This is a genomic window from Streptococcus sp. SR4, assembly GCF_000517725.1.
Lineage (GTDB): Bacteria > Bacillota > Bacilli > Lactobacillales > Streptococcaceae > Streptococcus > Streptococcus salivarius_F.
On record NZ_AZYW01000047.1, the window covers coordinates 114,822 to 200,779 of the forward strand.

Here is an 85,958-nt window from a genome sequence, read left to right on the forward strand (position 1 = left end):
TTTTGTACTCTCAAGATTTAAGTAACTGTACAACATCTGAGAGGTATTTCTGATTGGTATGATCGTTTTTGTACTCTCAAGATTTAAGTAACTGTACAACTATTGACGGCTCCATCTGTTGTCCACGTCGGTTTTTGTACTCTCAAGATTTAAGTAACTGTACAACTTTTTTTATTCCTTCCCTCTTTTCCCCTCGTTTTTGTACTCTCAAGATTTAAGTAACTGTACAACTCTATAAATGGTTTGATGATGTAAAAAATGGTTTTTGTACTCTCAAGATTTAAGTAACTGTACAACCTGATGTCTTCCCTTCGTCTTGACTTGGCGGTTTTTGTACTCTCAAGATTTAAGTAACTGTACAACAAAAGCCCTTTGCATTGTTTCAATAACCTTGTTTTTGTACTCTCAAGATTTAAGTAACTGTACAACCATAGTAACGTCTTACTGGAGTGTCTGCGTGTTTTTGTACTCTCAAGATTTAAGTAACTGTACAACTACAATGGCATTCATCTCAGCATGCACCGCGTTTTTGTACTCTCAAGATTTAAGTAACTGTACAACAGACTAAGCGACTTGTCAAAGGTGCTAAATGTTTTTGTACTCTCAAGATTTAAGTAACTGTACAACTTTCTCTTTAGTACCGTCACCGTCGAAGTGTTTTTGTACTCTCAAGATTTAAGTAACTGTACAACAAGCTCATGCAGGGCATTGGCTCGGTGTTGTTTTTGTACTCTCAAGATTTAAGTAACTGTACAACCTCTAGGTTTGACAACAGAACAATTCTTGAGTTTTTGTACTCTCAAGATTTAAGTAACTGTACAACTTCATGGACAGCTACAAGGATGTCAATTTGTTTTTGTACTCTCAAGATTTAAGTAACTGTACAACCGGTTTTACAAGTAATCGTGCAAGGTATCCGTTTTTGTACTCTCAAGATTTAAGTAACTGTACAACACTGGTCTATTCGTTTTAAAAACCGTGCATGTTTTTGTACTCTCAAGATTTAAGTAACTGTACAACACAAGGGCAATCCTAAAGTCGAATGGATGAGTTTTTGTACTCTCAAGATTTAAGTAACTGTACAACGAGGTGATAATAATTGCCGATATTTAATTGTTTTTGTACTCTCAAGATTTAAGTAACTGTACAACCCACTAATGCGGACGGCAGAAAGAACGGTGGTTTTTGTACTCTCAAGATTTAAGTAACTGTACAACCTGAGTTGTTACCGATAGAACCGACGCCCTGTTTTTGTACTCTCAAGATTTAAGTAACTGTACAACCGCAGTTAGTTGAGAATGACACGACATTCCGTTTTTGTACTCTCAAGATTTAAGTAACTGTACAGTTTGATTCAACTTAAAAAGCCAGTTCAACTGAACTTGGCTTTTTAAAATACACGATATACATAAGGATTGTCAGGCTGTCCGACCTCTTTGACCTCAGTCAAATTAAGGATAGGCAGGCTCTGTTTGAGATTTTGATAATAATCCACAGTGATGGTACCAGTGACTTTCACCCAAGTATTGTCCTTGAAGGTTTGGTCACTTCCTGTCGTTGCCAGTCCGTAAACACCTGAATCGGCGATACAGTGGATAATTCCGAAACGGAAGATGAACTGATAACCCTTGGTTTGTGGGTCATTGTAGACAAAACCGGTATAGGTGACCTTCTTGCCCACAAAATCGTTAGGATAGAGGTAGATGAGCTCCATGACTTCCATGTAATTTTCCGTGGTAATCTGGATGGTCTCACGTCCCTTGTACTTGGCGAGCTCTCTGGTCATTTCCTTCTCATAAGCTGAGGAGGTGAAGTAGGAGCTGGTGTCTGGCTTCAAGTACTGAATAGTCGTTCCCTCTTGGTCGGCCTGATTAGGATCACTCCCTGCCGCCAGTGGAAAATGATAACCCTTAGCTGACACGGTATTGGCATCCAAGGTCACTGTTGGCACCAAGAGCCCCGTGAGGACTGGAAAGGCCAAGAGAACGATGCTGGCTACCTTGGCTACTCGACCTGACAGATGCGAGTGAACCTTCATCTGCTTCATCCAAACGATGAGTTGAACCACAGCAAGGATAAAGGAAAGCACCATGGAAATGTAGGCCAAGTAGGAGTAGTGGATGTTAATGTACTGGTTGAGCTTGCCAGAAACTTGCAAGTACATGACGAGCTCAAAATACCCAGATAAGATGAGAAAACGTAACATTAAATCACCCCCAATAACAGACAGTAAATGATTGTCACCAGACTTGCGGTTCCTACGAAGAGACCAACAAAGCGTGTTTTAAATTGGTGTTTCATCATAATCAAGTTCTTGATATCAACCATAGGACCAATGATGAGAAAGGCAACCGTTGGTGCCACTCCGAAACTAGAGAGCAGCGAAGCCCCGATAAAGGCATCGGCCTCTGAACAAAGGGAGAGGATGAAGGCCAGGAGCATCATGATCAGGATGGCTGTCACTGAATTATGACCGATGGTCGTGAGGATACGGGTCGGTAGGTAGGTCTGCATACTTGCGGCCACCAAGCTCCCGAAAATCAAGTAACGCCCAGTGTCAAAGAACTCGTCGACAGCATGAACCAGAGCTTGAAAGACTTTCTTACCAGCTGACAAACCACTATAGTCGTGCACATGACTAACCTTACGGTTGTCCTTGAGAATCTGGTCATCCACCACAAAGCCCAGCAAGATTCCCAAAATCATGGCAATCAAGAAAGCCCCGACGAAACGTAAAAGCACGTAGTACCAAGAGTTCCCAAAGGCCGTGTATGTCGCAAAGAGAACAACTGGATTAATGATAGGGGCAGTTGCCATGAAAGGAATAGCCGTGTAGCTAGGCACTTTTTTCTCTAAAAAGCGCGTGATAATAGGAACAATCCCACACTCACAAGAAGGGAAAATAAAACCAATCAGGGTTCCAAAGAGGATAGCCAGGACCTTGTTTTTAGGAAGGAAGTTTTGGACCTTTTCAGGAGTCACAAAGACCTCGATAAAGCCAGATAGGATACTTCCCAGTAAAACAAAGGGCAGGGCTTCGATAATAATCGATAGAAAAACTGCCAGAAGCTGCAAAACGCTATCTGGTAGTTGATGAAAAATAGCCATAAAAATTATTTCTTCTTATCTTCTTGAAGACGTTTGTCCTTCTTAGGATCAGTTCCCGCCTTTTCAAAATCAGGGATAGCCGCAAAAGATGCCATCATGCTTTCAAGTTCATTTGTTTTTTTCTGAATAACTGCCATAAAAAGCCTCCGAGTTAATTAAGATACTAAGGGCGTTATTTCTGACAGAAAATTAGGGCATCAGACGAAGAAGCTCTACTTCTAGGAAGATGCATCTATTTTCCGAAAGAAATAGCCCGAGTTCAGTTACAAAAGATACTAAGGGCGTTATTTCTGACAGAAAAGAGGGCATCAGACGAAGAAGCTCTGCTTCTAGGAGGATGCATCTATTTTCCGAAAGAAATAGCCCCTAACAATAGGTTTACTTTTCTATTATACTACCTCTTGCTTAAAAATTCTCGCTTCAGCTACAAGGTTTTCTACCCAAGCAAATCTCCTATCGTGGTATAATAGAATTTATGGAAAATCGTAATTTAGAGACATTGGCTCAGGAATTGGGCCTGAAAAAACAACAAGTTGAAACCGTTTTGGAATTGACTGCAGAAGGCAATACCATTCCCTTCATCGCCCGTTACCGTAAGGAAAAAACCGGAAATCTGGATGAAACGCAAATCAAGGCTATCATTGATATGGATAAGTCTTTGACAGCCCTCCAAGACCGTAAGGAAACGGTTTTGGCTAAGATTGAGGCTCAGGGCAAATTGACTGACCAACTCAAGGCAGCCATTGAAGCGGCTGAAAAGTTGGCAGATGTGGAAGAACTCTACCTTCCCTATAAGGAAAAACGCCGCACTAAAGCGACTATTGCCCGTGAAGCAGGTCTCTTTCCACTGGCTCGTCTTATTTTGCAAAATAGTTCAAATCTCAAAGATGAAGCTGAAAAGCTGACATCCGAAGCCTTTCCAACAGCTGACAAGGCACTTGCGGGTGCTGTGGATATTTTGGTTGAGGCTTTTTCTGAGGATAACAGTCTTCGTTCTTGGACCTACAACGAAATCTGGAATAACAGTGACATTACGTCGACCCTCAAGGATCAATCTCTGGATGAAAAAGAAACCTTCAAGATTTACTATGATTTTGCGGATAAGGTGTCTAAACTCCAAGGTTACCGTACTCTGGCCCTTAACCGTGGTGAGAAACTAGGCGTTATCAAGGTAAACTTTAAGCATAATATTGAGAAAATGCATCGTTTTTACAGTGCCCGTTTTAAGCAAAAAAATGATTATATCGAGGAAGTTATCAATCAATCTCTCAAGAAGAAAATCATCCCAGCTATGGAGCGTCGTATCCGTAGCGAGTTGACTGAAGCAGCAGAAGATGGAGCCATTAATCTTTTCTCTCAAAATCTTCGCAGCCTTCTCCTAGTATCACCACTTAAAGGTAAGATGGTACTCGGTTTTGACCCAGCCTTTCGTACAGGGGCTAAGTTGGCCGTGGTTGACCAAACTGGTAAGCTCATTACAACGCAAGTTATCTATCCAGTGGCTCCAGCCAGTCAGGCTAAGATTGCCCAAGCTAAGAAAGACTTGGCTGATCTCATTAAGAAGCATGCCATTGAGATTATCGCTATCGGTAATGGAACAGCCAGTCGTGAAAGTGAAGCTTTTGTGGCAGAAGTCCTCAAGTATTTTCCAGAGACTTCTTATGTCATTGTCAATGAAAGTGGTGCCTCTGTCTATTCTGCATCAGAGTTGGCCCGCCATGAGTTTCCAGACTTGACGGTCGAAAAACGCTCTGCCATTTCTATTGCCCGTCGTCTTCAAGATCCATTGGCTGAGTTGGTTAAGATTGACCCTAAATCAATCGGAGTAGGCCAATACCAGCATGATGTTAGTCAGAAGAAACTTTCTGAAAATCTTGATTTCGTCGTCGATACCGTGGTTAACCAGGTCGGTGTTAATGTCAATACGGCAAGTAGTACCCTCTTGTCACACGTGTCAGGACTCAACAAGACCATCTCTGAAAATATCGTCGCCTACCGTGAGGAGAATGGTGAGATTGCATCGCGTGCTGAAATCAAAAAGGTCCCACGTCTTGGTGCTAAGGCCTTCGAACAAGCTGCCGGTTTCCTTCGTATTCCAAATGCCAAGAATATCTTGGATAATACAGGGGTCCACCCAGAGTCTTACCCAGCGGTAAAAGCCCTCTTCAAGCAGTTAGCTATCACAGACTTGGACGATTCTGCCAAGGCAAAATTGCAGGCTCTTAATCTTAAAGAAACAGCGGAAGGATTGGGACTTGGACAGGAAACCCTCAAAGATATCATTGCTGACCTTTTGAAACCAGGCCGTGACCTCCGTGACGATTTTGAAGCACCAGTGCTTCGTCAAGATGTTCTTGAACTCAAAGACTTGTCAGTAGGACAAAAACTTGAAGGAACGGTCCGTAACGTTGTGGACTTTGGTGCCTTTGTGGATATCGGTGTCCACGAGGATGGACTTATCCACATCTCAGAGATGAGTAAGAGCTTCGTTAACCATCCAAGTCAGGTCGTTTCTGTTGGGGATTTGGTTACCGTATGGGTCTCAAAAGTTGACTTAGAGCATGAAAAACTCAATCTTTCTTTGGTGAATCCACGTGAATCTAACTGATTATGTTAAGACTGTTTCTATAGAGGATTTTGGCTGGGAATTTAAGCACCAAGCCTTGTGGAACAAGCGTCTCCGAACCACTGGAGGTCGGTTCTTTCCCAAGGATGGTCATTTAGATTTTAACCCAAAACTCTATGAGGAACATGGTCTTGAAACCTTTCGAAAAATCGTCCGCCATGAACTCTGTCATTATCACCTTTATTTTCAAGGGAAGGGCTACAAGCATGCGGATAGAGATTTTAAGGATTTACTAGCCAAGGTTGACGGCCTTAGATACGCTCCAAAGATGCAAGGGCAAGTGGAGAACTACTACCTCTATCAGTGCCAATCCTGTGGTCATACCTACCGTCGCAAACGCCGTGTCAATACACAGAAATTTGCCTGCGGTTTGTGTCGAGGCAAGCTCATTTTTCTAAATCAGTCCTAGGGCTGATTTTTTTGTTTTAAAAAAATCATATAATTAAATCAAAGAAATGATGGGAGAAGAAGACCATGTCAAATCGTTTTTATAAGACACGAAAAAATAGACTCGTCGCCGGTGTTGTTGCAGGTTTGGCAGATAAGTTTGGCTGGGATCTAGCTCTGGCTCGTATTTTGGCTATTATTCTCATGGTTTCAACGCAGTTTGGAATCTTCCTATACTTGGTTTTAGCCTTTCTCCTTCCTTACAAAGAAGATATTTATCCCGAAATCAAACTCAAGGATGGACGCAAACGTAAAAACGCTGAACCTGTTGAAGATGAGTGGAATTGGTAAGTAATTGTTAATAGACATTAACCTATGATTGGCCTTAGTGCTAGTCATAGGTCTTTTTTGCTTTGAGAGCCGCATTGAAAACCTTTTTATGATACAATGAAACTAGTAAATAATCGGAGGAAATAACATGACAGTAACCGTTAAAATGTTGGTTGACAGGCTTAAACTCAAGGTTGTCTATGGGAATAAGGAGCTTTTGGCAAAACCGATAACAACTGCTGATATCTCTCGTCCTGGTTTAGAAATGACAGGTTATTTTGACTATTATTCACCGGAGCGTATTCAATTGGTTGGGATGAAGGAGTGGTCTTACCTTAAAACCTTGACTGATCACAACCGTTACTCTGTTTTCAAAAACATGTTCAAAGAAGAAACCCCAGCTGTTATCGTAGCGCGTGGGCTTGATATCCCTGAGGAGCTGTATCGAGCAGCTAAAGAAAATGGCGTTGTGGTTCTTCAAGGCCGTAACGGCACATCATCTCTTTCAGGTGATATGTCTTGGTACCTCAATGCACAGTTGGCAGAACGTACCAGTGTTCATGGTGTTTTGGTTGATATCTACGGCATGGGTGTTCTCATTCAGGGCGATTCTGGTATCGGTAAGAGTGAAACAGGGCTTGAGTTGGTGAAACGTGGTCACCGCCTTGTCGCTGACGACCGTGTGGATGTCTATGCTAAGGATGAGGAAACTCTCTGGGGTGAGCCTGCAGAAATTCTTCGCCATCTTCTTGAAATTCGTGGGGTTGGTATCATTGATGTCATGAGTCTCTACGGAGCCAGTGCTGTCCGTAATTCATCCCAAGTTCAGTTGGCCATCTATCTTGAAAATTTTGAAGACGGTAAGGTCTTTGATCGTCTTGGAAATGGGAATGAAGAAATCGAATTGCAAGGCGTTAAGATTCCACGTGTCCGCATTCCTGTTAAGACAGGCCGTAACGTATCAGTCGTTATCGAAGCTGCAGCCATGAACTACCGTGCTAAGCAAATGGGATTTGATGCAACCAAAACCTTTGAAGAACGTTTGACCAACCTCATTAGTAAGAATGGTGAAGACTAATGTTTGCTACTATTGATCCTATTGCTCTAAGGCTTGGCCCCATTAGTATTCATTGGTATGCCATCTGTATCGTATCTGGTCTCTTACTTGCCGTTTATCTGGCTCAGCGTTGGGCTCCTGAAAAGGGAATTGACCCTGAAAACATCTTAGATTTTATTCTTCTTGCCTTTCCGATAGCCATTGTTGGTGCTAGGCTCTACTATGTGATCTTCCAGTGGTCCTACTACAGTCAAAATCCTTCTGAAATTTTTGCGATTTGGAATGGTGGGATTGCCATTTATGGTGGCTTGATTGCTGGAGCAGCTGTCCTCTATTGGTTTGCTAAACGTCATGCCATTGCTGTCTTAGATTTTCTAGATATCGCGGCACCTGGCGTTATGATTGCTCAGAGTATCGGTCGCTGGGGAAACTTTATTAACCAGGAGGCCTACGGAAAAGCAGTTAGTCATCTGAATTATGTCCCAGAATTTATTCGCCAGCAGATGTACATTGATGGTAGTTATCGTGTACCGACCTTTCTTTACGAAAGTCTCTGGAACCTATTCGGTTTTATCATCATTCTAGGACTAAGACGCTTTAATAAGAAACTGCGTCAAGGAGATGTGACCTCATTTTACCTTATCTGGTATGGTCTTGGACGTTTTGTCATTGAAGGCATGCGTACGGATAGCCTCATGTTTGCTGGCTTGCGTGTTTCTCAATGGGTCAGCATCGCCATTATCATCTTGGGTGCAACCTTGCTCTATTTGCGAAAGCAACGCCCAGAGGCAGATTATAAAATGAAAAACTAGTCATATAGCTCAGACTTTGTTATAATATAATGAAAATTATCATAACAAAGGTCACTGGAAACTGGAGGTTCTACTTCAGTTTTCTTGTAGCGACCTTTTAAAAAGGTCAAAGGAGTCCTAAACTATGGCAGAAATTGCATTTCTTATTATCGCAATCGCACTTGCTGCGTTTCTCGTTGCATTGATCCCTACCCTACTTCGTACCCGTCATGTGGTTAAAGAAGTTGAAGAAACAGTTGCTGTGCTTCGTACAGATATTAATGTAACCCTTCATCAAACAAATGAAATCTTGGCTAAGGCAAACGTCTTGGTTGAAGATGTTAATGAAAAAGTTCAAACAATCGATCCTCTCTTCGTAGCAGTAGCTGAGCTTTCAGAAAGTGTCTCTGACTTGAATACTGAAGCTCGTTACCTCGGTGCGAAAGCGAGTGCAGCAGGAGCAAGTGTCGGTAAAGCAGGTTCAGCCTTTGCTATCGGTAAGGTTGCTTCAAAACTATTTGGTAAAAAAGACAAGAAAAAATAAGGAGGTCTTTTCATGAGTAAATTTTTAAACACCCTAATCATTGGTGCAGCTTCTGGAGCTGCAGCAGCTTACTTCTTTACAACTGAAAAAGGTAAAGCCGTTAAAGCACGTATTGATGAAGAAATCGCTTCATTCAAAGAAGATCCTAAAGCTTATCAAAATCAAGTGGTGGAAAAAGCTAGCGACTACAAAGATTTGGCAGTCGATACTTTCCAAGACTATAAAACAAAATTTGAAAATGGCGACATCACTGCGGATGATTTGACAAAAGCTGTCCAAGAAAAAACAGCTCAAGTTGCTGACTTTGCAAAAGAGAGCTTTGAACTTATCAAAGAGAAAACTGCTCAAGTAACTCCTGAGCAAGCAGATGTTGAAGCAGAAACAAAAGCTATCGTTGATGATATCGTCATTGATATCAAAGATATCTCTGAAGAAGCAGCAGAAGCAAAATAAAAAAAGAAAGCCCATGAGGCTTTTTTTAGTACGCAAAAACGTTGACCAAATAGTCAACGTTTTTGTGCTTTATAATATTCGATTAGGACATAAATGCCAATCTGACCAATAACGCTAATGGTAATTGCCCAGAAGAAGGCCCAGAAGGTAGCCACCTGTGCTACCAAGAAAAGGAAGGCAACTAGGACTGTTGAAACACAGAAGCTTGAGATACGTCCAAAGAAAATCATATCTTGTAGCTTAATACTATTACTATTTAAACCCTGATAATCTTGATAATTCGTCGTTTGAGGACGCTCAGTCTCGAAATCTTCGATGTGATCAAATTGACGGTGTAAGTTGTCAGCCATGTCTGCCTCCTTTCTATATAAAATATCTAAATCACTTTTTCGTGTAGGTTAAAATACTTAGTCAGTATTTCACTATTTAGAATCTCATTAATAATACCATAAAAAATTTATATTGCAAAGTTTTTTTTGATTTTTGTGAAAATTGTAGTATTCGAAAACTAATTTAAAATATTTAGATACAGAGTATTGAGCCTAAAAATTCTAAAAAAATCAAATCATTTGTGCTATAATGTGAGTTATGGAAAAAATAGTGATTACAGCGACTGCTGAGAGCTACGAGCAGGCACGTGAGCTCCTAGAACTTGGCGTAGATCGTATTTATATCGGCGAAAAAGCCTTTGGCCTTCGTTTGCCTAAGCCTTTTTCATTCGCAGAAATGCGAAAGATTGCAGAGCTGGTACATGAGTCTGGCAAGGAATTGACTGTTGCCGTTAACGCCCTCATGCACCAAGGTATGATGGATGCTCTTCCAGACTATCTTGATTTTCTTGAAGAAATCAAGGCAGATTATATCACGGTTGGTGATGCAGGAGTTTTCTACATCTGTAACCGTGACAAACGTCCCTTCAAAATGATTTATGATGCTTCAACTATGGTAACCTCTAGCCGTCAGATTAATTTCTGGGGCAAACAGGCAGGAGCATCTGAAGCGGTTTTGGCTCGTGAGATTCCATCTGCGGAACTATTCATCATGGCTGAAAATCTTCAGATTCCAGCTGAGGTTTTGGTTTATGGTGCAAGTATCATTCACCACTCAAAACGTCCACTTCTTCAAAACTATTACAACTTTATCAAAACGGATGAAGCTGTTACCAAAGAACGTGACCTCTTCCTTTCTGAGCCAGGAGATCCAGATTCTCACTACTCAGTTTATGAAGATATGCACGGGACACATATCTTTGCCAACAATGACTTGGATATGATGACTAAACTTTCAGAACTCGTTGAACATGGTTTTGACCACTGGAAGTTGGACGGCGTTTATTGCCCAGGTGAAAACTTTGTAAAAATCACTGAGTATTTTGTGAAGGCTCGTGACCTCATCGAGGCTGGCGAATTTTCACAAGACCAAGCCTTCCTCTTTGATGAGGCTATTCATAAATTACACCCAGCCAACCGTGGTTTGGACACAGGTTTCTACGACTATGAACCTGACCGTGTAAAATAAAAATACTTCCTCCTTCGTTTGAGAGTTTTCCATTTTCAGGGAACGAAGGAGTTGTTCAAAACTTAAAATCGACAATCTTGCAAATTGGAGAAATTATGACTACAACTAAAAAACGCCCAGAGGTACTTGTACCTGCTGGAACTTTGGAAAAATTGAAAGTCGCTGTAAATTACGGCGCAGATGCTGTTTTCGTTGGTGGACAAGCCTATGGTTTGCGTAGCCGTGCCGGAAACTTTACCATGGATGAACTTCGTGAAGGTATCGAATACGCTCACGCACGTGGCGTTGATGTCCACGTTGCATCAAACATGGTTACCCATGAAGGAAATGAAAAGGGTGCTGGTGAATGGTTCCGTGAATTGCGTGATATGGGACTCGATGCCGTTATCGTATCTGACCCAGCCTTGATTGAAATCTGTTCAACCTACGCTCCAGGACTTAACATCCACTTGTCAACGCAAGCATCTGCGACAAACGTTGAAACCTTCCATTTTTGGAAAGAGTATGGTTTGACCCGTGTCGTTTTGGCACGTGAGGTTACCATGGAAGAGTTGGCTGAAATCCGTAAACGTACGGATCTTGAAATTGAGGCCTTTGTCCATGGTGCTATGTGTATCTCATACTCAGGTCGCTGTACCCTTTCTAACCACATGTCAGACCGCGATGCCAACCGTGGTGGTTGTTCACAGTCTTGTCGTTGGAAATATGACCTTTACGACATGCCATTCGGCCAAGAACGTAAGAGTATCAAAGGTGAAGTTCCTGAAGAATACTCAATGTCAGCCGTTGACATGTGTATGATTGAAAATATCCCTGACCTTATCGACAATGGCGTTGATAGCCTTAAAATCGAAGGTCGTATGAAATCTGTTCACTACGTATCAACAGTTGCCAACTGTTACAAGGCTGCTTGTGACGCTTACATGGAAAGTGCAGAAGCCTTTTATGCCATCAAAGACGATTTGATTAACGAACTCTGGAAAGTTGCCCAACGTGAATTGGCAACAGGTTTCTACTACAAGACACCAACAGAAAACGAACAACTCTTTGGTGCTCGTCGTAAGATTCCACAATACAAATTCGTTGGTGAAGTCGTAGACTTTGATCCAGCAACTATGACAGCTACAATCCGTCAACGTAACGTTATCCTCGAAGGTGACCACGTTGAATTCTACGGACCAGGCTTCCGTCATTTCGAGTGTGATATCAAAGACCTTCACGATGCCAATGGTAACAAGATTGACCGTGCACCAAACCCAATGGAACTTCTTACGATTACCGTGCCACAAGAAGTTAAACCTGGTGACATGATTCGTTCAACTAAAGAAGGTTTGATTAACCTCTACCAAAAAGACGGTTCAAGCAAAACTGTTCGTGCCTAATGACAAGTCAAATCAATGGGCTCCTGGTAGATGACCAAAGTAGATGTCAACACTACCATTCCCCACTAGATATAGTTGCCCTAAAATGCTTCGAGTGCCAGAAGTATTATGCCTGTTATCAGTGTCATGATCGCTTGGAGAAGCATAGCTTTCGAGCTTATCCTTGTCAATTGAAGCAGGACAAGGTCCTTATCTGTGGCGTTTGTAGGCATGAGATGACCATTGAGGAGTATCAAGATGTAGAAGCTTGTCCCAATTGTCACAGTGCCTTCAACCCAGCTTGTTCAAAGCACTATGATATTTATTTTGAAAAATAAAAAGATTGAAGATTCTGTTCACATGAACAAAGTCTTCAATCTTTTTTAGTTAAAGTAACTATGATTTTTAAGAGCTTTTAAGACTGGCTTAGTCACCAAAGCGACGATGAGACCTTTTAAGAGGTCAGGAATAATAAAGGGTGTCAAGCCAACAGCTACAGCTGCAGACCAGCCCATCTTTCCGAGAAAGTGCAGGCTGAGGATACCACCGACAAAAACAAGTGCATCACCCAAAACAAAAGCCACAAAGATTTTCCAAATAGGAGTCTCAGCATGCGTCAGTTTTGAAGTGACAAAGGCGAAAAATGGATAAGCCAACAAATAGCCAGCTGAAGGGCCAAAGAAGGCTTGGAGTCCACCGCCTCCACCTGCAAAAACTGGTAGACCAATAGCACCTATGATAAGATAAAGGGTAGCAGCAAGTGTCGCCTCTCTTGGTTTAAGAATGGCAGCAACAAGTCCAACAGCAAAAGTTTGCAGAGTAATGGGAACTGCACCGATAGGAATAACAATTTGAGCCAGTGCAGCAATGATGGCAGCGCCAAAAGCTGGAAGAATAAGCGACAATGTACGATTTTGTGTCATTTTTAGTTAATCTTTCTTAAATAAATAGTTAACTTATTATAGCAAGTGGTTTCAAAATAGTCAACCTAATAATAAAACGAGGTTAACTGATAAACTTAACCTCGTTGTGATATGATTTTTAGACGTTTGATTTCTTTAAGTTCAATCATGCTGATGATCTTATCTTGCTCGATAAAGATGGCTTGTCGCTCCCTGTCATAACGGTTGATGTAGCCCTTATAGGTCTTTTGATTGGATGTCAGCATGACCATTTGATTATGATCAATAGCATGATAGATATCGTTAATAAGTTGATTCTGCATTAGGTGGACAGGTTTGCTGTGACCTATTTCCACAAACTGATGAAGCTGATGCTTTACGGCTTCTAAAAAGTTTATCATGGTCATTTCCCTCGTTTCTTGATAAAATAATTATAGCATGAAAGGTGAATTTTTGTGGATAACTTCATTCTAAAACAGACAATTTTCACAGAAAAAAACGAATAAAGCTAGTGGAGGTAAGCAAATGGCAGAATTTTCATTTGAAATTGAAGAAAAACTCTTGGTTTTGTCTGAGAATGACAAGGGTTGGACTAAGGAACTCAATCGTGTGAGCTTTAATGGCGCACCGGCTAAATATGACATCCGTACATGGAGTCCAGACCATACCAAGATGGGCAAGGGGATTACCCTCAGCAACGAAGAATTCCAAGTTCTCGTTGACGCCTTCAAAAACTAAAACAAGGTCAGCATGGCGCTGGCCTTATTTTTTTGTTTAAAACGTATCAAAGATAAGTTTGAGATTGAGAATGGTTAGGACAATAGCGATGGCATAACCAAGGAAGGTATTCCACTTGGCATTGACGTGTTTTCCCATGAGTGATTTCTTAGAAGTGTAGTAAATCAAAGGGAAGATAGAGAATGGCAAGGCAATTGAGAGGAATACTTGTGAATAAACCAAGAGTTGATCCAGTATCTTTTCTTGATCGCCATAGAGAATGGCTACAATGATAACAGGTAGCAAGGCGAAGAGACGTGTGAACAAACGAATTACCCACTGTGGTAACCTCATGTGGAGGAAGCCTTCCATGACAATTTGACCAGTTAGGGTACCAGTAATGGTAGAGTTTTGACCACTAGCCAAGAGTGCCAAGGCAAAGAGAGTTGAAAGTGTTGAACTAGCAACCGCACCAGCAATCTTAGAGTCCTGAAGGGCATTGTACATTTGTGAGAAAGCTGAAATATCAGAAGCGTGGCCAAAGAAGAGAGCTGCACCCAAAATCAAGAGGAGGGAGTTAACCACAAAGGCCAAAGTCAACTGAATGTTGGAGTCCCAGGTCATGAAACGGACAGCCTTTGTCACATCTTTACCATCAGAATAGTCAACCTTACGAGTCTGTGACAAGGATGAGTGCAAGTAGAGGTTATGTGGCATAACGGTTGCACCCACAATCCCAAGTGCCAAAGTCAACTGGTTGGTGTGCCCAGCAGCATGTGGCTCAAAGAGCGCTGGCGTAGGGAGATAACCCTCGAGGATTCCCGTAATACTAGGCTCAGACAAGGCTACCAGGTAGACAAAGATAACCAAGATGGTCAAAATCAAGGTTGAAACAATAGCCTCGATTTTCTTGAATCCCAGTTTCATGATGAGTAGGAGTAGGAAGACATCTAGGACTGTCACCAGAATGGCAACCATAATTGGAATACCAAAGAGCAGGTTAAGTGCGATGGCAGAACCAAGCACCTCAGCCAAATCCGTCGCCATTAAGGCAAGCTCCAGAATCACCCAAAGCGTGTATCGCAACCATTTGGGCGAGTGGTAGGCAGTCGCTTGGGCCAGGTCCATTTGGGTCACAATCCCTAACTTTCCAGCCATTTGTTGCAACTGCATAGCGATTAAAGATGAAATTAAGATGACAAAAAGAAGACTGTACTTGTAGGTCGCCCCACCGACGACACTGGTAATCCAGTTCCCTGGATCCATGTAACCCACGGCCACAAGAGCCCCAGGTCCCAAGAAAGCCTTAAGATTTTGCCAAAAGCGATTATTATTTGGTGTATCTATGGATTGGTTTACCTCAGAAAGGGAAACCTTTTTTGAAGATGTCATAAACACCTCTTTCTAAGTCATTCTGCCTAAAAGTTGCATTATTTCTAGACAGACCGACAATTTTATTATAACACTATGAGGATGATGTGCAAGGTTTTGAAAGGTATTGACCTATCTTACATTGATGTCATAGACGACTTTTCAGAATTGACTTTTTATATTAAACTATTAGAGTAGATGATTTCATAGATGAGGGAGAAAAATAATTGAAAACATTTCAACTAACAGCTAAGAAAAAGATTACCCTGGCACTCCTAGTTATCATCGCAGTTGCTTTGGTTATCTTTATCATTAACGTACAGATGAATCAGCCAGATAACCTACCTGCCAACTACATGGAGCGCCTGAAAAATCCTGGAATGACGGGCGATTACATCGGCCTTTGGAAGTCTCGCTGGCATGAAGAAAACAAAGCCTGGCTTTATCCTGCGAAACAATACGCTATCTATGCAGTAGTAGCACTAGCTTGTCTATCAGCTTGGGTTGTTGCCTCAAAAGCAAAATTCTGGAAATAAGAAAATGCTTCTCTCGATTGAGGGAAGCGTTTTTTCATATTATCCGATGTGAGTCTTATATTGATTGAACATTTCGTCGATATCCTCTTCAACCAAGTGATAGATTTTCCAATCAAATTCAGTTCTAGCAACATCATCAACCAAGACTGTATAACAAAAATCCATATAATCTTCATAAAAATCAGAGATGAAGGGGAGGAGTGTGTCACTAATATCAGATGAATAAAGTTTTTCATCAAGATGTTTAAAGAGATAGTCTGTACCCGTAATCGTTTCACTCTTGAGTTTTTGTGCATCTTCAAGGTTAAATCCATCACTTTGGGGATTCAGAAAATCATGTTTTGCTAGCCAAGCTACGAAGACACTGAGATGAAAGGCAGCTCTTTTGCTAATCTCTAGCATATCTGATTTGCTTAGTTTTTCTGACGGTATATCATTTTCTTCACAATAAAATACAAGTGCATGATCGAAAAAATAATCTGCGCGGTCTATGGGAAAGTCTAATTGGCTTTCTTCTCTCTTTGTCTCAGGCTGTTCAATTACAGTTGATTTTTTCTTAAAAAGGGACTTCAATTTTTTAAACACGTTTATACCTCATATAAAAATATCCCATTATTCAAATAATGGGATATGATTATTATTTCATCGTTGGGAACAACAAGACATCACGGATGGTTGTTGTGTCAGTGAGAAGCATGCAGAGACGGTCGATACCGATTCCGAGTCCACCTGTTGGTGGCATACCGTATTCAAGGGCTTCAACGTAGTCGTAGTCGATGCCTGTTGCTTCGTCATCACCGAGTTCCTTAGCAGCAGCTTGTGCTTCGAAACGTGACAATTGATCGATTGGGTCGTTCAATTCGGTGAAGGCATTTCCGTACTCTTTAGTCATGATGAAGAGTTCGAAACGGTCAGTGAAGCGAGGGTCTTCTGGGTTTTTCTTAGCCAATGGAGACACAGCAACTGGGTGACCGTAAACGAATGTTGGTTGAATCAATGTTTCTTCAACGAATTCTTCGAAGAAGGCGTTGATGATGTGACCAACTTCAGTGTAGTGTTTTTCAACTGGAACATTCTTTTCTGCAGCAATAGCTTTGGCTTCATCCAAAGTCATGTCTTGCCAGAAGTCAACGCCAGTGATTTCCTTGATAGCGTCAACCATGTGGATGCGTTTGAATGGTTCGTTGATCTTGATTTCAGTTCCTTGGTAGTTGATAGGTCCGTCACCTTTAACAGCTTTAGCAGCGTGTTGGATGATACCTTCAGTCAAGTTCATGATATCGTGGAAGTCAGCGTAAGCTTGGTAAACTTCGATAGATGTGAACTCAGGGTTGTGAGTGGCATCCATACCTTCATTACGGAAGATACGTCCGATTTCGTAAACGCGTTCCATACCACCAACGATGAGACGTTTGAGGTGGAGCTCAGTCGCGATACGAAGCACCATGTCGATGTTTTGTGCATTGTGGTGAGTGATGAAAGGTTTAGCAGCAGCACCACCAGCTTCGTTGTGAAGTACAGGTGTTTCTACTTCAAGGAAACCTTGAGCATCGAGGTAGCGACGGATTTCAGAAATGATTTTTGAACGTGTGACAAAGCGGTCAAAGCTTTCACGGTTAGAAATCAAATCGAGGTAACGTTTACGGTAGATTGTTTCAACGTCTGAAAGTCCGTGGAATTTCTCAGGCAATGGACGAAGGGCTTTAGACAAGTGAGTGATATGAGTCGCCTTGATAGAAAGTTCTCCCATATCTGTACGCATAACTTCACCTTCGACACCGAGGAAGTCACCAAGGTCAGCTTTCTTGAAGATTTCGTAGTTTTCTTCACCGACAGCATCTTTACGCACGTAGATTTGGATTTGACCATCGCGGTCTTGGATGTGGGCGAAGCCAACTTTACCTTTACCACGTTTAGTCATCAAACGACCTGCGATAGTAGCAGTTTCGTTGATTTCGTGCAATTCTTCTTTTGTTTTGTCAGCGTATTTTTCTTTTAATTGACCAGATGTAGCTGTGCGTTCGAATCGCTTACCAAAAGGATCGATTCCTTGTTCAGCCAAAGCCGCCATTTTTTCACGACGGACAATCTGTTGATCGTTCAATTCTTCCATGTGTTGATTTGACATGTTAGTCCTCCATAAAATAGTCGTAATTATTGTATCATAAATCACCTTCTAAAGATAGGACAAATGATTAAATGTCAGATAAATAAAGCTAGGATTTGTCTATTTTTAGGACAAATCGTTAACTAGCATTAACCTTTGATTAGAAAGTTATAGAATTTATTGACAAATATAATAAAAAGGGTGTACAATAGCAAAGTAAGCTTCGTATGATATAAGGAGGAAATACGATGAAAAAGAAAAAATATGTTAGTAAAGCCGTGATGCTTGGCGCTTTACTAGCACCTATTGGGATGCCTACGGTATCTGTGTTAGCAGATAGCTTTTATCAAAATCAAACGAGTGCTCATGCTGCTGATATTACAAACTGGATTGCCAGCACACCTGAACAAATTACAAATAATTTGACAACTCAGAATATCAATCCACAGCAGTTAGATGGCCAACAGTACGTGATTCAATGGGGAGATACCTTGTGGGGAATCTCTCAAGCAACTGGAATTTCTATTGAAAAATTAGCCTACGATAACAATATTCAGAATATTGATCTTATCTTTGCAGGTGATGTCCTCATCTTGAAACGTGATGGTGATGTCCCAGCAGGTTACCACGTGACTGGTAATGGTTACCGTTGTGCACATTCTAAGATTGTTATCAACAACTACTATGGTGATAACAACCGAGTGATTATCAATAACAGCACTTTTGTCTCTGATGACCATTCTAAGAATACAGTGATTTACGCTCCAGATAATTCTGACAATAGCGTTTCATTCTCAAATAACACGACAAACAATAATAACGATAAAGACAAAGATACTAAAGATTCTAAAGATGGCAAGGACTCTTCTTCGTCATCATCTGAATCTAAAGATGCTTCATCAAGTTCAACAAGTGGATCATCATCTTCTGCATCAAGCTCAACAGCAAGCAGTAGTGAAAGCAAAGCAAGTACAGAAAGTTCTAAGGAAAAAGAATTGACTGATGATGCTTTCCAAGACAAGGTTCAAGAAGAATTCTCAAATATTTATCGACAAAATCGTTCAGGTAGTCCTGCATGGACTTTCTTCTTACATGCAGATGATAAGAATGGTAAAAATGTTGAATATAAGAAGGACACTGAAAGCAAAGCCCTTTACCTTCAAGGTGAAACGCCTAAGGCTCAAGATATTGTTGATGGACCTAAAGATGGTGCCAAAACTGAAGCTAATGCCAAGGCTCTTGCTCAAAAGATTTATGACGCTCTTGACAGGGATAGTAAGATGTCAGATCTTATCAAGTCAAAATATGCTCAAATTCAGGTAAGTTATAAGGGTGATAAGTGGGCTTTCAACGTTGATGTTTACAAGGAAAAAGAAAGCTCATCATCAAGCACTGAAAAATCATCAGAATCTAAGGCTTCATCAAGTGATGATTCTCAAACAGAAACACGCATGAGTTCAAGCTCATCAAGTGTTGAACGTTCATCATCAAGTTCTTCAAGCCACACTGAAACAGACTCAGAGGCAACTTTCTCTGATCTAACTGGTGATGAATAGAGAGGGGCAAGACATGTCAAAGAGAAATATCATTATTAGTGTCGTTCTTGCTTGTCTCTTGGTTACGGGAGCTGGATTTGGTGCTTTCTATTACTGGGGAACACACCATTTAGATAGTGTTGTACCTGGTAAGGTTTACCAATACTCAAGTTCTCTAAACGGTGAGGTCAATAATCGTGTCATGTATGTAGCCTTCCAAGAAGGTGGTAACAAGGCACTTGTGAGTCAAGATCGTACGACAGTGGTTAATGCTGCTAAGAGTCAGACTGATTTTGACAAGGCCTATAATGACCAAACAGCTAAGTGGGAATACAGTGTGACAAAAACAACATTGACTCTTGGTAAAAAAGAGGATGATCAATTGTCACAATGGCAGTACAACAAGGTCTTTGCTTATGGTGACCACTTCACATCAAAAGATTTCTATTACCAGATTGCCAAGGGTGGTCAGGGTGAAGTCAAACAAAAAATGACCTTCAAAGAAATTAAATAAGTGTCTGAATATGACAAGATGCATTAGGTTTGGGACAAAATGTTCCAAACCTTTTTCTATCTTCAAAACACGAATAATCTTTTCTTAAGTGGGGTCGAAAATTGAAATAAGAGGGTAAAAACGGTATAATAAGACTGTTTGGGCAATTGCATTCTGATAAAAAATAGACGAGTAAGATTGCCCCAAGACAGTTGACCTAAAGCTTACTTTTGCAAGACTGAAGATTAAATTAGGAGCTGACTGATATTGCAGTTTAGTTGTTAGATCTCTTAATTTACCTAAGCCTCTGACAAGAGAATGATATAAGAAAGAACGGACAGATGATTACCTCTATTGTTTTTGACGTTGACGATACTATTTACGACCAACAGGCACCTTATCGTATTGCCATGGAAAAATGTTTCCCTGACTTTGATATGAGTCACATGAATCAAGCCTACATTCGTTTCCGCCACTATTCTGATGTTGGTTTTCCACGTGTAATGGCAGGTGAGTGGACAACCGAGTATTTCCGTTTTTGGCGCTGTAAAGAGACCCTTTTGGAGTTTGGCTACCGTGAAATTGATGAAGAAACGGGCAACCATTTCCAAGAGGTTTACGAGCATGAGTTGGAAAACATCACCATGCTTGATGAAATGCGCATGACCCTTGATTTCCTCAAGGAAAAAAATGTGCCTATGGGGATTATTACCAATGGACCAACAGAGCACCAACTTAAAAAGGTTAAGAAGTTGGGACTTTATGATTACGTTGATCCTAAGCGTGTCATCGTCAGTCAGGCGACAGGTTTCCAAAAGCCTGAGAAGGAAATCTTCAACCTCGCAGCTGAGCAATTTGACATGAATCCATCGACGACGCTCTATGTTGGAGATTCTTATGACAATGATGTCATGGGGGCCTTCAATGGTGGTTGGCATTCTATGTGGTTTAACCACCGTGGACGTAGCCTTAAACCAGGTACTAAGCCAGTCTTTGACTTGGAAATTGATAGTTTTGAGCAACTCTTTGGAGCGGTGAAAGTCCTTTTCGACCTTCCAAATAACAAATATATCTTTGATATCAATGATAATGAAAATCCAGTACTTCAACTAGGTATCAATAATGGTCTTATGATGGCGGCTGAACGTCTTCTTGAGAGCAATATGAGTATTGATAAAGTGGTTATCCTTCTTCGTTTGAATGCGAACCAGGAAAAAATCCTTCGTATGAAATATGGAAGATAATAGAGCGGCCTCGTGTGGCCGTTTTATTGTCTAGAACGTGAGATAAGGAGTTTGAAAATGGTAGAAATCAACAACTTAAAACATGATATTGAAGCACTAAGTGCTGAACGTGAGGCTTTGAGAAAAGAGGTCGAATCACTCGAAGCCAAACGTGACGATCTCTTTGAAGGTGTTAGAGATGCAGAACAGATGAAGTGTCTTGCCTGGGATTCCTATAATGCATTATCAGACCACCTTAATACTGAAGAAAAGCAACGAGAGTTTGCTAACAACTATTGGGAACATGTTCATAGAACTGTCAAAATAGATATGGAATTTGTTTTGAGTCGTGGTCTTCGTTTTAAGCGTTTATTGTCTGAAGGACAGTATGATCTTGTCTTACAGGAACTAGACGTTTTCGAAAAGGGATTAGATGATTTGGCTCGAGGATTTGGTGTTGAATTAGACCGTTTGCCAGAGGAACCGAGTTGGAAATAATGGAAGTGAAGCTCTTGAAGTAGTAGGCTTTAAGGGCTTTTTGAGTGCAAAAAAGCGACCCTTGTTCAGGATCGCTTGTCTTATGAAGTCAGTCGATGATTTAGCTGATCTTGTTTTGTTCATCCATATAAGATGTATCATTCCAACATTTGAGAGTGAAGTGCTCGAAATCATTGGTTTCGAGAATAGTGACAGAAGCATTGTCAAGACCTCCTGCCTTACGAAGAAGACCCGGTTCAAAACCAAGGAGGGTACGGATAGAAGCTGTTAGGTTAGCTCCGTGACCAACAATGAGGACATTTTTAGCATCACTATCTTTAAGTGTTTTGACAAATTCGGCCACACGTTTGGTTGTCTGGTAAACAGATTCAGCTTGGAAGTCATTAGCACGGAAGTTGGCTAGGTTATGACGGAAGGCATCCATTTCTTTTGGATAGATGGCCTGAACGAGTGAAATTTTTTGTCCTTCCAGTTTGCCAAGCTGCCATTCACGCAAAGCTTTAGTGTAGGTAACTTTAGCTTTAGGTTTTTGAGACTCCATGATGAGCTCTGTAGTTTTTTTAGCACGTGGTAGGTCACTTGAGAAGACCAAGTCAAAATGAGTGTCACTAAGATAGTGACCTAGCTCACGTACTTGTTCAACAGATTCTTTAAGCAAAGGCGAGTCTCCCTTGGCGCCTTGAAGTCGGCCTTCCAAGTTCCACTCAGTTTTACCGTGACGTACAAAATACAGTTTCATGATTACTCCTTAATATCAGCAAATTCAGCATTAACAAAATCAGCAAGTTCTTGACTATTGATACGGATAGAGCGCCCAATTTCTCCCGCTGAGACAATAAGGAAACCAGCTTCTTGGGCAGACTGATCGATGTAAATAGGGAAATTGTGTTTTTGGCGAATTCCCACTGGGTTGTTGGCTCCGTGAACATAGCCAGTCGTTTTTTGGAGATCCTTTTGTGGAATCATTTGAACTTTCTTGTTCCCTGAAATTTTAGCTAATTTCTTTTCAGACAGGTGCTCGGTGATAGGGACGATGCCGATGACTGGTCCTGTCTTATCTCCCTTAAGGGCGAGGGTTTTATAAATGCTCTCACGTGCCACATCTTCTGGAAGCTCTCCTTCTAAACCATTGAAGGATAAGCTATCATGGTCAATTTTAGCTTTATCAAGAATTTGGTCAACCAAGGTTTTCTTGACTTTGCCTTTCTTAGCCATTGTCATATCTCCTTTTAAAGTTATACATTTCTACCATCCATTATAACACATTCGTCCGAACACGCCTAAACCAATTTGACAAGAAGAAAACCAGTGCCTTAGACACTGGTTTTTACTGACTACTAGATGAACTTGTCGAAGTAGTCTTCTTATTTTTAGTTGGTTTTTGCTTAATCTTACCAAAGAGTTTTTCAAAGGTTTTACGTTTGTTTTTCTCTGGATTGATTTGGTTAAGATCTAGGATGTTGTCGAAACCTGGAAGGCTTCCTTGAGACGTATACTGGTGAAGGTCATAGTCGATTTCAGTGTTTGGTAAAGCCTCGTAATAACCAGAATCGGTACCGTAGGCTGGAATCCAAACAGCGTCGAAGTTTTTAGTTGAAACTTCTTGCTCGAGCATGAAATAAGCACCAATATAGAGACCAACATTTTCAGCTCCAAGTCGTTTGAGCTCAGCGAGAAAGGCTTGGACACCTTGCTCCATGTTAGACATGGTTTCCTCTTCGACGTCAATCCAGTAATAAGTCGGTTTGTATGGAGAAGCATTTTTGTAGAAAATACGAGCTTCTTCCTTCATCTCCTTGACAGAAGTACCTTGAGCGTAGGAATAGACGGCAACTGGAACGTCACGTTTTTTGAGTTCTTTAATATGTGTTTTAAAAGATTTGTCGACCCCATTCGAACTAGCGGCATTGCTATCCTTACTAATCAGTGATCCACCGAAGACGCGGACGATAGCACCAGAAATATGATTTGACAAGACATCGTAATCGATATCCTGAGGTAGTTGCCACCCTGAAAGGTCGATAATGGGATTGAGTATCAGCTCCTCGTCGGAACTGCTAGATGTACTACTGGTTGTTGTTTTTGGTGTAGTAGCATAAGGAATAGCAGATTTCACGTTTTGAAGATGCGCCTGTTGTTTGGACGTATTGTGAATATTTGCAATAACTAATGCTAATCCTAAAAGAGCTAGAACCACGTAAACAACGATCGGTTTTATTCTTTTTCTCATTACTCCCATTCTACCTTAAATAGCGCAAAAATGCAAAATAGAATGTTTATAAATTCTGTGAGAGATATTAAAGTGACTGATTTCCAAAAAGCCTTTGTAGTGCTGACTTAGGCACATTTTATGAATAAAGGTGTTTTGAGCTATCCTTGAATTAAGTGAATTTTTCATTTATTAAAGCAAGAAATTTAGCTTAAAAGTCAGTTTCTTCCTTGAAACTAGCGCCACTAGTGGCATCAGACCAGGCGACAAGAGCTTGAGCAGAGTTATCCAGATAGGTCTTGAGAGGTTGCTTCAAATCATAAATAGTCTCCCAAAATCCTAGGACCTTTCCTTCGTTGTCGATAGCAGCTTGGTAGGTCTGGATGAGGACTTGATCAAAACTGTCTGTTGGAATCTGATAACTTCTTTCTTTGGTAGGAGATGCTAGAACTTCAGACATGATCCAATCGGGCAGATTTTCAGGCTCACGGGGGAAGAAACTACCGTCAGCGCCACCGTTGTCGTAGAGAAAGTTTCCTTGGGCATCATAGGCTGCTAATTTATAGGACAGGTGATTCAGTAGTGTTTTTAAATCATTCATATCTTCATCATAGCTTCTTTCAGGAGAAATGGCAATGCTTTGGATTGGAGACAATATTATCGTAGGATAGTATCAGTTTGTCTGAGGAAAGTATTATCTCTTGGAGCAGTATCAGGGTATAATAAAGTAAAAGAAGACTCGAGGTGAGAACATGTCAAAACTTATTTTTCTAGATGTTGATGGGACATTGGTGGATTATCATAACCGCATTCCAGAGTCAGCAGTAAAGGCAATTCGTCAGGCGCGTGAAAAGGGGCATCTGGTCTATGTTTGTACCGGACGTAGCAAGGCAGAAATGCAACCTGAATTATGGGAAATTGGCTTGGATGGGATGATTGGTGGCAATGGCTCTTATGTGGAGCATCATGGCCAAGTCCTCATGCATCAGCTGATTTCCAAGGAAGATGCAGCAAAGATTGTGGATTGGCTGACAGAACGCCATCTTGCCTTTTATCTGGAGAGCAATAATGGTCTCTTTGCTAGTCCTGATTTTCGGGAGCGGGCGCGTGAGACGCTAAAGACTTACGCTATTCAAAAGGGGCAGTCTGCAGAGTCTGTTGAGGGTAAGGAACCAGAAGATTTCATTCATGGCCTCAAGTATGGTGGGGAACTCTATCGTGACGACCTAAACAAGGTCAGTTTTGTTTTGGAGTCTTATCAGGATCACTTGGATTCCAAAGAAGCTTTTCCACAGCTTGAAGCCCATACTTGGGGAGGTCGAGGTGAAACAGCCTTGTTTGGTGATTTGGGTGTTAAGGATATTAACAAGGCCCATGCCATTGATGTTCTTTTGGAACATTTGGGGGCTAAGCGTTCGGATACCATTGCTTTCGGCGATGCCAAGATTGATATCCCTATGTTGGAATACTGTGAGGTTGGCGTTGCCATGGGAAATGGAGGCCCAGAAATCTTGGCTATGGCAGACCTAGTTACAGACGATGTTGAAGCCGATGGTTTGTACAAGGCATTTGATAAATTGGGTTTGTTGCAATAGAAAAAACTGAGTTCCTTTTTGGAGCTCAGTTTGTATTTTATGCTGGTTTACGACCGATAAATTTTTTCAAGAGATATAAGAGATAGCCAACAGCGATATACCCAGCACTGATGACCAGGACGTTTACCAAGACCTTGTTCCAACCAAATTTATTAACATTGATAAAGAAGTAGGCGAAGGGGCTATCTTTGGCACCTGGAATTGGGAGTTTTAGCACCAAGCCATTTAGAAGGGCAAAGGCAAAGTAAGACAGAGGGACCACGGACCAGTAAATTGGCTCACGTAGACGGTAGGCTTTCTTAGCATCGAAAATAAGGGTATCAAGCACCAACCCCCAAGGGACAATATAGTGGACCAAGAAGTTGCGGAGGGTCCAGAATTTCTCAGGTTCCGTAATAGGTGCCAAGAGGATATGATAGATGACTCCGGTGATGAGGATAGCCATGGTTACACCACCCTTGTAACGCAAGAGTTTGGTGTTGGTTGTCGCGTTCCCTTTTTTGAAGTCATAGATGATAAAGAAAATCAAACTAGAGAAGACAAGGATATTGGACAAAACAGTGTAATAGAGCAACATACCCCAACCATCGTCATGGATTTGGATAGAGACTCCTACCAAACCACAGAGAGCTAGTAAGATACGGTAAAATCGTGAAATAGTCATAAGCTTCCTTTTCCTAATAAATAATCTCTCTTATCATATCACATTTTTCACTAACAATTTATTGAAAATTCTAGTAAAATCAAGGTAAGAAAGACTTTAAGGAGTAATGATGTCCAATTTAATCGATTATCTTGATAAGGTTAAGGATTTGCCTTTCGACCAAGAGCCTCTAAATATCTTGGATAAGGTTTGCATCAATGAGATTGGCTACCTGACTTATGAAACATGGCTCTCAGCAAGTGATTTGAAGGAAACCATCAATTTACATGACTATGCTGAAGGGAAGGACTTAAATCCAGACTACAGCTTCATGGTGACTAAGGAACGGGTAGATTTGGCTGAAGCCATGGTCAGGTCTAGGCGTTTCGCTGGACTTAATCTAAGTGACTACTGTAGTGTCTTGGACAAGGAAGTGGAAAAGCAGTTTGCGGCTATGATTTTCAGCTTGCCTGAATTTGACTACCAGCAGATTGTCTTTCGTGGTACCGATGATAGCGTCATTGGTTGGAAGGAGGATTTTCAGTTGACCTACAGTCGGGAAATTCCAGCCCATCGCTCAGCCATGGCCTTTCTGGAGAAGTACTTGCCAAACCTCAGTGGTCATATCATTGTTTCTGGACACTCCAAGGGTGGTAATCTTGCCCTCTATTCGGCTGTACAGAGTTCGCCTGTCCTGCGTGAGCAAATAGCAGAGCTCTTGCTTCTGGATTCTCCGGGCCTGATGAAGTCCCTCTTAGAGAAGCCTTCTTACCAAGAGTTGAAAGCCAAGATGACGGTTGTCAGACCTCAAGAATCCGTTGTGGGAGTCATGCTCTACTGGGACAAGGTCGCAAAGCTCGTAGCAGCAGATGGCATAGGCATCGCTCAACACAATGTTTTGCTTTGGCAGGTTGATTTGGAAACAAATGATTTTGTTTATGAAGACCAGCCGACAGACCTAAGTCAACGCTTGAAAGAAACCTTCCAAGAGTGGATTGAGACCTTGCCCAATCAAGAACTCAAGCAAGTTTGCGATTTGGTTTTTGATACCATTCTTGATTCTGGAATTGAAAGTCTGGATGATATTGGTATCAAAACCCTTCCTAAGCTAGGTCAACTCTTGCAAGAATTCGGCAATCTCTCGGACCAACAAAAGAAGGTCTTGCAAGACGGTTTCAACCAGTTACTCTGGATATTTTGGAAGTCAGGAAATAAAAAATCTACCCTGCCCAAGCTTGAATTTCCTGATTTTATCAAGAAGTTGAGTGAATTGACAAATAACGATTAGGGGCAGCTGAACTATAGGAGTGGAGGATATCATGCCTAAAAACGTACTTATTACAGGAGCAACATCAGGAATTGGCGAAGCAACGGCGCGTGCCTTTGCTAAAGAGGGAGAAAATCTCATCCTAACAGGTCGCCGTGTGGAGCGTCTTCAAGCCTTGAAAGAGGAACTCCAAGCAACCTATCCAGACCAAAAAGTTTGGACTTTTGCACTGGATGTTACCGATATGGACATGGTCAAGGATGTTTGCCAAGCTATTCTCAAAAGTGTGGGGCAAGTCCATGTTTTAGTCAATAATGCAGGCCTGGCACTAGGCCTAACAGCCTATCAAGATTATGAAGAGTGGGATCTGCTGACCATGATCGACACCAATGTCAAGGGCTTGATGATGGTGACACGTCAGATTTTGCCAAGCATGGTAGCTGCCAATGAGGGCCATATCATCAATATGGGCTCTACGGCGGGCATCTATGCCTATGCAGGTGCAGCTGTGTAGGCAGCTACAAAAGCCGCAGTGAAAACTTTCAGCGATGGTTTGCGTATTGATACCATTGCCACAGATATCAAGGTGACAACCATTCAGCCCGGTATCGTTGAGACGGATTTTTCTCAAGTTCGCTTTCACGGTGACAAGGACATGGCAGCAAAGGTCTATCAAGGTTTGGAAGCCCTCCAAGCCCAAGATATTGCGGAGGCAGTCCTCTACGTTACCAAGCAACCACGACGCGTTCAGGTTTCAGACATGACCATCATGGCTAATCAACAAGCCACAGGGTTTACGATTCATAGGGGGGAGTAAATAGATGATAGAAACATGGCATCAAGCTGTGTTTTTTGTTTGAATTTTCCCAAAACTATGAAAGAACCTGTGAAAATGCTATAATGTAAGGGATTACGACAATGTTGAAAGGATAAGTCATGCCAGCAGTTACTCCAGAACTTGAGATAGAACGTCAATTAATCGAGCAGTTAACCTCTGGTGAGAGCCAGTGGACCTATCGCCCAGATTTAAAAAATGAAGGTCAATTATGGGACAACTTTTTTGAGAAGTTAGCTCAGAATAACGTTGCCTTACTTGCTGACCATCCCTTGACCGACCAGGAGAAGCGCCAAATCAAGAACCAGCTTAACTTCATTAACTATTATGAAGCTGCTAAGTGGTTGGCAGGTGAAAATGGTATTGCCAAAGTTGAGGTACAGCGTGAAGATGCTAGCCTTGGGACTATCCGACTTTCTGTCATCTGGCGTGATAATATTGCTGCTGGAAAATCCAGTTACGAAGTGGTCAATCAGGTGGAACGTGACAAGGCCTATCCACAAGATCAGGACCGTCGTTTAGATACGACACTGATGATTAATGGCCTTCCTCTTATCCACATTGAGCTCAAGAGTCCTCGTGTGGCCTTTTTGGATGCCTTTCATCAAATCAAAAAGTATGACCGTGAAGGAAAGTTACGTGGCATCTATTCTGCCCTCCAGATGTTTGTTGTGACTAATAAGGTGGATACACGTTATATCGCAGCTGCACGAGAGGATAAGCTCAATAAACAATTCTTGACATCTTGGGTGGATAAAGATAATAAACCCATGACCAGTCTCATGGACTTTGGCCATGAGGTCCTATCTATTCCACGTGCCCATCAGATGGTGATGCAGTATTCCGTCATTGATGATAGTAAAAAAGCCCTCATCCTCTTACGTCCCTATCAAATCCATGCCATCGAGTCTGTTCAAGATGCCTCTCGCCGACAGGAATCAGGATATATCTGGCATACCACAGGTTCTGGTAAGACCCTAACCTCCTACAAGGTGGCTCGCAACCTCTTGCAGATCCCAGCCATTCAGAAGACGATTTTCGTCGTGGACCGTAGGGATCTTGACCAGCAGACGACATCATCTTTTCTTTCTTACGCCGCTAATGATGTCATCGATATTGACGAAACGGACAATACCCATGATTTGGTTAAGCGTTTGGCAGGAAATGATAAGCGTGTGATTGTGACGACTATCCAGAAAATCACGACCATGATGCGCAAGTTCCAAGAAGGTAAATACCAAAAGGACTCGGAAAAAATCAAGGACCTCCGTGTGGCTTTTGTTGTGGATGAATGTCACCGTGCGGTCACGCCTCAGACTCAAAAGGATATCAAAGGCTTTTTCCACAATTCGCTCTGGTATGGCTTTACAGGCACACCGATTTTCAAGGAAAATAAACGCAAGCAATTAGGTGATTTGGCACAAACCACCCACCAACAATATGGCGAACGCCTCCATGAGTATACGGTCAAAGAAGCCATCCATGACGGGGCAGTTCTGGGATTTAAGGTGGACTATCGAAATACCATTATTTCGCCGATTCCTGAAGAAGACCTTCCTGACTCTGTCTATGAAGATAAAGAGCACATGCTAGAAGTCTTGGATGCTATCCTAAACAAAAGTTATCAACAGTTGGGCTTCCCAAATGGTGAGGGCAAGACCTACGAGGCCATCTTAACTGTTAAGTCCATTCCACAGGCTCAGGCCTATTACAATCTGCTCAAGAGTATCAAGGCAGGACAGGAACGTGTCAAGGTGTCAGAGCGGGTTAAGCGCGTGCTTCTTGACTTTCCAAAGGTGACAGTCACTTACTCTGTGTCGGAAAATGAAGAAGAATCTATCGGCTACCAAGAGCACATGAAGCAGGTCATGGACGATTACAATCAAGAGTACGGTACCCATTTTAATATGGCTGATTTACGTGGCTTTAACACCGATATCAATAATCGTTTAGCCAGAAAGTTAGACAAATATATTCCTCGTAAAGAGCAGTTGGATTTGGTCATCGTCGTTGACCGTCTGTTGACCGGTTTTGATGCCCCATGTCTGTCTACTCTCTTTATCGATCGTAAGCCCATGCGTCCACAGGATTTGATTCAAGCCTTTAGTCGCACCAACCGCATCTTTGACAGTAAAAAGCGTTATGGTCATATCATCACCTTTCAAAGACCAGAGGCCTTTAAAGAGGCTGTGGATAACGCCCTTAGACTCTACTCAAACGGTGGTGAAAATGATGTCACTGCTCCAGACTGGGCAGAAGAAAAAGCAAACTTTATTCAAGCCTGGATAGACTTTCAAGTAAAAGTGGAAGATGTGGAAAACTACATCATCACGATTGAGCAGGCCACTAGCCCACAACTCCGTCGTATTGCCAAGGCTTACCAAACCTTTGACAAGTATCTGGCATCTATCCGTGTCTATAGCGAATACGATGAAGCGGCTATCTATGCGGAGACGGGACTATCAGATGAAAAGCTCGAAACCTATCTAGGAATCTATCAAAATATCCTAGCAGAGCTCAAGAGTCGAGCTGAAGACGATGGTGATGATAATCTGTTTGACATCCACTACGAACTGGAATCAGTCCAAGTCGATGAGATTAACTATGCTTACATCCTGACACTGATTCAAAGTATGATTCAGCAGGAAGAAGATAGTCCACAGGCCCTCAGTGACAAAGATATCGAAACGGTTGATAACTATATCCAGAGTCTGGAACGCACCAATCCAAAATTAGCCGAAATCATCCGAAATCTGTGGAAAGAAGTCCAAGTCTGTCCTAAAGATTACCAAGGACAATCTATCACCGGTGTCTTGGACACTATGATTGAAGCCATTATCGACGACCATCTTAAACGCTTTGCCAGAGAATGGTATGTCGGACTCGATGAACTTCGTTACTATGTCCAACACTATCGTAAGGGTGCCAAGAAGCAATCTGGCGAAAGCCAGCTCACCAAGAGCCAACGTTACAAAGACTACAAAGCAGAAACAGCTGATGCCCTCAACCCGCTCAGCTACAAAAAACACATCAAAGAAGCCTACACCAAACTCATTGAAGAGGTTATTGAACCATTGAGAGTGGGGAGGTAAGAGGAGAAAATTATGAGTCAATTTCCAAAAGAAGAACTATTTGCTGATTTTTTTACAGATGATATGCTAAAAGAGTTAGGTGTAGAGTCAGAAAAAGAGTTGAAATATTGCATGGGTTCATTTGTTATGGATAACTCGATTAACAAGGAATTTTTTTCTAATTTAGACATTGGACATCCGAAAAATTTTGATACTAATGACAATCTGCCAACTGGGGGAAATGGCATTATATCAATAAAAACGATAGAGGGAAGAGGTCCAAAAGGGACGTCGCCATTCAAAAAAACAGGATTTGACGCTGGCCATATTTTAGGTAGACAGCTTTTTAAGGGTACTCGTTTTAACACTAGTAAGAAGAACAATAAAAATATATATAAGCAAACTAAATGGTCAAATCAGGGTAATCATCATACTGCCAAATGGGGGCATAATCAAAGTTACTTTGAGAACTTTATTGTATATCAAATTGAAAATAAAACCCCAGATGCAGTAGTAAAATACAGAGCTGATTTAATATACTGTAATTCTGAGGAGAAAATACCAAGAGGTATTCATATAAGAAGTAGTTGTGAGCAAAATGAAGAATTGAATTTCAATGTTTTTGTTCCAAATGTTGAGATAGAAGGATGTATAGATTATAACAATAATAATTTGGAGATTGTAAAATAATTGGAGATTAATGGAAATGAAAATTCAATATTTTAATGTTTTTTTGTGTCGAAATGGTGAAAAGACAAATTATGATTTGTCTAAATTAATTGATATAATTCGAGTATCTTCTCCTATAGAAAGAACTGTAAAGTTAGGGAGTCAGCATACGATGTTTATGAATAATAGTAGAATTCCATTACATCATGTAACAAATGGATCATCATTAGAAGGGTACGAATACCTTCCTAGAAATAGAACAGTTTGGATTGGTAAATATCGTAGTGAAAAACCATATGAGGGAAAAATAGGTGAAGAAGAAATTAAACAAATTGATGGAGACCTTTTCGAACCTAGTGTTTGTTTAGTTATTCCTACTTCACATCTCTTTTTGATGGAAAGAAAATTTTTGGGTCCTTCAATCAATCAAATTGGGGAGTACTTATCAAGTTTTATAAAGAGTAAAGTTCCTAATATTAAATATTCGGTGAAATTCGAGCCTTTGAAAACAGATAGTTTAAAACCTTTAATAGAAGCTTCTGAGAGTATCAAATCAATCGTGATTCAAATTAAAAATGAAGGTTTTCAATTGTCAAATTTGTTTCCAAATATCAACGATAGCAATAAAACTCTATTAGAAAAATTATTTGGTAATATGATTGAAGTTTCTGAAGAATTAGATATAAATACTACTACTGTAGCATTTAAAAAAAGTTGGTATAAGAGAGAAATGGATATAGAACGTATTTATAGAATTTTGAATTTATTAAACTCAGAAGATGATAACTTAATATCAGCTAAAGTTGAATTTTTAAATCCAGAAACACATGAACCTTCTGAAATAGATTTAAAAAAAGATGGGTTCTATATTCAGGAAAAGACATCTTCAAAGACTGATGATTTTGAAAAATTAGCTAATCTAATGACATCGCATTATTATGACGATCAGAATCGTATTAAGGATGTTCATTATCTTTCATTTGGTTCTTTGTTATCTGTTGATGAGAGTGAATTTGATATTGTAACTGAAAATAGCATATAAAAATCCAAAACTAGAAAGGAGATGTTGTCATGCTTAAATTTATTGATAAATATTTTTGGTGGAGTTTATCGACCATAATTGTGTTAATTGTTGCAGTGTCTCTTTTTTTAGGAAATTATTTAGAGTTATATGATTGGTTTTACAAAAATGCCTATACAAATAATACGAATTTAGTGACTATCTCAACAGTTTTTATTGGTATTTACTTTTCTTTATACAGTTTTCTATTAAGTTCAAATACAAATTCCCTTATATCAAAACTTAAGTTTAAAGAGTATAAGAGACTAGTGTCAATAGTTAATAGAGGCTTTATATCTAGTTTTATTATCGTTATATTTTCTTTTTTTAATGAAAATATCTATAATTGGGTAGGTAAAATTTATATACTGTTCCTGTTTTTTATTTTTCTCTTACTTATTGGTTCTGCGATTCAAATAGCTATTTATTTTACATTACTTTTTAGATATGATTTGAAAACAAAATATAATAGTTTTGATGAAGATATAAAAAAAGAAATTCTAGATAATGAATTACGTGAAAAATTAAAACAATTTTTAGATGAAAATTTGTAAGAGTTGAGGAGAAAAATGACCCCTAAATTTGTTTTTGGCAAAGAGAAAAATGATTGGATTAAAAGACCTCTATTATCTAATATAGAAAAAATATTAGATTACAGAGGGAGAACACCTAAAAAATTAGGTTTAAGTTGGAGCGATACAGGTTTTCTAGCTTTATCAGCTTTAAATGTGAAAAACGGCTATATTGATTTCAATGCTGATGCAAATTATGGAGATCAAGAATTGTATAATCGATGGATGGGAGATAATAATCTTCATAAAGGGCAAGTTGTTTTTACTACTGAAGCACCAATGGGAAATGTTGCACAGATTCCTAATGATGCTTTGTATATTCTAAGTCAACGTACGATTGCCTTTGAAGTTAAACATCATTTAATTAGAGAGGATTTTTTAGCCACTTTATTACGTAGCCCAAAAATATTTAATGAATTAACTTCTTTGTCAAGTGGAGGAACTGCAAAAGGAATTAGTCAAAAATCTTTGTCAAATCTCAAGATTTCTTTACCTGCATTATTAGACGAACAATCCGCCATCGGCTCACTTTTCCGTACCCTTGATGACCTTTTGGCTAGCTACAAGAACAATCTTGCTAACTACCAATCTCTCAAGGCGACTATGCTTTCCAAGATGTTTCCAAAAGATGGAGAGGCAGTTCCTGAGATTCGTTTGGATGGATTTGAAGGTGAGTGGGAAGTAGTTAACTTAGGAACATTGATAGAAAGTTATGACGAGATAATATCAGGTGTATCAGGTTTTCCAATTGCAACTTCTTCTAGAAAAGGTCTTTATTTACAGAATGATTATTTTGAAGGTGGAAGGACTGGAATAGATTTGACACTTGATTTTCATAGAGTTCCAATTGGCTATGTCACATATCGTCATATGTCAGATGATTCTATTTTTAAATTTAATAAGAATAATTTTGAAACTGATGTTTTGGTTTCTAAAGAATATCCTGTTTTTATTAATAATGATAATTCTGATATTGATTTTCTACTTTATCATCTGAATAACTCTAGGTTATTTTTAAGATTTTCAACTATGCAAAAACTAGGTGGTACGCGTGTTAGGTTGTACTATAAAAACCTTATTACTTATAAGCTTGCAGTACCGACAGTAAAAGAACAACAAGCCATCGGCTCCTATTTCTCAATACTTGACCAACTTATCACTTCTTATCGGGAAAAAATAACTCAGCTTGAGACTCTGAAAAAGAAACTCTTGCAAGATATGTTCATCTAAGGAGAAAGTGATGTATGGAGCATGAATTCATTAAGTTAGAGCACATTGATACTTCAGTTGCGGCGAAAAATTTTGCTGAATTACTTTATGATAATAAAACATATTTTTTAAATGGTAGTTGGGGATCTGGTAAGTCGGAATTTTTAAAAAAAGTGAAGAGAGGTTCCCAAAATAAACTTATTACCATTGATTTTTGGAGGTTATCTGATACTCGTTCAACTATCGAGATTGCATTTTCAAAATTACATCCTTTTTTATACTGGACTATAAGACTGGGTATTATCCTGCTAGTGGCTGTATCTATACTGATGACTAATGTTGTTGATATTGGGTTGAGTAATTATTTTGGTGGCTCAAAACCTTTGATTTTGAAACTAGGAGGAGTAGTAGCATTAATAGTTGCTGTATGGCAAGTTTTTAAGAAAAAATCGGATGAATTTTATTGTTTCTTATTAAGTAAATTACCAAAATTTTCGAAAGTCCTGATTATTGATGACTTTGATAGAATGTCTGAAAAGCAACAAGAAGAAAGTTATAAACTTTTCAGTTTGATAAATGGAAAGTTGCCTATTGTTTTTGTTGGTGATATTACAAAGGTTCATAAAAGTGATGGTAATTATTTATCAAAAATAATTGATAGACAAGTTGAACTGCCATTTGATTTGCATCCTTCTAAAATATGGAATAACTATTTTAGTGTTCTAGAAGATAAATTTAATATAGCGCTTTCTAATGATTTTAAAAAAAGAATAAGTTCTGATCAGAAGAATCTACGAGATAGAGAACACTTTAATGATTATGTCAATCAAGAATTCTTTACAAGAGGAAAGTTGGACCATGTTCAGGTTGAACAGCAATTACTAGTGATTTATACTTATTTATTTTATCCAGATTTATATATGAATCTGCTTAAAGGTGAACCAATTAAGGTGGAGAAATCAGAAGAGTCAGATTTTCAGGACATAATAAGTATAGGTCATACGCTAAAAGAACAATTATCTGAAATTCAGAGTTCAGATAATTCAGAATATCCATTAAGTTTCAAAAAGAATAAGTTAGAATATTTATTATATGAGCAGACAAGTAACCGAACAAAAATTGAGTTAGATCTACTGTTTACTAGTAACTCAGAGGAATTAATATCAGAGATTATTGAGTCAGATCAATCATCTGATTTTTACCAATACTTATCTAGTCAATTCCGAGTATTTTCTAAAAAAATGAAAAAACAACTTTTGATTATGGTAATAAAAGAATCAATGAAGTTTAAGAATAGTCCTTCAATGAATTTTATTGTTCAAGAAAGTTTGAATGAGGTTATACCTTCATATGAAAGGAATTCACCTCTGGCTGAAGATGTTATTACTAGAATTATAAGTATGTGGGAGCCTATCCTTAGAAATGAAAAGTTGGATCAGTCTGAAATCATATATTTTCTCAATAAACACGATTTACTTAGTTTTCACGAACTAGGACTATATTATTCTGATTTAAGAATAGATACTGAGACTTTTTCAAACTTACGTAGAAAGGACTTTTTTCTGTTAACCTATTTAAGTAGTAAGGGTTTGTTTGAAAAGTTTAAGTATTGGGATAATACTATTTGGGAGGCTATAGAATTATTTGATGACAGAGAATTCCTATCATTTTGGATTTTTCAATCAATTATTACGAATGAACTAGGCTATGAAGGATTTGATATTATTTCTGAGGACAAGAGGTATACTATTTGGACTGGTAGATATTTGTTTGAATCCCCTCATAAGCATACTGATTATAAGGAGTCTGTCATTTCTAAAATTAAACCGAGACTTGAAAAGATGGAGAAGGAAGGTTTCACATTTACTGAGATGGAAGACACAAGATTTAAGGTCGAGACTTAAGATTTAATGCAGAGTATTTTCAAAGGAGACAAACATGGTATCAGTAACGCAACGTATTAAACAGATTAAGCAGCCTCGTGGTGGTTATCTACCTGTTAAGGCTTTTACTGTGACGACGCTTGATGATGGTCAGGTTCTTAATGCTGAGGAGTCTATTGCGGCTAGTTTGGTTGGGACTGCTGTGGACTATCTCAGTCGTTTCATGGATGGGACAGCTGTTGAGGAGGCTTTTGAGATTTCCTTGCTTGGTGCTCGTGCCATAAGGATGGAGTCTAAGGCTTTTGGTCTTCTGGATGATGTTAAGGGGCTAGATGATTTGTCGCTTATTAAGGCTTGTCAGTTGGCAGGTTTTGATAGTGCCTTTCGTGCGGGTCCTCTGTTTTATCGTCCAGTGGAGAAGATTGTTCCAGATCAGGCGACTATTGCTAATATTCGTACCATGGTTGAGCGTAGTTTGAGCTTTTTCAAGGCCTTTGGTCCTGTGACTGCGGATGGTTTTACCATGGAAGGGGCTTATACGGCTACCATAACGACTGGTGATGGGGATTTCCTAACCAAAGATACCCTTTGGGACTTTAAAGTCACAACAGGTAAGCCCAACAAGGACCATACCTTGCAGCTACTGATTTACTATCTCATGGGTAGGCGTTCGATTCATCCAGAGTTTCAAACCATTGAAAAACTAGGCATTTTCAACCCACGTCAAAACACTATTTACCAACTTCCTATTTCTGAGATTTCAGATGAGGTCATCAAGGAAGTGGAAGAAAACGTGATTGGCTATTAGAACTAATAGGATAACATTTAAAAATACAAAGAAAGAAACATTATGTCAGAAACAACACAAACCTCCCAGTCGCTTTATCAAGCCCTGTGGAACTCAGCGGATGTGCTCCGCTCTAAGATGGATGCCAATGACTACAAGTCCTATCTCTTGGGCATGGTCTTTTACAAGTATTTGTCGGACAAGATGCTCTTTTTCGTGGCAGAGACCATGGAGGAGGAGACAGAAAGCTTGGAAGAGGCACTGGCAGTCTATCGTAAATATTATGAGGATGAGGAGACTCACGAAGACCTCTTGGCAGTTATCACTGATGAGATGAGCTATGCCATTCATCCTGACTTGACCTTTACGGCCTTGGTAGAGCGAGTGAATGATGGAAGCTTCCAGCTAGAGGACTTGGCTCAGGGCTTCCGTGATATTGAGCAGAGTGACGAGCTTTATGAAAACCTTTTTGAAGATATCGATCTCTACTCTAAGAAACTTGGGGCGACTCCACAAAAGCAAAACCAGACTGTTGCGGCTGTGATGAAGGAGTTGGCGGTCTTAGATGTGGCTGGTCATGCTGGTGATATGCTTGGTGATGCTTACGAGTACTTAATTGGTCAGTTTGCGACGGATTCGGGTAAGAAAGCTGGTGAGTTCTATACACCGCAACCTGTAGCCAAGCTTATGACCCAGATTGCCTTTTTAGGTCGTGAGGACAAGCAAGGCTTTACCCTCTACGATGCGACTATGGGGTCAGGCTCGCTCTTGCTTAATGCCAAACGTTATTCACGCCAGCCGCAGACCGTGGTTTACTTTGGTCAAGAGTTAAATACCTCAACTTATAACCTGGCACGTATGAACATGATTCTGCATGGTGTGCCGATTGAAAACCAGTTTTTACATAACGCTGATACCTTGGATGAGGATTGGCCAACTCAAGAGCCGACTAACTTTGACGGTGTTCTCATGAACCCACCTTATTCAGCCAAGTGGTCTGCCAGCTCAGGTTTCATGGATGATCCTCGATTCTCACCATTTGGGAAACTGGCACCTAAGTCTAAGGCTGATTTTGCCTTCCTCTTGCATGGTTATTATCACTTGAAACAAGACAATGGTGTTATGGCCATCGTCCTACCTCATGGGGTGCTTTTCCGTGGTAATGCCGAAGGGACGATTCGTAAGGCTTTGTTAGAAGAAGGTGCTATTGATACGGTTATCGGTCTGCCTGCTAATATCTTCTTTAACACCAGTATTCCGACGACGGTTATCATTCTCAAAAAGAACCGCACCAATCGTGATGTTTACTTTATCGATGCCTCTAAGGAGTTTGATAAGGGGAAGAATCAGAATATCATGACAGATGCCCATATTGAGAAGATTCTCAATGCCTATAAGAGCCGTGAGGATATGGACAAGTTCGCCCATCTGGCTAGTTTTGAAGAGATTGTGGAAAATGACTACAACCTTAATATTCCTCGCTATGTGGATACCTTTGAGGAAGAAGAAGTGGAGCCACTGACAGAGATTGTGGCTAAGATTAATCAGACCAATGCGACGATTGAAAGTCAGACAGCGTCCCTTCTTGACATGCTTGGCCAGCTTCATGGAACAACACCAGAAGCAGACGAAGAACTCAAGGCTTTTGTGGTAGCATTTAAGGGGTAATTGCCATCTTTCATTTACTTTTTCCGAATAATAGAAGTAGAGGGGCTAACCCTCTATTTTTTACTAAGGAGAAGTAGATGGAAAAAAGACACAAGCATGTCTCGCCGACCTTGGATATCATGGCTAAGAAGATTTTTAGCCTGCCTGAGGTGACGGTAGCATTTATTCGAGATATTTTGGATTTGGATGTTGTGGATGCTCAGATTTTGGAGGGGACACAGCTTCATAAAAAGGACTTTGATGAGGATGAGCTCTTTTCAACGTCGGTGGATGTTCGAGCCAAGTTGAATGATGGAACGGAGGTTATCATTGAGATTCAGGTGCGTAAGCAGCATTATTTTCTCAATCGTTTTCATTATTATTTGGCTAATCAGCTGGTGGAAAATGTACAACAATTACGCCAACAAGGGCAGACGCATAAGATGTATGAGCAGATGGAGCCGGTCTATGGTATAGCTATCTTGGAGAAGACCTTGTTGCCAGATGAGGAGTCCCCGATTAATACTTATTGGATGGCCAATAGTCGGACGGGGAGGCCTTTGAATGCTTACTATAAGGATGGGAAACAGCAGAACCTTCTTCAGATTGCCTTTTTAGAGTTGGATAAGTATAATAAAGATAAGCATATCAGGGATGAAGGGCGGTAGTGGCTAGAGTTCTTTGGAAATCTCCCATTTTCTAAGGCACCTAGCCGAGCGGTCACGCATGCCGATTCAGTACTGGATTCATCCAGCTGGACACAGGAGGAAAAGGCGATGATTGATGAACGCATACGTATTCAAGAAAATTATGACATGACCATGGAAACAGCAATTGATGAAGCGCGTGAAGAAGGCATAGAGAAAGGGTTAGAGCAGGGACTAGAGCGTGGACTTAAACAAGGGTTGGAACGAGGTCGTCATGAGGAGCGTTTAGAGTTGATTCGTAAGATGCTCTCAAAAGGCTTATCTCTAGAAGTTGTCTCAGATGTGACTGGTCTATCGCTTGAAGAATTAGATGGATTGTTATCGTAAAAATAGCTAAGTTACTTATTTTTTGAAAATCAGAGGCAGATTTTTGTCTCTTTTTTATTTTTTGCTGTTTAACATTTGTAATACTAAAACATTCGGAAAATAATACTTTGAAGCGTAAAATTAAAAAAGACTGTCAAACGTTTGACAGAAATCTGAGAAATAATATTTAAAACTTTTTGATCGTTTTGGCCGATAACTCTTGCTAAATAAGCCTTTATGGAAATTTAGAGTTTTTTCTTTCTTACACGTGAAAGAAATTACCTTTTTGTGCGACATTTTTAGACTATAATTTAGACGTGATAGACTGAACTTTCTAATATGACAATTTTGTTAAGGCCTTGTTAAAATGGATAGCCTAGCCTTTTTTTTTACTTTTTCATCCCTTATAATTTACTTTGGTTTATTTTTAATAAGAAAAACAACAGCATTATTAACAATCTTTAATATGAGGGAATCTTTATTTTCTTTCAAAGGACGGCTTGGTCCTAAGATAGAGAGATTGTGAAAAAAAGTATCAGGAGAATAGACTTGTTTAAAGAAAGAAAAACGAAACCAAAGTACAGCATCCGTAAATATTCTATTGGCGCAGCATCAGCCTTGATTGGCTTTATGGCTCTTGCCAATGGGCAAGCAGCTCAGGCTGATGAGGCACAATCGATTAGTGATTTGACTGATGCCTCAAATCAGGCACAGACACCTCAAACAGCCTCAACGGCACAATTGGCGACTTCCGAACCAGCATCAGTTGAGACTGTGCAAGCGTCACAGCCTGCCAATATTGCTACAGTTCAGCCTCAGGTAACAACTGTTCAAGCAGCTGAACAGACTCCGACCATTGATCAATTGGTTGAGGCAAGCAACCCTCAAACTCAAGAAACTTCAGCAAATGTCTTAACCAATGCGACTGAGAACCAAGGTCAAGGCAAGGAGTACAGCACTGATGGTTACGGTGCAAAGATGCCTTATACGACTCATGAGGCAGAGAATGCAAGTGTTGAAAATGGTGCTACAATCCAACAGTCAACGGACATGGAATCTACGGCTGTGGAAGCGACTAGCCAAACTTATGTTGAGCTTCCTAAAAAGGGTGCGGCAGTTACTTTTAATGTCACTGAGCCAGCCAATGCTTTGAATGTGCGTTATACAATACCTGATGGTGCATCAGGTCAGTTGGATGTGCAGGTTAATGGTTCAAGCGTTGGTAATCTTGATTTGTCATCTCACTCAGCATGGCAGTACCTTAAAGGGGACCATGAGTATGATCAAGCCATTGATGGTTCAAGTGCACGTTTTCGTTTTGATGAGACACGTCTTCTCCTCAAGGATATCCAATTGAAATCTGGAGATAAGATTTCTCTAGTTAAGAAGAAAGATGACAATGTCCCTTACGGTATTGACTTTATTGAGCTAGAACAGGCTCCAGCGCCTGTTGCCCAAGGTGAAAATAGTATCAGTATCGTGGATAAGGGTGCCTCTGCCAATGATGATAGTGATGACACTGCTGCCCTACTTGCGGCTGTGGAAGAAGCTAAAGCCAGCGGAAAATCTGTCTATATTCCAGAAGGACGTTTCAATTTTGATAAACAGGTTAATATCGAAGCTGATAATCTAAAAATCTCAGGTGCCGGTGTTTGGCATACACAACTACACTTTACAAGTGACAAACGCTATGGTGGTGGTATTGTCTTCGGTCATAATAGTAATGGCATTGAGTTGAGCAATCTTTATATGGATTCTAACTTGACGTCTCGCTATAACGAAGATGCACAGTACAAGGCTATCTCGGGAACACTTGGTAAGGATTCGAAAATTCACGACATCTGGGTTCAGCATTTCGAAGTCGGTATGTGGATTGGAGACTACGACCAGACGGGAAATATGAAGTATACGGACGGTCTTGTTGTTGAAAATGCTCGTATCCGTAATAACTTAGCTGATGGTATTAACTTTGCCCAAGGAACCAAGAATTCAACAGTTAAAAACTCGAATATCCGTGGAAATGGTGATGATGGTTTAGCTATCTGGTCAAGTATTTCAGATGGGACAAATGCCGCAGCTGAGGAAAATAATAAATTCCTCAACAACACCATTGAATCAGGCTGGCGTGCGGCTGGTATCGGTATTTTTGGTGGTAAGGGGCATGAAATCTCAGGAAACCTCATCAAGGACGTCTTTGCTGGAGCAGGTATCCGTGTAAACACTGTCTTTGCAGGTCACAATTTTGACCTCAATGATTCTGGAATTAAGATTCATGACAATACCATTCTACGTTCAGGGACAACTAATGACCTCTATAAGCTCCATCGTGGTGCCATTGATTTCCAACAAGTTCGTGGAACAATCAAGAATGTCGATGTCTATGATAATAAACTATTGAATACCTTGGCTGAGCCGGTGATTACCAAAAACTTTGAGATGGGTGACAATGGTAATGGAGAAATCCGTTTATCTAATAATACGATTGACAATAAGGCGACGATTGTTGGGGCTGTCTCAGCAGTTTCTCCAACAAAACCTGAACCAAAGCCTGTCAATAATCCAGTCTCCGAGACTTCAGTTTCTGAAGCACTGAAGAGTGAAGCAAGTTCAAGCACTCCAGTTTCTGAAGCCTCAACTAGTGAAGTGATCTCAGAGTCTTCAGTTTCAGAAACACCAAAGAGTGAGGCAGGTTCAAGTACTCCAGTTTCTGAAGCATCAACTAGTGAAGTAGTTTCTGAGACTTCAGCATCAGAAACACCAAATAGTGAGGCAAGTTCAAGTACTCCAGTTTCTGAAGTATCAAACAGTGAAGTAATTTCCGAGACTTCAGTTTCTGAAGCACCGAAGAGTGAGGCAGGTTCAAGCACTCCAGTTTCTGAAGCCTCAACTAGTGAAGTAATTTCTGAAACTTCAGCATCAGAAATACCGAAAAGTGAAGCAACTTCAAGCGCCCCAGTTTCCGAAGCATTGACTAGTGAGGAAAGTTCAACAGACCCAGTTTCCGAAGTATCTAACAGTGAGGTAATTTCCGAGACTTCAGTTTCAGAAACACCAAAGAGTGAGGTAGGTTCAAGCACTCCAGTTTCTGAAGCATCAACTAGTGAAGTAATTTCTGAAACTTCAGCATCAGAAACACCAAAGAGTGAGGTAGGTTCAAGCACTCCAGTTTCTGAAGTATCTAACAGTGAAGTGATCTCCGAGACATCAGTTTCAGAAACACCAAATAGTGAGGCAAGCTCAACCGCTCCAGCCTCTGAGTCACCAAAGAATGAGGAAACTTCAGTAGCTTCATCTACTAGTCAGGTTGACGTAGCAATTACTTCTGATAGCCCAGAGAAATCTCCAACTTCAGAAAGCACACAAAAAGATCCGATAAGTGAGGTTTCTTCAGAAGTTATTGAAAAAGGTTCAACAAGTCAGGTTGATGTCAAAGTTTCTGAATCTCCAACAATAGCACGTAGATCTGAAGTTGTCAGCATCTCACCAAATAGTCAGGTCGCTTATAACAATGACCTAAAAATCTCTGTAACAAGCAGTCAGCTCGCCTCAGAAGCTATTCGCTATAATTCTCTTCTGAATGAGAAGTCTGTGGATATGATTGCAAGTAAAGTTATGGCGGTTATGGCCTCTGAAACATTAGCCTCAGAAGCGGCATCACTTACAAGCTCTGAAGGTGTTGCCAAAGAGATTAGCAGTGATTTGTCAGAATTGGCGGAAAGCAAGAAGGATGACACACCTAAGAATGTCGCTCGTATTGATAAAGCAACTGAGGCAAAACAGGTGGCCAAGAGTTCTGAAAGCCAAGCTAGCACTTCAAAAGAAAAAGGTAAGTCTAATACGACAACGGTCTTCCTTCTTGTCGGAGTTGCTGCAGCACTAAGTATATCTACAGTTTACCTTACAAAACAAGGTAAAAAAGCAGGTAAATAGTAGGTAAGAAGCATCCATTAAAATGGGTGTTTTTTATCTATGCCAAAAAATACCAAGAAAACAAATGTCGTTACAATGACAGAAGCAGATGCCCTAGCCCAAGGTAAACGACACACGTCTAAAGAGTAATACAAAAGCTGGACATCTTGTCCAGTTTTTTTGTAAAACGACTCAGATTTTACCACTTTTATCTGAAAATTTGATATACTGAGACTATCAAAGATACTTGAAAGAGAGGTTAATTGACTCTTTTTCAGTACAAGAAAGGAATAAAAATATGATTTGGATTATTATTGCCATTATCGTTGTTCTTGTAATTTTTGTTATTGCAAGTTATAACGGCTTGGTTAAAAGCCGTATGCAGACTAAGGAGGCATGGAGTCAAATTGATGTTCAATTGAAACGTCGTAATGACCTTCTTCCTAACTTGATTGAGACTGTTAAGGGATATGCAAAATACGAAGGTTCAACGCTTGAAAAAGTAGCAGAGCTTCGTAATCAAGTAGCAGCTGCGACTTCACCAGCAGAAGCTATGCGTGCTAGTGATGAATTGACACGCCAGGTTTCTGGAATCTTTGCGGTAGCTGAAAGTTACCCTGACCTTAAGGCTAGTGCAAACTTCAGCCAGCTTCAAGAAGAGTTGACGAACACTGAAAACAAAATTGCCTATTCACGCCAACTTTATAACAGTGTAACTAGTAACTACAATGTGAAATTGGAAACATTCCCAAGCAATGTTATTGCTAAGATGTTTAGCTTTAAGGCTGCTGAATTCCTTGAAACACCAGAAGAAGAAAAAGCTGTTCCTAAGGTTGATTTCAGTGGACTAGGTAACTAATATGTTATTTGATCAGATTGCTCGAAATAAGAGAAAGACTTGGCTTTTGCTCCTGGTCTTTTTCCTCTTGTTGGGCCTTGTTGGTTACGGTGTCGGCTATCTTTGGTTAGGTTCAGGCTTTGGTGGTTTGATTCTTGCTCTAGTTATCGGTTTTATCTATGCCGTTACCATGATTTTCCAATCAACCAATGTCGTTATGGCTATGAATGGTGCACGAGAGGTTGATGAACAAACCGCTCCAAACCTTTATCATGTGGTTGAGGATATGGCTATGGTAGCACAAATACCGATGCCACGTGTCTTTATTGTCGATGATCCTTCAATGAATGCTTTTGCGACGGGGTCTAGCCCTAAAAATGCTGCTGTGGCTGCTACGACAGGTCTTCTTGCGGTTATGAATCGTGAGGAACTTGAAGGAGTCATAGGGCACGAAGTCAGCCATATTCGTAACTATGACATCCGTATCTCGACTATTGCAGTTGCCTTGGCATCTGCGATTACCATGCTAGCTGGTATGGCTCGCAATATGATGTTCTGGGGTGGAGGCCGTCGCCGTAATGATGATGACCGTAATGGAAGTAGTGGCTTGGAGATTATTCTTCTCATTATTTCCTTGATTGCCATTATCCTTGCGCCTTTGGCAGCTACCTTGGTTCAGTTGGCTATTTCACGTCAGCGTGAATTTCTAGCTGATGCTTCTAGCGTCGAATTGACACGTAACCCACAAGGTATGATTAATGCTCTCCTGAAACTTGATCATAGTGAACCGATGCAACATCACGTAGATGATGCTAGCGCAGCTCTCTATATCAATGATCCTAAAAAGGAATCTGGTTTGCAGAAGCTCTTTTATACGCACCCACCGATTTCAGAACGGGTGGAACGCTTGAAACAAATGTAAAAAAAGTGAGACTGATGACACTTCTAAGGGTGTTTATCAGCCTCGCTTTTTTAGTTTGATTCAATATAAAGGTTGCTAGCAACAGTTTCTGGAATTTGAATTTCTTTTCCATCAATATTCAGGCGGTAGAGTTGTGTAAAAGGGTCAAAGCCTTTCAAGGTAAAAGTTACTCCAATTTTAAGACCGACAGTTTCCAAATAATGGAGTAAATCAATTTGATCCTGAACTCGACGAAGTACATAGTTTCCAGGAGTTAGGTCTTGTGTAAAAGTCTGGTTGTAGATTTCCTCTATGAGCTGGCCTGATTTGGGGATTTGCCCACCGTGTGGACAGGTTTGGGGGTAATTGAGTAGGCGGTCAAGGGCATTGATAAAGTGATCAGAGACAGTATGCTCTAAAATTTCAGCCTCTTGATGAATTAGGTCGCAAGTATATTGCAAGTGGTCCACCAAAAAGACTTCGATGAGACGATGTTTCCGATAGAGTTCAGCGACATTGATTTTACCAGTTTTCGTTAGAAGATAGCCCTTGACTTTGTCTTTAATGATGAGGTCTTCTGAAATCAATTTCTTAATCATTTCCGTCACAGCAGGTGGAGACACCTGCATACGGTTTGCGATTTCCTTATTGCTTATTTTACCTTCTTCAGTACCAATCTCATAGATACATTTGAGGTAGTCTTCTTTATTAGGTGTCATTTCTCTTCCTTTGAAAATAGTCTCACCTTAGTATAACAGATTTATCATAAGAATACAGAATATTTCTTAGATGAGATTTTTACTGATTCAAGCCTTGGGTGATTTTATCCAGATTATATTTCATCATGTTGTAGTAGCTATCACCGTCTTGCCCTTTTTCAGCAATAGAATCTGTAAAGATCTTTGCATAAATAGGAATATTGGTATCCTTAGATACTGTTTTCATAGGGCGTTCATCGACACTAGATTCGACAAAGAGAGCTGGTACCTTTGTTTGGCGTAGTTTTTCCACGAGTATTTTGATTTGGTCTGGTGTGCCTTCTTCTTCTGTATTGATTTCCCAGATGTAGGCAGATGGTATGCCATAGGCTTTAGAGAAGTATTTGAAGCATCCTTCACTAGTGACAATCAGTTTTTTCTCATCGGGAATCTTGTTAAATGTCTCTTTAGCTTCTTGGTCCAGTTTACTAAGTTTGTCAGTATAGGATTTTAGATTCTTTTCGTAGTAGGTCTTGTTTTTAGGGTCCTTAGCAATCAGTTGCTTGGCAATATTTTGAGCATAAATAATCCCATTTTCCAGATTAAGCCAAGCGTGGGGATCTTCCTTACCTTTTTCTGATTGACCTTCAAGGTAAATTACCTCAACACCATCACTAACTGCAAAATAATCTTTATTTTCTGTCTTATGAGCATTCTTGACTAACTTAGTAAACCAAGCATTTCCACCAGTTTCTAAATTGATGCCGTTGTAAAAAATTAAGTCAGCTTGTGAGGTCTTCTTTACATCATCAGGAAGAGGTTCGTATTCGTGAGGATCCTTACCAACGGGGACAATAGAGTGGAGAGTGATTTTATCTCCAGCAATATTTTTGGTGATATCGGCAATAATGGAATTGGTCGTAACGACTCGTAATTTATCCATGTTACTGCCTTGTTTATTGGTACAAGCTGTTAGAGTAACTACCGCTAAAAGTAGTAGTACTATTGTTGATAGTATTTTTTTCATATTATTTTCATCCTATTTTTTATTGTTTAGAAGTTTTATTCATGCCACTTTGTTTTGGGGCGATGAAAAAGCTGATGAGAAAGAGTAGAGCAGACGTTAATACAATGCTCGAACCAGCTGCAATATTAAAACTATAGCCGATAAAAAGACCTAGAACAGATGCCAGAGCCCCCAATCCTGATGAGAGAAGAATCATTGTTTTTAGGCTATGAACATAAAGGTAGGCAGTGGCAGCCGGTGTAATTAAAAGTGCCACAATAAGAATAGTGCCAACACTCTGCATGGCAGTTACAGAAACCAAGGTTAGAATAACCATAAGTAAGTAGTGGTAGAAGGTGACCTTAACTCCCATAGACTTGGCCAAAATTGGATCAAAGGATGTTAGGAGTAGAGGGCGAAAGAAGATTGTAATAGTTGCTAGTACGAGAAGTGAAACGATAATCGTTATCCACATATCCATGTCTTGTACAGCTAGAATATTCCCGAAGAGAATATGAAAGAGATCTGTGGAACTATTAGCAACACCGATGAGAATAATACCGAGAGCTAGAAAGCTCGAAAAGGTAATCCCAATTGCCGTGTCACTCTTAATAATGGAATTGCTTTTGATATAGGTAATCATTGTAGAAGCTAAAAGTCCAAAGATGATGGCTCCTATGAAAAAGTTAATACCCAAGATAAAGGAAATGGCTACCCCAGGTAGAACCGCATGTGAAATTGCATCACCCATAAGTGACATCCCTCTTAGAATAATAAAACAACCAACAGCACCCCCGACAATTCCAATAACTAAAGCCGTTATAAGAGCATTTTGTAAGAAGTGGAAATTTAGCAAACCATCAATAAATTCAGAAATCATTTACATCTCCTTTATAAAATAAACTGTTACCGTAGGTTTTACGGAGATTATCCTCATTAAAAATAAGATTAGTAGGCCCACTAGCAATCAGTTTACGATTTAGGAGGATAACTTGGTCAAAATAATGAGGAACTTTGCTCAAATCATGGTGGACAATAAGAATAAGCTTACCTTTGTCCCTAAGTTCTCTCAAGGTGTTCATGATAATATCTTCGCTAACGGAGTCAATCCCTACAAAGGGTTCATCTAATAAAATAATATCAGCCTCTTGTACAAGACAACGAGCGATTAGAACACGTTGAAATTGACCTCCTGATAATTGGCTTATTTGTCGATGAGCCAAATCATTTAGACCGAGTAGTGTTAAAGCATCTGTGACCTTAGACCAATCACTCTTAGATAGACGTTTAAAGAACTTGGTTTTGGGATAGAGTCCTAGAGAGATGCACTCTCTGACAGTAATCGGAAAGTTAAAATCAATATCAGCCTTCTGTGCAACATAGGAAATACGATTCAATTGCTGATGAATAGGTTGTTTATTGAAAAGGATTTTTCCAGAGTGAGGAATAATACCAATTAATGCTTTAATTAGAGTTGATTTACCAGCACCATTTGGTCCAATAATTCCAGTAATACTAGGTCCCTCCAAGTTTAAGGTGATATTATCCAGAGCTAATGTCTGTTGATAAGACACATTAATATTTTCAATTTGAATCATTAGCTACCTCCTTGAGTTTAATATACTTTAAAATAATAATTAAGTCAAGTTAACTTTTATAATTAACTTAACTGAATTATGTAGTGTTATCAAGATGACAGAGGATAGTGAATGAGAGTACATTTTTTATATCAAATATTCAGCCTGATCAAACTGTTTGATATTTGGGAGAGGCTACAAGGAACATTATTTTTACAATTTGTACGATTTCACTCTGTATTTCAAGAAATCTTTAGTTTTTATTTTTTAAAACTAGTCATATTTCCTTATTTCTGGCATAATAGATATATGAAACTAACGATTCAACGAATGGCTCGAATTGCCATTCTGTCAGCTCTGGCGGTAGGATTGCGGTCAGCATTTATAGGATTGCCAAATATTCAGCCTATTACAGCTATGTTTTTTGTGGCTGTTCTTTATTTGGGTTTGGTTGATGGTCTATTGATTATGGCTTTAACCATGTCCATCTCAGGATTCATCTTTGGTTTTGGTCCTTGGGTCTTTAATCAGATTCTGACCTTCGGCGTCTTGATGGCTTTTTGGAGTTTGATGGCACCTAGGTTATCACTTGTCTGGCAGATTGCTTTGGTAACTCTTTTGTCCTTTTTCTATGGGGTTCTCCTTGATTACGGGTATGGCCTTCTATTTAAAAGTGGGATTACCTTTGTTATTTCTGGTCTACTTTACGACACCTATCATGCAGTATCGACGCTTCTATTTTATCCATTCATCCAGTCTATTTTTAGGAGGTTTTTGAAATGAAAAAATTATTAACCTATCTCTTTCTTGCCTTATCACTTGTTACCCTAGCAGCCTGTGGAAAAAATGAGGCAGCTAAACTTACTAGCAGCACAAACAATCATCAGTCTAAGGTTCAAGGTCAGGTGACTTTGATTTTGAAAACTGACAAGGAAAGTAAGAAAAAATCAGTAGAAATCCAAAAAGGGGATACAGTACTTGATGTCTTGGAAGAGGTCTATCCTGTTCAAGAAAACGATGGCTTTATCACTGAGATTGATGGTATTTCTCAAGATAAAGATAGGGGCATCTATTGGATGTTTGATGTTAATGGGAAACTTGGTGAAAAAGCAGCCAACCAACTTAAGGTTGAAGATGGCGATGAAATCAAATTCTATCAAAAAAAGTATAATTAAGATTCTGAACTCTGTTTCAGAGTCTTTTTTTAATAAAGTTCGGAAATGGGCTTAAAAAATTGTTTGAAAAAGTCGGAAAATTGCAAAATAACTGACGATTTAAAGGAAAATAGTTTACTTTTGTTTTAAAAGTGATATGATAAAAGGGTACTACATAAAGTAAGGAGAATACGGTTTGGCTTTTAATAAATTGGAAAGCAGTAACAACCAGGAAATCATCTCTGAAGAAGTTGGTATCTTGAAAGAATTGTTGGATGATGCAACACGAGGCATGGCTGGAGAGCAAGGTCTCACAACTATCCAACATTTGGTTGAACTTTATGATGAAGGTGACTATGTGGCCCTTACACAAGCCATTTCAGAAATGACGAATGACGATATGGTCGTTGCATCACGTTATTTCTCTTTGTTACCTCTCTTGATTAATATCTCTGAAGACGTGGATTTGGCTTATGAAGTCAACCACAAGAACAATATTGATGAATCTTATCTAGGTAAGTTGTCTGAAACCTTTGATGTTGTCGCTGAAAGTGATAATGCACGTGACATTCTTGAACATGTCAATGTCGTGCCAGTTTTGACAGCCCACCCAACTCAGGTTCAACGTAAAACTATGCTTGAATTGACTAACCACATTCACGAACTTCTTCGTAAGCATCGTGATGTTAAGGCTGGTCTTATTAACAAGGATAAATGGTATGCAGATTTGCGTCGTTATGTAGAAATTATGATGCAAACAGATATCATTCGTGAGAAAAAACTTAAGGTTAAAAACGAAATCACTAACGTTATGGAGTATTATAACTCCTCATTGATTAAGGCGATTACGAACTTATCACATGAATTCAAACGTTTAGCAGTTGAAAAAGGTATTGAACTCGACAATCCAACCCCTATTACTATGGGTATGTGGATTGGTGGTGACCGTGACGGGAACCCATTTGTAACAGCAGAAACTCTTAAACTTTCTGCAACATTGCAAAGTGAAGTTATCCTCAACTACTATATCGAAAAAGTTGATAATCTTTATCGTTCATTCTCACTTTCATCACGCTTGACTGAGGTTTCAGATACAGTAGCAGAGATGGCGAAACATTCTCCAGATACATCTGTTTATCGTGAAAATGAACCCTACCGTCGTGCTTTCAGTTACATCCAGTCTAAGTTGATTCAGACACTTCTTTTCTTTAAAAAAGGAAACTTCAATAAGGAAAGAGTTGCTAAACGCCTTTCTGAAAATGTTCGTCTGGGTTCAGCTTCAACAGGTGAAGTAGTAGCTGATTACGTGCAACAACGTCTCAGCCAAAGTCTTCAAGCTGTCTCACAACAAACAACAGAATTCTACGAAACAGCAGATGCCTTCCATGATGATCTTTTGGCAATCAAAAATTCACTTCTTGAAAACGACGATGCTGTCTTGATTTCAGGTGATTTCGAAGAGCTTCTTCAAGCTGTAGAAGTCTTTGGTTTCTATCTTGCTACAATCGATATGCGTCAAGATTCAAGTGTTCATGAAGCATGTGTAGCAGAGTTGCTTAAATCTGCAAATATTGTTGATAACTATAGTGAATTAACAGAGGTTGAAAAAGTTGCGGTTCTTCTTAAAGAATTGCAAGAAGATCCTCGTACCTTGTCATCAACTAATGTGCCTAAGTCTGAAACACTTGAAAAAGAATTGGCAATCTTCCGAACTGCTCGTCTCTTGAAAGACTATATCGGTGAAGATGTCATCAAACAACATATCATTTCTCACACTGAGAGCGTTTCTGATATGTTTGAGTTGGCTATCCTTCTTAAAGAAGTTGGCTTGGTTGATACAGAACGTGCGCGTGTCCAAATTGTTCCACTTTTTGAAACTATCGAAGACTTGGAAAACTCTAATGATATCATGAAACAATATCTTGGTTATGATATCGTTAAACGTTGGATTAAGAATAGCAACAACTACCAAGAAATCATGTTGGGTTACTCAGATTCTAACAAAGATGGTGGTTACTTGTCTTCAGGTTGGACGCTTTACAAAGCTCAAAACGAATTGACTAAGATTGGTGAAGAGCGTGGCATTAAGATTACCTTCTTCCATGGCCGTGGTGGTACTGTCGGTCGTGGTGGTGGCCCATCATACGATGCTATTACGTCTCAACCATTTGGTACCATTAAAGACCGTATTCGTTTGACTGAACAAGGTGAAGTTATCGGTAATAAATATGGTAATAAGGATGCTGCCTACTACAATCTTGAAATGCTTGTTTCAGCTGCCCTTGACCGTATGGTAACACGTCAAATTGCGGACCCAGATGAATTGGTTGATTTCCGTGAAATTATGGACGGTATTGTTAATGATTCTAATGTTATCTATCGTGATCTTGTCTTTGGAAACGAACATTTCTATGATTACTTCTTTGAAGCAAGCCCTATTAAAGAAGTGTCAAGCTTGAATATCGGTTCTCGTCCAGCAGCTCGTAAGACTATTACTGAGATTTCTGGTCTTCGTGCGATTCCTTGGGTATTCTCATGGTCACAAAACCGTATCATGTTCCCAGGTTGGTATGGTGTGGGTTCTGCCTTTAATCGCTTTATCCAAGCTGAAGAAGGCAACCTTGAGAAACTTCAACATATGTTTGAAACATGGCCATTCTTCCGTTCACTTTTGTCAAACGTGGACATGGTGCTTTCAAAATCAGACATGAATATCGCCTTCCACTATGCACAATTGGCAGAGAGTGAAGAAGTACGTAGTGTCTTCAATATTATTTTGGATGAGTGGCAGTTGACTAAGGATGTTATTCTTGCTATTGAAAAACATGATGGCTTCCTTGATGAAAGTCCATCGCTTAAAGCAAGTTTGGACTTCCGTTTGCCATACTTCAATGTCTTGAACTACATCCAAATTGAATTGATTAAACGTCTTCGTAACAATGATTTGACCGATGACGAAATTAGCCTTATTCACATTACCATCAATGGTATTGCAACAGGTCTTCGTAACTCTGGTTAATAAAGTAAAGTTCATCACTTTGGTGGTGGGCTTTTTGTTATGGTGAAAAATCTGTTATAATAAAACCATGATTGCTATGGAAACGATTGAAAAGCTGTCCAAAGAAAAGCTCCCCATGATAACGGTCTTGGCGGGCGAGGATTTAGGGCAGTATAGTCAAGCAAAAGAAAAATTTTTAAAACAAATTGGTTTTGATCCCAGTGACTTAACCTATTCTTATTTTGATATGTCTGAGACTGATTATCAAGATGCTGAGCTCGATTTAGAAAGCATGCCTTTTTTTGCAGATGAGAAGGTGGTCATTTTTGACCATTTCACGGATATGACTACTGCTAAAAAATCGTATCTGGATGAGAAAGAGTTGAAGCGCCTTGAAAATTATTTTGAGTCTCCTGTTGAAACAACACGTCTTGTCTTAATGTCTGCAGGAAAGCTAGATGGAAAGCGTCGTTTAGTCAAACTACTCAAGCGTGATGCCATGGTGCTTGAAGCCAGTCCCTTAAAAGATGCAGAACTTAGAACCTATTTTCAAAAGCAGGCGCATCAAGAGGGGCTTACATTTGATACAGGAGTCTTTGAGGAACTTTTGATTAAGTCAAATTTTGACTTTTCAGATGTTCAAAAAAACTTAGCTTTTCTAAAGGGGTATAAAACGGAAGGAAATATCTCATCGCAAGATATTGCTGAGGCTATTCCGAAAAGTTTGCAAGATAACATTTTTGATATGACGCAACTTCTTTTGCGAGGACAGATTCAGAGTGTTCGTGAATTAGTGCATGATTTACGGCTTCAGGGTGAAGATGAGATTAAGTTGATTGCTGTGATGTTGGGACAATTTCGTACCTATTTACAGGTTAAACTCTTATCTGCTCAAGGCAAAAGTGAGCAGCAGATTGTTTCAAGTCTGTCAGATTATTTAGGGCGTAAAGTCAATCAATTTCAGGTTCGTTTTGCTCTGAGAGATAGTCGTCCCTTATCAGTAGCATTCTTAAAAAAGACGATTAAGATTTTAGTAGAGACAGATTACCAGATAAAGACAGGAACTTTAGATAAAGATTACTTGTTTGATTTAGCATTTTTAAAAATCGTATCAAACCGCTAGAGATTTGGAGTTTTCTTTGATTTTGTAAGCAAAATTTTTGAAAGCTCTACCACTTTACGGTAAAATGAAGAAAAAATGAAAAGAGGACCTTTACTATGGCAATTATCCTTCCAGACCTTCCTTACGCTTACGATGCTTTGGAACCATACATTGATGCTGAAACAATGACTCTTCACCACGATAAACACCACGCAACTTATGTAGCAAATGCTAATGCTGCTCTTGAAAAACACCCAGAAATTGGTGAAGATCTCGAAGCACTTTTGGCTGACGTGGAACAAATTCCAGCAGATATTCGTCAAGCACTTATTAACAATGGTGGTGGACACCTTAACCACGCACTTTTCTGGGAACTCTTGTCTCCTGAAAAACAAGAACCAACTGCAGAAGTAGCAGCTGCTATTAACGAAGCTTTCGGCTCATTTGAAGCCTTCCAAGAAGCTTTCACAGCAGCAGCAACAACTCGTTTTGGTTCAGGTTGGGCATGGCTTGTTGTTAACGCTGAAGGTAAGCTTGAAGTCGTTTCAACAGCTAACCAAGACACCCCTATCTCAGATGGTAAGAAACCAATCTTGGCACTTGATGTTTGGGAACATGCATATTACCTAAACTACCGTAACGTACGTCCAAACTACATCAAAGCTTTCTTTGAAATCATCAACTGGAATAAAGTTGCTGAGCTTTATTCAGCAGCTAAATAAGTTTAAAATTATCCTCACTATTGGGGATAATTTTTTTGTAATATGATTGTAAAATCTCCTTGCTTTTTAGTGAATTATAGCTTAAACTATTATTGTTATGAAAAAAAAGAAAAAACATTCAAGCAAAAAGTATAGTGGAAGCCGCCGAAAAACTAAAGATAAAAAGAAAGATTCGGTAAAACAAGACCTTCAAAAAGACGTCCAAAAAGACACTAAAGATACTAAAAAAGATGTCAAAAAAGGCGCCAAGAAAGACAAGAAAAAATCATCGAAAAAAGATGCTAAAAAGACTTCTAAAAAATCAGTAGACAAGAAGTCAGCTGAGGAAACAGTAGTAGCAGTTGAACACAAGGAAAACGAAGCAAAAACTGAAACCTTGGCACTTAGAAGTAAGCGCTCTAAGAAATCTAAAGCTAAATCAAAATCATCTCGTGATGATAAAAAAGCATATCTTATCTTAGCCTTCCTAGGTGTTTTGGTAATTCTTTTGTTTGTTGCCATGCTTGCTTTAGCAGGACGTGGTAAACAAGCTGGTCACACTGGTGGCCTTGGAAATATCTTCGGATCTAGTTCTAAAGTCACTAAAAAAGAAGACAAAGAAAAAGAGGAAAAGGTAACTCCAACAAATAAATCAGCCGAAGCTAAACAAGCAGTCATGGAAGCAGATGCAGATACTATGTATGGTAATGGCTTGTATTATGATTATGCTAACATGACATTGAACCAAGTAGTTGAAGCATTTATGGCTGACCAAGGTATTGAGTCTAGCCAAATTGCCTTTTCATATAAAAATACCAAGACAAATGAGCAATTCTCTATGAATGATACTCAGCCAATGACTGCAGGATCAACTTATAAATTGCCATTAAACATGCTTGTCATGGATGAGGTTAATAAGGGTAAACTTTCTTTAACTGAACGTTTTGATATTACTAATACTGAGTATGAATACCAAGGTGAACATGATAATTATGTTGCTGCTTTCGGTGGTTCAATGACTATTCCAGAGATGCAAGAATATTCTCTTGTATACTCTGAGAATACTCCTGCCTACGCTTTGGCGGAACGCCTTGGTGGTATGGAAAAATTCTATGGCATGCTCGATAAATACGGTAAATCAAAAGGTGAAGTGAAGACTATCCAAATGCATGGTAATAAGACAACAACAGATTATTACATTCAAGTTTTGGATTATCTCTGGAAACATCAAGATAATTACAAGGATATTCTCCACTACATTGGTGAGTCATTCCCGAATGAGTACTACAAGACATATCTTCCTAATCTGACAATTTATCAAAAACCAGGTTATGTCCGTGAAGCACTTAACGTTGATGCTATCGTTATGGAAGATACACCTTATATGGTTGCAATCTATACACGTTACCTTGGTGGATCAACTGAAAATTCAGATGAAATCAGCGGTTGGGGTCTCCAACAATTAGGAATGCTCTCTTATGTCATTAATGAGTGGCACCGTGTCAATATGAACTAATAAAGAAAAGCCGAATTTATCGGCTTTTTTTCTATATAATTGAACAAAAAGTAAGAAGTACTATCCCTAGAAAAAGAAATGGGACAAATGCGATGCATTCCTTGAGATTTCTTTGTAGAAGGAAGTAAGCTAGTCCTAATAGGCAGGCAATTTCGATAATAAGTAGTATTTTTGAAAATGGGAAAATTAGTGAGGCACTTGCTAAGTAGAGAAAATCTCCTTCCCCAATATTTAGATGTTTCATATAAGAAAGGATGGCGAGGATTATCCCCAAGGCAAATGAGAGGTAGTAGTTGCCCATGAATAAGAGTGGGACTGTTCCAACTATCCAAATCAGAAGCGGATAGGATTTATGTTTCAAATCAAAAATTGATAGACAAAGGCTGAAGTAAAGAAAGTAGGTTACTTCAAGACTCAAAAAGTCATAGAAATATAGCAGGCATATTCCCCCACAAAATAGTTCCATAAAGAGGTAACGAAAAGGGATAGGAGTCTGACATGAACGGCATCGAAATCTTAAGAAAAGTTGTGAGAGGATAGGGATCATCTCGAAAAAACGCAGCTGATGCTTGCAATGGCTACAGTGACTTCTAGGGAAAATAATCGACCTCTCAGGAAAACGATCACAAATTAGTCCGATGAATGAACCAAAAGAGGCTCCTAGAAAAAAATAAATAATACTTAACATACCTAATTATTCGAAAAAGAGTGAGAAAAAGCATTTTACTTGCATCTTATTTAGAAATATTCTAAAATAAAAGTATAAATAATAGTAATTCTAAATAAGGAGTATTAATATGGTAGATTCAATTAAAGAAACAATCAATGAAACAGTTAACCAACAAGCTGAAACACCTTCATATACAAAAACTAAAGCAGTTTTGAATCAAGCAGTCGCTGATTTGTCTGTAGCAGCTTCAATTGTTCACCAAGTTCATTGGTATATGCGTGGTCCTGGTTTCCTCTATCTTCATCCAAAAATGGATGAATTGATGGATAGTTTGAATGCTCACCTTGATGTTGTTAGTGAACGTTTGATTACTATTGGTGGGGAACCATACTCAACTTTGGTAGAATTTTCATCTAATTCAGGCTTGACTGAAACTACTGGGACATTTGATAAACCAATGTCTGATCAAATCCAATTATTGGTTGATACATACAAATATTTGTCAGTATTGTTCCAAGTTGGTTTGGATATCACAGATGAAGAAGGAGATGCTCCTTCAAATGATATCTTCACTGCAGCTAAATCTGAAATTGATAAGACAATCTGGATGTTGACTGCAGAACTTGGACAAGCTCCAGGCTTGAGATAGGCATTTTTGAGTTAAGATGATTGTCAAGAGTTCCTCTAAAAGTGTATAATAGACGTAAAATACTTTTAGAAGAAGGGAGGCGGCGATATGTCTGAGCATCGACGTAGTCTAGGCGTTTATGAAGATGTCCTAACTCAGTTAAAAGCTAAAGGAATTCGGTTGACGGAATCTCGTAAAGCTGTTATTCGCTATTTGATGATGTCTGATCAACACCCTAGTGCAGATGTGATATATTATGACCTACTCCCTGACAATCCTGGGATGAGTTTGGCGACGGTCTATAACAACCTAAAGGTGTTGGTTGAAGAAGGGATTGTCTCTGAAATCAAGGTTAATAATGATAATACAACCTATTATGATTTTATGGGACATGACCACTTAAACATTGTTTGTGAAAAATGTGGTCACATTACTGACTTAGACTTACCGATTCCGTCTTTCAAGGAAGAGGTAGAATCACAAACTGGATTTCGCATTACTCGTGAACAGATGATTTTACATGGGATTTGCCCGAATTGTCAATAACCTGAGTCTAAATGACTTAGGTCTTTTTTTGAAGTATACAATAATCTGTAAAGGTTTTCAAAACTATCTTGTCATGGCAGAAGCTTTTTGCTAAAATATTGCTATGAAAACTTTATATGACGTTCAACAGTTGTTGAAACAGTTTGGCATAGTAGTTTACCTGGGAAAAAGGCTCTATGATATCGAAATGATGAAGATTGAATTAGAAGCCCTCTACCAGAATGGTTTGGTGGACAAGGACAGCTACCTTACTGCTGAAATGATTTTACGACGTGAACATCGCATTGAAATGGAGAAAGAAAATGAGTAAAAAACTCTTGGGAATTGACCTTGGTGGAACAACTGTTAAATTTGGTATTTTGACTTCAGAAGGTGAAGTGCAAGAAAAATGGGCGATTGAAACAAATACGCTTGAAGGTGGTCGTCACATCGTCCCTAATATCGTGGAGTCTTTAAAACACCGTTTGGAAATGTACGGACTTACTGCAGAAGATTTCATTGGAATTGGTATGGGTTCTCCAGGAGCTGTTGATCGTGAAAATAAAACGGTCACTGGTGCTTTCAACTTGAACTGGGCAGAAACTCAAGAAGTTGGATCTGTCATCGAAAAAGAACTCGGTATTCCATTTGCGATTGATAATGATGCTAACGTTGCTGCCCTCGGTGAACGTTGGGTTGGTGCTGGTGCTAACAATCCTGATGTTGTCTTTGTGACATTAGGAACAGGAGTTGGTGGCGGCGTTATCGCTGATGGTAACTTGATCCATGGTGTTGGCGGTGCTGGTGGTGAAATTGGCCACATTATCGTTGAGCCTGAAACAGGATTTGAATGTACTTGCGGAAACAAAGGATGCTTGGAAACTGTAGCTTCTGCAACAGGTGTCGTACGTTTGGCACGTCATTTAGCAGAAGGATATGAAGGTGACTCTTCTATTAAAGCTGCTGTAGATAATGGTGAGCAAGTAACAAGTAAAGATATTTTCGTTGCCGCTGCCGAAGGCGACAAGTTTGCTAATAGCATCGTTGACAAAGTCTCTGAATACCTCGGACTTGCAACAGCAAATATCTCAAATATTCTCAACCCAGATTCAGTTGTCATCGGTGGTGGTGTTTCAGCAGCCGGTGAATTCTTGCGTAGCCGTGTTGAAGGATACTTTACACGTTATGCATTCCCACAAGTTCGCCGTACAACAAAAGTGAAATTAGCAGAACTTGGAAATGATGCTGGTATCATCGGAGCTGCTAGCCTTGCACTTACAATTGATAACTAATGAATGACAGAAGGTGTGTCTGACCAATTATAGGTGGACAGCACCTTTTTCTTGTTGAAAAACGTTTACAATCAGCTGAGCTCTGCCATTTTGTTGAAAATGTGGTATACTTTAAAAGTTGAAATAAAAATTAAAGAGGAAAAAATGACTAAACTTAGAGAAGATATCCGTAACGTAGCCATCATTGCCCACGTTGACCACGGTAAAACAACACTTGTTGATGAATTGTTGAAACAATCACACACTCTTGACGAGCGTAAAGAGCTTGATGAGCGTGCAATGGACTCTAACGATCTTGAAAAAGAACGTGGAATTACCATCCTTGCTAAAAATACAGCCGTTGCTTATAACGGTACACGTATCAACATCATGGATACACCAGGTCACGCGGACTTCGGTGGAGAAGTTGAACGTATCATGAAAATGGTTGATGGGGTTGTTCTTGTTGTCGATGCCTACGAAGGTACAATGCCTCAAACACGTTTTGTGTTGAAAAAAGCACTCGAGCAAAACTTGACACCTATCGTTGTTGTTAACAAGATTGATAAACCATCAGCTCGTCCTGAAGAAGTTGTTGATGAAGTTCTTGAACTTTTCATCGAGCTTGGTGCTGATGATGATCAGTTGGAATTCCCAGTTGTGTATGCTTCAGCGATTAACGGAACATCATCATTATCAGATAACCCTGCTGATCAAGAGCACACTATGGCTCCAATCTTTGACACTATTATTGACCACATCCCAGCTCCTGTAGATAACTCAGACGAGCCTCTTCAATTCCAAGTGTCACTTCTTGACTACAATGATTTCGTTGGTCGTATCGGTATTGGACGTATCTTCCGTGGAACTGTAAAAGTCGGTGACCAAGTTACCCTTTCAAAACTTGATGGAACAACAAAGAACTTCCGTGTTACTAAGCTTTTCGGTTTCTTTGGTTTGGAACGTCGTGAAATTGAAGAAGCAAAAGCTGGTGATTTGATTGCCATCTCAGGTATGGAAGACATCTTCGTTGGTGAAACAATTACACCAACTGATGCTGTTGAACCATTGCCAGTTCTTCGTATTGACGAACCAACACTTCAAATGACTTTCTTGGCTAATAACTCACCGTTTGCAGGTCGTGAAGGTAAACACGTGACATCACGTAAGGTTGAAGAGCGTCTCTTGGCAGAGTTGCAAACAGACGTATCTCTTCGTGTTGATCCAACTGATTCACCAGATAAATGGACTGTCTCAGGTCGTGGGGAATTGCACTTGTCAATCCTTATCGAAACAATGCGTCGTGAAGGATACGAACTTCAAGTATCTCGTCCAGAAGTTATCATCAAAGAAATTGATGGCGTGAAATGTGAGCCATTTGAACGTGTTCAAATTGATACTCCAGAAGAGTACCAAGGTTCTATCATCCAAGCCCTTTCAGAACGTAAAGGTGATATGCTTGATATGCAAATGGTTGGTAACGGTCAAACACGTCTTATCTTCCTTGTGCCAGCTCGTGGACTTATCGGATTCTCAACTGAATTCTTGTCTATGACACGTGGTTACGGTATCATGAACCATACCTTCGACCAATACTTGCCAGTTGTTGCTGGTGAAATTGGTGGACGTCACCGTGGTGCCCTCGTATCTATCGATACAGGTAAAGCGACAACTTACTCAATCATGCGTATTGAAGAACGTGGTACAATCTTTGTTAACCCAGGTACTGAAGTTTATGAAGGTATGATTGTTGGTGAAAATGCTCGTGAAAATGACCTTGGTGTCAATATCACTACAGCAAAACAAATGACAAACGTGCGTTCAGCAACTAAGGACCAAACGGCTGTTATCAAGACTCCACGTATCTTGACTCTTGAAGAATCACTTGAGTTCTTGGATGACGATGAGTACATGGAAGTAACGCCTGAATCTATCCGCTTGCGTAAACAAATTTTGAATAAAGCAGAGCGTGATAAAGCCAATAAACGTAAGAAAAAAGCAGCAGAAGCTGAATAATATATAGAGAGGAGAAGAGATGTTTTATCTGATTGTTGCTATATTGATTGCATCATTCTATTTCTTTATTGCACCAAAGTCGGTAAAAAACACCATGAATCTTCTCTTTGTCATGGCTACCTTAGCATTGCTCCTACTTTTAGCAGTGCTATCAATCATTAAATTCTTCAGTTTACCTGGTGAGTTCTTTGTTACGGTGGGAATGCTTGTATTGAGCTATTTCACCTTGAAAGATTTTTTCGCTATGTCAGAGCTTAATCATGAAAAAGCTGAACATGAAGATAAATAAGTAGCATGAGATTAAAAGTCAATCGAATAGATTGGCTTTTTCTTTTGCCAAGAAGAGGTAACTCCTTGAAATAGCTTGGGATAAAGGGTAAAATGATTATGATACAATTTGAGAGAATGGACGAATTATGAAATCAGTAACACAATTTGAAAATAAAAAAGTTTTGGTCCTTGGTTTGGCTAAATCTGGTGAAGCAGCTGCCCGCCTATTGGCTAAGTTGGGTGCTATTGTCACAGTAAATGATGGTAAACCATTTGAGGAAAATCCGTCAGCACAGGCGCTTCTTGAAGAAGGGATTAAGGTTGTCTGTGGCGGACATCCTCTTGAACTTTTGGATGAAAATTTTGAACTAATGGTGAAAAATCCTGGAATTCGTTATGACAATCCAATGGTAGCTCGTGCACTTGAAAAAGGCATTCCTGTTTGGACTGAAGTGGAATTAGCTTACCTAGTATCTGAAGCACCTATTATCGGTATTACAGGCTCAAATGGTAAGACAACAACGACAACTATGATTGCTGATGTCCTAAACCATGGTGGCAAATCGGGTGTCTTGTCTGGAAATATCGGTTTTCCTGCGTCAGAAGTTGCACAGTCAGTTACTGCTCAAGATACCTTAGTTATGGAATTGTCTTCTTTCCAATTGATGGGGATTGACAGCTTCCATCCACATATTGCTGTGATTACTAACTTGATGCCGACACATATTGACTATCATGGTAGTTTTGAAGAATATGTGGCTGCTAAATGGAATATTCAAAATCAGATGACTGCGGATGATTTTGTTGTTTTGAACTTCAATCAAGATTTAGCTAAGGAATTGGCTACACAAACTAAAGCACAAGTAGTTCCATTCTCAACAGTGGAAAAAGTAGATGGTGCCTATCTTGAAAATGGTGGTCTCTACTTCAAAGGTGAATTGGTGATGCAAGCCGATGAGATTGGCGTTCCTGGTAGTCACAATGTTGAAAATGCCTTGGCAACTATAGCTGTAGCAAAATTGTCAGGTATTTCAAACCAAGCTATCAAGGAAACTCTCGCAAGCTTTGGTGGGGTTAAGCACCGTCTCCAATTCGTTGACACTATCGATGAAGTGAAATTCTATAATGATAGTAAGTCAACAAACATTTTAGCGACACAAAAAGCACTTTCTGGTTTTGATAATAGCAAAGTCATTTTGATTGCCGGTGGTTTGGACCGTGGTAATGAATTTGATGAACTCATTCCTGACATTACTGGTCTTAAGAAAATGGTGATTTTAGGAGAATCAGCTCCCCGTGTCAAACGTGCTGCTGATAAAGCGGGCGTGACTTATCTTGATGCCAAAGATGTGGCAGATGCGACACGTATTGCTTTTGATCAAGCAAGTGCAGGAGATGTTGTCTTGTTGAGCCCTGCAAACGCAAGTTGGGATATGTACAAGAATTTCGAAGTGCGTGGTGACGAATTTATCACAACTGTTGAGCAATTGAAGGGATAGTCTATGGCAAAAGCGAAAAAGATTGTTTTTACCGGTGGTGGAACCGTTGGACATGTGACTTTAAATCTTATCTTAATTCCAAAATTTCTCAAAGATGGATGGGAAGTGCACTATATCGGTGACAAGCACGGGATTGAACATGAGCAGATTGATAAATCTGGCTTAGATGTGACTTTCCATAGTATTGCTACAGGTAAACTACGTCGTTATTTCTCATGGCAAAATATGTTGGATGTCTTTAAAGTTGGTTGGGGAATTCTACAGTCTATTGCAATTATTGCCAAGATTCGCCCCCAAGCACTCTTTTCAAAGGGTGGATTTGTCTCAGTGCCACCGGTAATTGCTTCTAAATTATTAGGAGTTCCTGTATATGTGCATGAGTCTGACCTTTCTATGGGCTTGGCCAATAAAATTGCCTATAAATTTGCGACTACTATGTTTACGACTTTTGAACAATCAAAAGGATTGGCAAAGACAAAACATGTAGGTGCTATTACAAAGGTAGGAATGGCGACATCTAATCAGTCTGGTGCCCTTGATAAGATTAAAGAACAGTTTGATGACAACTTAAAAACTGTCCTTTTCATTGGTGGTTCAGCTGGTGCAAAGGTATTTAATGATTTTATTAGTAATACTCCACAGCTGACTGAAAAATATAATGTCATTAATATTTCTGGGGACTCTTCATTGAATACCTTAGAACGTCATCTTTATAGAGTTGATTATGTGACAGATTTGTACCAACCTCTTATGGATACGGCAGATTTAGTTGTAACTCGTGGTGGCTCAAATACGATTTTCGAATTGTTGGCTATGAAAAAACTTCATTTAATTATTCCTTTAGGGAAAGAAGCTAGCCGAGGAGACCAACTTGAAAATGCTGCCTATTTTGAACGAAAAGGCTACGCACGTCAATTACAGGAAACAGAATTAAGTTGGGAAACCTTGAATCATGAGCTTGAACAACTTGTTGAACATGCAGAGACTTACAAAGAAGCGATGGCTAAATCTGATGAAATCACTTCTCCTGATGATTTTTATAACCTATTAGTGACTAGTATTTCAAAAAAATAAAGGAATTTCATGGCAAAAAAGGATCAAGAATCACAAGAAAAACAAGTTCTTACAGAGTGGCAGAAGAGAAATCTCGAATTTTTGAGAAAAAAAGAAACCGAAGATTCTGAAGAATTTGCGAATGGAAAGGTCGTTCATTCACAAGAAGCGACTTCAAATGAGAGCCAGCCACCAGTGAAAAAGAAGGTTAAAAAGAAAAAAAAGACCAAAAGGAAGAAACGAAAAAAAGGTAATACAACTAGTAATATTCCAATTGCACAACAAAATCTTGCAGGACTAGTTGTTTTTATCGCTGCACTCCTAATCGTATTTTCACTTTTCTTTATTTCACCTTGGTCAAAACAAAAGGTTCTCACTGTATCAGGAACAAAAAATGCTTTACCAGAAGATGTGAAAGTTGCAAGTGGTATTCTTGATACAGACTATATCACTCATGTCTTTTTCAACCAAGGAAAGGTTGCATCAACTGTTGAAAAAACTAATGTTTGGGTTAAAAAGGCTACAGTTACATATAGTTTTCCAAATCAATTTAATATTGCAGTAAAAGAATACCCAATCGTGGCTTATCGTCAAACTACAAATGGTTATGTTTCTATTCTTCAAAGTGGTAAGACAGGAGGAACAGTTTCAACTAGTAATCTACCTGATAAATTCATCACCTTAAAGATGGATGACGAGAAGAAAATCGAAGAGTTAGTAAAAGAATTAAATAAACTTGATACAAAAATCAAGAATAATATTCAAATTATTAATCTTACGCCTACTAAAGCAACTTCAGATTTACTAACGATTGAGCTGTATGATGGCAATTCCATTCGTGTTCCACTTTCTCAATTAACAGTTAAGCTTCCTTACTACGAGAAAATTAAGAGTCAACTTTCAGATGGAAGTATTGTAGATATGGAAGTTGGACTTTATACAACGACTCCTGAAGTTGAATCATCAAAAACTGATGGGGATAAAAAGAAAGATAAAGATAAGACTGATAAAAAAGAAGAAAATGCAACTTCTGAAGAAGGTCAAGATACTACAACATCAACGGAAAAGCATTCTGAAGAAGAAACTATTTCTGAAAATTCAGGTATTCAAACAGAAGAAAATCCACCAGTTGGTCAGGAAACAACTCATCGGACTTCCCCTGCTCAAGGCTAATATTGAATAATAAAAAACGTAAAATGCTGACATTTTACGTTTTTTTATGGTACAATAGTATCCGAATAATTCTGTTTTTATACAGTTTACAAAGATATTGAATGGAAAGATTGAGAGGTCGAGTGAATGGCTAGAGATGGCTTTTTTACAGGATTAGATATAGGAACTAGCTCGATTAAGGTTCTTGTTGCTGAGTTTATTGATGGATCAATGAATGTCATCGGAGTAAGTAATGTTAAGAGTTCTGGTGTGAAAGATGGCATCATTGTTGACATTGACGCTGCAGCGAAATCAATCAAAACAGCTATTGAACAAGCAGAAGAAAAAGCTGGGATTGTTATTGAGCAAGTGAACGTTGGGCTTCCAGCTAATCTTCTTCAAATTGAGCCTACACAAGGTATGATTCCTGTAACAAGTGAATCAAAAGAAATCAAAGATGAAGATGTTGAAAGTGTTGTTCGCTCAGCCTTGACAAAGAGCATTACACCTGAGCGTGAGGTTATCTCACTAGTTCCTGAAGAGTTTATTGTTGATGGCTTCCAAGGAATTCGTGATCCTCGTGGAATGATGGGGATTCGTCTTGAAATGAGAGGTCTCATATACACAGGTCCAACAACAATTCTTCACAACCTTCGTAAGACAGTTGAACGTGCTGGTATTCAAGTAGAGAATATTATCATCTCTCCTCTTGCAATGACACGTGCTGTTCTAAATGAAGGTGAACGTGAGTTTGGTGCTACTGTTATTGATATGGGTGGCGGTCAAACAACTGTTGCAAGCATGCGTGCTCAAGAACTTCAATTTACCAATATTTATTCTGAAGGTGGCGAGTACATCACTAAGGATATTTCAAAAGTTTTGAAGACTTCAATGCAGATTGCTGAAGCACTTAAGTTCAATTTTGGTAATGCAGATATTGAAGAAGCAAGCGAAACAGAAACTGTCCAAGTAGAAGTTGTAGGTGAGAATTCACCAGTTGAGATTACAGAAAAATACCTTGCTGAGATTATCTCAGCTCGTGTGAAGCATATCCTTGATAGAGTTAAACAAGACTTGACTCGAGGACGTCTACTTGATTTGCCTGGTGGCATTGTCCTTGTAGGTGGAACAGCTATCATGCCAGGTGTGGTTGAAGTTGCTCAAGAAATTTTTGAGACAAATGTTAAACTTTACGTGCCAAATCAAGTTGGTATCCGTAATCCAATGTTTGCAAATGTGATTAGTCTTGTTGAGTATGTTGGTCTTCTTACAGAAGTTGATATCATCGCGCAACAAGCTGTGTCTGGTGAAGAGTATCTTCGTCGTAAACCAATCGACAATGAGGCTCCTGCCTTGAGTTTTGATAGAACTCCTGCTCCAGCACCTCGAGTGGCTCCTCAACCAAATCCTATTCCAGTTGAGAATACCATTGAGGTACCTCTGCCAGTTGAAGAAGAAAATCATGAACAAAAACAAAAACTTGGTGATCGTGTTCGTGGTATTTTCGGCAGTATGTTTGATTAATTGAATCTAGTAAAAGCGAGGAAATAAAATGAGTTTTTCATTTGATAGCGCATCAGTTCAAGGTGCGGTAATTAAAGTTATCGGTGTCGGTGGAGGTGGCGGAAACGCCATCAACCGAATGATTGAAGAAGGTCTTGCTGGTGTTGAATTTATTGCAGCTAATACTGATATTCAAGCACTCAGCTCTTCTAAAGCAGAAACAGTAATCCAATTGGGTCCTAAATTGACTCGTGGCCTTGGTGCCGGAGGTCAACCTGAAGTTGGTCGTAAGGCAGCTGAAGAAAGTGAAGAAACACTTACAGAAGCACTTACAGGAGCTGATATGGTCTTTATCACTGCTGGTATGGGTGGTGGCTCTGGTACAGGGGCAGCACCAGTTATTGCACGTATTGCGAAAAGCTTGGGTGCATTGACAGTTGCAGTTGTGACACGTCCATTTGGATTCGAAGGTAACAAACGTGGTGCCTTCGCTGTCGAAGGTATTCAAGAGTTGCGTGAGCAAGTTGATACCCTTCTTATTATCTCTAACAATAACCTTCTTGAAATCGTTGATAAGAAAACACCACTTCTTGAAGCTCTTAGTGAAGCAGATAATGTTCTTCGTCAAGGGGTCCAAGGTATTACGGACCTTATCACTAACCCAGGTTTGATCAACCTCGACTTTGCCGATGTGAAAACAGTTATGGCAAATAAAGGTAATGCACTTATGGGTATTGGTATTGGTTCAGGTGAAGAACGTATTGTTGAAGCTGCGCGCAAAGCAATCTATTCACCACTTCTTGAAACTACTATTGATGGTGCAGAAGATGTTATCGTTAACGTAACTGGTGGTCTTGATATGACGCTTACAGAAGCAGAAGAAGCATCTGAAATTGTTGGTCAAGCAGCTGGTAGCGGTGTTAACATTTGGCTTGGTACATCAATCGATGATACATTGAAAGATGAAATCCGTGTAACTGTTGTTGCAACTGGAGTTCGTCAAGATCGTGCTGAAAAAGTATCTGGTATGAAAGCTCAGCCACGTAAAGTGACTACAGCTCCTTCACAACCATCAGCTCCTGCTCAACAAGTTGTTCAAGAAGAGCAACGTCCAGTTTCTCAACCTTCATTTGAACGTCAACCAAATTTTGACTATAATGAAACACCTTCAATGCCTCAAGCAGGAGTTCGTCCTGCAGCGGCAGCTCCTCAACAAGAGCAGTCAGCTTTTGGTAATTGGGATTTGAGACGTGATAATATTTCTCGTCCTGAAACTGGTCAACTAGATAGTCAATTGACTATGTCTACATTCTCAAGTGATGTTGAAGATGATGATGAATTGGAGACACCACCATTCTTTAAAAATCGTTAATAATGACTATAGAAGAGAATAAAAATAATGTTTATCAAGCGGTAAAAAAAGCTTGTGATAAGGCTAATCGCTCTAGTGATGATGTCAATATTATTGCTGTAACCAAATATGTTTCAAGTGATGTCGCTGAAGAATTGGTTAAAACAGGAATCAAGCACATTGCTGAAAATCGCGTTGATAAATTCTTAGATAAGTATCAAGCTTTAAAAAATTATGATTTGACTTGGCACCTTATTGGTACCCTGCAACGTCGTAAAGTAAAGGATGTTATTAATTTAGTTGATTATTTTCATGCTTTGGATTCTGTTAAATTGGCAGAGGAAATTCAAAAGCGTGCCGACCACACTATTAATTGCTTCCTACAAGTTAACGTTTCAGGTGAGGAGTCAAAACATGGTTTTTCACCTGAAGAACTTGATACTGTTCTAAAACAAATTGAAAATCTTGATAAGATTTGTATAGTTGGACTCATGACTATGGCTCCAATTGATGCAGATGCTCAAGAACTTGATAAGATTTTTGCTGAGACAAATGAACTTAGAGAATCAATTCAAGAGAAAAAACTAAAGAATGTTCCTTGTGATCAGTTAAGCATGGGGATGAGTCGAGACTATGACATGGCTATTCAGAATGGATCAACCTTTGTCAGAATAGGCAGTGCATTCTTTAAAGAGAACGGAGAATAACCTTATGGCATTAAAAGACGCAATTGATAAAATTGTTTCATATTTTGATACCGACGAAGTAACAGATTATGAAGATGCTGCTAAAGAAGAGGCTAAAGAACGTCCAGTGAAAGCACAGAAACCTGTGCAGACACGACCTCCTCGTCAGCAACGTCAACCTGAGCGTTCTCAGGCAACAGTCCCTCCTCGTCGCCAACATGTTCATTCAGACTTACAGGAAACTCAAGTCCTTCGTAGTTTACCTCTGAGTCGTTCACAAGCAAATCAGGGACCACAACAGATGAATACAACTAAAACAACAATTGCAATTAAATATCCTAAAAAGTATGAAGATGCTCAGGAAATTGTAGAATTATTGATTGAAAACGAATGTGTTTTAATCGATTTTCAATATATGTTGGAAGCGCAAGCTCGTCGTTGTCTTGACTTTATCGATGGTGCTAGCAAGGTACTTACAGGCAACTTGCAAAAAGTTGGCTCTTCAATGTATTTGCTTACGCCAATTAATGTCGTTGTTGACATCGAAGAGATTGGGTTGGCTCACGGCAACCAAGAAGCTAATTTTGACTTCGACATGAAGAGACGTTAAACGATGTCTGTATTACTTTATGTTATTTGGGCACGTGTTGTTAACGTGATAGAGATTCTTCTTGTAGTCTATGCTTTGTTGTCCTGGTTTCCAGGAGCTTATGATACTAGCCTTGGAAGAATCATTAGACAAATTGTTCAACCGATTCTCGCACCATTTCGTCGCCTGAATTTAACTTTTGCTGGTATTGATTTTTCAATATTGGTAATTGTACTTCTACTAAACTTTTCACTTAGAATTCTTAGATTTATTCTACTCTGATGTCAGATATAAAAAATATTGAACAACATTACTCGTTAGATGAACGTCCTTTTCTAGAGAAGGTTAGGGGATTTTGTCAATTAGTTGATGATAGGTACAGTCCTTACTTAACTGATTTCTTGAATCCTCGTGAAATTCAGATTGTTGAAGAGTTAGCTCATTACTACAATTTAAAATTTTTTGTGAGTTCTACTCTTGAATCTGAAGAGTATGGAAGAGTTATTCTTGCTCCCGAATATTACGAGCTTGATGACGATGACTTTGAAATTAAACGACTAGAAATCTCTTATGCGAGACAGTTCAATAAATTGACACACCCAAAAGTTTTGGGAGCACTGATTAATCAACTTGGTCTTGACCGTCAAGTATTTGGAGATATTATTCTTGATGAAGAAGGACGCGTTCAATTTTCCATTGCTTCTCATTTAGCAAGTTATGCGATAATGACTATTACTAAGATTGGTAATGTTTCGGTTACTCTAAAAGAAGTAAGTAAAGACGATTGGATTTCAAATCAAGAAAATTATTCACAATCTTTTGTTTTACTTTCCAGTATGCGTCTTGATAATGTGTTGGCGACGGTACTAAACCTATCCCGTTCTAACGCCTTAAAACTTATTGCTTCTGGAAAAGTTAAATTAAATTATAGACAAATTGAGAAGGCTAATCAGACGGTTATGATTGGTGATATGATTTCGGTTAGAGGTTATGGTCGATTTCGACTAGCTCAACGAGACGGATTTTCAAAGTCCGGGAAAGCTAAAATCGTTATTGAAAGTCTGTTAAGACGGAGAAAAAAGTAGTTATTTAATTTAAACCATCAGATATGGTAATGAAAAATAAAGGAGGCCTGTAATGGCTATTACAGCACTTGATATTAAAGATAAACAGTTTACAACTAAATTTCGTGGATATAATGAGCAAGAAGTTGATGAATTTCTTGATATTATTGTAGATGATTACGAAGATTTGGTTCGTGATAATCGTGAACTTGCTGCTCGTGTAAAAGAGCTTGAAGAAAAATTGGCTTATTTTGATGAAATGAAAGAATCATTGAGTCAATCAGTTATTTTGGCTCAAGAAACAGCTGAAAAAGTTAAAGCTTCAGCGGCTGACGAATCAGCTAACTTGATTAATAAGGCTAACTTCAATGCTACTCATTTGGTTGAAGAAGCTAAATCTAAGGCATCTGAAATTCTTCGTGATGCAACAGATGAAGCCAAACGTGTTGCCATCGAAACAGAAGAACTTAAGCGTCAAAGTCGTGTCTTCCACCAACGCCTATTGGCTGCAGTTGAAGGTCAACTTAGCTTAGCAAGTGCTCCAGAATGGGGTGAATTGTTGCAACCAACAGCTATTTATCTTCAAAATTCAGATGCTGCCTTTAAAGAAGTTGTTGAAAAAGTTTTGGATGAGCATGTACCTGATTCAAATGATGCAGCTTCATTTGATGCAACTCGTCAATTCACTCCTGATGAAATGGCTGAACTTCAACGTCGCGTTGCTGAAAGTAATAAGCAAGTTGAAGATTTCTCTAGTCCAGAAGTTGATGAAACCAACGAAGTTGTCTCAACTCCAGTTGATTTTGGTATTCCAGATACTTTCGAGAGTGAAGTGGCAGATTTCCCAACTTCAGCACCAGTAGATGAAGATTTTGATTTGCAACCTGAGTCAACAGGTGAAATTAATCTTAACGAAACACAAACGTTTAAATTGAATATTAGCGAATAAGAAAAATACAACTTACCAAGTATATTAACAGCGAGTGGGAGATGGTGTGAGTCCCACATTCCCTATTTGGATAGTTATCATTTTCAAGCATTCTAACTGAACTAAGTAAGTTAGAAGGATGGTCCTCCTTACGGACATATGAGGGAGCAAATGTTTTTTGCTCTGAATTAAGGTGGTACCACGAGCTTTCGTCCTTTTTGATGAAGGCTCTTTTTATTAGTAAATTAATTTAAAGAGGAGATATAATGAAACTCAAAGAAACCTTAAATCTAGGTAAGACAGCTTTTCCAATGCGAGCTGGACTTCCTAACAAAGAACCAATCTGGCAAAAAGAGTGGGAAGATGCTAAGATTTATCAACGTCGTCAAGAGTTGAACCAAGGTAAACCTCACTTCACTCTTCATGATGGTCCTCCGTATGCCAATGGTAATATTCACGTTGGACATGCGATGAATAAAATCTCTAAGGATATCATTGTTCGTTCAAAATCAATGTCTGGTTTCTATGCTCCTTACGTTCCTGGTTGGGATACGCATGGTCTTCCAATTGAACAGGTGTTGGCAAAACAAGGTGTGAAACGTAAAGAACTTGATCGTGCTGAATACCTTAAGATGTGTCGTGATTATGCACTTTCACAAGTTGACAAACAACGTGAAGATTTCAAACGTCTTGGTGTTTCGGCTGATTGGGATAACCCATATGTTACTTTGACACCAGACTATGAGGCTGCACAAATCCGTGTCTTTGGTGAGATGGCTAAAAAAGGTTATATCTATCAAGGTGCAAAACCAGTTTATTGGTCATGGTCATCAGAGTCAGCACTTGCTGAAGCCGAAATCGAGTACCATGATTTAGTTTCAACCTCACTTTACTATGCCAATAAGGTTAAGGATGGTAAAGGAGTACTAGATACAGATACATATATCGTAGTTTGGACAACAACACCATTTACAGTAACAGCTTCACGTGGTTTGACTGTTGGTGCAGATATTGAATATGTTCTCGTTAAACCTGCCGGAGAAGACCGCAAATTTGTCGTTGCTTCTGAATTACTTAATAGTCTTTCTGAGAAGTTCGGCTGGACAGATGTGGAAGTACTTCAGTCATACCGTGGTGAAGAATTGAATCAAATCGTCACTGAACACCCATGGGATACAGAAGTTGATGAGGTTGTTATCCTTGGTGATCACGTTACTACTGATTCAGGTACAGGTATCGTCCATACGGCTCCTGGTTTTGGTGAGGATGACTATAACGTAGGTATTGCTAATGGCCTTGAAGTTGCCGTAACCGTTAATGAGCGTGGTATCATGATGGAAAATGCTGGTCCTGATTTTGAAGGTCAGTTCTACGATAAAGTGGCGCCAATCGTTATGGAAAAACTCGGTGATTTGCTCCTTGCTAAAGAAGAAATCTCACACTCATACCCATTTGACTGGCGTACGAAGAAACCAATCATCTGGCGTGCTGTGCCACAATGGTTTGCCTCTGTTTCTAAATTCCGTCAAGAGATTTTGGATGAGATTGAAAAAGTTAAATTCCATTCTGAGTGGGGTAAAGTTCGTCTTTACAACATGATTCGTGACCGTGGTGACTGGGTAATCTCTCGTCAGCGTGCTTGGGGTGTGCCACTCCCAATCTTCTATGCTGAAGATAAAACACCAATCATGACCGAAGAAACAATTGAACATGTGGCTAAACTTTTCGAAGAGCACGGTTCAGTTATCTGGTGGGAACGTGATGCCAAAGATCTTCTTCCAGAAGGCTTTACACATCCAGGTTCACCAAACGGAGAGTTCACTAAAGAAACTGACATTATGGACGTATGGTTTGACTCAGGTTCATCATGGAATGGTGTCGTTGTTAACCGTCCTGAGTTAACTTATCCAGCTGACCTCTATCTCGAAGGTTCAGACCAATACCGTGGATGGTTTAACTCATCACTTATCACATCTGTTGCTAATAATGGTGTTGCACCATACAAACAACTCTTGTCTCAAGGTTTTGCGCTTGATGGTAAGGGTGAAAAGATGTCTAAATCTCTTGGTAATACTATTGCGCCTAGTGATGTTGAGAAACAATTTGGTGCTGAAATTCTTCGTCTTTGGGTAACAAGTGTTGATACAACTAATGACGTTCGTATCTCAATGGATATCCTTAGCCAAGTATCAGAATCTTATCGTAAGATTCGTAACACACTTCGTTTCTTGATTGCTAATACATCTGACTTCAATCCAACAACTGATGCAGTAGCCTTTGAAGACTTGCGTTCTGTAGATCAGTACATGACTATTCGATTTAACCAATTAGTTAAGACTATTCGTGATGCCTATGCAAACTTTGAATTCTTAACTATCTACAAAGCCTTGGTTAACTTTATTAACGTTGAGTTGTCTGCTTTCTATCTTGATTTTGCCAAAGATGTGGTTTACATTGAAAGTGCAGAATCACTTGAACGTCGTCAAATGCAAACAGTCTTCTACGATATTCTTGTCAAGATTACAAAACTATTGACTCCAATCCTTCCTCACACTGCAGAAGAAATTTGGTCATATCTTGAATTTGAAACAGAAGACTATGTTCAATTGTCTGAGTTGCCAGAAGCAGAAGATTTCGCTGGTCAAGATGCACTTCTTGAAAAATGGAATGCCTTCATGGATTTCCGTAGCCAAGCTCAAAAAGCTTTGGAAGAAGCACGTAATGAAAAAGTTATCGGTAAATCGCTTGAAGCTCATTTGACCATCTATCCTAATGCTGAAGTCAAAGAACTTCTTGAAGGTTTGAACACTAACCTTGCTCAACTTTTGATTGTTTCAGCATTGACTATTGCTGAAGGAAATGCTCCTGAGTCTGCTGTAAGCTTTGAAGGTGTAGCATTCACAGTAGAACGTGCTGAAGGTGATGTATGTGATCGTTGCCGTCGTATCGATCCAACTACCAAAGAACGTAGCTACAATGCGACTATCTGTGATCACTGTGCTAGCATTGTTGAAGAAAACTTTGCTGAAGGTGTCGCAGAAGGTTTTGAAGTAAAAGCAAAATAAAATAAAAAGAGTTCAATTTGAACTCTTTTTCTGTTTGTTTTTCGAATATAGTATTGAACACAATAAAAAAACTAGCTCAGCTAGTTTTTTCTTATAGTCCGTAGTTATAATCATCGTCTTGCATGGCTTCAACAGTCCCTAAAAGGTAACCATTACCAACTTGAGAGAAGAAGTCGTGGTTAGATGTTCCTGTAGAAATACCATTCATAACGATTGGGTTAACATCGTTCGCACTATCTGGGAAGAGTGGATCTTGTCCTAGGTTCATGAGAGCCTTGTTGGCGTTATAACGTAGGAAAGTCATGACTTCCTCAGTCCATCCAACAGCATCATAAAGAGATTTAGTGTAGAGCTCTTCATTTTCATACAATTGGTAGAGAAGATCATACATCCATTCACGGAAACTTTCTTGCTCTTCTTCAGGTAATTCGTTGAACCCTAGTTGGAATTTATAGCCAATATAGGTTCCGTGAACAGATTCGTCACGGATAATGAGCTTGATGATTTCAGCGACGTTAGCCAGCTTGTTATTACCAAGATAATAGAGTGGAGTAAAGAACCCTGAATAGAAAAGGAATGTTTCAAGATATGTTGAAGCAACCTTTTTCTGAAGAGGTGTTCCATTTTCATAGATATCGTTAATGATTTTCGCCTTGGTTTGTAGGTATTCGTTACTGTTAGTCCACTCGAAAATTTCTTCAATTTCAGATTTAGTATTCAAAGTTGAGAAGATTGAAGAGTAAGATTTGGCGTGAACAGATTCCATGAACTGAATGTTGTTCAATACAGCTTCTTCATGAGGTGTACGGACGTCTGCACGAATGGCTTCAACACCAGTTTGAGATTGCATGGTATCTAGCAAGGTTAAACCACCGAAAACTTTTCCAACTAAATCCTTTTCTTCAGCTGAAAGTTTACGCCAGTCATCAAGGTCATTTGAAAGTGGGATACGTGTATCTAGCCAAAATTGTTCGGTCAATTTTTCCCAAGTAGATTTATCAATCGCATCTTCGATTTCATTCCAGTTAATGGCTTTGTAGTAAGTTTCCATTAGAAACCTCTTTCTTTATTGATGTCGTTACTATTTTATCATAATTCAAAATCATGATATAGTTTTTTGAGTTGATCTATTAAAAAAGTCGGCGAACCGACCTTTTAATGCATTTTGTAAATAAGAGTAGCGAGGTTGTTATCGTTAAATCACCATCTTAGATGACACAGCTTTCACATTGGTTAGAACCAACCTCTTCACCGTCATCTGTATAAGTACGGATGTAGTAGATTGATTTAATTCCCTTGTTAAAGGCGTAGTTACGAAGGATAGAAAGATCTCGAGTCGTTTGTTTATTTTCTGTCTTCCATTCGTAAATTTCTTTTGGTAACTCACTACGCAAAAATAGGGTTAATGACAAACCTTGATCAACGTGTTCAGTTGCAGCGGCATAAACATCGATAACTTTACGCATGTCCATGTCGTAGGCTGAAGTGTAGAAAGGAATTGTGTCTGTTGAAAGACCGTTGGCTGGATAGTAGATTTTTCCGATTTTCTTTTCTTGACGTTCTTCAATACGTTGTGTAATTGGATGGATAGAAGCCGAACAGTCGTTAATGTAAGAGATTGAGCCATTTGGCGCAACAGCCAAACGGTTTTGATGGTAGAGTCCATCTTTCTTAACGAGTTCACGGAGTTCTTCCCAATCTTTAGCTTGGGGGATGAAGTGGCCATCGAAAAGTTCTTTGATACGGTCAGATTTAGGAACGTATTGGCCTGTAACGTATTTGTCAAAGTAAGAACCATCAGCATATTTTGATTTTTCAAAACCGACAAAGGTTTCTTGACGTTCACGGGCAATGTTGTTAGATTCAACTAAAGTCCAGTAGTTCATAAGCATGAAGTAGATATTAGTGAATTCAACAGATTCAGGGCTACCATACTCGATATGGTGTTTAGCGAGGTAAGAGTGAAGTCCCATAGCTCCCAAACCAAAGGTATGAGCTTGTTGGTTACCATTTTTGATAGATGGAACAGCATCAATACTTGAGCTATCTGTAACAAAGGTAAGCGCACGTGTCATTGCTCTAATCGAACGACCAAAGTCAGGTGAAGTCATCATGTTAAGGATATTAGTTGATCCAAGGTTACATGAAATGTCTGTACCGAGTTTAACAAACTCTTGTGCATCGTTAAGTTCACTTGGTGTTTGAACTTGAAGAATTTCAGAACAGAGGTTGGACATGATAATCTTACCATCGATTGGATTGTGTCGATTGGCTGTATCAACATTGACGATATATGGATAACCTGATTCTTGTTGGAGTTTAGAAATTTCAGTTTCTAGCTCACGGGCATTAATCTTGGTTTTTGTGATATTTGGATTGGCAACCAACTCATCGTACATAGCTGTAATATCAATGTAGTTATATGGTTTACCGTACTCTTTTTCGACTGAGTAAGGACTGAAGAGGTACATATCTTCATTATTACGTGCCAACTCGTAGAATTTATCTGGAACTGTAACACCAAGTGACAGTGTCTTAACACGCACCTTCTCATCAGCATTCTCTTTCTTAGTAGAAAGGAAGGCAAGGATGTCTGGGTGGAAAACATCCAAATAAACAACACCAGCACCTTGACGTTGGCCAAGTTGGTTTGAGTAAGAGAAGCTATCTTCGAAAAGCTTCATAACAGGCACGACACCAGAGGCTGCCCCAGCATATCCTTTGATAGGAGCACCAGCTTCACGAAGGTTAGACAAGCTAATACCTACCCCACCACCAATACGTGATAACTGGAGGGCAGAGTTGATAGAACGTCCGATAGAATTCATGTCATCTGTTACTTGAATAAGGAAACATGACACGAGCTCACCACGACGGCTACGCCCAGCATTTAGAAATGAAGGAGTAGCAGGTTGGTAACGTTGGTGAATCATTTCGTTAGCTAGGTCACTAGCTAGGTTTTCATCACCATCAGCAAAGTAAAGGGCGTTGAATAGAACACGATCTTCAATACTTTCGAGGTAAGACTCGCCATCGTTTGTTTTGAGGGCATATTGTTGGTAGAACTTGTAGGCTGCCATGAAAGATTGGAAGCGGAATTTTTGAGAATGAATTTCTGCAGACAATTTTTCGATGAAAGCAGGCTCGTATTTACCGATGAATTCAGACTCAATATAATCGTTTTCAATCAAATAATTAATTTTATCTGTGATGCTGTTGAATGCCATTGAATTTGGCTTAACGTTTTCAAGGAAGAAGGCACGAAGTGCTTCTTTATCCTTATGCAAAGGAATTTGACCGTTAACAGGACGGTTAATTTCGTTGTTGAGGCGGAAGTATGAAACATCGCCAAGATTTTTTAAAGACATAATACAGATACCAGGCTCAGTTTAATAGTAGATTAAGGTTAAAACATTAAACTAAGCAAACAAGTTCCTTTCTATATAAAAACTTGATAATTAAAGGATTTCTTTAAGTTTAGCCGGTTGAAAACCTGAAAAGACGATATCGCCGGCTTCAATAACTGGAGCAGCAGTAAAACCGAGGCTTTTAACGTAATCGATTTTTTCTGGCTGTTCATCAATGTTGATTTCTTCGAAATCAGCACCTTCCTTTTCCAAGAATTTTTTAGTCATTTTGCACTGCATGCAGTTGTTTTTAGAAAACAATGTGATCTTTGCCATTGCAAATACTCCTTTATAAAAAGATTTTAAGTGGCCAAGAGCCACTTTTTCGACTCTAATAGAATACCCAAAATATAGGGAAAAATCAAGCTAAATATCTTAAGGAAATACAAGATTTTGTGTTTAGTATTAAAACACAACCCTATATCTTGTGTTTTAAAGGCTTTTTTAAGTTTCCTAAATTAAATAGGATTTGTTTATGGAATTGACTAAAAAAGAAATATCTCACCACTGATGTTATATAATATAACATCAAAATGCCAATTCTATTTGTTTTTTCCAAAAAAACAGTGTAGAATAAAGAAAATTTTTAACTAATGGAGGTTCAAGTATGCAAGAATACTGTTCAAATCTAACTGTAAATGGTAAGACATTCTCTTTCTATGATCTCGAAAAAGCAGCAAAATCTCATGATGTTAAGGTCGGAGAACTACCTTATACCATTCGAATACTACTTGAAAGTCTCCTCCGAAAAAAAGATGGCGTCGATGTTAAGAAATCTCACGTTTCTGACCTGATGAAATTTCCGAATTTTCCGACAGTTTCCGAAGTGCCTTTTAAACCAAGTCGTGTTATCTTACAAGATTTTACAGGAGTTCCTGTTGTTGTTGATTTAGCTTCAATGCGTGATGCTATAGTGGCTAATGGTGGTAAAGCCGAATTTATTAATCCCGAGATTCCAGTAGATTTGGTCATCGACCACTCTGTCCAAGTAGATTCATATGGATGTGATACTGCTCTTGAAGATAATATCAATCTAGAGTTTAAACGTAATAACGAGCGCTATGAATTTCTTAAGTGGGCTGAACAGTCTTTTGAAAATTATCGTGCGGTTCCACCAGCAACAGGGATTATTCACCAGGTTAATATTGAATTTTTGAGCGATGTTATTATTGAAAAAGATGGGTTACTCTATCCTGATTCTATGTTTGGTACAGATAGTCACACGACTATGATTAATGGTATTGGCGTTCTTGGTTGGGGTGTTGGCGGCATTGAAGCTGAAGCAGCTATGCTCGGTGAAGCATCTTATTTCCCAATTCCAGAGGTTATTGGTGTACATCTGACAGGAGAGTTGCCTAAAATTGCAACGGCAACAGATTTGGCTCTCAAGATTACTCAGGTGCTTCGTTCTGAAAATGTGGTTGGTAAATTTGTTGAGTACTTTGGACCTGGTTTGAAGAGTTTATCTCTAGCTGACCGTGCCACAGTCGCTAATATGGCACCAGAATATGGTGCGACTTGTGGTTATTTTCCTATTGATGACGAGACTCTTAACTACATGCGTTTAACTAACCGTGATGAGGAACATATCCAAGTCACTGAAGCCTATACGAAAGCCAATCATCTTTTCTATGATCCAAGTAAAGAAGCCAAGTATACTAAGATTGTTGAAATTGATTTGTCATCTATTAAACCTTCTATCTCAGGTCCTAAACGTCCACAAGATTTGATTCTCTTATCAGATGCTAAGCAAGAATTCCAGGATGCAGTGGTACGAGAAGCAGGTGTCCGTGGCTTTGGTTTGGATAAGGAAGAGTTAGCAAAAACTGCAAAAGTTGACTTTGAGGATCATTCAGAAACAATTCAAACAGGTCATGTGGCCATTGCAGCTATCACATCATGTACCAATACTTCAAATCCTTACGTTCTTATGGCAGCCGGTCTTTTAGCTAAAAAAGCGGTTGAGAAAGGATTAAAAGTATCTCCAACAGTGAAGACATCTTTGGCACCAGGTTCTAAGGTTGTTACTGGTTATCTCAAAGCTTCAGGCTTGCAAACCTATCTAGATAAGCTTGGCTTTAACTTGGTAGGTTACGGTTGCACAACTTGTATTGGGAACTCAGGAGACTTACGACCTGAGGTGGCTAAGGCTATTGTAGACACTGATTTATTAGCGAGTGCTGTTTTGTCAGGAAATCGTAATTTTGAAGGGCGTATTAATCCACTTGTTAAAGCGAATTTCTTGGCTAGCCCACCATTGGTTGTTGCTTATGCCTTGGCAGGTAACACGAATATTGATTTGACAACTGAACCTTTAGGTTTTGATGACAATGGTCAAGCTGTTTATTTAGAAGAGATTATGCCATCTCGTGAAGAAATTGAGACTTATGTTGATAAATACGTCACCCGTCAACTCTTCCAAGATGAATATGCCAGTGTCTTTTCTGATAGTGAGAAGTGGAATGCCATTCCTACTGAACAAAGTCAAAATTATAAATGGAATCAAAACTCTACCTATATTCAAAACCCACCTTACTTTGATGCTTTAGGAGATGATTTGAGCATTAAACCATTGAAAGATTTGAAGGTTTTGGCTAAATTCGGAGATACGGTAACAACAGACCATATTTCTCCAGCGGGTAATATTGCCAGAAATAGTCCAGCAGCTCGTTATTTGACTGAGAATGGTGTTGATTATCAAGAATTCAATTCTTATGGTAGCCGTCGTGGAAATCACGAAGTCATGATGCGAGGAACCTTTGCTAATATTCGAATCAAGAATGAGCTAGCAGATGGAAAAATTGGTGGATATACTAAATATGATGGTGATATTCTACCTATATATGATGCTGCTATGAAATATAAGGAAGCTAATCAAGATACGCTTGTAATTGCCGGTAAGGATTATGGTATGGGCTCAAGTCGTGACTGGGCGGCTAAAGGTGCTAATCTTCTTGGTGTAAAAGTAGTGCTTGCTGAGAGTTTTGAGCGTATTCACCGTTCAAATCTCGTTATGATGGGGATTTTACCAGTCCAATTTATGGAAGGAGAAAATGCTGAAAGTCTTGGATTGACAGGACAGGAGACCTTTAGCTTTGACCTTTCAGAGAATCCAGGTGTCCATGATGTTATCACTGTTACAGCTTCAACACCTGAACAAACCAAAACTTTTAAAGCCTTGGTACGCTTCGATGCAGATGCTGATATTCGCTACTATAAAAATGGTGGTATCTTGCCAATGGTTGTAAGAAAAAAATTGAAGGGAGCCTAATATGACAACAGTTGAAATTAATGGACTTAAGGATATGATTGCCTGTAATACTAGGATTTCATCTATTATCGATGACCATTTATCGTATTCGGGATATGATATTTCCGAGTTTATGGAAAATAAAGCGTCTTTTGAGGAAGTGATTTATCTCTTGTGGAATGGTCATCTTCCTACGCAAATGGAACTTAAGTATTTTGAAGCTGAGTTGCGTAAGAACTATGATATTTCTGATGCTGTAGAACAATGCATTCTTATCCAGTCTCGTCCACATTTGCACCCAATGAGTGTTTTACGTTCAACAGTCTCCCTTCTTGGGGTTTACAATGTGGACGCCGAGGAAAGATCCATGGAGGCAATTTATCAGCAAAGTATTGAACTGATGGCTAAATTGCCTACAATTATTACGACTTTTGCACGCTTACGTACTGGTAAAATGCCCCTCAAACCAAGAGAAGATTTAGGTTTTGCTGCTAATTTTCTCTACATGCTGAATGGTGTTGAACCTTCTGAAATTGAAATTGAAGCTATGAATAAGGCTTTAATTCTTCATGCTGATCATGAGTTGAATGCCTCAACTTTTGCAGCGCGTGTTTGTGCTTCAACCCTGACAGATATCTATTCTTGTGTTACAACAGCTATTGGTGCTCTAAAAGGTCCCTTGCATGGTGGTGCTAATGAACGCGTCTTTGATATGCTTAAAGAAATCCGTGAATCTGGTGATGTTAATGCTTACTTGCAGGAAAAACTAGACTCTAAAGAGAAAATCATGGGATTTGGACACCGTGTATACAAGAAACAGGATCCTCGTGAAATTTTCTTAAGAGATATGGCTAAAAAGTTGACAGAGGGTACTGAGAATGAAGAATTCTTTAACATGTCTCAAGAAATTGAAGAATTCATGAAAGAAAAGAAGGGATTGATTCCCAATGTGGACTTCTATTCAGCCACCGTATACCATACTCTAGGAATCGACAGTGATATCTTCACACTTATCTTTGCTATGAGTCGTGTTGCCGGCTGGATTGCTCATATTCAAGAGCAGCAAAAAAATAACAAATTGATTCGTCCACGCTCACAGTACATCGGACAAGAAAATATGACCTATATTCCTTTAGAAAAACGCTAGGGAGGAAAGCTATATGGCAGAAAAAATCGTAATGAAAAATGGACAGCTTCAAGTTTCTAATCGTCCAATTATCCCTTTTATTGAAGGGGATGGTGTTGGACATGATATCTGGAAGAATGCCCAAGCAATCTTTGATAAAGCAGTAGAAGTAGCCTATGAAGGAAAGCGTCATATTGAGTGGCAAGAGCTTTTAGCCGGTAAAAAGGCTTATGACAAAACAGGTGAATGGTTGCCGAAAGAAACTTTGGAAGCTATTCGAGAAAGTTTAGTAGCTATTAAGGGACCGCTTGAGACGCCAGTAGGTGGTGGTATTCGTTCTTTAAATGTAGCTTTACGTCAAGAACTTGATCTCTATGCTTGTGTTAGACCTGTTCGTTACTTTGACGGAGTAGCAAGCCCACTTAAGGAACCAGAAAAAACAAATATTACTATCTTCCGTGAAAATACCGAAGATATTTATGCGGGGATTGAATGGGAAGAAGGAACGGCAGATGTCAAGCGCGTGATTGAGTTTCTCCAGACAGAAATGAATGTTAATAAAATTCGCTTCCCAGAATCAAGTAGTATCGGAATCAAGCCAATTTCAATAGAAGGAAGTAAACGTCTCATTCGCTCGGCTATCGACTATGCTCTCAAGAACAATCTAAAGAAAGTGACATTGGTTCATAAAGGGAATATTCAAAAATTCACAGAAGGTGGCTTCCGTAAATGGGGTTATGAAGTAGCTCAGGAAGACTATAAAGAAGAATTGCTGGCTGGTCGTTTAGAGATTAATGATATAATCGCTGATAACTTTCTCCAACAGATTCTTTTTAATCCAGAAAAATTTGATGTTGTTGCCTTAACCAACTTGAATGGTGATTATGCCAGTGATGCCTTGGCTGCACAAGTTGGTGGTATCGGCATCTCCCCTGGAGCCAACATTAACTATCAAACAGGCCATGCTATTTTTGAAGCAACACATGGAACAGCTCCGGATATTGCAGATCAAGATAAGGCTAATCCTTGCTCAGTTTTATTATCTGGCTGCATGCTTCTAGATTATATTGGTTGGACTGAGGCAGCTCTACTGATTACAAGTGCTATTGAGAAGACATTTAAAGCTGATATCTTTACAGCTGACTTAGCATTTGGGAAACAAGCTTATTCAACGAGTGCATTTAGCAATCAAATTCTTTCAATTATGTGATTGTTTTTGCTCGAAAATGAAAATTAACGATTGAAAACACCATGAAAGAAATTTTCTGAAAATGTTGTAAATAACTAGAGACTAGTATTTGCTTATGTTTTGAAAAATGAAAATGAGCAGTAAAATGAGAGACAAGCTTTCGAAAAACTTGTAGAAAGTACGTTTTAACCTTGATAATCTCAATTAGCTATGTTATAATTCTAAATTGTAAGGGTTATCATTGATAACTCAAATATTCCAAACTAAGAAGGAGAATCCATTATGGCTTCTAAAGATTTCCACATTGTTGCAGAAACAGGTATCCACGCACGTCCAGCTACTTTGCTTGTTCAAACAGCTAGCAAATTTGCTTCAGATATCACTCTTGACTACAAAGGTAAAGCAGTTAACCTTAAATCAATCATGGGTGTTATGAGCCTTGGTGTTGGTCAAGGTGCTGACGTAACTATCTCTGCAGAAGGTGCTGATGCTGATGATGCAATCGCAGCAATCGCAGAAACAATGACAAAAGAAGGATTGGCATAAGAATATGACAGAAATGCTTAAAGGAATCGCAGCATCTGATGGTGTTGCAGTTGCTAAGGCATATCTGCTTGTTCAACCGGACTTGTCATTTGAAACTGTAACAGTTGAAGATACAAGTGCAGAAGAGGCTCGTCTAGATGCTGCTCTAGCGGCGTCACAAGACGAGCTTTCTGTTATCCGTGAAAAAGCAGTTGAAAGCCTTGGTGAAGAAGCGGCAGCCGTTTTTGATGCTCACTTGATGGTTCTTGCTGACCCAGAAATGACTGGTCAAATTAAAGAAACTATCCGTGCTAAACAAGTTAATGCTGAAGCTGCTTTGACAGAAGTAACAGGCATGTTTATCGCTATTTTTGAAGGTATGGAAGACAACCCATACATGCAAGAACGTGCAGCGGATATTCGTGACGTTACAAAACGTGTGCTTGCTAACTTGCTTGGTAAGAAATTGCCTAACCCAGCAACAATCAACGAAGAATCAATCGTTGTTGCTCATGACTTGACACCATCTGATACAGCTCAGTTGAACAAAAAGTACGTAAAAGCCTTTGTTACTAACATCGGTGGACGTACAAGTCACTCAGCTATCATGGCGCGTACACTTGAAATCGCAGCTGTTCTTGGAACAAATAACATCACAGAACTTGTCAAAGATGGTGATGTTTTGGCTGTTTCAGGTATTACTGGTGAAGTTGTTATCAACCCAACTGAAGAGCAAATTGCTGAGTTCAAAGCAGCTGGTGAAGCTTACGCTAAACAAAAAGCTGAATGGGCTCTCCTTAAAGATGCTCAAACAGTTACTGCTGATGGAAAACATTTCGAATTGGCTGCTAACATCGGTACACCTAAAGACGTTGAAGGTGTAAATGATAACGGTGCAGAAGCTGTTGGTCTCTATCGTACAGAATTCTTGTATATGGATTCTCAAGACTTCCCAACTGAAGATGACCAATATGAAGCTTACAAAGCAGTTCTTGAAGGTATGAACGGTAAACCTGTTGTCGTTCGTACAATGGATATCGGTGGGGATAAAGAACTCCCTTACTTCGATCTTCCTAAAGAAATGAACCCATTCTTGGGTTACCGTGCTTTGCGTATTTCTATCTCTGAAACTGGTAACCAAATGTTCCGTACACAATTGCGTGCGTTGCTTCGTGCATCTGTTCACGGTAAATTGCGTATCATGTTCCCAATGGTTGCTTTGTTGACTGAGTTCCGTACTGCTAAAGGTATTCTTGAAGAAGAAAAAGCTAAATTGGTTGCTGAAGGTGTTGCCGTTGCAGATGATATCGAAGTAGGTATCATGATTGAAATCCCTGCTGCAGCTATGCTTGCTGACCAATTTGCTAAAGAAGTTGATTTCTTCTCAATTGGTACAAACGACCTTATCCAATACACTATGGCTGCTGACCGTATGAACGAACAAGTTTCATACCTTTACCAACCATATAACCCATCAATCCTTCGTTTGATTAACAATGTTATCAAAGCGGCTCATGCTGAAGGTAAATGGGCTGGTATGTGTGGTGAAATGGCCGGTGACCAAACTGCTGTTCCACTTCTTGTCGGAATGGGCTTGGATGAGTTCTCAATGTCAGCGACATCTGTTCTTCGTACACGTAGCTTGATGAAGAAACTTGACACAGCTAAAATGGAAGAATACGCTAACCGTGCGCTTACTGAATGTTCAACAATGGAAGAAGTTCTTGAACTTTCAAAAGAATACGTTAACGTAGACTAATCATAAAAAGGGCTC

At 39.4% G+C, this 85,958-nt stretch carries 79 protein-coding genes, 3 pseudogenes, 1 CRISPR repeat array and 1 other annotated feature (1 of these 84 only partly in view); of the genes and pseudogenes, 60 read left to right on the forward strand and 22 right to left on the reverse strand.

Going from position 1 to position 85,958, the window contains the following annotated elements; genetic code table 11:
* Positions 1-1,349: direct repeats of the CRISPR family, unit length 36 nt; unit sequence GTTTTTGTACTCTCAAGATTTAAGTAACTGTACAAC; it begins 332 nt to the left of the window's first position.
* A gap of 41 nt (positions 1,350-1,390) precedes the next feature.
* Genes HMPREF1519_RS06055 through HMPREF1519_RS10745 form a run of 3 tightly spaced genes read right to left on the reverse strand, consistent with a single transcriptional unit; the run spans position 1,391 to position 3,245 of the window.
* Entirely contained in the window at positions 1,391-2,206 is an 816-nt protein-coding gene (locus HMPREF1519_RS06055; protein ID WP_003093491.1) for a TIGR03943 family putative permease subunit, read from the reverse strand.
* Positions 2,206-3,108, reverse strand: coding sequence for a permease (locus HMPREF1519_RS06060; RefSeq protein WP_037611477.1), 903 nt, complete (start codon positions 3,106-3,108; stop codon positions 2,206-2,208). Before HMPREF1519_RS06060 ends, HMPREF1519_RS06055 begins: the two co-directional genes overlap by 1 nt.
* Before the next feature lie 5 nt (positions 3,109-3,113).
* Positions 3,114-3,245, reverse strand: a complete 132-nt coding sequence (locus tag HMPREF1519_RS10745) for an SPJ_0845 family protein (RefSeq protein WP_002885949.1) — start codon at positions 3,243-3,245, stop codon at positions 3,114-3,116.
* A gap of 338 nt (positions 3,246-3,583) precedes the next feature.
* On the opposite strand from HMPREF1519_RS10745, the gene HMPREF1519_RS06065 reads away from it, so the two are divergent.
* The 7 genes from HMPREF1519_RS06065 (at position 3,584) to HMPREF1519_RS06095 (ending at position 9,296) form a co-directional block, all read left to right on the forward strand.
* Entirely contained in the window at positions 3,584-5,716 is a 2,133-nt protein-coding gene (locus tag HMPREF1519_RS06065) for a Tex family protein (protein ID WP_037611479.1), read from the forward strand.
* Positions 5,703-6,143 carry a SprT family protein gene (locus tag HMPREF1519_RS06070; RefSeq protein WP_037611480.1) on the forward strand — a complete coding sequence of 147 codons (441 nt, stop codon included), beginning with the start codon at positions 5,703-5,705 and terminating at the stop codon, positions 6,141-6,143. Before HMPREF1519_RS06065 ends, HMPREF1519_RS06070 begins: the two co-directional genes overlap by 14 nt.
* 65 nt (positions 6,144-6,208) lie before the next feature.
* Positions 6,209-6,472, forward strand: a complete 264-nt coding sequence (locus HMPREF1519_RS06075) for a PspC domain-containing protein (RefSeq protein WP_002885986.1) — start codon at positions 6,209-6,211, stop codon at positions 6,470-6,472.
* A gap of 127 nt (positions 6,473-6,599) precedes the next feature.
* Positions 6,600-7,529, forward strand: a complete 930-nt coding sequence (gene hprK, locus HMPREF1519_RS06080; RefSeq protein ID WP_037611483.1) for an HPr(Ser) kinase/phosphatase — start codon at positions 6,600-6,602, stop codon at positions 7,527-7,529.
* Entirely contained in the window at positions 7,529-8,320 is a 792-nt protein-coding gene (lgt, locus tag HMPREF1519_RS06085; RefSeq protein WP_037611484.1) for a prolipoprotein diacylglyceryl transferase, read from the forward strand. Before hprK ends, lgt begins: the two co-directional genes overlap by 1 nt.
* Before the next feature lie 124 nt (positions 8,321-8,444).
* The gene (locus HMPREF1519_RS06090) at positions 8,445-8,843 is read left to right on the forward strand and encodes a DUF948 domain-containing protein (RefSeq protein ID WP_002890564.1); all 399 of its coding nucleotides are present in this window, start codon (positions 8,445-8,447) and stop codon (positions 8,841-8,843) included.
* A 12-nt stretch (positions 8,844-8,855) separates the two neighbouring features.
* Complete coding sequence (locus HMPREF1519_RS06095) at positions 8,856-9,296, forward strand: YtxH domain-containing protein (protein ID WP_002885903.1); 441 nt, start codon at positions 8,856-8,858, stop codon at positions 9,294-9,296.
* Positions 9,297-9,349: 53 nt separating this feature from the next.
* Here the strand turns inward: HMPREF1519_RS06095 and HMPREF1519_RS06100 are convergent, their stop codons facing one another.
* Complete coding sequence (locus tag HMPREF1519_RS06100; RefSeq protein WP_002886140.1) at positions 9,350-9,646, reverse strand: DUF3270 domain-containing protein; 297 nt, start codon at positions 9,644-9,646, stop codon at positions 9,350-9,352.
* Positions 9,647-9,884: 238 nt separating this feature from the next.
* Between HMPREF1519_RS06100 and HMPREF1519_RS06105 the strand changes: the two genes are divergently transcribed.
* From HMPREF1519_RS06105 to HMPREF1519_RS10350, 3 genes are all read left to right on the forward strand, one after another.
* On the forward strand, positions 9,885-10,814 hold the full coding sequence (locus tag HMPREF1519_RS06105; RefSeq protein WP_037603903.1) for a peptidase U32 family protein: 930 nt from the start codon (positions 9,885-9,887) through the stop codon (positions 10,812-10,814).
* Positions 10,815-10,909: 95 nt separating this feature from the next.
* A complete protein-coding gene (locus tag HMPREF1519_RS06110) occupies positions 10,910-12,196 on the forward strand; it encodes a peptidase U32 family protein (protein ID WP_002885971.1) in 1,287 nt (428 codons plus the stop codon).
* Positions 12,196-12,513, forward strand: coding sequence for a CHY zinc finger protein (locus tag HMPREF1519_RS10350; protein ID WP_081721223.1), 318 nt, complete (start codon positions 12,196-12,198; stop codon positions 12,511-12,513). Before HMPREF1519_RS06110 ends, HMPREF1519_RS10350 begins: the two co-directional genes overlap by 1 nt.
* A gap of 45 nt (positions 12,514-12,558) precedes the next feature.
* Here HMPREF1519_RS10350 and HMPREF1519_RS06115 read toward each other — a convergent pair whose 3' ends face one another.
* Together HMPREF1519_RS06115 and HMPREF1519_RS06120 are read right to left on the reverse strand one after the other, a co-directional pair.
* Positions 12,559-13,098: a biotin transporter BioY gene (locus HMPREF1519_RS06115; protein ID WP_002886202.1), complete on the reverse strand. Its 540-nt coding sequence runs from the start codon at positions 13,096-13,098 to the stop codon at positions 12,559-12,561.
* Positions 13,099-13,193: 95 nt separating this feature from the next.
* Positions 13,194-13,478, reverse strand: coding sequence for a hypothetical protein (locus HMPREF1519_RS06120; RefSeq protein WP_022495932.1), 285 nt, complete (start codon positions 13,476-13,478; stop codon positions 13,194-13,196).
* Positions 13,479-13,602: 124 nt separating this feature from the next.
* Here HMPREF1519_RS06120 and HMPREF1519_RS06125 point away from each other — a divergent pair, with 124 nt between their 5' ends.
* Positions 13,603-13,815, forward strand: a complete 213-nt coding sequence (locus HMPREF1519_RS06125) for a YdbC family protein (protein ID WP_002886106.1) — start codon at positions 13,603-13,605, stop codon at positions 13,813-13,815.
* Positions 13,816-13,851: 36 nt separating this feature from the next.
* Here the strand turns inward: HMPREF1519_RS06125 and HMPREF1519_RS06130 are convergent, their stop codons facing one another.
* The gene (locus tag HMPREF1519_RS06130) at positions 13,852-15,186 is read right to left on the reverse strand and encodes an Nramp family divalent metal transporter (protein WP_037597641.1); all 1,335 of its coding nucleotides are present in this window, start codon (positions 15,184-15,186) and stop codon (positions 13,852-13,854) included.
* A 206-nt stretch (positions 15,187-15,392) separates the two neighbouring features.
* On the opposite strand from HMPREF1519_RS06130, the gene HMPREF1519_RS06135 reads away from it, so the two are divergent.
* Complete coding sequence (locus HMPREF1519_RS06135) at positions 15,393-15,701, forward strand: hypothetical protein (RefSeq protein WP_037611486.1); 309 nt, start codon at positions 15,393-15,395, stop codon at positions 15,699-15,701.
* 39 nt (positions 15,702-15,740) lie between these two features.
* On the opposite strand, the gene HMPREF1519_RS06140 is transcribed toward HMPREF1519_RS06135, so the two are convergent.
* Together HMPREF1519_RS06140 and lysS are read right to left on the reverse strand one after the other, a co-directional pair.
* Complete coding sequence (locus HMPREF1519_RS06140; RefSeq protein ID WP_037611488.1) at positions 15,741-16,286, reverse strand: DUF7832 domain-containing protein; 546 nt, start codon at positions 16,284-16,286, stop codon at positions 15,741-15,743.
* A 52-nt stretch (positions 16,287-16,338) separates the two neighbouring features.
* Positions 16,339-17,829 carry a lysine--tRNA ligase gene (gene lysS / locus HMPREF1519_RS06145; RefSeq protein ID WP_013990828.1) on the reverse strand — a complete coding sequence of 497 codons (1,491 nt, stop codon included), beginning with the start codon at positions 17,827-17,829 and terminating at the stop codon, positions 16,339-16,341.
* A gap of 227 nt (positions 17,830-18,056) precedes the next feature.
* Between lysS and HMPREF1519_RS06150 the strand changes: the two genes are divergently transcribed.
* From HMPREF1519_RS06150 to HMPREF1519_RS06165, 4 genes are all read left to right on the forward strand, one after another.
* A complete protein-coding gene (locus HMPREF1519_RS06150; protein WP_037611490.1) occupies positions 18,057-19,364 on the forward strand; it encodes a LysM peptidoglycan-binding domain-containing protein in 1,308 nt (435 codons plus the stop codon).
* Between the two features lie 13 nt (positions 19,365-19,377).
* Complete coding sequence (locus tag HMPREF1519_RS06155) at positions 19,378-19,857, forward strand: hypothetical protein (RefSeq protein ID WP_004182767.1); 480 nt, start codon at positions 19,378-19,380, stop codon at positions 19,855-19,857.
* Between the two features lie 320 nt (positions 19,858-20,177).
* Positions 20,178-21,080, forward strand: coding sequence for an HAD family hydrolase (locus tag HMPREF1519_RS06160; protein WP_002890593.1), 903 nt, complete (start codon positions 20,178-20,180; stop codon positions 21,078-21,080).
* Positions 21,081-21,137: 57 nt separating this feature from the next.
* Positions 21,138-21,557 (forward strand): hypothetical protein, encoded by a 420-nt coding sequence (locus HMPREF1519_RS06165; RefSeq protein ID WP_037611492.1) that lies wholly within the window; start codon positions 21,138-21,140, stop codon positions 21,555-21,557.
* Positions 21,558-21,657: 100 nt separating this feature from the next.
* Here HMPREF1519_RS06165 and HMPREF1519_RS06170 read toward each other — a convergent pair whose 3' ends face one another.
* The 4 genes from HMPREF1519_RS06170 to HMPREF1519_RS06185 all read right to left on the reverse strand — a co-directional run bounded on the left by HMPREF1519_RS06170 (position 21,658) and on the right by HMPREF1519_RS06185 (position 24,367).
* The gene (locus tag HMPREF1519_RS06170) at positions 21,658-22,296 is read right to left on the reverse strand and encodes a histidine phosphatase family protein (RefSeq protein WP_014634220.1); all 639 of its coding nucleotides are present in this window, start codon (positions 22,294-22,296) and stop codon (positions 21,658-21,660) included.
* 2 nt (positions 22,297-22,298) lie between these two features.
* The gene (locus HMPREF1519_RS06175; RefSeq protein ID WP_014634221.1) at positions 22,299-22,772 is read right to left on the reverse strand and encodes an aminoacyl-tRNA deacylase; all 474 of its coding nucleotides are present in this window, start codon (positions 22,770-22,772) and stop codon (positions 22,299-22,301) included.
* 112 nt (positions 22,773-22,884) lie between these two features.
* The gene (locus HMPREF1519_RS06180) at positions 22,885-23,787 is read right to left on the reverse strand and encodes a glycoside hydrolase family 25 protein (protein WP_037600402.1); all 903 of its coding nucleotides are present in this window, start codon (positions 23,785-23,787) and stop codon (positions 22,885-22,887) included.
* A 190-nt stretch (positions 23,788-23,977) separates the two neighbouring features.
* Positions 23,978-24,367, reverse strand: coding sequence for a hypothetical protein (locus HMPREF1519_RS06185; RefSeq protein WP_037600404.1), 390 nt, complete (start codon positions 24,365-24,367; stop codon positions 23,978-23,980).
* A 151-nt stretch (positions 24,368-24,518) separates the two neighbouring features.
* On the opposite strand from HMPREF1519_RS06185, the gene HMPREF1519_RS06190 reads away from it, so the two are divergent.
* Entirely contained in the window at positions 24,519-25,361 is an 843-nt protein-coding gene (locus HMPREF1519_RS06190) for a Cof-type HAD-IIB family hydrolase (protein WP_037611494.1), read from the forward strand.
* A 37-nt stretch (positions 25,362-25,398) separates the two neighbouring features.
* On the opposite strand, the gene HMPREF1519_RS06195 is transcribed toward HMPREF1519_RS06190, so the two are convergent.
* On the reverse strand, positions 25,399-26,025 hold the full coding sequence (locus tag HMPREF1519_RS06195) for a Pr6Pr family membrane protein (RefSeq protein WP_037611496.1): 627 nt from the start codon (positions 26,023-26,025) through the stop codon (positions 25,399-25,401).
* Positions 26,026-26,134: 109 nt separating this feature from the next.
* On the opposite strand from HMPREF1519_RS06195, the gene HMPREF1519_RS06200 reads away from it, so the two are divergent.
* The 15 genes and pseudogenes from HMPREF1519_RS06200 to htpX all read left to right on the forward strand — a co-directional run bounded on the left by HMPREF1519_RS06200 (position 26,135) and on the right by htpX (position 45,686).
* Positions 26,135-27,292, forward strand: coding sequence for an Mbeg1-like protein (locus tag HMPREF1519_RS06200; RefSeq protein ID WP_037611498.1), 1,158 nt, complete (start codon positions 26,135-26,137; stop codon positions 27,290-27,292).
* A 31-nt stretch (positions 27,293-27,323) separates the two neighbouring features.
* Positions 27,324-28,088, forward strand: a pseudogene (locus HMPREF1519_RS06205) (SDR family NAD(P)-dependent oxidoreductase).
* Positions 28,089-28,207: 119 nt separating this feature from the next.
* The gene (locus tag HMPREF1519_RS06210; RefSeq protein WP_037611500.1) at positions 28,208-31,198 is read left to right on the forward strand and encodes a type I restriction endonuclease subunit R; all 2,991 of its coding nucleotides are present in this window, start codon (positions 28,208-28,210) and stop codon (positions 31,196-31,198) included.
* Between the two features lie 12 nt (positions 31,199-31,210).
* Positions 31,211-31,867, forward strand: a complete 657-nt coding sequence (locus HMPREF1519_RS06215; protein WP_037611502.1) for a hypothetical protein — start codon at positions 31,211-31,213, stop codon at positions 31,865-31,867.
* A gap of 16 nt (positions 31,868-31,883) precedes the next feature.
* Complete coding sequence (locus HMPREF1519_RS06220; protein ID WP_156024876.1) at positions 31,884-32,888, forward strand: hypothetical protein; 1,005 nt, start codon at positions 31,884-31,886, stop codon at positions 32,886-32,888.
* A gap of 29 nt (positions 32,889-32,917) precedes the next feature.
* On the forward strand, positions 32,918-33,460 hold the full coding sequence (locus tag HMPREF1519_RS06225) for a hypothetical protein (RefSeq protein WP_037611506.1): 543 nt from the start codon (positions 32,918-32,920) through the stop codon (positions 33,458-33,460).
* 15 nt (positions 33,461-33,475) lie between these two features.
* Positions 33,476-34,708 (forward strand): restriction endonuclease subunit S, encoded by a 1,233-nt coding sequence (locus HMPREF1519_RS10595; protein ID WP_197016866.1) that lies wholly within the window; start codon positions 33,476-33,478, stop codon positions 34,706-34,708.
* A gap of 14 nt (positions 34,709-34,722) precedes the next feature.
* Positions 34,723-36,591, forward strand: coding sequence for a P-loop NTPase fold protein (locus HMPREF1519_RS06235; protein ID WP_037611509.1), 1,869 nt, complete (start codon positions 34,723-34,725; stop codon positions 36,589-36,591).
* A 34-nt stretch (positions 36,592-36,625) separates the two neighbouring features.
* Complete coding sequence (locus HMPREF1519_RS06240) at positions 36,626-37,378, forward strand: hypothetical protein (RefSeq protein ID WP_037611511.1); 753 nt, start codon at positions 36,626-36,628, stop codon at positions 37,376-37,378.
* Between the two features lie 42 nt (positions 37,379-37,420).
* Entirely contained in the window at positions 37,421-39,025 is a 1,605-nt protein-coding gene (locus HMPREF1519_RS06245) for a type I restriction-modification system subunit M (protein WP_037611513.1), read from the forward strand.
* 77 nt (positions 39,026-39,102) lie between these two features.
* Positions 39,103-40,038: pseudogene (locus HMPREF1519_RS10355) on the forward strand (Rpn family recombination-promoting nuclease/putative transposase).
* A 528-nt stretch (positions 40,039-40,566) separates the two neighbouring features.
* Positions 40,567-43,947: a YSIRK-type signal peptide-containing protein gene (locus HMPREF1519_RS06260; RefSeq protein WP_037611518.1), complete on the forward strand. Its 3,381-nt coding sequence runs from the start codon at positions 40,567-40,569 to the stop codon at positions 43,945-43,947.
* Positions 43,948-43,983: 36 nt separating this feature from the next.
* A pseudogene (locus HMPREF1519_RS10770) lies at positions 43,984-44,076 on the forward strand (streptodornase); the annotation flags it as partial.
* A gap of 148 nt (positions 44,077-44,224) precedes the next feature.
* The gene (locus HMPREF1519_RS06265; protein ID WP_002884070.1) at positions 44,225-44,785 is read left to right on the forward strand and encodes a LemA family protein; all 561 of its coding nucleotides are present in this window, start codon (positions 44,225-44,227) and stop codon (positions 44,783-44,785) included.
* A gap of 1 nt (position 44,786) precedes the next feature.
* Positions 44,787-45,686 carry a zinc metalloprotease HtpX gene (gene htpX / locus HMPREF1519_RS06270; RefSeq protein ID WP_002884129.1) on the forward strand — a complete coding sequence of 300 codons (900 nt, stop codon included), beginning with the start codon at positions 44,787-44,789 and terminating at the stop codon, positions 45,684-45,686.
* A gap of 50 nt (positions 45,687-45,736) precedes the next feature.
* Here the strand turns inward: htpX and HMPREF1519_RS06275 are convergent, their stop codons facing one another.
* The 4 genes from HMPREF1519_RS06275 to HMPREF1519_RS06290 all read right to left on the reverse strand — a co-directional run bounded on the left by HMPREF1519_RS06275 (position 45,737) and on the right by HMPREF1519_RS06290 (position 48,967).
* Positions 45,737-46,384, reverse strand: a complete 648-nt coding sequence (locus HMPREF1519_RS06275; RefSeq protein ID WP_022496818.1) for a metal-dependent transcriptional regulator — start codon at positions 46,382-46,384, stop codon at positions 45,737-45,739.
* Between the two features lie 79 nt (positions 46,385-46,463).
* Positions 46,464-47,390, reverse strand: coding sequence for a metal ABC transporter substrate-binding protein (locus tag HMPREF1519_RS06280; protein ID WP_022496819.1), 927 nt, complete (start codon positions 47,388-47,390; stop codon positions 46,464-46,466).
* A gap of 19 nt (positions 47,391-47,409) precedes the next feature.
* Positions 47,410-48,249, reverse strand: a complete 840-nt coding sequence (locus HMPREF1519_RS06285) for a metal ABC transporter permease (protein WP_002884063.1) — start codon at positions 48,247-48,249, stop codon at positions 47,410-47,412.
* Entirely contained in the window at positions 48,239-48,967 is a 729-nt protein-coding gene (locus HMPREF1519_RS06290) for a metal ABC transporter ATP-binding protein (protein ID WP_002884031.1), read from the reverse strand. The genes HMPREF1519_RS06285 and HMPREF1519_RS06290 overlap by 11 nt, the downstream gene beginning before the upstream one ends.
* 288 nt (positions 48,968-49,255) lie before the next feature.
* Here HMPREF1519_RS06290 and HMPREF1519_RS06295 point away from each other — a divergent pair, with 288 nt between their 5' ends.
* The 6 genes from HMPREF1519_RS06295 (at position 49,256) to HMPREF1519_RS06320 (ending at position 56,417) form a co-directional block, all read left to right on the forward strand.
* Positions 49,256-49,729, forward strand: a complete 474-nt coding sequence (locus tag HMPREF1519_RS06295) for a membrane protein (RefSeq protein ID WP_037611532.1) — start codon at positions 49,256-49,258, stop codon at positions 49,727-49,729.
* Complete coding sequence (locus tag HMPREF1519_RS06300; RefSeq protein ID WP_022496821.1) at positions 49,726-50,121, forward strand: DUF4430 domain-containing protein; 396 nt, start codon at positions 49,726-49,728, stop codon at positions 50,119-50,121. Before HMPREF1519_RS06295 ends, HMPREF1519_RS06300 begins: the two co-directional genes overlap by 4 nt.
* Positions 50,122-50,296: 175 nt before the next feature.
* Positions 50,297-53,119, forward strand: coding sequence for a phosphoenolpyruvate carboxylase (gene ppc / locus HMPREF1519_RS06305; protein ID WP_022496822.1), 2,823 nt, complete (start codon positions 50,297-50,299; stop codon positions 53,117-53,119).
* A 67-nt stretch (positions 53,120-53,186) separates the two neighbouring features.
* Positions 53,187-54,221, forward strand: coding sequence for a DNA polymerase III subunit delta (gene holA / locus HMPREF1519_RS06310; RefSeq protein ID WP_002884017.1), 1,035 nt, complete (start codon positions 53,187-53,189; stop codon positions 54,219-54,221).
* A gap of 95 nt (positions 54,222-54,316) precedes the next feature.
* Positions 54,317-54,922 (forward strand): superoxide dismutase SodA, encoded by a 606-nt coding sequence (sodA, locus tag HMPREF1519_RS06315; RefSeq protein ID WP_002884006.1) that lies wholly within the window; start codon positions 54,317-54,319, stop codon positions 54,920-54,922.
* A gap of 97 nt (positions 54,923-55,019) precedes the next feature.
* Positions 55,020-56,417 carry a serine hydrolase gene (locus HMPREF1519_RS06320; protein ID WP_022496823.1) on the forward strand — a complete coding sequence of 466 codons (1,398 nt, stop codon included), beginning with the start codon at positions 55,020-55,022 and terminating at the stop codon, positions 56,415-56,417.
* 31 nt (positions 56,418-56,448) lie between these two features.
* Here HMPREF1519_RS06320 and HMPREF1519_RS10365 read toward each other — a convergent pair whose 3' ends face one another.
* Entirely contained in the window at positions 56,449-57,105 is a 657-nt protein-coding gene (locus HMPREF1519_RS10365; protein WP_022496824.1) for a prepilin peptidase, read from the reverse strand.
* 109 nt (positions 57,106-57,214) lie between these two features.
* On the opposite strand from HMPREF1519_RS10365, the gene HMPREF1519_RS06325 reads away from it, so the two are divergent.
* From HMPREF1519_RS06325 to ileS, 17 genes are all read left to right on the forward strand, one after another.
* Positions 57,215-57,736: a Dps family protein gene (locus HMPREF1519_RS06325; RefSeq protein ID WP_014634248.1), complete on the forward strand. Its 522-nt coding sequence runs from the start codon at positions 57,215-57,217 to the stop codon at positions 57,734-57,736.
* An 87-nt stretch (positions 57,737-57,823) separates the two neighbouring features.
* Positions 57,824-58,261, forward strand: coding sequence for a Fur family transcriptional regulator (locus HMPREF1519_RS06330; RefSeq protein WP_022496825.1), 438 nt, complete (start codon positions 57,824-57,826; stop codon positions 58,259-58,261).
* 103 nt (positions 58,262-58,364) lie between these two features.
* On the forward strand, positions 58,365-58,571 hold the full coding sequence (locus HMPREF1519_RS06335; RefSeq protein WP_014634249.1) for a YqgQ family protein: 207 nt from the start codon (positions 58,365-58,367) through the stop codon (positions 58,569-58,571).
* On the forward strand, positions 58,564-59,532 hold the full coding sequence (locus HMPREF1519_RS06340; protein ID WP_022496826.1) for an ROK family glucokinase: 969 nt from the start codon (positions 58,564-58,566) through the stop codon (positions 59,530-59,532). The genes HMPREF1519_RS06335 and HMPREF1519_RS06340 overlap by 8 nt, the downstream gene beginning before the upstream one ends.
* Positions 59,533-59,676: 144 nt before the next feature.
* Complete coding sequence (gene typA / locus HMPREF1519_RS06345; RefSeq protein ID WP_002884130.1) at positions 59,677-61,527, forward strand: translational GTPase TypA; 1,851 nt, start codon at positions 59,677-59,679, stop codon at positions 61,525-61,527.
* Positions 61,528-61,546: 19 nt separating this feature from the next.
* A complete protein-coding gene (locus HMPREF1519_RS06350; RefSeq protein ID WP_002884134.1) occupies positions 61,547-61,816 on the forward strand; it encodes a DUF3165 family protein in 270 nt (89 codons plus the stop codon).
* Between the two features lie 127 nt (positions 61,817-61,943).
* The gene (gene murD / locus HMPREF1519_RS06355) at positions 61,944-63,296 is read left to right on the forward strand and encodes a UDP-N-acetylmuramoyl-L-alanine--D-glutamate ligase (RefSeq protein ID WP_022496827.1); all 1,353 of its coding nucleotides are present in this window, start codon (positions 61,944-61,946) and stop codon (positions 63,294-63,296) included.
* Positions 63,297-63,299: 3 nt separating this feature from the next.
* A complete protein-coding gene (locus tag HMPREF1519_RS06360) occupies positions 63,300-64,370 on the forward strand; it encodes a UDP-N-acetylglucosamine--N-acetylmuramyl-(pentapeptide) pyrophosphoryl-undecaprenol N-acetylglucosamine transferase (RefSeq protein WP_037611520.1) in 1,071 nt (356 codons plus the stop codon).
* A 9-nt stretch (positions 64,371-64,379) separates the two neighbouring features.
* Positions 64,380-65,522: a cell division protein FtsQ/DivIB gene (locus HMPREF1519_RS06365; RefSeq protein ID WP_022496828.1), complete on the forward strand. Its 1,143-nt coding sequence runs from the start codon at positions 64,380-64,382 to the stop codon at positions 65,520-65,522.
* Positions 65,523-65,648: 126 nt separating this feature from the next.
* Entirely contained in the window at positions 65,649-67,025 is a 1,377-nt protein-coding gene (ftsA, locus tag HMPREF1519_RS06370; protein ID WP_022496829.1) for a cell division protein FtsA, read from the forward strand.
* Between the two features lie 28 nt (positions 67,026-67,053).
* Entirely contained in the window at positions 67,054-68,376 is a 1,323-nt protein-coding gene (ftsZ, locus tag HMPREF1519_RS06375; protein WP_002884133.1) for a cell division protein FtsZ, read from the forward strand.
* Positions 68,377-68,378: 2 nt separating this feature from the next.
* A complete protein-coding gene (locus HMPREF1519_RS06380; RefSeq protein WP_022496830.1) occupies positions 68,379-69,062 on the forward strand; it encodes a YggS family pyridoxal phosphate-dependent enzyme in 684 nt (227 codons plus the stop codon).
* 4 nt (positions 69,063-69,066) lie between these two features.
* Positions 69,067-69,651, forward strand: a complete 585-nt coding sequence (locus HMPREF1519_RS06385) for a cell division protein SepF (protein WP_002884074.1) — start codon at positions 69,067-69,069, stop codon at positions 69,649-69,651.
* Positions 69,652-69,654: 3 nt separating this feature from the next.
* On the forward strand, positions 69,655-69,912 hold the full coding sequence (locus HMPREF1519_RS06390) for a YggT family protein (protein WP_022496831.1): 258 nt from the start codon (positions 69,655-69,657) through the stop codon (positions 69,910-69,912).
* A complete protein-coding gene (locus tag HMPREF1519_RS06395; RefSeq protein WP_022496832.1) occupies positions 69,912-70,715 on the forward strand; it encodes a YlmH family RNA-binding protein in 804 nt (267 codons plus the stop codon). Before HMPREF1519_RS06390 ends, HMPREF1519_RS06395 begins: the two co-directional genes overlap by 1 nt.
* 52 nt (positions 70,716-70,767) lie before the next feature.
* Positions 70,768-71,643, forward strand: coding sequence for a DivIVA domain-containing protein (locus HMPREF1519_RS06400; RefSeq protein ID WP_002884119.1), 876 nt, complete (start codon positions 70,768-70,770; stop codon positions 71,641-71,643).
* Positions 71,630-71,842 (forward strand) — a binding site (T-box leader). (Overlaps the previous gene by 14 nt.)
* Positions 71,843-71,888: 46 nt before the next feature.
* Entirely contained in the window at positions 71,889-74,687 is a 2,799-nt protein-coding gene (gene ileS / locus HMPREF1519_RS06405) for an isoleucine--tRNA ligase (RefSeq protein WP_037611522.1), read from the forward strand.
* A 91-nt stretch (positions 74,688-74,778) separates the two neighbouring features.
* Here the strand turns inward: ileS and nrdF are convergent, their stop codons facing one another.
* The 3 genes from nrdF to nrdH form a co-directional block, all read right to left on the reverse strand.
* On the reverse strand, positions 74,779-75,738 hold the full coding sequence (gene nrdF / locus HMPREF1519_RS06410) for a class 1b ribonucleoside-diphosphate reductase subunit beta (RefSeq protein ID WP_021144365.1): 960 nt from the start codon (positions 75,736-75,738) through the stop codon (positions 74,779-74,781).
* Between the two features lie 157 nt (positions 75,739-75,895).
* On the reverse strand, positions 75,896-78,055 hold the full coding sequence (gene nrdE, locus HMPREF1519_RS06415) for a class 1b ribonucleoside-diphosphate reductase subunit alpha (RefSeq protein WP_013990782.1): 2,160 nt from the start codon (positions 78,053-78,055) through the stop codon (positions 75,896-75,898).
* A 90-nt stretch (positions 78,056-78,145) separates the two neighbouring features.
* Positions 78,146-78,370, reverse strand: coding sequence for a glutaredoxin-like protein NrdH (gene nrdH / locus HMPREF1519_RS06420; RefSeq protein WP_003096895.1), 225 nt, complete (start codon positions 78,368-78,370; stop codon positions 78,146-78,148).
* 331 nt (positions 78,371-78,701) lie between these two features.
* Here nrdH and acnA point away from each other — a divergent pair, with 331 nt between their 5' ends.
* From acnA to ptsP, 5 genes are all read left to right on the forward strand, one after another.
* Positions 78,702-81,365, forward strand: a complete 2,664-nt coding sequence (gene acnA / locus HMPREF1519_RS06425; RefSeq protein WP_037611524.1) for an aconitate hydratase AcnA — start codon at positions 78,702-78,704, stop codon at positions 81,363-81,365.
* A gap of 1 nt (position 81,366) precedes the next feature.
* On the forward strand, positions 81,367-82,491 hold the full coding sequence (locus HMPREF1519_RS06430) for a citrate synthase (protein WP_022496835.1): 1,125 nt from the start codon (positions 81,367-81,369) through the stop codon (positions 82,489-82,491).
* Positions 82,492-82,504: 13 nt separating this feature from the next.
* On the forward strand, positions 82,505-83,680 hold the full coding sequence (icd, locus tag HMPREF1519_RS06435; protein WP_037611526.1) for an NADP-dependent isocitrate dehydrogenase: 1,176 nt from the start codon (positions 82,505-82,507) through the stop codon (positions 83,678-83,680).
* A gap of 261 nt (positions 83,681-83,941) precedes the next feature.
* On the forward strand, positions 83,942-84,205 hold the full coding sequence (locus HMPREF1519_RS06440) for a phosphocarrier protein HPr (RefSeq protein ID WP_002884015.1): 264 nt from the start codon (positions 83,942-83,944) through the stop codon (positions 84,203-84,205).
* A gap of 4 nt (positions 84,206-84,209) precedes the next feature.
* Positions 84,210-85,943, forward strand: coding sequence for a phosphoenolpyruvate--protein phosphotransferase (gene ptsP / locus HMPREF1519_RS06445; protein WP_037611527.1), 1,734 nt, complete (start codon positions 84,210-84,212; stop codon positions 85,941-85,943).
* Positions 85,944-85,958: the final 15 nt, after the last annotated feature.

Bases quoted from the DNA above. Each gene is read 5' to 3' on its own strand.
- HMPREF1519_RS06055 (WP_003093491.1), bottom strand. From the start codon at position 2,206: ATGTTACGTTTTCTCATCTTATCTGGGTATTTTGAGCTCGTCATGTAC.
- HMPREF1519_RS06060 (WP_037611477.1), bottom strand. From the start codon at position 3,108: ATGGCTATTTTTCATCAACTACCAGATAGCGTTTTGCAGCTTCTGGCA.
- HMPREF1519_RS10745 (WP_002885949.1), bottom strand. From the start codon at position 3,245: ATGGCAGTTATTCAGAAAAAAACAAATGAACTTGAAAGCATGATGGCA.
- HMPREF1519_RS06065 (WP_037611479.1), top strand. From the start codon at position 3,584: ATGGAAAATCGTAATTTAGAGACATTGGCTCAGGAATTGGGCCTGAAA.
- HMPREF1519_RS06075 (WP_002885986.1), top strand. From the start codon at position 6,209: ATGTCAAATCGTTTTTATAAGACACGAAAAAATAGACTCGTCGCCGGT.
- hprK (WP_037611483.1), top strand. From the start codon at position 6,600: ATGACAGTAACCGTTAAAATGTTGGTTGACAGGCTTAAACTCAAGGTT.
- lgt (WP_037611484.1), top strand. From the start codon at position 7,529: ATGTTTGCTACTATTGATCCTATTGCTCTAAGGCTTGGCCCCATTAGT.
- HMPREF1519_RS06090 (WP_002890564.1), top strand. From the start codon at position 8,445: ATGGCAGAAATTGCATTTCTTATTATCGCAATCGCACTTGCTGCGTTT.
- HMPREF1519_RS06095 (WP_002885903.1), top strand. From the start codon at position 8,856: ATGAGTAAATTTTTAAACACCCTAATCATTGGTGCAGCTTCTGGAGCT.
- HMPREF1519_RS06100 (WP_002886140.1), bottom strand. From the start codon at position 9,646: ATGGCTGACAACTTACACCGTCAATTTGATCACATCGAAGATTTCGAG.
- HMPREF1519_RS06105 (WP_037603903.1), top strand. From the start codon at position 9,885: ATGGAAAAAATAGTGATTACAGCGACTGCTGAGAGCTACGAGCAGGCA.
- HMPREF1519_RS06110 (WP_002885971.1), top strand. From the start codon at position 10,910: ATGACTACAACTAAAAAACGCCCAGAGGTACTTGTACCTGCTGGAACT.
- HMPREF1519_RS10350 (WP_081721223.1), top strand. From the start codon at position 12,196: ATGACAAGTCAAATCAATGGGCTCCTGGTAGATGACCAAAGTAGATGT.
- HMPREF1519_RS06115 (WP_002886202.1), bottom strand. From the start codon at position 13,098: ATGACACAAAATCGTACATTGTCGCTTATTCTTCCAGCTTTTGGCGCT.
- HMPREF1519_RS06120 (WP_022495932.1), bottom strand. From the start codon at position 13,478: ATGATAAACTTTTTAGAAGCCGTAAAGCATCAGCTTCATCAGTTTGTG.
- HMPREF1519_RS06125 (WP_002886106.1), top strand. From the start codon at position 13,603: ATGGCAGAATTTTCATTTGAAATTGAAGAAAAACTCTTGGTTTTGTCT.
- HMPREF1519_RS06130 (WP_037597641.1), bottom strand. From the start codon at position 15,186: ATGACATCTTCAAAAAAGGTTTCCCTTTCTGAGGTAAACCAATCCATA.
- lysS (WP_013990828.1), bottom strand. From the start codon at position 17,829: ATGTCAAATCAACACATGGAAGAATTGAACGATCAACAGATTGTCCGT.
- HMPREF1519_RS06150 (WP_037611490.1), top strand. From the start codon at position 18,057: ATGAAAAAGAAAAAATATGTTAGTAAAGCCGTGATGCTTGGCGCTTTA.
- HMPREF1519_RS06155 (WP_004182767.1), top strand. From the start codon at position 19,378: ATGTCAAAGAGAAATATCATTATTAGTGTCGTTCTTGCTTGTCTCTTG.
- HMPREF1519_RS06160 (WP_002890593.1), top strand. From the start codon at position 20,178: ATGATTACCTCTATTGTTTTTGACGTTGACGATACTATTTACGACCAA.
- HMPREF1519_RS06165 (WP_037611492.1), top strand. From the start codon at position 21,138: ATGGTAGAAATCAACAACTTAAAACATGATATTGAAGCACTAAGTGCT.
- HMPREF1519_RS06170 (WP_014634220.1), bottom strand. From the start codon at position 22,296: ATGAAACTGTATTTTGTACGTCACGGTAAAACTGAGTGGAACTTGGAA.
- HMPREF1519_RS06175 (WP_014634221.1), bottom strand. From the start codon at position 22,772: ATGGCTAAGAAAGGCAAAGTCAAGAAAACCTTGGTTGACCAAATTCTT.
- HMPREF1519_RS06180 (WP_037600402.1), bottom strand. From the start codon at position 23,787: ATGAGAAAAAGAATAAAACCGATCGTTGTTTACGTGGTTCTAGCTCTT.
- HMPREF1519_RS06185 (WP_037600404.1), bottom strand. From the start codon at position 24,367: ATGAATGATTTAAAAACACTACTGAATCACCTGTCCTATAAATTAGCA.
- HMPREF1519_RS06190 (WP_037611494.1), top strand. From the start codon at position 24,519: ATGTCAAAACTTATTTTTCTAGATGTTGATGGGACATTGGTGGATTAT.
- HMPREF1519_RS06195 (WP_037611496.1), bottom strand. From the start codon at position 26,025: ATGACTATTTCACGATTTTACCGTATCTTACTAGCTCTCTGTGGTTTG.
- HMPREF1519_RS06200 (WP_037611498.1), top strand. From the start codon at position 26,135: ATGTCCAATTTAATCGATTATCTTGATAAGGTTAAGGATTTGCCTTTC.
- HMPREF1519_RS06210 (WP_037611500.1), top strand. From the start codon at position 28,208: ATGCCAGCAGTTACTCCAGAACTTGAGATAGAACGTCAATTAATCGAG.
- HMPREF1519_RS06215 (WP_037611502.1), top strand. From the start codon at position 31,211: ATGAGTCAATTTCCAAAAGAAGAACTATTTGCTGATTTTTTTACAGAT.
- HMPREF1519_RS06220 (WP_156024876.1), top strand. From the start codon at position 31,884: ATGAAAATTCAATATTTTAATGTTTTTTTGTGTCGAAATGGTGAAAAG.
- HMPREF1519_RS06225 (WP_037611506.1), top strand. From the start codon at position 32,918: ATGCTTAAATTTATTGATAAATATTTTTGGTGGAGTTTATCGACCATA.
- HMPREF1519_RS10595 (WP_197016866.1), top strand. From the start codon at position 33,476: ATGACCCCTAAATTTGTTTTTGGCAAAGAGAAAAATGATTGGATTAAA.
- HMPREF1519_RS06235 (WP_037611509.1), top strand. From the start codon at position 34,723: ATGGAGCATGAATTCATTAAGTTAGAGCACATTGATACTTCAGTTGCG.
- HMPREF1519_RS06240 (WP_037611511.1), top strand. From the start codon at position 36,626: ATGGTATCAGTAACGCAACGTATTAAACAGATTAAGCAGCCTCGTGGT.
- HMPREF1519_RS06245 (WP_037611513.1), top strand. From the start codon at position 37,421: ATGTCAGAAACAACACAAACCTCCCAGTCGCTTTATCAAGCCCTGTGG.
- HMPREF1519_RS06265 (WP_002884070.1), top strand. From the start codon at position 44,225: ATGATTTGGATTATTATTGCCATTATCGTTGTTCTTGTAATTTTTGTT.
- htpX (WP_002884129.1), top strand. From the start codon at position 44,787: ATGTTATTTGATCAGATTGCTCGAAATAAGAGAAAGACTTGGCTTTTG.
- HMPREF1519_RS06275 (WP_022496818.1), bottom strand. From the start codon at position 46,384: ATGACACCTAATAAAGAAGACTACCTCAAATGTATCTATGAGATTGGT.
- HMPREF1519_RS06280 (WP_022496819.1), bottom strand. From the start codon at position 47,390: ATGAAAAAAATACTATCAACAATAGTACTACTACTTTTAGCGGTAGTT.
- HMPREF1519_RS06285 (WP_002884063.1), bottom strand. From the start codon at position 48,249: ATGATTTCTGAATTTATTGATGGTTTGCTAAATTTCCACTTCTTACAA.
- HMPREF1519_RS06290 (WP_002884031.1), bottom strand. From the start codon at position 48,967: ATGATTCAAATTGAAAATATTAATGTGTCTTATCAACAGACATTAGCT.
- HMPREF1519_RS06295 (WP_037611532.1), top strand. From the start codon at position 49,256: ATGAAACTAACGATTCAACGAATGGCTCGAATTGCCATTCTGTCAGCT.
- HMPREF1519_RS06300 (WP_022496821.1), top strand. From the start codon at position 49,726: ATGAAAAAATTATTAACCTATCTCTTTCTTGCCTTATCACTTGTTACC.
- holA (WP_002884017.1), top strand. From the start codon at position 53,187: ATGATTGCTATGGAAACGATTGAAAAGCTGTCCAAAGAAAAGCTCCCC.
- sodA (WP_002884006.1), top strand. From the start codon at position 54,317: ATGGCAATTATCCTTCCAGACCTTCCTTACGCTTACGATGCTTTGGAA.
- HMPREF1519_RS06320 (WP_022496823.1), top strand. From the start codon at position 55,020: ATGAAAAAAAAGAAAAAACATTCAAGCAAAAAGTATAGTGGAAGCCGC.
- HMPREF1519_RS10365 (WP_022496824.1), bottom strand. From the start codon at position 57,105: ATGTTAAGTATTATTTATTTTTTTCTAGGAGCCTCTTTTGGTTCATTC.
- HMPREF1519_RS06325 (WP_014634248.1), top strand. From the start codon at position 57,215: ATGGTAGATTCAATTAAAGAAACAATCAATGAAACAGTTAACCAACAA.
- HMPREF1519_RS06330 (WP_022496825.1), top strand. From the start codon at position 57,824: ATGTCTGAGCATCGACGTAGTCTAGGCGTTTATGAAGATGTCCTAACT.
- HMPREF1519_RS06335 (WP_014634249.1), top strand. From the start codon at position 58,365: ATGAAAACTTTATATGACGTTCAACAGTTGTTGAAACAGTTTGGCATA.
- HMPREF1519_RS06340 (WP_022496826.1), top strand. From the start codon at position 58,564: ATGAGTAAAAAACTCTTGGGAATTGACCTTGGTGGAACAACTGTTAAA.
- typA (WP_002884130.1), top strand. From the start codon at position 59,677: ATGACTAAACTTAGAGAAGATATCCGTAACGTAGCCATCATTGCCCAC.
- HMPREF1519_RS06350 (WP_002884134.1), top strand. From the start codon at position 61,547: ATGTTTTATCTGATTGTTGCTATATTGATTGCATCATTCTATTTCTTT.
- murD (WP_022496827.1), top strand. From the start codon at position 61,944: ATGAAATCAGTAACACAATTTGAAAATAAAAAAGTTTTGGTCCTTGGT.
- HMPREF1519_RS06360 (WP_037611520.1), top strand. From the start codon at position 63,300: ATGGCAAAAGCGAAAAAGATTGTTTTTACCGGTGGTGGAACCGTTGGA.
- HMPREF1519_RS06365 (WP_022496828.1), top strand. From the start codon at position 64,380: ATGGCAAAAAAGGATCAAGAATCACAAGAAAAACAAGTTCTTACAGAG.
- ftsA (WP_022496829.1), top strand. From the start codon at position 65,649: ATGGCTAGAGATGGCTTTTTTACAGGATTAGATATAGGAACTAGCTCG.
- ftsZ (WP_002884133.1), top strand. From the start codon at position 67,054: ATGAGTTTTTCATTTGATAGCGCATCAGTTCAAGGTGCGGTAATTAAA.
- HMPREF1519_RS06380 (WP_022496830.1), top strand. From the start codon at position 68,379: ATGACTATAGAAGAGAATAAAAATAATGTTTATCAAGCGGTAAAAAAA.
- HMPREF1519_RS06385 (WP_002884074.1), top strand. From the start codon at position 69,067: ATGGCATTAAAAGACGCAATTGATAAAATTGTTTCATATTTTGATACC.
- HMPREF1519_RS06390 (WP_022496831.1), top strand. From the start codon at position 69,655: ATGTCTGTATTACTTTATGTTATTTGGGCACGTGTTGTTAACGTGATA.
- HMPREF1519_RS06395 (WP_022496832.1), top strand. From the start codon at position 69,912: ATGTCAGATATAAAAAATATTGAACAACATTACTCGTTAGATGAACGT.
- HMPREF1519_RS06400 (WP_002884119.1), top strand. From the start codon at position 70,768: ATGGCTATTACAGCACTTGATATTAAAGATAAACAGTTTACAACTAAA.
- ileS (WP_037611522.1), top strand. From the start codon at position 71,889: ATGAAACTCAAAGAAACCTTAAATCTAGGTAAGACAGCTTTTCCAATG.
- nrdF (WP_021144365.1), bottom strand. From the start codon at position 75,738: ATGGAAACTTACTACAAAGCCATTAACTGGAATGAAATCGAAGATGCG.
- nrdE (WP_013990782.1), bottom strand. From the start codon at position 78,055: ATGTCTTTAAAAAATCTTGGCGATGTTTCATACTTCCGCCTCAACAAC.
- nrdH (WP_003096895.1), bottom strand. From the start codon at position 78,370: ATGGCAAAGATCACATTGTTTTCTAAAAACAACTGCATGCAGTGCAAA.
- acnA (WP_037611524.1), top strand. From the start codon at position 78,702: ATGCAAGAATACTGTTCAAATCTAACTGTAAATGGTAAGACATTCTCT.
- HMPREF1519_RS06430 (WP_022496835.1), top strand. From the start codon at position 81,367: ATGACAACAGTTGAAATTAATGGACTTAAGGATATGATTGCCTGTAAT.
- icd (WP_037611526.1), top strand. From the start codon at position 82,505: ATGGCAGAAAAAATCGTAATGAAAAATGGACAGCTTCAAGTTTCTAAT.
- HMPREF1519_RS06440 (WP_002884015.1), top strand. From the start codon at position 83,942: ATGGCTTCTAAAGATTTCCACATTGTTGCAGAAACAGGTATCCACGCA.
- ptsP (WP_037611527.1), top strand. From the start codon at position 84,210: ATGACAGAAATGCTTAAAGGAATCGCAGCATCTGATGGTGTTGCAGTT.